Genomic DNA, 108,045 nt, shown 5'->3' with positions numbered 1-108,045 from the left:
GTCGACGTGCTCTGGGCGATGCTGCGTGACAAGAGGCTGTTCACCTCCGCCCCACCGGTCACGCAGACGGCTTGACTTCATCATTGAGATTCCTCTTTCGTATGGGTGGGACGGGAGGTCGCAGCAGGACTGCCGCTCGAGTGCTGACTCCAGCGTGAGCCGCGGCGGAGCGGTTTTTGGGGCCGTGCCAAGCCCTCTGCGCCCTAGGTCGCAGCTGACTAGGCAGGGCCTCTCGGATCATGGCGGGCGCGTCGCCGGCCTGTCCGGCCGTAAGCACGAACGCCAGCGGCCGGCAGTTGCCGTTCGCGGCGAAGTGGATCTTTGTAATCAGCCCACCTCGGGACCGGCCGTTGGCGTGGCCCGGTGGCTCGCCGGTTGGAGCCCTCTTTCTGCGGGCTCCAACCGCACGCTGATGTGCCCGAACGACCGTGGAGTCGACGGATACCACCCGGCCCAGGTCCTCATCGTCGTCCGCCTGGCCAGCAAGACGGTGAGCGATCGCTCCCAGGCCCATCGATCGCCCAGTTCCGCAAACGGCTGTAGGCGCCTCGTCACGAGCCGGACTCCGCAGGCAGATCCATCCGCGGAGAGCCAGTCCGGTACTTCCGGGCGATCGCGTCGGTCACCTGCCGGTGATCACGGCATCTTCCCCCCTCGGCGGGGAGTCCGGTCCGGCCACAGGGGCTCGATCCTGGTCCACTGGGCGTCGGTCACACGCTCAATACAACGAGCGGTCGTCTGTGCCGCAACGCCTCAGAACCCAGCCATGGACTTGTCGAGCACTCCGCCCAGCGCACCGTAGAGGCTGCAGCGAACCGAGTGCTTCGCCCTGCGACGCAGCGCGTACCCCACGATGAACGACAGCGCGAAGAGACAGCCGAGGGCCATCGCCACCAGCGGGTTGTAGACGAAGTACCCGAAGCACGCGACTCCGGCCCAGACCAGGATCGGCATGAGTGAGGCGCGCAGCACCGTCCCGAACCTGATCCGTTCCGGCCCCGACGGCAACACTCGTTCTTGCCACACCTCGATGTGGTTCGTGGTCACACAGTGCTCAGGCCGCATGAAACCATCACACCACCAACAGCTCGGGTCTCGTGTGAGTGATCGATAAGAAACTGCCTAGGACTGACAGACCCAGTTACAGCGGCCACCAGCGATTATCGTGCCGCAGACTTGTTCCCATGGCTTCCGTCAACCGAGAAATCGCCGATTTCCTCAAGCGCTCCCGTGCCCAGTGCGACCCCGAGCAGGCGGGGCCGCCACCGGACGGACGGGCGCGGCGCGTACCGGGTCTTCGCCGCGAGGAAGTCGCTCTTCTGGCTGGGGTCTCCGCCGACTACTACGCGCGTCTGGAGCAGGGCCGCCCCATCAATCCGTCGCCTGCCGTCGTCGAAGCCATCGGGCACGCCCTGAGGCTGGACGAGGCCGGCCTCGCGCACCTCAAGAACCTGATCGGTTCCACCGCCGCCCGCCCTCCGGCACGGAAGCCCGGCGTACAGCGTCTGCGCCCCGGGCTGCACCAGCTCCTCGACTCCATGGACCACGCCCTTCCCGCCCTCGTCCTGGGACGTCGGTCCGCCGTACTGGGGGCGAACCGGATGGCCAGAGCCCTGTTCGCGGACTTCGACGCCATGCCGGCCACCGAGCGCAACTACACCCGCTGGCTCTTCCTCGACCAGGACGCGCGCGACCTGTTCGTCGACTGGGAGGTGCAGGCCCGCGCCGCGGTGGAGAACCTGCGCCTGGACGCGGTCCGCGGGTCGGAGCGGCAGGCCACGGAGGCGTTCGTCGCCGAGCTGCGGGAACTGAGTGACGACTTCGACCACTGGTGGCAACAGCACCGCGTGCATCAGCGCACGCACGGATCCAAGCGGCTGCGGCACCCCTTGGTCGGCGAGCTCACTGTGGAGTACGAGACGCTCGCACTGCCCGGGGACAGCGAGACCACCCTGTTCCTCTACACCGCCGAACCCGGATCGGCATCCGCCCAGGCGTTGAGCCTGCTGCGTCATGGGCCTTGGCGGAGCCGTCGGCCTCCCCCGACAGCGGAGCCAACAGGCGAAGAGCGTGATCAGTGCGGATACGAGCCGCATCGGCCGATGCGGCTCGGGAACGGGCCTTCTGCGTTGAGGTTCACGGTCCGTGCCCCCATTGTCCAGCCCGATGACCCGCTGGACGCACTTGTCGACGGCTGGGAGCGGGGGTGCTGCGCTGCCCGCTGTCGGACTACGTGGGACGTGGGGCTGGAACAGTTGCTGTTCACCACAGCGATCCACCGCCAGGGAACGTTCGAGCCGTCCTGGGTGCTCGGCCGCAAGGTCGGGATCAGTCTCCGGTTCTCCCTGGACGCTCTGTGGCTCCAGGGAACCTTGAGGTATTCCGATCCGGGCCAGGTGGGCGCGCCTTTCGCAGGGCAGTGGTCTCCGAAGACAGCGGCCGCGTACCGTTGGCCAACCCCCGTGCCCCCGGCTGCGGCACCATTCCCTGATCGCCGCCCGTGCGCTCGGCTACGAGGAGCGGGTGCACACCCCTGAAGCTGTCGAACGGGCCCTCTCGGCCGCCGCCGACCTGGGCGCCGCCCTGCTGATGTGGCTGTCCCGTCACGTCGGCCGCACCGCCCGATATCGCTTGGCCCGTGCGAGCGCGGAACCACGCTGTGATCCCGGTTCCGACGCATCCACGCGGCCACCGGCGGCGGCGTGGCAGTCGAGGCGGCACACCACCCGCCGTCCGGCTCGCGTCGGACGTCAACGCGCACGCGGTCGCCCCCACGTCGAGCGCGCGCTCGGCATAAAGCCGGCAGGGTCTCGCGCAGAGCGTGCGGCCGCCGCAGCCGCTGGTCAGTGTCTCTACGGGACGGCCGTGGCTTCGTCCGGGTCGAGGATCGCGGTCCATCGGCAGCCGTCCAGCGGGGTGCGGCGGTGGCGGATCGCGGCGTCGCGCAGGCCCGCCAGGGCCTCGTCACGGTAAGGGCTTGTGGCCAGGGCGCTCTCCACGACGGCCCGAAGGTCTTCGTCCCGGCGATGCGCGGCAGCCAGGTCGAGGGCCTTCTGCAGCACGGAGAGCGGGCCGTTGGCCAGGCCGGTCAACAGCGTCTGCCACTGGGCCGGATCGGTCGAGGACGCGAGGCGGGTCAGCGGCTTCTGCCACATCCAGCCGAGTCGTGTGACGTGGTGCGGGTCAAGGGCGGTGGACGAGGCGGCGGCCGCGCGCCTGGCGACCATGACGGTCACCGCCACCGCCGCGGCGGGATCGACCGCGCAGAGTCGCTCGGCCAGGAATCCCGCCCCGGAGTCGTGGATGTCCGCAGTGGTCCGGGACCCGCGTACTTCGGCTCGGGCGGCGGCCAGCGCCAGGGTGACCGCCTCGGCGTCGGTGAGCGGGGCGAAGCGGCAGCGCAGGTAGGACCGCAGCGGTGTGAGGGCCGACGCCCGGCCGGGGAAGGTGTCGGCGGCCGTCTCCAGTGCGGCGTCCAGAACCGCCCATTCCGGGTCGCCGCCGCTCCCGATGCCGGCGCTCGCCTCGGGCCGGTTCCAGTGGCGGAACACCGCGACCGCACCCACCCACCCCTTGTCGCCGAGAGCCCCGGCGAGCTCGGCCTGCCGTCGCAGGGGCGGTCGATCGACCGCGCCCAGGCGCACCAGGTCGCCCCAGAGCCTGAGCGCCGCCGCCTTCGCGCCCACGTCGGGGCACGGCAGAGTCCTGTCCCACAGATCGGAGCACCAGTCGGCGAGGTCGGGACCGTATCGGGTGAGCACCGCTCTGCTGCGTGTGGCGGAGGCGGTGTTGGGCTGGTCGGCGGCGGCCTTCGCGAGTCCGGCGAGCCAGGGCAGGTCGGCCGGCGGGACTTTGTGGCGCACGGCCTCGGCGATCAGGGTGTGGTCGTGTGCGGCGAGTTCGGCGAGCGCGGGGTGGACGAGCTTGAGGACGTCGCTTCGCGCGGTGCCGTGCCAGGGGGCGTCGTCGTGATAGCGGGGCCAGTCGTTCCGGCCCCGGACGAGTTGATCGTGGTGGGCCCGTTCGAGGGCGCGCCAGCGTTCGAGGCCGGCGGTGGCCTGAAGGTCGCCGGCCGCCGCGAGGGGGACGAGGAGGCGGGTGGCGCTGTCCGGGGCGAGCCACACGGCGTCCGCGCGGGTGTTCCCCCACGGGCGTCCTCCGGCTCTGCCGGACGGACGCGCCGCCGCGGACCACGGCACGAGGCGTGCGGCGTGGGCGGGGGTGAGCCGGGCCAGGCCGGCCACGGCGAACCGTACAGCGGTCCCGGGTCGTCGCCGCCGGGCGTGCTCGGTGAAATCGGCGAGGTGGCCGGCACACCACTGTTCGGCGGCCCGGGCGCCCGTGCCTGGCTCGGAGGAAGCGGGGTGCGTGAGGAGGGGCGGCAGCAGTGCCCGAGCGACCTGGTCGACGCGGCCGGAGTCCCCGCACAGCCTCACCGCCTCGTCCAGGAGACCGTGCACGTCGTCCGGATCGGCGTCGCGCAGCCGCTCACCGAGCCGGTTCAGGACGCCGCGCAGGCGCGGTGGCGGCGCGTCGAAGGGGGTGTCGCCTTCACGGGACAGGGCGCGCAGCACATCGAGGGGTGCCTGTGCGGTGGCGGCGGTTTCGTACCAGTAGGCGTCCAGAAGCTGTTGGGCGCTCGCGGTCTCCGGCTCCTCGGCCGGCGGGCGGACGTCGTCGTCCTTTCGAGGGCCCAGGCGTGCCGCTGTCTCGGCGGCGGTACGCATCAGCGTCGACCAGTCCGCCGTGAACCGGTGGCGATGGATCAGCGGAACGCATTGCAGCACATGGGCGCGCGAGCGGTGCTTCTCGGCGAGGGCGAGCAGTTCGTGGGTCCGGGCGAGCGCCCAGGGGGCGTGGTGCTCGGCGAGTACGGAGACCAGTCGGGCGGCGAGGTTGCCGTGGCTGGTCGCGCTGTTGCTGTTCAGCCGGACGAGCCAGGACCACAGGCACAGCTCGCCGCCGCACCCGACCGGTACCGGATCGTGGGCGCGCGCCGGCCGGGTCAGGCAGCCGCGGTGGTCGTCGCACAGGTCGTGGAGCAGCGACCAGACCGCCCCGGACGCCTCCTCGCCGACACCGCCGAACCGGGACAGCAGCTCCAGCACCCGTTGGCGCAGTCGGGGGTGACGGCGCAGGATGTCCGCCAGGTCGGCGGTGACGACCTCCGGCTTGGGGTGGCGGCGCGTCGGCAGTACGGCGAGCAGTTCCTCGGCCATGGACCGGGGTGCCTCGTCGCGCAGGTATGCCTGGACCTTTTTGCGTTCGTGGACGTACAGGTGCGGCAGGAAGGCGTAACAGCGCACTGCGATGACCTGGAGGTCTACCTCCGTGCTGCGCAGCAGCCGCAGGAACAGACCGATGGCCTCCTCGCGTGCCGCGTCCTTCGAGCGCACGCCCTGTACGATCGCCTGTTCCGCGACCGAGGCGCGCAGGAAGTCGTCCGGGTGTGCCGTGAGGTGTTCGCCCAGTGCTTGGTAGTACGACAGGCCGGCCTCGTTCGCCAGGCGGGCCACACAGCGTCCGGCCGCGTACTCGTACAGCGTCTGGTGGAAGAACTGGACCGATGTGCCCTGTCGTTCGGACGTCGCGCCGGCCGTACGTGTGAGCACGCCCCGGTTCTCCAGGACGTTCATGTGCTCGGCCGGGTCCCCGGTGTCCGGGCCGGCGTCGGCCGCCGGGAGGCGCCGGGTCAGGTCGGCGGCGGGCAGCGCCGCCACTCCGTCGTGCACCATCAGCCGGGCGGTGGCCTGGGCGGGCCACGACAGGTCCCTGGTGTCGGCCGGGACCAGGCGTTCCTGACGCATGTCCTGTTCAACCCGGCGTTGCCAGTAGGTGTCGTAGACCAGAGCCGCGTCGACTTCGCTGGTGTCCATGCCCTTTATGCCTGTGTCGTAGACCTGCAACAGCATCCGCAGGGTCAGGGGCCGTGCGACGACCTCCCGTACGGGCAGGCCCCGCACGGCGGCGTTCAGCAACGCGGAGGCGGTCGAACTCCGGATGTCGGCCGGCAGGTAGTGGCGGCAGTAGGCGTTGACGGCACGCTGGACCTCGCCGTCGAAGCGGAAGTCCTCGATGCGGGTGGAGAAGGCGAGCGGGGCCGGGCCGAGGGCGTCCGCCAGCTGCGAGCGGTCGCGGGTGCGGCAGGTCAGGACCAGGGGCACGCCCCGGCTCCGGCAGAGCGCGGCCATCCGTGCCAGCCGGTCGCGCCCCTCGTCGGCGTGCAGGAGCAGGTCGGCGCTGTCCAGGAGGACGACGCGACCGGGGCGGACCTGAGCCTGGCTGATGTCCTTGCCGAGCGCCTCCAGCAGCCGTGTTCCCCCGTCGCCGTCGAGCAGGTCCTCACCCCGGAGGAAGCAGGGGGTGATCACCGCCCCTCGACGGCGCTCGGTCGACGGCGGGCCGGTGCGTTCACCGGTGGGCTCCGGCGCCGCCTTGCGTCCTTGGAGGATCGTCGCCAGGTACCACAGCATGCTGGTCTTACCGGTCCCCGGTTCGCCGAGGACGACTTGGACCGGCTGCCCCGGGGCGCGTGCCGCCGCCTGCTGTTCGAGCAGTCGGGCCAGTGCCTCCTCCTGCCCCCGGACCACGTACACGTCGCTCAGTGATATTCCACCGGGACCGCCGATGGCGCGGACCTGGTCAAGCGCCGCGGTGGTCAGGTCCTGGACGTAGTCGTGGTGCTTCTTCCCTCCGTCGCCGGCCCGGCGGGCCGGGGGCGGGTCGGCGGCCAGGATCCTGTCCTTCCGCTCGATCCAGTCGACCGGCAGCCTGTGGCCGGAGCGTCCGAGGTCCAGGACCGCTTCCAGGATCCGCACCTGGTCCCTGCGCAGTGCCTTGCCGGCGTCCAGGTCCCAGCGGAGGGTGCGGAACGTCTGCGCCGTGAACACGGGCGTACGGTCGGGCGCCGTACTCCGTCCCTGCTTCCGGCTCAGCTCCAGCTGCGCCGCGATCTCGGTGCGGAGCCTCCCCCACACCTGCGGGTCCTTACGGCTCGCGAGCGAGGGGTTCATGCGATCCGTCGCGGACGAGCCGTTCAGGTCGTCGTACAAGTAGGCGAGCGACCGGAGCAGCAACTCTGCCGGGCTGGTCCGGCGCTGCTTCCCCGGTCGGCCGGACGCCTGCTCACGGGGCCGGCCTTGACGGTGCCTCACTTCATGACTCCCGGTTCCGCAGTGGTCGGTCAAGCCTAGGACAGCACCGGGCCCGTGTGCGTGTCTGCGGTGAACGAGACCTCGCGCGAGTTACGCGTCCGGCCTGGTGGTCCCACGTTTTCCTGCCGCTCCCCCGGACGAGTTCGGGCCCCCGCGCGGCGCGTCCAGGGTGAAGTCTCACGCCGGCAACAGCCCGGGGTGCGGGCCCGCACCTCACCGACACCTTGGTGAGGTCCGCATGCAGCAGTTCCTGATGTACCTGTTCCATCTCAGTACGTGGCACCCGACGCCAGAGGCCGCGCTCGCCGTCCGTGCCGTCGTCGACCTCGTCCGCGATGAGGGGGTCCGCATGTGGGTCCGCTGGACGGCCCGGGTCCTCTGGACGAGGGCTCTCGGGACCCTGTCCCGGTACCAGCGCCGGCGCCGCCGCTGACCTGCGCCCGGGGGGGCGCAGGGGCCCGGTGGCGGTGTCTCCTGCGTACCCGTCCGGGGTGATCCGGCCATCCCCGGGCGACCGCTAGATCGCGGGCAGCGCAGCGTTGTGGTCCCGGTCACGCCGAGCCGTGTTGGCGTGGGCGCCTCCATCAACACGTGCAGGCTGCGGTGGCCACGCCCCCGGCCGAGGATTACGGTGCAACTCCCCGTGCTCGATCGCTGAACCCGGGCCTGAGCGCGCAGCAGCACTGCGCCGCCGACGCTGCCGTCGGCCGCGCCGGCGGCCACCCATGTGGACGGCTCCATCGCTGCCTGGGTGCGGTCGGACGGGAACCGGCCGCCCCGCCGCTACCAGGTCCACCTCTCCCTTATGCACGCCGCCGACCAACTCGCCGCAGGCGACAGCTGGCGTCCGTCGGCCATCCGGCGCGGCCCCGACCTCCCGCTGTGCGGACCAGCGGGTTCCCGGCCGTCGGCTCCTGATGCTCCGCAGCGCACCGGTGCGCCCGCCGGACTCAGTGTGTCGGTGTCGGTGTCGGCACGGTACAAGCGTCGGCGATGGCTCGCGTGTCCCAGTAGAACGGACGGACCTCGGTGATCCGCCGGTCCTTGACCGTGATCGCTTGCAGAAGGGGGAAGCTGAGCTCACGGCCGGTCGCGCGAGCGCGCGCACGGATCTGTGTGAGCACGACTGCGGTCTCACCGGTGGCCAGGAATTCCTGTTCCACCATCTCGAATGACTCCCACGCCTCTGCCATCGCGAGGAAGAACTGCGTCATGCCGTGGTGCCCGCGCCAGATCCCGCCGTAGGGCAGTGCTTCTGCTTGATGCAGTTCGACATCCGGCGCAAAGAAGGGGGCCAGGAGGTCGAACGAAGCCTTTCCAGGACCTCCCGCCGCCAGGTACTCCGCCTCAGCCGCGTACATGCGCGTGAGAACTGCTACGGACTCAGTAGTGGATGGCATCGTCATACCGCCAGCATGTTCACCACAGCAGGTTCTTGCTGGCGGCAAACAGACATCGTCTTGCTGCACGGTCGGCATCTCCGGCGCGCGTCCAAAAGGGCTCGCAGACCTTTGCAGTACCGCGACCGGGGCGGCACGCCCGGACCGCGAGGCCGAGTCGACCCGGGTGCACAGCTCCTACCTGCGGTTTCCGCCGGACGTGCCGAGCGGGGATGTCTGGTGGTCCGCCGGCTGCGAGTTCGGCGGTTCTTCTGTCCGGAGCCTTCGTGTGTCGGCGGACATTCGTTGGGCAACCGCCGGACTGACCCGGGGGCACAGCCGGTGGTTCGCCACGGCCGGTGACCGCGCAGCCGCCGGGACCCCGCGTGGTGTCGCGAAGGCCTCCAGCCGGCCCGAGACGCTGACCCCGGACAGCCACCCATAGGGTGACGAGGACGAGAGAAGAGCACGATGGATCCCCGCATACCCCGCCTGCGCCGCAAGCTGGCCGCGATCCCCTTCCAACCACTGCGCAGCCACTCCTTCGGGGAAGAGCAGCACAAGTTCTGCCTCGGCTCGAAGCTGGCGGAACCACGCGTCGCGGCGTTCGAGGCCGAGCACGACATCGTCCTGCCCGACGCCTATCGGCAGTTCCTCACACACGTCGGCGGCTCGGGCGCGACAACCGGGCCTTGGAGCTCACCTCACCGAGGCTTCGCGCTCATCCAAACCGCCATCGTCTGGCTCCCAGGATCTGACTCCCCGTAACCACTCCACGGAAGGCGAGCGAGACCGCTCGAAGTGAACGAAGCCGGCCGCTCCTCGCCACCATCGGACATGGCGCTGTCGACGAGCGTGCCGTCGAGCACAAGTGGTCGCGCTCTGGTGATGGCCAGGCCCACGGGGCGGGACTCATCGGTGGCCGTCCACAAGCCGGAGGTCTCGGATACGCGCCTGCCCGGCGGGGTCAGAACACCGACAGCCCTGTGAGCGTGGTGAAGCGGTCCAGCGCCGCCACTCCGGCGACGGAGTTGCCCCGTTCGTCCAGGCCGGGGCTCCATACGCACAGCGCGCAGCGTCCGGGCACGACGGCGATGATGCCGCCGCCCACTCCGCTCTTGCCGGGCAGGCCGACGCGGTAGGCGAAGTCGCCTGCGGCATCGTAGGTGCCGCAGGTCAGCATGACGGCGTTGACCTGCTTGGCCTGGCTGCGGGTCAGCAGCCGAGTGCCGTCGGCGCGTGTGCCGTGCCGGGCCAGGAGCGTGGTCGCCAGCGCGAGGTCGGCGCAGGAGGCTGTGACCGAGCACTGGCGGAAGTACTGGTCGAGCAGGAGCGGAACAGGGTTGTCGATGTTGTTGTAGGAGGCCATGAAGTGGCCGAGGGCGGCGTTGCGGTCGCCGTGCGCGGCCTCCGAGGCGGCTACCTCGGGATCGAAGTCGAGGCCCGGGTTCCCGCTTTCGGTACGGAGCAGCTGCAGGAGCTCGCCCGCCGCGTCACCGGTGCTGGTGTGGAGACGGTCGGTGACGACCAGGGCGCCGGCGTTGATGAACGGGTTGCGCGGGATGCCGTTCTCGTATTCGAGCTGTATCAGGGAATTGAACGGGTTGCCGGACGGCTCGCGACCCACATGTTCCCAGAGCGCGTCACCCTCGTGGGCGAGGTCCAGGGCCAGGGTGAAGACCTTGGTGATGGACTGCGTGGAGAACGGCTCGTGCCACGCGCCCACCCCGTGGACGGTACCGTCCAGCTCGGCAACGGCCATGCCGAAGGCGCGCGGATCGCGGGCGGCGAGCGCCGGGATGTAGTCGGCGGACCGCCCGCGGCCGGGCGTTCGCGCGATCTCCTCGGCGATCTGTTCCAGAATTTGCTGATAGTCCATCGTCGACGTCACGGCGTCCATTGTGCTCACCGGGACCCGTGGGCCTGCGGCGAGGCATCGTCGGCGGTCGCGCGAACCGCCGGCAGCCTACGATCTCTGCCGGGATGACGCGCGAGGTGTGCTGCCGGTACGGGCCACATGAACGGCGCCAGGACACTGTGGCGGCTGCGGTCCGCTCGTACCTGGCGTCACTTCACTGGCGGGAGCGTCGCGGCCTGCCGACATTCAGTCGAGGGCCGGGTGCAGCTCCGGCCGGGACTCCCACCAGGCCTGAAAGAACGTGTTGGCCGGGATGCTGTCGAGGTACGCGCGGGCCGCCGCCCGGAACAGCAGGCCTGCACGCTCGTCGGAGATCGCGGACCGGTTCCAGGCGAGCCGGATGCGGCCGGTGACCGGGTCGCCGGCCAGCGGTCGCAGCACTGTTCCGTCGACGTACGGGGAGGTGGGCTGGCACAGGGAAACGGCCCGTCCGGCGGCGATCAGTTCCCACCGCATCCGGCGGTCGGCGATCCGGTAGCGCAGCTTGGGCGTGAAGCCGGCCCGTCGGCAGGCGTCAGCCATGGCCTCGGGGCCGCCGTCCCCCTCGTCGGTCAGCGTCGTCCAGGTCTCGCTCGCCAGGTCGGCGAGTTCGATCTCCGCCTGCGCGGCGAGCGGGTGGGAGGCCGACAGGCGCACGCATGCGGGTTCCTTCGGTACGAGGGTGCGCGCCGCCACTCCATCCGGGAGCGGCACCTCGTGGTCCGCGACCTCCCCGAACAGGATCGCGTCGTACTGTTCCGCCCCGAGCAGGCGGACGAGCGCGGTCGCGGAGTGCTCGATGGTGATGTCGATCTCGTGGCCGGGCAGTTCCGCCTCCAGGTGACCGAACAACTGGTCCACCAGGACGAGCAGGATGCACCCGAGCCGCAGTGCCGGGTTCGGAGCGACGGCGCGGGTCCCGGCGGTCAGCGCGTCCATCTCGCCGAGCACCCGGCGGGCCGCCGACAGCACGAAGTGCCCCAACGGCGTCGGCTCGACCCCCAACCTGCTGCGGACGAACAGCTCCCCGCCCGCGACCCGTTCGATACGGCGCAACTGTGCCGAAAGGGCCGGCTGGGAGACCCCGAGCCGCGCCGCGGCACGCCCCAGGCTGCCCGCTTCCGCCACCTGGAGGACGGCTTCCAGATGTCTCAGCTCAAGCTGCATTTCTCCAGCATATGCAGGCATAGAAACCGAGTTGAAGGGTTCCGGCGAGGTAATCCATAACACCGGTCTTATGGGCGATGAGATGTCCCCTTCATGGCATGCGCACGCCCATACTCGGGCCCATCCCCGCCCCCCCTGAGCACCCGGAGCAGAAGTGCAACCCACCAGACTCACGGCGGCCCTCGCCACCCTCGCCCTGACGGCGAGCCTCGCCTGCACCCTCGCGACCACCGCCACCGCAGCCGACCGGAACGCCGACAACGCCCCCCGAGGCCTGCGCCACGGCGCGCTGGAAGCCGAACTCAGCCCGGCCGAGAGCAGGGCGCTCGTCCGCAAGGCCGAGAACAGGACCGCCGACACCGCTCGCACCCTCGGCCTCGGCACCAAGGAGAAGCTGGTCGTCAAGGACGTCGTGAAGGACAACGACGGCACCCTGCACACGCGCTACGAGCGCACCTATGCCGGCCTGCCCGTCCTCGGCGGCGACCTGGTCGTGCACACCGCACCCGCCTCGAAGGCGTCCGGCACGGTAGCCACCACCTTCAACACCAAGCGCGACATCCGCGTCGCCTCCACCACCGCCACCCTGACCGAGGCGGAGGCCAGGGCCAAGGCGCTCAAGACGGCCCGCACGCTGGACGCCCGGCAGCCCGCCGCCGAAAGCGCCCGTAAGGTCGTCTGGGCCGGCAGCGGTACTCCCGGACTGGCCTGGGAGACCGTGATCGGCGGCCTCCAGGACGACGGCACCCCGAGCCGCCTGCACGTGATCACCGACGCGGACACCGGCAAGGAGATCACCCGCTACCAGGACATCAAGACCGGCACCGGCAACACCCAGTACAGCGGCTCCGTCACCCTGGACACCACACGGTCCGGTTCGACATACCAGCTCTACGACACCACGCGCGGCGGCCACAAGACCTACAGCCTCAACAACGGCACGTCGGGCACCGGCACCCTGATGACCGATACCGACGACGTCTGGGGCACCGGCTCAGGCTCCCACACGCAGACCGCGGGAGCGGACGCCGCCTACGGCGCGCAGGAGACCTGGGACTTCTTCAAGAACACGTTCGGCCGCAGCGGCATCCGCAACGACGGTGTCGCCGCCTACTCCCGCGTCCACTACGGCAACGCCTACGTGAACGCGTACTGGGACGACAGCTGCTTCTGCATGACCTACGGTGACGGCTCCGGCAACAGCCACGCGCTGACCGCGCTGGACATAGCAGGCCACGAGATGAGCCACGGCGTCACGTCCAACACCGCGGGCCTCACCTACAGCGGGGAGTCCGGCGGCCTCAACGAGGCCACCTCGGACATCTTCGGCGCGGGCGTGGAGTTCTACGCCGGCAACACCACGGACGTCGGCGACTACCTCGTGGGTGAGAAGGTCGACATCAACGGCAACGGCTCGCCGCTGCGCTACATGGACAAGCCCAGCAAGGACGGAAACTCGGCGGACAGCTGGTACTCCGGCGTCGGCAATCTCGACGTGCACTACTCCTCGGGCCCCGCGAACCACATGTTCTACCTGCTCGCCGAGGGCAGCGGCAGCAAGACCGTCAACGGCGTCACCTACAACAGCCCGACCGCCGACGGCGTCGCCGTCACCGGCATCGGCCGCGACGCCGCCCTGAAGATCTGGTACAAGGCGCTGACGACGTATATGACGTCCAGCACCAACTACGCCGGCGCCCGCACCGCCGCCCTCAACGCTGCGTCCGCGCTCTACGGCACCGACTCCGCCCAGTACGCGGCCGTCGGCAACGCCTTCGCCGGCATCAACGTGGGCAGCCACATCAACCCGCCGGCCAGCGGCGTCACGGTGACCAGCCCCGGCAGCCAGTCCTCGGCCGTCGACACCACCGTGAGGCTCCAGGTCCAGGCGAGCAGCACCAACAGCGGGTCCCTGAACTACAGCGCCTCCGGCCTGCCCACCGGCCTGTCGATCAACGCTTCGACCGGCGCGATCTCCGGAACGCCCACCACGGCCGGGACCTACACCACCACCGTCACGGTGACCGACTCCACCGGTGCCACCGGTACCGCGACCTTCACCTGGACGATCAGCGCCGACGGCGGGGGCAGCACCTGCACCGCGGCCCAGCTGCTGACCAACCCGGGCTTCGAGTCCGGCAACACCGGCTGGACCAACAGCGACATCATCAACAACGACCTCCGCGAGCCGGCCCGCAGCGGCTCCTATACCGCCTGGCTCAACGGCTGGGGCTCCGCGCACACCGACACCCTGTCCCAAACGGTGACGATCCCCGCCGGCTGCAAGGCGACGCTGACCTTCTACCTGCACATCGACACCGAGGAGTTCTACGCCGGCGTCTACGACAAGCTGACCGTCACCGCCGCATCGAAGACCCTCGCGACGTACTCGAACACCGACGCGGCCTACGGCTACGCCAAGAAGTCCTTCGATCTCTCCTCGCTGTCGGGCCAGACGGTGACCCTGAAGTTCACCGGCGTCGAGGACGCGTACCTGGCGACCAACTTCGTCGTGGACGACACCTCTCTGACGACCAGCTGAGCGCTCGGCCGGCACGGTGACGTGCCGGCCGGTGGCACGCAGGCATGCCCGGGCCAACACAGAGAGGTACTGCCGCGGTCATGCCTGCAAGGTCCCCCGAAGAGCCTGACAACGCTCTCGTCTCCCCGGTGCGAACGGCCGGGGCCATCCCGCTCCTCGTACGGCTCTGCCGAGGCGACGCCCGCCGTACCGGTCAGATGGGCCGCAGTACCTGATCGGGCTCTGCGGAAGCGGCCCCGGCGTACTCTGCGAAGTCCGCGTTGCCGAGCGCCAGGTCCACCTGGACGCCGTGCACCGCAGCAGGCAGAGCTCGAAGCTCCCGAGGCTCGGGCGACTCGACGAGTTCCTGGTAATACACGGGGTCAAGGCCACTCACGTCTTCCCAGACGGTCGAAAGAGCCAGCAACGCCAGCACCGGCGATTGCATGGCGTCGCGGTCAGCGATGAAGACGACACTCAGTCCTCATCCACCACGGCGGCAAGAACCTCGTCCGCCGTTGCTCCTGACCAAGCAGGCTCATCCACCAGCTGCACTGCTGCGGCGAACTCACCGCCTGGCCCCCACGGCCGGTGCAACTCCCCCACCACCGCGTTCCACGACTCGTCGTCGCTGAAGTCGGTCCTGACGACGAGGACGTCGAACAAGTCGCGTCCGATCTCAGGCAGCACTCGCTCAGGATTCTCCGGAAACGTCATGCTCAGGACTCTCCCACCCCGCACCGACAACCAGCTCCTGCGGGAGTGATCCAGAAGAACCGGCCAATAGCCCCTGTCACCGAGCAGAACCTCGGGACGCCGTCTCGGGCGGCCGGGGGCGGCCCGAGACGGCCACGTCGATGGTTCGCACTCGACGGGCGCCGGTGCCCCGATGGCCCCGCGCCCGTCAGAGGCGGGTTGTCAGGTGCCGATCTGGTCGAGCTCGGCGAGATCCGTCGCCGACAGCACGATGCCGGCGCCGGCGATGTTCTCGCGCAGGTGTGTCACCGACTTGGTGCCGGGGATCAGCAGAATGTTCGGGGAGCGCTGCAGCAGCCAGCTCAGCGCGACGGACATCGGCGTGGTCCCCAGCCGCTCGGACACCGACGTCAGAGCGTCTGACTGGAGCGGGGTGAAGCCGCCGAGAGGGAAGAACGGCACGTAGGCGATGCCGTCTGCGGCCAACTCGTCGATCAGGGCGTCGTCGTGGCGTACGGCGAGGTTGTACATGTTCTGCACGCACGCGATCGGGGCGATCGCCCGGGCCTCACGGATCTGCGCGGGGGTCGCGTTGCTCAGGCCGAGGTGGCGGATCAGGCCCTCCTGCTGGAGCTCTGCCATCGCCTCGAAGGACTCCGCGATCGACTCCTCGACCGGCCCCTCGGCGTCACCCAGCCGCAGGTTCACCACGTCGAGCGCATCGAGGCCGAGGGAGTCGAGATTGTCCTGCACCTGCCTGCGCAGATCATCGGGCGTACGGGCCGTGGGCCAGCCGCCCTGGGCATCGCGGGTACCGCCGATCTTGGTGATGATGGTGAGGCCGTCGGCGTAGGGGTGCAGTGCCTCGCGGATCACGTCGTTGGTGAACCGCGGGCCGTAGGACGCGCTGGTGTCGATGTGGGTGATGCCCTGCGCGACCGCCTCGCGCAGGACGGCGATCGCGCCGTCATGGTCGGCGGGCGGGCCCATCACCCACGGACCGGCGAGCTGCATGGCGCCGTAGCCGAAGCGGGTCACAGTCAGATCGCCCAGCGCCCAGGTGCCGCCCGGGAGCTGGATCGAGGTGGTGCTCACGGTTGATTCTCTCCTTCGGAGGCTCGTCCGAGCCCGTCTGACATGCAAGAATGCTGGAGTCGGTTACTAAAAGTAAGAAGGCACCTCTGAGTGCCTAAGTCACCAGGGGGGCCCGGCGATGGGGACCAGGACCGCGGAGCAGCGGCGCGCGGAAGCCAAGATCGAGTACGACGCGTTCTTGTCGGTCTGCCCGAGCCGGCAGCTGCTGGACCGGCTCTCCAACAAGTGGGTCACCCTGGTCCTGGCCGCGCTAGGCGATGCCTGCGGCACTCCGGAGCCCGAGGCGCGGGCCATGCGCTTCTCGGAGCTGGCCCGCCAGCTGGCCGGGGTCAGTCAGAAGATGCTGACGCAAACGCTGCGCTCGCTCGAACGCGACGGCCTCGTGACACGTACGGTCACCGCCACCGTGCCGGTGACCGTGACCTACGAGCTCACCGAGCTCGGCCTTTCGCTCCAGCACACGATGCGGGCGCTGAAGTCGTGGGCCGAGACCCACATGGACGACGTATTCGCCAACCGTTAGGAATACGACGAGACCAGCACCGGCCAGCCCTGAGCTTGAGCTCAGGCGGCGGTGAAGCCGAGCTGCGTCAACGCGGCCCCGACGACGGTCCTGTGGGCGGCGGCGGTCCCCGCCTTGTCGACCGCGACGGTGTGGCCGAGGAACGGCGCACCGTCCATGGCCTCGAAGGCGAGCAGGTGACCGGCGGCGTCGGTCACGGCGATCGCCAGGGACACGTCCTGCCCGACGGCGGCCTCGGGGGCGACACCGATGAGACGGGAGGCCCCCTCGCGGCTGATGGACGGTGCGGACACAGTGGTGGTGACGATGGCAGCGCTCATGCACCGTTCTCTCAGTTGAGACCCGGAGATGGGCGTGGGGCGTACGCGGGTGACGACGGTGTGCTCCGGGATGAGCAGGCTGTGCACGACGGGCTGGGGGCTGGATGACGTCGCTCCATTCGGACTCCTCGTACGTCGCGGCGTAGCGCGTGATCCGGTCGTCCTCGTTCTCGAAGCGGCGGATCCACACGCCCCCGTCCCCGTCCTCCTCGTCGACGAACAACGCGACGACCGTCATGCCCTTGCTCTGCTGGTAGGGCACGATGACGTCAGGGGACTTCCAGCACGATCTTGCCGCGGGTGCGGTTCGTCTCACCGAGTTCATGGGCGGCGGCCGCCTGCTCCAGCGGGAAGGTCGCGGCCACCTCGACCCTGACGGCGCCGTCGGCGATCAGCCCGCCGATGGTGGTCAGCGCGGCACCGTCGGGCTCGACGAGGTAGGCCGACGCCCGGAAGCCGCCCACGGCGGCTGCCTCGGCCAGCTCGCCGGACAGGCCCGAGGGCACGGCGACGATCAGGCCGCCGGGGCGCAGCACCGAGGCCGTCCGGACCTGGTCGAGCCCGGTCAGCTCGACGACGACGTCGATGTCCTTGATCAGCGCGAGGTGGTCGGCGTCGTGGTAGTCGACGACCTCGTCGGCGCCGAGTTCCCGCAGCCAGCCATGGTTGCGGGAACTGGCTGTGGCGGTGACGCGCGCGCCGAGGTACTTGGCGAACTGGACGGCGAAGTGGCCCACGCCTCCGGCCCCCGCAGTGATAAGGACCCGGTCGCCGGCCTGGACGCCAGCGGTGTCGACGACGACCTGCCAGGCGGTCAGCGCGGCCAACGGCACCGCGGCGGCTTCGACGTCGCTGACCGCATCGGGGGTCTTGGCGAACTGACGCGCCGGCGCGGTGACGTACTCGGCGTAGCCACCGGCCTGGCGCGGGAACCACGGCATCCCGAAGACCCGGTCACCGGCCTCCAGCGTGGTGACGCCGAAGCCGACCTCCTCGACGACGCCGGCGACATCCCAGCCGAGCACGAACGGCGGCTCACCGAGGACGCCGGCCATGCCGTGGCCCTGGCGGGTCTTCCAGTCCACGGGATTCACGCCGGCCGCGGCTACGCGGACCAGGACCTCGGTCGGCAGTGGGACCGGACGGGGGACGGTAGTGAGGACGAGCTCGTCGGCAGAGCCGAAACGCTGCTGGGTGATGGCACGCATGGGAGGGGTGTTGTCGTTCATGGCAGCAACTCTCGCGGCGCTCGCGCAACCCCTGTGAGTGGCAGAAATGTCAGGATGCATAAACTTCCGGCCATGACGCATCGCGTGGCCGTTCTGGCCCTGGACGGGGTCCTCCCCTTCGATCTCGGCATCGCCGCACGGGTCTTCAACGAGGCCGTCGACAGCTACGGTCGGCGGCTGTACGGGGTGGTGACTTGCTCGCTGGGCGGTCGACCGGTCCGGACCAGCGAGGGCTTCCGCATCGAGGTCGACCACGACGAGACCATGTTGCGCACCGCCGACACTGTCGTGATCGCCACCCAGGAGCCCACGCCTGAGCTGCTGGCCGGTCAGGGGCTGCCCGAAGAGCTGAGCACAGCGCTGGCCTCGATCCCGGCCGGCACCCGCATCGTGAGCCAGTGCACCTCGGCGTTCGTCCTGGCGGCCGCCGGTCTGCTCGACGGGTACGGCGCCACCACTCACTGGGCCCTCTGCGATGCGTTCTCGGCACTCTTCCCGCACATCGAGGTCGACCCCGATGTGCTGTTCGTCGACAACGGCCGCGTGCTGACCTCGGCGGGTGGCGCGGCCGGGATCGACCTGTGCCTGCATCTGGTCCGCCGCGATCACGGTGCCGACGTCGCGAACGGCGCCGCGCGCCGCTGCGTCGTCGCACCGTGGCGCGACGGGGGCCAGGCACAGTTCATCGAGCGGCCGTTGCCCGAGGACACCCAGACCTCGACGGCGCCGACGCGGGCGTGGGTGATCGACAACCTGCACCAGCCGATCTCGGTCGCCGACCTGTCGGCGCACGCACGGATGAGCGTGCGCACCTTCGCCCGCCGCTTCCGGGCCGAGGTCGGCGAGAGTCCCGCGCAGTGGCTGATCCAGCGGCGCGTCGAGGCCGCCCGCCGGATGCTCGAGACGACCGACCTCACCGTCGACCAGATCGCGAGCGCCGCCGGCTTCGGCAGCGCGACCCTGCTGCGCAAGCACCTGCATGCCAGCGTCGGGCTCCCGCCGGTGGCGTACCGTCGCCGTTTCGCCGCGACGGAGTGAAGCGCCTGTCGCGATCGGACAATCAGGTGGCGCGCTTCGCCGCTGTCATGGCGGACGACCCTTTCTAGATTCGTCCCCATGACTCACACCATCCTCATCACCGGCACGTCGAGCGGCCTCGGCCGGGCGAGCGTCCGGCTCTTCTCGGCCCGCGGCTGGAACGTGATCGCCACCATGCGTACACCTGAGGCGGAGACCGAGCTCGATCGGCTGCCGAACACGCTCGTGACCCGGCTCGACGTGCAGGACCAGGCCTCCGCACACGCGGCCGTCGAGGCCGGTCTCGCCGCGTTCGGCCGCATCGACGTCCTCATGAACAACGCCGGGTACGGCGCCTACGGTCCTCTTGAGGCCACGCCCTTGGCTGCCGCGCGCCGCCAGTTCGACGTCAACGTGCTCGGCCTGCTGGCCACCACCCAGGCGGTGCTGCCGCATTTCCGGCAGAAGCGCGCGGGCACCATCCTCAACGTGTCCTCCGTCGGTGGCCGGGTGGCCTTCCCGCTGGGCACGCTCTACCACGCCAGCAAGTACGCCGTGGAGGGTTTCTCAGAGGCCCTTCACTACGAGCTCGCGCCACTCGGAATCCGCGTCAAGATCCTTGAGCCCGGCGGGATGAGGACCGACTTCGGCGGCCGGTCGCTCGAGTTCAGCAACGACCCCGGCCTGGTCGAGTACCAGCCGCTCGTCGAGAGCGTCCTCGGCGTCCTGGGGCCGATGATGGAGCAGGGGTCCACCCCGGAGGCCATCGCCGAGGCCGTCTTCGACGCGGTCACCGACGATCTCGACCGGCTCCGCTACGAGACTGGTCCGGATGCTGTGGAGCTGCTGGCAGCGCGGCGCGACTCCGACGACGACACGTTCCTCGCCGACGTCCGGGCCCTGTTCGAGGTCGCCACCACGCCGTCGCCGCCGACCCAGGCAGCGGGCGTGCGATCCTGATCCATGCCATGAGCACCCTCTCCACCGGTGGCTACGCCGTCGACACCACCTGGCGCCTCCTGCTCAGCAATCTGGGGCTCGCCGCAGCCGACGTGCTGCGACGAGCCGGGTTGCCCGACGATCTCCTCCGGCATCCGGCGGCGCGCGTCGCCACCCCGGACTACTACCGCCTGTGGGCCGCCGTCGAGATCGAGCTCGGGGATCAGCCTCTTGCGATCCGGCTGTGCGAGAAGATTCGAACCGAGTCCTTCTCGCCGCTGCTGTTCGCCGCGCTGTGCAGCCCCAACCTTCTGATGGCCGTGCGGCGGATCGCCGCATACAAGGCGCTCGTCGCACCGATGCGTTTCGAGGTGGCCGAGCAGGGTGTGCGGGTCGCGGTGAGTTACGAGTGGACCGATGCCCCGCCCGAGCCGCCTGAGTCACTCGTCATGATGGAGCTGCTCTTCGCCGTACAACTCGCCCGGATCGGGACGCGGGCGCGGATCACCCCCGTCGAGGTCACCGCCAGGGCGTTGCCCGCCGAACCGGCGCCGTACGAGGAGTTTCTCGGCTGCCGGCTCCGATCCGGACCCGCCCACCGTGTCGTGTTCGCGACCGCCGACGCCCAGCGCCCGTTCCTGACCGGCAACGAGGGGCTGTGGAGCATCTTCGAGCCCGAGCTTCGGACCCGGCTCGCCGAGCTCACCGGGCCGGTGCCGACCAAGCAGCGCGTCCGCGCCGTCCTGTTCGAGGCGATCCCCAGCGGGCTGAGCAGCCTCGACGCCGTCGCGAGCCGGCTCGCGATGAGCCCACGCACCCTGCAGCGCCAGGTCAAGGAGGAGGGCACCACGTTCCAGGATCTGCTCCGCGAGACCCGTGAATCGCTCGCCCGTCACTATCTCGAGCGGACGTCGCTTCCGACCTCGGAGATCTCGTTCCTGCTCGGTTTCGAGGAGCCCACTTCGTTCGCGCGGGCCTTCAAGGCCTGGACCGGCACCACGCCCGCGACGCTGCGTCGCACTCCAAGACGTCAATCGGAGCTGGTGGCGGAATGAGCTCAGAGACACCCGGGTTCTTGTCGCGGCCGCCGACCACGAGCCGCTCCTCGTCGAACAGACGCGCGATCTCGGCGACCTGGAGACCGTTGGAGCTTCCCTGGATGTTGATGCTCGGGGAGTTCGAGACGGTGATTCCCAGACGCGCCGTCTCCTGCGGGCGGTACGGGGCGAAGAGCAGGCTCACCAATGCGTATGGGTGATCAGGGAGAGGAGATCCTCTTTACGATGTCTCGGGAGGAGTTCTTCCTGTCCAGTCGTTGATGAGCCCCTGTCCGGATAGTTGAGGGAGTCGGCCGGTGTCCGCTTTGGACTTCTACGCTCACGTCGCCGCTTGCGGTGAGGTACTGGGCGTTGGCCTCGGTGCCGACCCGGAAGCCTGGGAATCCGCCCTGGGAATCACCTACCTCGATGTTCCCGGTGGTGGCCTCCTGCGGCGGGACTACGGGCTCGTGGAAATCAACTTCTCGCCCGACCGGCCGGGGCGGCAAAGGCAGATGTCATGCTTCGGATTCGGCGTGAAGACTCAACGACTGCTGTACGACCAGTCCCCCAGCACCGTGCCGTCCCCGCTCTCGCGGGAATACGGGAAATTCGCCCCCAGAGTCCCATTCAAGGAATTGCAGACCGCCATCCGGGCCCTGGGCCACACCATTGAACTCGACGAGCACAACACGTCGAGCGACATGAACTGCTACCGCGTATCCGCGTCCGCCGCCCGCATCCACGTCGTCGCTGACCCCGACCCGTACGGGTCAGGCGACCCAGATCCAGACGGCCATCGGAGGGGTGACGTCTGGTCCGTCGACGTGTGGTGACCAGGATGGAGGCCTCCCGGGCAGTTTCGCGGTGTGCTCCGGGCAGGCGGCACCGACAGAGCGCATGACGCTCCGCGCTGGAGGGCCGCTTGGGTCATGCGCGGTTACCCGCAGGCAGACACCCGATTGACCTGCGTGCATGCAGATTGAGCGCTAGTTGTCGGCGGCGAATGCGTCATGCGCGAGCTTCGGTCACACAAGCCGGGTGAGATCTCGAACAGAGCCTCCGTTTGTGGCGGGATCGGAGGGTCAAGGACGTTGCGGAGGCGGGTGATGTCCTGCCGCCACTTCGACCAGTTCGCAGCCTCGGCCCACAGCTCGGCGAGTTCAGACCGGTTGGAGACCACGTGGTCCAGGGCGTCGACGGCGAGCATCCGAAGGTCTGCAGGCAGCTCTGGTAGCGGCTCTGAGGGGCCATAGTTCGAACACGCTGGATCGCCGTCAGGATGCTGGGCGACGACCAGGGCCGCCGCACCCACGGCTCGCTCCCCGTCGTAGATGCCCAGGAAGTCCGCCGGCCCGGCGGCGCGCCTGAGCACGCCGCGGATCATGGCTTCGCGTTCTTCCTGCGCTGCCGCGTCCAGGTCACCGGCGAAGTCGGCGGCGGTGTCGTTGTCGAAGGGGCCGATGTCCCAGGTACCCACGTCTCTCCTCGCTCAGTCGTCTGGGTATCGTCGCACCGGCCACTGACAGTGCGCTCAGGAGGCAAGCAGTATCCGCTTGCGCAGGAGGCTGAAGCCAGCGCCTCCATACATTTGCCGCTTGGTCATGCGCAAGCTCACGGCGCTGCTGGACGCACACGGTGCGACGCTGACCGTAGGCAATGTCTGGGCTCGTCGCTAAGCGGCCAACGCCCCTTATGCGCCGCCCCATAGCAACGGCACCCACGAGACCTAGTCGCCGTCCTACGGCCGTGGCGGAGCACGGGATGCCAGTCAGTGTCGAGCGGACTCCGGCAAGACGGGGGATCGTTGCTCAGCCTTCTGCCTCAGGATCGGACGCCGCAGGGAAGCCCAAGCGATCCAGAAGCGTATCGAAGAGGTCTTCCGCGAAGGTCTCGTGGTAGCGCAGGACTTCCTCGATCGCGGCCACGTCCACACCCCCGGCCGGCCCCCGCGACCTGGGCCCAGGTAAGGACACGACGGGCGTCGCCGGGCACGCAGGCGTCCATCTCGGACAGTGGACGGTCCGAGATTTCTGCGGCGATCGCCAGATTGAGCCACGCATCCCACCGGCCGCCTCCAGGTTCCAGGCCCCAGACCAATGCGACGCTGCTGTCGTGCACGGACGCCACACATGCTGGGGCTCCAGTCCACTCGACCACAGCTCGCAGGACCTCTTCCGGCTTTGCCGGCGGCGAGGACTTGTGGTGGAACTGCAGCGTCTGCCATCCGCCAGGTCTCGGCCACCAAGCGGATACGCCACCATTGTCGTCCTCTTGTGCACCACCGAAGACCGGGGCCTCAAGCAAGGGACGCTCGCTACGGCCGAAGACCAACTCACCTGAGAAACCCATCGCCACCCCTGTCCTGCACTGTTTCCCGCACGATAGGGGCGGCCTCTGACAGCAGGCGCGAGTCCGTACTGGTACAGGAGGGCGTGGTCAGCGTATTCGTACGGTGGCGCAGGTGAACGTCGTGTTCCGGAGCAGTGCCGGGGTGACGGCGACGCCGGTGAGGTGTTCTGCCAGGTCGAACGCCGCCTGCGGGGAGAGGTCCGGTTCCGGGTCATCCACCTCGAGATGGAAGCCGACCCGTCGCATCACGTCAAGGAGTTCGTCGGGCTCGTCGCCCCAGCGCTCCTCCGGGAACATGGGGTCGAAGCACAGTCGCAGTACCTGGTCCTCTGCCCAGAGGAACGTGCCGACGGCGTTGATGTTGGTGAAGTGAGAGATCCAGCTCGTTCCGGCGGAGGCCGGCAGCGCTTGTTCTTCGGTGACCCCGAGGTAACCGTTGGGCTCGATCATCAGCGTCCAGGTCCCCACAGTCGTCATGGCGACCAGCTGCCGGCTTCCCTCTTCCAGGTAGTACTGAGCGAAGGCACCGTCAACGACTGCGTCGATGCCTTGGAAGACCGTCTGCTCGTCGGCTCCCCGGTGGAGCGCATCACCACGATCGGCGACCACGTCGCGGTCGAGACCAGCGAGCACACCGTCGAAGCCCGGTACGTCATCGTGACGGCATCGCCGGCACACCGCTCGTCCGTCGAGTTCGCTCCCCCGCTCCCCGAGCGTCACTACGGGCTCTCACGCAGCTGGCGGCTGGGAGCCCTCAGCAAGGCCTTCGTCGCCTACAACCGCCCCTTCTGGAGAGACGAAGCCCTCTCAGGGAGGGGATGTCCGACGACGAGACCGTCTTCCTCACCTTCGACGTCAGTCCTGACGCCGACGGCCCCGGCATCCTCATGGCCTTCTGCGACGGACGTGGGTTCGACGCGTACGACAAGGACGAGCGCCGCCACCGTGTCCTGCGGCACCTCGTCCACCTGTACGGCGAGCCCGCCCGCCACGCCATCGACTACACCGACTTCTCCTGGGGCAACGACTCCTTCGCACCCGGCGGACCGAACCCGGCAGTCGGCCTGAAGACATGGACCGCTTTCGGCCCCTTCCTGCGCGAGCCGGTCGGCCTTGTCCACTGGGCCGGCACCGAAACAGCCGACGAGACATCCGGCAGCATGAACGGCGCAATCCTCTCCGATCGGCGCGCGGCGACCGAAGTGGCAGAACGCCTGAGCACCGGGCAGTGACGACATCTGCCCGCCCCGAGTGCGCCCCGGCCGCACCTCAGCCGCATGCCCCGGACCGGAAGGCCGTCCGGGCCTTCGCAGTCACAGAAACGCACGCCACGAGCAACAGCCGTTGGCAGAGCAGGGACCTGCCTCCGCACAGACGGACTCCCTGCCCCTACCCGCACGCATCACGCCAACGCACGTACCCGTAAAGGCACTTCCACCACCTGCAATGTGAACCGCTGGCCACGTTCACCCGCGTCAACGAACGTTTCACCGCCCGAGTGGCCGAGCTGGTGAACCGAAGCGAAGCCTAGGGCCGCACCATCGCGGAGATGCTGCGGCAGGCGCTGACCGAACTCATGCCGCTCGACGACGCCCGCCGCGCCGAACTCCTGGTCCGTCGCGCCTTTGCGGACCAAGCCGCGCACAACGCCCGTCTTGCCGCCATCCAGAGTGAGACCCTCGTGGGCATCCGCTCACCTGTCACCCAAGCCATCAAGAACGGCATGGTTTGCGGCGAGGCCCCTCAGGAGATCGACGCGGCCGACCGGGCCCTGCAAATCGTCGCGTGCACCGAAGGACTCGCCCTGGACACGCACATCGACCCCGACGGCACACCGAAGGCGGCGGTCCTCGCCGCGCTGGACGACCAACTCGGCCGCATTTTCACCGGAACCTGCCGACACGCGCAGCTCGGTTGGAGATGCGCAAGGCGGCACCCCTGGGACACAGCGCCGGCATCAGGGTCCAGCGCTGCTCAGAGGCGGGGATCACGAACACGCACTCACCTTGTTCACTTGTCTTCGGCCGTCGGCGGCCGGGTAATACGGGCCCATGGAGGCGTCCAGATCTTCGATGATCTTTCGGAGTTCGCGGGCTCCGCGAGGTGACATCGCGCGGATCACGGCGTCGAGTAGGGCCCGGCCGTCGAATGGGTTGCCGCAGCAGTACCAGTGCACGTTGCCGAACTCGTCGTCGTGCCAGAGTTCGCGTGCGGGGCGGTGGACGTAGTCCTTCCACATGCGCAATGCCGCGGTCGTGTCACCCGGCCGGAGATAGTTCCGAGTGCGTTCAAGGCGAACGATCTCGGTCAACGCTCGCGAGGAGAGGCGGTCGATGGCCGGCCTTGAGTGCCGTGAGTGCTGCCGGTCCGGGATGCCGTCCCGGATGCGTCCTGGCCGTCTACGCGGCATGGGCCTTTCGGCTGGTCGTCATGCCGTACATGGTGCCACGACCTCGAACTGGCGCGACGCCTGATCGCCCACCTCGGCACCATGTTGGTGGGTGCTTCTACGCTTCCGATATGGATATGGACGATCTTGTGTGGCAGGCGAGCAACTATCGCGGAATACCTCCGAGAAGGGTGCGTCTCCTGTTGGAGCACGGTCACCTGAATCCGGTGGCCCAGGTGGCAGTGGATCGTGGTGAGTGGTTCTGTGCTGAGGGGGCGATGGAGGAACTGTGCCAGACGGGGGACTTCGGGCGCGCGCTGTCCGTGATGGAGCCGTTCGTCGCGGTGGGATGGCGGGCCGCCTTGTATGCGAAGGCCGAGATCCTGCTCCGAGCGGGCTGCGGAACGGAGGAGGCTTTGGATCTGGTCCGTACGGGCGACTCCGGCCGGGCCTCCGGGACCGAGATTCGTGCTCTGGCTGAGGTGCTCGGCAAGGCGGGGCGCATCGACGAGGGGATCGAGCTGCTCGTCCCGCACCTCGACAAGTCGTGGCTTCTGTCCGTTCTGGTGGATATCACCGATGGGCAGGGCCGTGACGAGCGGGTGCTGGAGCTGATTGCCCCGCTCGCAGACCATGCACGTCAGGCCCGCGGCGATGAACACCGGGACTACGCCTTCTCCGAGGCTCAGGAGATGCAGGCCCGTGTGCTGGAGCGGGCGGACCGTGCTGATGAGGCAATCCAGATCCTCGGCCAGGACATCGCCGGGCGCCGGTTCCTCGCTCATAACACCCTCATCGCCTACGCCGAACTGCTGGCGCGGCACGGGCGGTTCGAAGAGTTGCGCGAATTGGTCGGCAGCCAGGATGCACACACCGTCTTGGACATCTACGCGGATGCGCTGCGCCGTCATGGCCGGGTCGAGGAGGCCGAAGGCGTGATGAGAGACGCCATCGCCGCCGACGATTGGGTCGGGTACCGTGCCTGGCTTTCCTCGATGTTGCTGGAGGAAGGCCGGCTGGACGACGCGATCGTCGTCGCGGAGCCCGGCTTCGGCTGGTACGACTGCTCCAACCTTCTGGCACCACTCGTCCACCCGCTTTTCGACCGCCCCGAAGAACTGCTCTATCTGGTCGAGCACCCACGGGTTGTACCCCACCACGGTCACGAGGAGTTCAAGCACGGGTGGCGGGCCTGGGCGCTCGCCGGCCTCGGCCGCGTCGACGAGGCCCTCACCGTGGCCCGTCTTGACCGCCCCTGGACCGACCCCCGTATCGTCAAGGCCAACCTCCTCAGGCAAGCTGGCCGTCTTGAGGAGGCCGCCGATGAACTGCGAACTCTGGGCACGGTCAAGGCACGCGAGGAACTGTGCGAGGTCCTGGTCCTGCAAGGGCGGGCGGAAGAGGCGATAGCCGTCCACCCCACAGTGGCGGAACAGCGTGCTGCCGAACCGAAGCCCGAGCCCGTCCCTCTCGGCGAGAACGGGTACTCCCTGGAGCCACCTTTCTAGAGAGTGCCCCCTCGCTTCACGCCCACATGAGGAACGAGGCGAGGGTGACCGCTGCATCGTAGGACCGGGCGGTCTTGTCGTATCGGGTGGCGATCGGCTGGGCAATCCCTCTGCAGCAGGCGCCACGCAACAGGTGAGGCAACGTCCTGCCAGCGCAGGGGCCCGAGCGATCAACGTGCGGAGCGGGCGGTGAGATGCCGTCCAATTCACCGCTGTGGGTGGTGTGTTCCGCCGAAGACTCGATGCTCCCGGCGATGGCCGGTCGTCGAAGGGAGCACCGCCCCAGTCGTCTCGGGCGGCGCCGGCGCACTATCGGCAATCGTCTGGTGCGGGGGCAGCAGTTGCCGTAGGGTGCCGGACGATCCATGGGAGCGCTCCCAAACGTCCGTCCGACCTCACCCGATGGGAGAACTTCGCATGCCCTATCCCCTCCCCTCCGTACGGCGGCTGCCCCGGCTGCTCGTCGCCGTCGCCTTGACCGGCGTCACGGTGATGGCCGCCACCGGCGGCGCTCCGGCCCACGACCACCACGGCGGCCAGCCGATCGGCAGTTGCGCCCCGGACCCGGCGTTACTGTTCTGCGAGGACTTCGAGGACCTGCCGCGCGGCGCGGGCACCAGCCTGCACTGGGGCGTGGACACCCGGAACGGCGCGCTGTCCGTCGAACGCGAGCGGGGCCGCGGACACGGCGGGAAGCGCGGCGCGGACCAGGTACTCCGGGTGCGCACCGAGGGTAACGGATACGCGTTCCTGGAGGTCGACGAGTTCTCCGCCCCGGACAACAGCTTCTTCGGTCGGATGCGGGTGAAGGTCGACAACTTCCCCACCGCTCCGGACTGGGCTCACTTCACCCTGGTGGAAGCCACCGGCCGGGGCGACGGCAGCGTGGTCCGACCGATCGGTGGCCAGTACGTACCAACCGTCGGCAACGGGGTGCAGCTGTGGGGCATCGGCTCGGACGGCGGCCCCACGGGCGACTGGACCGACTGGCGCGAATCCGCTCCGGCCGAATCGGGGAAGTGGACCTGCCTGGAATGGGAGGTGGACGCCTCGGACAACCGCGTGGCGGTATGGATCGACGGCGCGCCCCAGCCCGACATGACCGTCACCACCACCCGGCACGGAGGCAATCCGGTGGACTTCGTCCTCCCTGCCTTCGACACCGTTCGCATCGGCTGGCAGCTCTACCAAGGCAATCCCACCCCGGACTCCTACGACCTGCGCCTGGACGACCTGACGCTGTCCACCAAACGCGTCGGGTGCGATCGCTGACCTGACATCCGCACTACAGCCAGGCGTTGGAGTGCCGCACCTGGGACAGGGTGCTTGCCTCGCGACGCGCGCCCGCGTGGCCGATCCGGTTCTGCCTGGACGGGGCCGGCGCGACTGCCTGGCGGCGAGACGGCACTTCCCTGCTCCCGGTGCCGCTCCCGCTGCTCGCGCAGCCCGTTGCTTCTGTCCGCCTTCGGCTTGAACTTTCCGGGCCGCTTCCAGACCGGCTGCCACCCAGGTCCTCACCGAGCGCGGCGGCCATCTCCGACCGGGCCTCGCGGGCGCGGGCGAGTCCTCGTCGGGGTTGGGCAGTTCTTTCGGGGTACTCATGGGACTCCTCCTGGGTCCCACCTCGGGGTGTGCTGGGTGCCGGGCTGTCGGGTGTGCTCCCGGGCGGACAGAGCGTCGGCGGCGAGGTGGCCCCGCCGGCACCGGGCCGCAGTGAGTGAGACCGCGATGGACGGCGAGGCGGAACCAACGCTCGCGCAACTGGGCGCATGGATTTCAAACACGTAATCCAAGAGGGGCCGGCTGGATGCCGACCAGCTCGCTGCCAACGGCTTCCCCGGCCGGGCTCGTCGCCGGGTTTGTGCTGCTCCTGTTTGCTCACTGCCTTCCAGGGTTAGGCGGTCACCGGTAAGGAGAAACAACGCCCTTAACGCATTGGAGAACACTTCCATGCAAGCCGACTCAAAATCCACCGGAGCGGACCCGCAGATCACCTCGGAGCCCGTGCCGCCCTATCCCGAGCAGGACCAACAGCCGCCGGGTCTCGAGCGGGACATGGATCCAGCGCCGCGTTACCGGGCCGGTCGTTACCGGGCCGCCGACAAGTTGCGCGGCAAGGTCGCTCTGATCACGGGCGGAGACTCGGGCATCGGCAGGGCCGTGGCCGTGCTGTACGCGCGTGAGGGTGCGGACGTGGCCGTCGTCCACCAGCCACAGGAGCAGTCCGACGCGGAGGAGACCCGCCGCGCGGTGACGCAGGAGGGCCGCAGGTGCTTGTTGCTCTCCGGCGACCTGGCCGAGGCATCATTCTGCCGGGAGGTCGTCGAGCAGACGGTGCGCGACCTGGGCGGGCTGAACATCCTGGTGAACAACGCCGCTCATCTCAACAGCCAGCTAGACCTGTCGCAGCTTTCGTACGAGGACTGGGACCGGTCCTTCAAGGTCAACGTGTATGCCTACTTCCATCTGGTGCAGGCCGCCCTCCCGCACCTCAAGGCCGGGGACGCCATCATCGCCACCGCGTCCGAAGAAGCTCTCAAGGGCAGCGACACCATGATCGACTACGCAGCTTCCAAGGCTGCCTTGGTCAACTTCACGAAGTCGATCGCCTCACACCTGGTCAAGGACGGCATCCGGGCGAACGTGGTCGCGCCCGGCCCCACCTGGACCGTACTCAACGTGGCCGACCCGAACATGCCCACGGAAGATCTCGCTCAGCTGGGTAGCGAAGATCCCTTGGGGCGCGTGGCCCAGCCCGAGGAAATCGCGCCCGCGTACGTCTACCTGGCCTCCGACGCAGACTCCAGCTACACCGTCGGCGAGATCATCGCCATCACGGGAGGTCTGACCAACACCCGCTGAGGCCGGCTAGACCGCCACCTGGTTCGATTCCACCAGAAATCTCTCTCCACGCCGCGTCTGCACCCTTCTCCGATGCGGGGACGGGAAAGCATGTGTGGCGTGCCGGCAAGGGCTTGTGGTGCTGGAGCCGATGCTGTCGGCCGGGGTGCGGGGCCGGCCAGCAGTGGGTCGGCGAAGGCGTCACTGATGTTCGTCAGCGCACCATCGTCCGCTCCGCGCCCACCAGACCGAACTGCGGAGCACGCAGGGGCGCACCTCCGGCCCCAGCTGGCGGCCCGCGACGATCGCCGACCGTCGCCAGACGATCGGCTTCTCAAACACCCCTAAGCGCTTGGCGGAAAACGGCGGTCGCTCGGCCGGCACCACGAGGCGATGACAGGGAGACCCGTTCAAGCAGCGGGCAGCAGTCGGGCGAGGGCGAGGAATTCGGGGCGGAGGTCGGCGGCGACCGCGAGTAGGCGTGCCGGCTGGGGGTGCAGTCGGACAACGGTGATGTGCCGCCGTGTCGGGCCGGCCGCTTGTTGAGGAAGGAGGAGGTGAAGGCCGGCGACGTCCATGAAGAAGGCGTGGCGCAGGTCCCACTGAAGGTCGCTCACGTGCGGCGGGAGTACGTCGGCCGCCGCCCGCAAGGGGGCGAGGGTGTCGGCGTCGATGTCGCCGGACGGGGTGATACGTGCGAACGTGCCGTTGATGGTGGTGGTGATGTTCATGCTGGGCGCGCCCCCTTCCGGGGGTTGGTGAGCCCAAAGGCGAAGCGCCCCCGGAAGGGGGGCCACGACGATGGCAAAGGGCCGGATGCCCGGGGTGGGGGCAACCTCCGGCTCCCTGAAAGGCCGTCACCCCTGGAGGGTCGGTGACGGTCGGTCTCGTTGTCCAGCTACCGTCGCATACTCGCACCCCCTGACGCGAGAGCCCGCACGTCCGCGCCCGGAGCTCAGTCCTGGCCACGGACAATCGTGGGCTGCTCAGGCAGGTCCTCTTCCTGCTCCAGCTCGGCCGGGAGGGAAACCGGCGCTGTCGCCGGCTCGCACGTGCGAATCGGGTCGCCCACCACATGCACGCTCTTGATCAGACCGTCGTCTGCTGCACCGCTCACGGCAGACCTCTACTTCCTTTGTAGCTTGTCGGCCGGACAGATACTGTCGGCCCACTGTTGCGGATACCCCACCCTCCTCGCCGCACCAGGAACCGCCCGTCCGATCTGCAGCAGGCACACCACCGGTGGACAGTACGTCTCGGGCTGAGCACGACCGATGCCCTTGTCGGCGTTCCGGGCCGTCAGTGCTTCCTCCTGGCAGCGCTGACGTTCCCCCGATCGCGCCGTGCAGCGCCTGTGATGACTCGCGCGTCCGGGCAGCGGGCAAAGTACGGTGCGCTGTGATCAGCCGACCGGGGGCGCCCGCATGTACCAGCTCGGACGAAGCCACCCGGGTTCTCCGGTTCTAAGGGCGGCGGAGCAGGCCGACGGCGGCGCGCCACACGAGCCCATACGGGATTGCGGGGTCCCACGGCCCGGCGAGGGAAGCCGAGCCCTGCTCTCCGCCTCCGCAGGGACTCGGCCGGTGACGCCCGCGCCGCAGCGACGGCGCCACTCGTGGGGCATCAGGCGTGAGAGAGCGCGAAGGAGACCAAGAAGCCCGACACCACGATCAGCCCTATGGCCAGATGCGCGTCTTCGAACGCTTCGGGGATCATGGTGTCGGCGAGCATCGCGAGAATCGCGCCGCCGGCAACCGCCGTCACGGCGGCGATCACACTGATGGGCATGCCGCCCACGACCGCGTAACCGAGGACTGCGGCCAGGGTGCTCGCGGCCGCGATGCCACCCCACACCCCGAAGACGTATCCCTTGCTGCGGCCGGCCTTGCGCATCCCAGCCGAACTGGACAGCCCTTCCGGCACGTTACTGATGAACACCGCAGCCACCGTTACCATGCTCACCGCGCCGCCGTCGAGGAGGCTGACCCCGATCACCGCCGATTCCGGGACACCGTCGAGCAAGGCGCCCAGGGCCAGCGCCATGCCCGAGCCCGACTGCTGCGCCTCGGACGGCTGCGCCTGCCCATGCCCCGACCGTTTTCGGTGCCGGGCCCCTCGGCGGGCCAGCACGACGTTACCGAGTGTGTAGGCCACCGCTCCGGCCACCGTACCGATCGCGGCCGGCATCAGACCGGCCTGTTCGTAGGCTTCGTCGACAAGCTCGAATGACACGGCCGACATCAGCACTCCGGCTCCGAAAGCCATAACTGAGGCGATGACCTTCTGCGGCACACGCAGCCGGTACCCGATCCACGCACCGACCAGCAATGCCGAACCCGCGAGAAGACCCCACGCTCCGGCTTGAACGATTTCAGGCATGTCAGGCTGCTACCCGATTTCTTCCACTCGTCTCCCCTCCGCCGCACACGGCCGTACGGCCACATGGGTCCCGCAACGCCTGCCTGTAAGAGGATCTAGCGCCCGAATGCGGGCGGGGCACGCTTCACGACTGGTCGGTACGAGTGCGTGGCCGTCCAGCATCTCCTCCACGCAGTCGAGCAGACGCATTCTTCGGTGTCCGTCCTACGGCCGCATCAGATTGTTGCGGACAGCGTCGGCGCGGAGGAGGTTGCCGGGGCCCATGCCGTAGGCGCTGCCCGCCGGCCTGCTGGACAGCGACTTCGGGGCCTGGGTTCGCCAGTAGCTGTCATCCTCGGCGGCGGCTGCGAGTGACCTGTCCCGAGGTGCGCAAGGTGACAAGGAAAGCCTGGTGCGCTTTGGGGGTTCTGGGACGGCCATTTCGCCGAGTTACGCTTTGGTACGGCTCCACATCGGAGGGATCGATGAGTGGTCGGACCGGAGCATGCAGTGCGCGAGAGCTGGGCCCCCGAAGCCCGCACTGTACGGTTCTCGACGACGGCCGACCGGGTCACAGTTGAGCATCTGCGGCGCAATCCGCGTGCAGCCCTGCATGTGCCGGGCGGCGACGTGTGGTCGTTTGCCGTCGCTGAAGGCGAGGCCGCGGTCTCTGCGGGCACGACGGTCTCTGGGGACGCGGTCGGGCAGGAACTGCTCGGGACGATCCCGAAGGCCGGGCGGCCCGAGGACGAAGCGGCGCTCCTGAAGGAATTGGTTGCCGAGGGCCGGGTGGTCATCCGGCTGAAGGTAGACCGACTGTACGGCACAGTGCTCGACATCGACGGCTAAGACTTGAGAAGGCTGAGCCTGCACGCGACGGGTGCCGCTCGCGGTGGTCGGCCGGGTCGAACTCGGCAGCCGATCACCCGGAAGCCGGGTCTCTGACGGTCGCGGAGCCGATTCCAGTGATTCAGCCGTGTTGGTTCAGTGATCTGATCGGTCCCGGTTGCCTTCCTCGCAACATCATGTGCGGCAACGGCCTTCGGGCCGTGCGGACCGAATGGCCCGCCGGGCCGCCACGCGGGAGGCGTCAGCACTGTCGATCCGGCGGGATGACGGTCGCTGGGACGTGGCCTGGTCAAGACCGGTCTTGGGGAGTGTTTCAACGAGCAGGGCCGCCCCGGCTTGGGAAACGACCTGTCGGCCGTCGTCCCGGACACGGAGACGGGGGGAGCAGCGCCCGATATGCTTCTTCACCGGAAGATCGCTCCCTTCCTCGCTTCCTTCCTCGTCGCCGACAAGGCCCTCGACCTGTCCTACCGGTGCGAGCCGGAATACTTCCCGCCCGCTGCGAGCGGTCATCCACATCTCGGGGGGCCTCGACATGGTGCACGCTTTGGCATTCGGGGCCATCGTGGCACTTTTCGGGCTTGCCTTCTGCGCGTACGTAGGCCTCCGGGCACTGCTGGACATTTTCGTCGGCAAGGTACGACTCAGTGCGCAGGGGGTGCGTGTCCGAGGGACGTGTGCCGGATACACGGGCGGCCGTTATGGCACTGGTGTCGTGGTTACGTTTGCGGACTCTTCGGGCGCGACGCATCAGATGGTTGCCAATGCCTGGGAGGGTGTTCTGCCGGAAAGGGGCAGCGTGATAGACGTCGTCTACTTGCCGCGGGACCCGAAGGTAGCGGGGGTCTGGCCGGTTCGCGCACTCATTCCCAACGCCATCTATATGACAGTGGCCGTTCCGGTGCTCCTGGCGGTGGGCACGGCGTGCTTGTCGGCCACAGCGTGGATCGCGAGAACTGTGTGGTTCTCCGGTTGACCCCGATGCCGGGGTAGATCCTCCGCCTCTGCCGGCGTAACGCTGCGGGTACACACTGATCGACCCCTGACGCCAAATGCGCCGTTTACGGCTGCCACCGGGGAGCTTACGGAGGCCGCCGTGACGCTCATTCGGTTAGTCACATGGGCATCGTCAACCGCAACCCCGCCTGCCCAGTTCAACTGCTCGTCCGGGGCTCCTGCGGGCCGCGGGCCGGCAGCGTCCGGCTGAGGACGAGGTTGGTGGTCGTGCTCCCGAACTCGGCCAGCGCGTCGATGACTTCCTCCAGGTGAGCCATCGACGTGGCCGCCACCTTCAGGACGTAGCAGTCGTCCCCCGTGGTGCGCAGGCACTCCAGGATCTCCAGGCGCTCCCCGAGCAACCTGCGCAGTGGCTCGTGCCGGTTCCCCGGGTATTTGAGGCGCACCACCGCCAGCACCGGGTATCCGGTCCGCTCCAGATTCACCTGCGCCTGGTAACCGGTGATCACCTCGGTCGCCTCCAGGCGTCGCACCCGTTCCGTCGTCGCCGACGCACTCAGGTTGACCCGCCGCGCCAGTTCCGTGAACGCGATCCGGCCGTCCCGCTGGAGCTCGTCCAGGATCGCCCAGTCCGTCGAGTCAAGATTCTCGGCCATCCGCCCAGATTACCGGGGTATCAACGGGCGAACGGCCCCCGAACAGGCAGAGATCCCTTCTGGCAACCCCCGGGGCCTGGCTAGGCTGATCTCCATGAAGATCGGCGTCAACGTCCTCAACTTCGGCCCCGGCACCGACCCCGGAGTCCTTCGGAACTGGGCCCGCACCGTGGAGGGCCTGGGCTTCGACCTGCTGATGGTCTCCGACCACATCGCCGTCACACCCGACGTCGCCGCGCGGTATCCGGCGCCGTTCTACGAGCCCTTCACCACCCTTTCCTGGCTGGCCGGCCTCACCACCCGGATCCGGCTCGGCACGACGGTCCTCATCGCCCCCTACCGGCATCCGCTGCTGACCGCCCGGATGGCGGCCAACCTGAACGCGCTGAGCGGCGGCCGACTGGTCCTGGGCGTGGGAGTGGGCTGGGCCCGGCAGGAGTTCGCCGCCCTCGGGATTCCCTTCGAACGCCGTGGACAGCTGACCGACGGGCATCTGCGGGACTTACGGGCGGCCTGGGCGGACACCGCCGACTACGGAACGCAGAAGATCCCGGTGTGGGTCGGCGGCAACAGCGACGCGGGACTGCACCGTGCCGTGCGGCTCGGAGACGCGTGGCACCCGCTGCGTTGCACGATCCCCTGGCTGCGCGAAGCCGCGGTCAGGCTGAAGGCAGCCGCGGACGAGCAACACCTCCCGGTGCCCGCCCTGACTCCCCGGATCGCCCTCGACGTCACCGCGGCGCCGGTCACCGGGGAGCAACGACTCGCCGGACAGGGCACGATCGACCAGATCATGGACGACCTCGACCAACTGCGACTGCTGGGAGCAGAGACCGTCGTCCTCGACCCCTACAACGGCGACCCCCGCGAGACGTGCCACCCGCAGGCGGCCTGGCAGGCACTCGCCACAGTGGCCGCGCGCCTCAACCTTTCACCCACCCTGACCACGACGGAGCAGACATGAGCACACCCGACGACCACACCCTCCTGAGGCAGGCCATCGCGCTCGCGGCCAAGGCACGGGCACGTGGCAACCCCCCGTTCGGGTCGCTCCTGGCGGGCCCGGACGGCGCGGTGTTGGCAGAGGCACACAACACGACCCTCACCGACAAGGACATCACGGCGCACCCGGAACTGAAGCTCGCGAGGTGGGCCGCACGGGAGCTGGACACTGCCACGGCGGCGGCAACCACGATGTACACGAGCTGCCAGCCGTGCGGGATGTGCGAGACGGCCATCGAGCGGGCCGGGCTGCGGCGGGTCGTCTACGCCCTGTCCAACGACCAGCTCATGGACATCAAGCCGCCCGGCAGCGGCTTCCCGCCCGTGCCACAGGACGGTCCCGCACTGCTGGACGAGGTGAAGGCCGTGTTCGAGGGCTACTACGGCGCGTGAGGGCGTAATGCGGCGCGACGGCCGAACCCACACGCGATCGACGCGTCGGGCCGGGCCGGGCGCACCCTTGGTGCTCGCGGGGCGCTCGGCCGGAGGCTTCGCACAGGGCCGGGCCAAGGCCAGAGACCGGGGTCAGAAGCCGTATCGCGCCCCCGGCTGGGCGTACTTCGACGGAACATGCACGGCATTCCTGATCTGCTGGACCCAGCAGCTCTGATGCCGTGCGGCGGGGAACACCGCCACCACCAGCGCCCGCCACGGCCCCATCGCACCGTCGCCGTTGACCAGCTCCGGGGCGCGCATGCCGCGGCGCCGGCAGTCGCGCAGCAGCTCCGCCCACGACTGGGTCGACTCGCGCAGCCCTCCGCCACGCAATCAGCTCCCTCGCGCCCTCGATGCGCACGCCCATCAGCGCCAGAACACGCACGTGTGCCCGGCCGAGGCGGACCTTCGGGTGCACGCCGTCGGCCCACACGTACGCGTGGTCGCCGCCCGGCAGGTCGCACTGCTGGAAGGCGGCGTGGTCATCGCTCCCCCGCATGGTCGGACGAGTGACGGTCGGCACGGACAGGCCGGTGGCCGAGCCGTGGAACTGCTCCAGCGCGCACGAAGGCGCACCGGACAGGCGACACTGTCCAACGGAGCGGGACTTGGCGGCCCCTCTCGGCGGTGACGGGCCATCAGCGAACGGCGAGGAGGCCGTCCACCAAGGCTCGGAGCCCATCCGAATAGGTGTCTTCAGCGGTCAGCGACGCCCAGCGTTCCGCAACCTGCGCCAAGCGGGGAAGCTCGCCCGGGTCCAGATCGGTGAAGACTCGCTCCCGGTAGGTCGCACGGTCGTCGTCTGCGCGGCGCCGGGCCGCTGCCGCACGGACCATGATCTCTCCGGCGGTGTAGTACCAGATCGCGCGGTAGCCGCGCACGGCCTGCTCGGGGGTCAGTCCGCACTCGACCAAGCCATCGACGATCTGCTCGACGAACCACAGCGCGGACGTGGACATCAAGTCGTCGGCGGTCAGCACCTCCGTGACCCACGGGCAGGCGGCGAGTGCCTCGTGGACCGCAATGGCGGCCACGATGGTCCGCTCGCGAGGGCGGTCGGGCAGTTCGGGCCGGCGCAGGGTCCGCATGGCGTAGTCGTCCAGCAGGAGGACGAGCAGCTCCTCCTTGTCGCGGACGTGGTGGTAGAGCGCCATCGGCGTACTGCCGACCTCCGTGGCCAGCCGCCGCATGGTCAGCCGGTCCACGCCTCCCTCATCCATGATGCGACGGGCCGTCTCGATGATCTCTTCGCGAGAGATTCGAGGAGGTCGGCCCCGGGTTTTGCGCGGCGCGGACGGTTGCGGCATGCCTCCCATCATCCCCCAGGTCTGGACAGCGGCATACCCCGCCGCTACTTTTTCTTACATGTATAAAAATTCTGGAGGGAAGCCGGGAGTGGTGCTGGCGGCAGCTGCCGTCGCCCAGTTCGTCTTCGCCTTGGACATGTCCGTGGTCAACGTCGCCTTACCCGCGATCCGCACGGCACTGGGATTCGCACCGCTCGACCTGTCGTGGGTCGTGCACCTCTACGCGCTCACCTTCGGCGGATTCCTGCTACTGGGCGGCCGTGCCTGCGACCTGTACGGCCGGCGCCGGATGTTCGTCCTGGGGCTGACCGTCTTCGGGCTGTGCTCGCTGGCAGGCGGGCTGGCCCAGACCCCCTGGCACCTGATCACCGCCCGCGCCGGGCAGGGACTGGGCGCCGCCGTGGCCGCGCCGGCCGCACTGGCGATGCTCACCACCACCTTTACCGAAGGCCCCCGACGGGTTCGCGCACTTGGCGTATGGAGCGCGGTGAACGCCGCAGGAGGCGCCCTGGGCGTGCTGGCAGGTGGACTGCTGACCGACTACGCGGGTTGGCGCTGGGTCATGCTGATCAACCTGCCCATCGTGGCGGCGGCGCTCGCGCTCGTCCCTGCGGGGGTGCCCGCCGGGGAGTCACCCGCCCGGCGCGAGAGGCTGGACGTGCTGGGCGCCGCCCTGGCGACCGGCGGGGTCGGACTGCTGGTGCTCGGTGTCGTCCGCACCGACACCGTTGGCTGGGGCTCCCGTCCCACGTGGGTGACCCTCGGTGCCGCAGCCGTGCTGCTGGTCGCCTTCGTCGTCGCTGAGTCAAGGGCCACCACGCCCCTGCTGCGCCTCGGCCTGCTGCGCAGCCGTTGGGTCGCCGGGGCGAACGCGCTCGTGTTCCTGGCCGCAGCCGGACAGTTCACCGCGTTCTATTTCGTGTCCCTGTACATGCAGCAGGTCCTGAGCATGGGTGCCGCCGCAACCGGCGCCGCGTTCCTGCCCTTCTCCGCAGGCCTGGTCGCGGGGACCGTCGCCGCGACCCGCATCACCGCGACACGCACCCCTCGTGTGTCCCTCGTGCCCGGCGCCCTGCTGGCCGCCGCGGGCCTGGCCTGGTTCGCCTTTATCAGCCCACAAGGCAGCTTCCTCACCGATGTACTCGGCCCGTCCCTTGTCACCAGCATCGGTACCGGACTGGTGCTGGCCCCCGTCGCCGCCGCCGCGACCACCGGCGTCACCACCCGCGAGGCCGGCATGGCCTCCGGTCTCTTCAACAGCTGCCGCCAACTCGGCGGCTGCATCGGCCTGGCCGTCCTGGCCACCATCGCCGCACACCGGACCGGCACGGCCACCGATCCGGCCGCGCTCAATGACGGCTACGCCCTGGGCCTCGCCATCGCCGCCGCCCTCTTCGTACTCGCGGCGGTCGTGGCGATCGGCGCGCTGCCCCGCCGCCATGCCAAAACGCCCGGCCTGTGCTCCGCCGTCCCCGCGGACAACCGACTGGAAGGAACACCATCATGACCGCGATCCCCATCGACCTGTTCGCCTCGGCGCTACACTTCCACCCGGACGGCGACGTCCGAGCCGTAGAACGGCAGATGACAAGCAGCGACTCCGGCGCCTGGCAGATCGCCACGTTCCGCGTGGAGACCGACGCGGACGTGCACGCCGACCACTGGGAGATGCACCCGCAGGCCGAGGAAGCGGTGTGCTGCCTGACCGGCGGCCTCCGCCTCTACTTCCGCCCCACCACCCCCGGCGGCACCGAGGACCTGGTGCGATTGCACGCAGGCACCGCTGTGGTCGTCCCCCGCGGCCGCTGGCACCGTCTGGAACTGGACGCCCCCAGCGACCTGATGTCGATCACCCTTCGCCACGGCACCCGCCTCGAAAAGCGTGCCGCCACGCACTGACCGAACGTGGCCCGGCAGACCTGCTGCCGGGCCACCACAAGCCTCACCAGGCAACCGCCTTGCCCCTGGGGCCGAGCTGGAACTCCGAAACCCGACGTGCCGGCCATCCTGACGTCGCATGCCATCAGGCGCCTGCTTGTCGATCCTCCCCCACCCAGACCGGCCTCCTCGACCCCTACGCCGCCCAGCTCTGGACGGTTCCCGCCAACTCATCGACCAGGGCCTCGGCGAAGGGCTTGTCCGCCGTGGCGGCTGAGCGTGCCGTTTCGATGACGCCCCAGAACTCATGCATGTCCATGGTCGGCAACCCTGCCACCCGGGTACGACACCAGCTCTCTGGGCTGCCGAACGTCAAGCCCGCCTGCAGGCCCAGACATGGGGGCGCGTGCCGGTCAGGTCGAGGACAGCACCTGGCGGCGGGTGATCAGACAGCAGGCGAGCTTGAGGAAAGCTTCGTGGATGTCGGCTCGGCGTTCCCAGCGGACGCGGAGTCGCTTGAAGCCGTGGAGCCAGGCGGAGGTGCGCTCGACCACCCACCGGTAGGTGCCCAGACCGCCGCCGTGGGACCTGCTGCGTAGGGCGATGACAGGGAGGATTCACCGAGCCCGAACTTGATTCCGGTGGACGTCGTGGTCGTAGCCGCGGTCTGCGAAGACCGATTCAGGCTTGCGACGGGGCCGCCCGGACCTGCCCCGGGCTGGTGGAACGGCGTCGAGCAGGGGCATGAGCTGGGTGATGTTGTTGCGGTTCCGGCCGGTGAGGATGACCGCGATCGGGTGCCGTGTCCGTCGGTGATCAGATGGTGTTTGGAGTCGGCCCTTCCCCGGTCGACTGGTGGCGGGCCGGTCTGGAGCCCTCTTCTCGGACACGGCCACAGGACCGATCCGCCTCATTGTGTTAGGTGTTCTCGCCGGATCACCGACATCGTGAAGGCCATGGTCGTACTCCGCCACGACTCACCAGGGGTTAAAAAGGACTCCATGAGTTTTGACATCTTCGTGTGCCGGTTCCAGAACGGTGAGCCAGCGACGCTGGACATGAGTGCCGCACACGAAGTCCTCGACCCCTATGCGGTGGTGCGGGGCCCCGACACCGACTTCCTGCTGGTCAGTGCGGCGGATGGGGAGGAGGCGGGTGTGTACTTCAACCATCCGACCGGCATCACCTTCAACCGCTTCGGAGGGGGCGGGATCATGGACCTCTTGGCCGTTCTACTCCGTCGGCTGGATGCCGTACTCGTGGTTCCGGGCGGGCCGGTCATGATCCAGCGGGACGGGGACCGCGAGCTTCTGCCCGCTGCCCTCAGGGACGAGTGGCCCGTCGTCGTGGCCCGCACTGGCGCGGAGATCGACCGGGTGATCCGGGCTTCCTGAACGAACGGGCGAGGGGACTGCCCCGGTGCACGTCACCGGCACGGCCCTGTCGTCTCCGCACGGACACGGCCGCCGGCCAGTACGCGCCCTTCGGCGATTTGGTTGGTCCTGCAGTGGATCCTTCGCAGGAGGTGGGCGAGCAGTACGTTCAGCACAGTCACCACTTCTGGCTCGCCTCGCAACGTTGCGCATCCCAAGCGAGCTGGGGTCGGGTGCCTGGGCTACGCAGCTGAGGAGAGATCCGGGGAGAGCGTCTTCAGGTCGAAGGGGCTGCCCAGGCTGCGGCACGCCAGGTCGGCAGTTCCTTGTCCAGCCATTCCTCGACGGCCCTCCGCCAGGGGTCCGAGGGATCGCTTTTGGCGACGTCCGCCCAGGCGTCCTCCGCCGTGTCGGGGTCGATGTACAGGCTGTCGAGGTAGGCGTGGAAGTCGTCCGCGACTGTCGTGAAGACGTGGTTGCTCACATACCCCGGCCAGTTGATGGCGTGGACGAACGCGTGGAGCCGGCCGTGAGTGGCCGGGTTCAGGTCCAGGAAGAGGACATCGCTGCCGCCGTTGCGGGCGATGGGCAAAAGGCCGGTCAGCGGCAGGTTCTGGGCGAGCCACCCGTCACGACTGTGCTGGTATTCGCCCAGGAGAGTGCCCCAGCCGTACTCACCGGCGTCGTCGCGGCCCAACTGGAAGAGGTTGTCGAAGCTCTGGACCGGTTCTGCTTCGCACGCCGGGAGGCGGACCGAGTAACCCAGTCTCTTTCCGCCGGCAGCTTCCAGGAAGGAGCGGTACGCGGGTGGCAGGGACAGTCCGATCTCCCGCTCAAGCGCAGTGCACTCGTCTGGGTCGAACGGTGTGAACGGTCCGCCCACGAGGCGACCTCTGTACCAACGCGATAGCTCCTCCGACACGGGACTGATTGTCGCATGTGGCCGCGGTCTCGTAGGCGGCTCACCCCTCAGCAGATGAGGCTGCAGGTGAGGGTCCGTAAGAACACATGGCAGGCCCAGCCCTGATGCGCTCGTACATGGTTGGGGCGGAGAGCGTGTGGAAGTTGCGCTCGGCGGTTTGGTCATGTGCCGGGGGCGGGCAGTGCGCGTACCTTCGTGTAGCGGGTTGCTTGTTGGTCGGTCAGAAGCCCGGCGACCGCTCGGATGGTGTCGGCAGTGTGTCCCAGCGGGTGTGGCGTCGGGCGACGGCCTTCCAGTTCTTGAGATGACGGAAGCCGTATGCGACGGGAAGTCTGGCCGAGCAGAGTGCGAAGTGGCCGAGTCCACTGATACGTCCCAGTCGACTCCGCCCGCCGCCGAGCCAGGCCATGGAACTGCGCGCAGACGCGGGCCAGCGGCGGCAACGGCAAGGTGGTGCTGACGTTCCCCGCCTACTCGGACGAGGAGCCCCGGGTGGTGACCTGCGCCCCGGTGGAGCCCGTCGACGCGCCCTGCTTCCTCCGGCGTCGGGATCGGTTCGCCGTCGCGGAGCTGCTGCGCGGCGTGGTCACCGCGCAGTCCGTGGCCGGGTGAGTCCCGGTGGCAACCGCTCCGGCGGAGAGAAGTGTCGCGGCGGAGAGGCTGCCCCAGAGGACGGCCGTGCCGTGGGACGTGAGAGCGGTGATCGCCGCCGGGGAGACGGCGAGGCCGAAGCCCGAGGAGAGCTGGAAGCGGGCGAGGGCGCGGCCCAGGACGCGGTCCGGGGCGAGGACCGTGACGAGGGCCGTGGCGCTTCCCGCGTAAAGGATCTCACCGAGGGTGCAGACCACCGATACCACGACGACAGCCGGGGCGGTCCAGCCGCGGCCCAGGGAGCCGGCCGCGAAGAAGCCGAGATAGGACGCGGCGAGCACGACGCCCGATGCGGCCAGCACCGACCGGCGGGGGAAGCGGGACATCACCACCGTGACCGGCACCTGCAGGGTGACCACCAGCACGGTGTTGGCCACGAAGACGACCCCCGACCACACGGGGGAGGCGTGCAGCTGCGTCACCAGGATCAGGGGGAGCGCGACTTCGGGGACGTTGAGGCAGAACACGTAGATCACGTTGGCGCCGAGCAGCGCGCCCATCCGGGGCGCGGGCTCCTCGCCTCCCTCCCCGGCCAGGGCGGCGGCCGGCCGGGCGCTCACGTGGACCGAGCGGGCCAGGGCCGCCGACGCGAGGTAGGAGACGCCGGTGACGGCCGCCAGGACCTGGAGCGCGGCCGTCCCGCCCGCCATGCACGCGGTAGCCAGAAGCGCGCCCGCCCCCAGGCCGGCGTTGCGCAGGGCACGGCCTCCCGCGAGGGCGGCGTCGCGTTCCCGCCCGTGGGCGATCGTGGCGACGAGGGCCGCGTGGGCGGGGGGCCACGCCTGGTTGCCGATGCCGAGGAAGAGCGCCGCCGCCGTGAACAGCGGGATGTCCCCCGCCGGGGCGCCCAGCAGCAGTGCCACGCCCACCACCCGTACCAGCATCGACGCGGCCACGACGGAGCTGCGCGCGCCCCGGTCCAGCCATCGGCCGACCACGGGCACGCAGACCAGGCCCACGACGGCCCCGGCCGTCATCGCGGCACCGGTGGCCGGGGCGGACAGCCCGAGCACGGACACCCCGTAAAGCAGCAGGAAGGGCCGCAGCAGGCCGGTGCCGAGCGCGTCCACGGCCATGGCGACGGCGTAGCGCGGGCCTCCGGACGCTCGGACGAGATGACGCGGCCGGATCTTGGTGGTTGTCATGGCGTCCACGGTGAGGCCGGCCGCCGGAGCGGCCCCGCCGGTTGACCGACACCGTCAATCGGCGCGGACATCGCCCGTCCGACCGGCGATGATGCGGAGATGACGCTGAGCATCGACATCGCCGGCCTGCCCGCCGGGCGGCTGCGGTTTGCCCTGTCACCGCTGGCCGAACTGACCGCGATGCTGCACGTGCTGGCCGAGCCCGCGCATCATCCGGACCGCGCCGGCTGGGCCGCCGGGGTGCGCGCCGGGCTCCGACCGGAGCTGGCGGAACGGCTCACCGAGGCGGAGTTCCTCTGGCGTTCCTCGCGGGCCGACTTCCTCGTTCCCGCGCGCCCGCGCTCGACGCTCGCCGATGAGCTGGACGACGTGGACCGGATCGACGACGAGACGTACGTGACGGCCGCGCTCGTCACCACGTGCGGCAGCAACCGGGTCCACTTCGGCGCGCCGTCCCCGCTCGCCGACGCGGCGGCGCGCGAGCGGGCCCTGGACCGGGCCCGGGCCCGCGGCCCGCTCCAGGACGCCTTCGCGGAACGGCTGCTCGCGGACCCGACCGCCGTGCGGGCCCGGGTGCGCAACACCCTCGAGGAGTGCGCGGAGGCGTTCTTCGACGCCGCCTGGGCGGGCGCCGCCGTGCGGCTCGCTGACGACGTGCGCCTGAAGAACGACCTGCTGCGGCACCGGGGCGCCGGGGCGGCGCTCGCATCGGTCTCCGGCGCGGTGGCCCTGGACGGCGACCGCATCGTCGTGGACAAGCTCCAGGACAACGCCACCTCCGCCCACGGCACCGGGGTGACCCTTCTCCCCAGCGTCTTCGGCCGCCCGCACCTGGTGGTGGTCCACGCGCCAGGGTGGCAGCCCGTGGTGCAGTACCCCGTGCCCGAGGCCGGTCCGCCCGAGCCGGTGTCCCTGGAAACGGTGACGCTGCGGCTGGAGGCGCTCGCCCATCCGGTGCGGCTGCGGCTGCTGCGCACCCTGGCCCGGGGCCCGCACACCACCGGTGAACTGGCCGACGCCTGGGAGCTCTCGCCCCCGGAGGTCTCCCGCCACCTCGCGATCCTCCGCCGCGCGGGCCTGCTCACGACGCGCCGGCACGGCCGCTACGTCCGCTACACCCTCAGCCTGCCCGCGCTCTCGGGGCTGGGGACGGACCTGCTGGCGGCCGTGCTGCGGTGAGTGCCGTCCTCAGACGCACTGGGATGGCGTCTCGGACCGTGGAGCGGATCGAGACGACGTCGCTGATCGCTGTCCACGCACTCGCCCAAGTGCACCACCGCGTACGACTCCAGCGAGCGGTGAGCGTCGAGCACCACCGTCAGCCGCCTCTCTGCCACCTTAAGGTGACAGCGGCAGACTCACAGCCGGACACCCAGGCACCGCACCAGGAACGGTGCACATCCCTCGTACGACGTGGCGCACGGTCACGGACGCCGACAGGTACCGCCTTGCCGGCCGCACCAGGGCGCGACCCGGGCGCGGTCGGCCTGGATTGCCTGCTCACGGAGATCACCGGGCGACGACGTGCCCCAGCCCAGGGCTGCCCGAGCACACCGCCTCCGCACGGCTGAACCGGCTCCGAAGCTGGCACCCGAGTGCGCCCCGGCCGGTGACCACCGGTTGGCGGCCGGGGCGGCCCCGTCCTGCGCTGCCGCCGGGTACGCGTACGCCCTCACTCAGCGAGGAACGCGGTCACCCGGTCGGTGAACTCGTCCGTCCGCTCGAAGAGCACCACGTGTCCGGCGTCGAGCTCCACGTACGCGCTGCCGGCGATCGCGTCGTGCAGGGCGCGGCTGTGGTCGACCGGGACGGTGGCGTCCTGCGCGTTGCCGATGACCAGCGTGGGTGCCTCGATACGCGGTAGCAGGGCGCGGATGTCGATGCGCAGGTTGAGGTCCACGTGGCGCAGGGTGCCCGGCGTGGGCGGCATGTTGGGGATGAGCGCCTCGACTTCGTCGCGTCCGATGGTGTTGAGGAACGCGCGGCTGAACCCGGTCATCGTCACGCTGCGGCCGAAGGCGGCGGGGTCGTTGTCGCCGATCCTCTGCCACAGCGTGAACAGGTTGCGCAGGTACTCGTCCCCGTCGGTGTGGGCCCAGCCCGCGACCAGCACCAGTCTGCGCACCAGGTCGGGCCGCCGGGCGGCGACGGCTGCGGAGACCGGGGAGCCGAGGGAGAAGCCGAGCAGGTCCACCGGCCCGAGGGCGGCGTCCTCGATGACGGCGATGATCTGTGCGGCGAGCCCTTCGACGCTGAGCGGGCCGCCGTCGTCGGTGGTGCGCTCGGTGCCGGAGAGGTCCGGGGTGATCACCGTCCGGGAGTCGGCGAACCGGGGGACGATATTGCCCCAGGTCAGGGCGGCCCCGGCCGATCCGGTGCCGTGGACGAGGAGGAGCGGGGGGCGGGGGCCGGTGCCGGTGAGGTCGTAGGCGACCCGGGCGGTGCCGACGGCGACGGTGCGGACGGTGCTGGTGGGGGTGGCGGCGGATGTCATGGAGTGGTGCCCTCGTTCCTGTGACCGGATGGTGGCCGGATTGGTTTCACCGGGGCTGTCGCTGCTCGGTGTGCCGATGACTCTGCCGCCGTACGGAAGGGGCCGGGAGAGCCTCGCGAAGCCTGGGACCGGCGGTCCCTGGTTGCGCCGGAAGAGGTCCGGCAGGATGAGCGGCATGACGATCAACCGCCGCGAGCTCGCCGACTTCCTGCGCCGTTCACGGGACCGCGTGCGCCCACAGGACGCAGGGCTGCTTGCCGGTCCGCGCCGCCGGACGCCGGGGCTGCGGCGCGAGGAGGTCGCCCAGCTGGCCGGGATGTCGGCCGACTACTACATCCGCCTGGAACAGGCACGCGGCCCGCAGCCCTCACCACAGATCCTCGCCTCCTTGGCCCGCGCCCTGCGGTTGAGCGGCGACGAGCGGGACCACCTGCACCTGCTTGCAGGCCACCGCCCGCCCGCCGCCGGCCTGGCCGGGGACCACGTCGAGCCCGGACTGCTCCACCTGCTGGACCAGTTGCCGACGACCCCTGCCCAGATCATCGGCGACCTCGGCGATGTCCTCGCGCAGAATGAAGCGGCGCGGACCCTGCTCGGCGGGGTGTGCACAGTCTCGGAGTACGGGCGGAACCTGGTGTGGCGCTGGTTCACGGACCCGGACCAGCGGGCCGCCTACCCACCGCAGGAGCACGCGTACTACAGCCGTCTGCATGTCGCCGACCTACGCGCCGCAGTGGGTCGCCGGGCGGGCGACCCGGCGGCCGCCCGCCTGGTGACCCGGCTCCGCGCTGCGAGCGAAGAGTTCGCCGAGCTCTGGCCGCTGCACGAGGTGGCGGTGCGCCGGCACACCCGGATGCGCCTTCTCCATCCGCTCGTCGGCCCGGTCGATCTGGACTGCCAGGTCCTCCTGGCCCCGCAGGGCGAGCAGCGCCTGGTCCTGTTCACCCCGCCGCCGGGGACGGACACGGCCGGGAAGCTGGCCCTGCTGGGGGCGGTGGGGACGGGGCAGTTCGGCCAGCCGGCGTCTTCTCCGTGAGGTTCATCAACACCGGCTCCACGGCACAGGGCGCGGCCCACGCCTTCGAGGACGACGGCAGCCGCCACCCTGTTCGTCTTCGACTCCTGCGGCCTTGCGGGCTCGCCGGGCGACTCGTGCGACCTGATCGGCACGACCGTACGGGTCAGGCTCGCCGCCCTTCCGGCCGGCCGGGGCGCCGTGACGACGTTCCACGCGCACGTCGAGCGCGGCGTCTCCGCCGGAAGCCGAATGCTCGTCCAGTCGGCTGCTGTCGAAACTTCGGCGCGCAAGGGCTTCAGTCCGGACGTCGCCCGCTCCATCGCCACGACTGCGGAGCGTGAGAGAGCCCTTGCCGCCGTGGCGGGCGCCGCAGCCCGGACAGGGGCCCTGGACCGGGCCGAGACCCTCGTCCGCTCCCTGGACAGCAACGGCGCCCGGCCCCTCGGTCTGACGGCCCTGGCGGAAGGCTCCCGAGCCGCCGGGCTCCCCATCCCCCCATCTGTACGGGCCCTGCTGGCCGATGCCCTGCCTCACGACGGCTACTGGCCGCTTTTGCACGTGCTCGCCCTCGCGTCCCCAACCGCGATCACTGAGAACCTCGAACGCCCGTCATGGGGCAGCATGTAGAAGGGCGACACGTCGGCGGGACGGCGTCGGACTGGTTGACGCAGACCCGCCCGGGCGTACTGCCCAAGGTCGCGGTTGCTCCACAGCATTACACGCACTGGCCGCCGGCCGCCGCGAGAACATCACCCTGGGCCATCCTGGGTCCCGGCGGCGACAAGGCCCTACACACCGCCGCGGAGGCCGCCGGCACCGACCACGTCGACAGGCGCTCCAACTGCGGTTCACGCGGCGTTGTTCGGAGGAGGACCGCTGTGCGGCACCTGCAACAGCCGCAAGGCTGCGCCGCCCCGCCACCCCGCCTTCCTGGCCGCCCTACGCCGCGAACGGGCTCGCATTCGCAGCGGTGAGGGGCCTCCACAAGAGGTGCCCCTATCTCTTAGGTCAAGGTGGATGGGTGCTGGGTCGGGTGTCTGGAACGATATTGCCTGTGCATGCTGATGATCAGGTTGGCGAGGGTGTCTCTGCAGAGCTCGCGGTGTTTCTCCGAAACACTGCCGACGGCTGCCCGGTGAAGGTCGTTCCTTCTGTCTGTGACGGGTGTGGCGGGCGCGTGTTTTGCATTCTCGTCGACGATGTTGAGGGCGGAGCCGAGCGTGTGTGCGTTGGTTGTGGCGGCCGCGCGTTCATCGCGGATAGCGAGGAGTTCTGGGAGGACGCGGATCCTGGCGAGGCGGGCTGTCCGTGCGGGGGCGGGGAGTTCGAGACGGCAGTCGCGTTCTCGCTCGCCGGCGACGAGTCGGTCCGATGGGTGACCGTTGGGCTTCGGTGCCAGAAGGACGGTGCCGTGGGGGTCTATGCCGACTGGAAGATCGATTACGGGCCCACGGATCACCTGCTGACCATGGTCTAGGTCTGCGGAACGACCGCCCGAGCAGGCTGAGGTCCGTAGAAGGTGCCGTCACGGAGCATGGCGGAGAGGACATCGGCTCTGCGGCGCGCGAGGCAGTGCAGGGTTTGGGTGTGGTGCTTGCCCTGGGCAATTTTCTTGTCGTAGTCGGCCCGCGATGCCGGGTCGCCCAAGGCGGCGAGCGCGGAGAGAAGGAAGGCCTGCTTGAGCTGCTCGTTTTCCCTCCCGGAGGGCTGTTCGCCGCGACCGGGCTACGGGTCCCGTCGGCCCCTTTGGCGAGCGTTCCCTGGGCAGGGCCGGCGGGTCCGGCGCGTTCTGGGTGCGCAGCCGGCCCGAACCTTGCCGAGGTCATCGGCGGCCGAGGGCGACCATGTGGTGCATCACGTGGACCGGGATGAGGGGGTTGTGGGCGGCGTGTCGGGCGCTGGAGGTGTCGAGCAGGAGAGGCACGAGCGTGTCCGCCGGGAGGGCCGGGTGCTCCCAGGCCCGGTGGCATACGGCCTGGTCCGGGTCGGTTGCGAGGCGGCGCAGGGATTGCGGTGAAAGGCGACGGTCCGCAGCGGCGGCCCGGCGCACGAGCGGGTGCGCGTCCAGGCTGAGCTGTTCGACCACGGCGTCCGTGGCCTCGGGGTCGTCGAGCGCGAGGGCCCGCAGGCGCGGGTTCGGGTCGGTCGCGCGGCGCAGCAGGCCGTCGCGCGGGAAGTTCGGGTGGTTGTGCGGCCGGCCCGGGAAGGAGAGGCTGCCATCCCACCATGACGCGACCTCCAGAAGCATGTCCGGCGGCGCGTCGTCACAGGACTCGGCGAGAAACAGCCGCACGACACGGTCCTCGTCGCGAGCGAGCAAGGCGGCCACATCCTCGGGGAGACGCGCCGCCCGCGCGACACTGCGGCGCACGAGCAGTTTGGGCGAGGCCGCGAGGCGGCGCATGGCTTCGGCATCGTCGTGGAGGGCGCCGACCCACCACAGCCCGATCGTCCGGCTGTCCGGGTCGATGTCGGGCACCTCGGCGACCGCGGCCTCGATTTCGTCGAGCGTCATGGGCGGTGTGGCGTCGGGGTGCGGAGCCTGTCCGATGCCGCGGCTGCCGCGCGAGAGCCGTCGTGCAGCCCGTTCCTCCCCCGCGTATTCGGTCAGCAGCTCTCGCTCGCGCGGACTCTGCGCGCATGCGATCAGCCGCTGCCACTGTTCCTCGGAAAGGCGGCCGCAGTCGGCGGCGGCGGAGCGTACACGCCGTGCGGTGTGAACGACCGCCGCGTCCAGGACGCCGGGCGGCAGGTCCTCCCGCCACAACAGACCGGGTTCGTCGGCGTCCAGGAGGCTGAGGAGTACGTCCGCGGGCGCCGCGCGGTTGAAGCCGAGTCCGGCGAGCCACGAGCCCGCGATCTCACGCTCGACGTCGCCCTTCGAGGTGAGGACCAACCAGGGGTCGGGTAGGCCGACGGGGGTGTCTGTCACCGGTGAAGGCTAACGCCCGTATGGTGCTGCCGAACCGCCTCGGGTGGCTCCGTCCGGTCCGAGCGGGGAGCCCGTACGGACTCCCCACCCTGCGGCAGCCGCCACCGGCCATCTGTCGTACGGATGAGGAGTCGCCCCCTGCGGTGCGGATGCAGCGTCCCGGCCGCCTGACGAAAAGCGTGACCGTCAGGCGAAGAGATAGCGGGGGTGACCGTGTTCGGCGACGGTGGGGGGTGCGCGGACATGGAGGGGACAGAGCGCGGCCACCTGCGGGATTCGCGGCGCCGAGGACGCCCCTCGGCGCCACGCTCCCTTGGGGCGCCGGACGGCCGTGTTCCGCTCAGGCGCGGGCGCGGAGCGTGACGTGGTAGCCGTCGGGGTCGGAGAGGGTGAAGGTCCGGCCGAACGGGCCGTCGACCGCGACCGGCACGCAGGCGGTGGTGTGGCCGCCGGCGACCAGCGCATCGGGGATGGCCCGGACGTCGACGGCGTGGAGCCACATCGCAGTACCGGTGCAGGGCCGGGCGACGGACGCGAGATCGGTGCCGTGAAAGATGTCCCGGAGTTCGCACGCAATCGGCTTCGTGTGTGCAGCAGTTCACCGACACCGACCCCCGGTCCGGTACTGCCCGGGGCGGCCGCTGAACTGGCAACGCCACTACCGCGCCCTGGCCGATCTCGTCGACGCCGACGACGTCCGGTCCTGTATCGCGCCCGGTGTCACCTTCGAGGGCGACGACACCGGCTGTGGCTTCAGCGGCCGAAGGACCCGAGCACCTGGGTGCACCTGTCGGCCGAACAGCAGCAGCGGCTGTCGAAGCCGGGCGTACGACCCGCCCAGACCCCCTCCCCCACCTCGGCGGCGCCCCGACGAAGGGCCCGACGAAGGCCGGGAGCAAGGCACAGCAAGCATTCCGACCCGGCCGGCCACCCCTTCTGCCTCTGCTACGACGCCTGACGCGTGCTCGACTCAAGGGATGGCGCACCCTGCGCTCCTCGGCCGCCTCCTGCTGGCGGAAGAGGATGGGGCGGCGGGTGCCAGGCCGCCGTGAAGGAGGCGGGGTGCGCGCGGCGGCCGACCCGGGGGGTGGGGTGACGGACGGGGACGGTGTCGTGGCTGTACAAGTACAGGTCACCCTGTGGGGTGAGCGCGACGACGTCGCCGAACGTGGCTTTGCCGTACGTTGGCTCCGCACCCGTGAGACCGACGCCAGCTCCCGGGAGGGGTACGGTTTCAGCCGATCACCGAAGCCTTTCACCCATCAGGCGACGCGGACGCCCTGGGCGATCCGGCCGCCCTTCAGCTCCAGCCGCCTCCCGTCGAACCGCCCCCGTAGCCGCCGGACGCGTGCCATCACGACCACGCGAGAGCGCGAAGGCTCGTACACAGACCGGGACGGACTCTCAGGACTGTTCGACGGCGGTCTTGATCGAGTCGAGCCAGCGCGTCAGCTCGGCGTGCAGTTTTGCTTTGTTGTAGACAAGCCCGAGCAGGGTGCCGGCCATGGACTCCTCGGTACGCAGGAGTGTGGTGCCGTCCTGGCGGGGGGTGAGGAGGTGGCGGTGGGCGGCGCGTGAGCCCATGGCGGTTCCGGTCCAGGTGATCTCGCGCAGCGGTTCGACAACCGCGAACCGCGAGGCGATCTTCGCACTCCCGTTGACCCAGGTGAACCGTGTGTCCACCGCGGGCGTGCCATCCCCGGCGACGGATACTTCGCGGATGGCCGGGTCGAACGCCGACCAGCCGGCGGGGTCGGCGAGCAGTGCCCAGACACGCTCGGCCGGCGCGTTGATGACGACTTCGTGGGTGGAGCGGAAGGGTGCCGCGTCGTCGATGCGGTGCTGCTTGGCGTAGTTCTCGTGGAGCTCGTCGAGCGACGGTCCGCGGTAACGCATCTCCTGGAACATGTTGCCCCTCCCCGTTCATGCACCGTGACCGGTGCTCTCGTTAGAGAACAGTAGTCACGGTTCGACCCTGGCGTCAAGAACACTGTTCTCGTTCCGGGCCGCCGTTCTCGCCTGTGGCATGCTGAAGGGCATGGCAGCCATCCCCAACGCCCGGCAGCGGGCCCGCGCGCAACTGATCGACGACATCAAGGCCGAGGCGTTCCGCCAGTTGTCGGAGCACGGGTCGGCCGGCCTGACGCTCAGGGCCGTCGCCCGGGAGCTCGGCATGGTGCCCTCAGCGCTCTACCGCTACTTCCCCGGCCGGGAACAGCTGCTCACCGCCCTGATCATCGACTCCTACAGCGACCTGGCCGACCACCTGGACGCCGCGGCGGCCGCCAAGGAGACGCCCCGGGAGCGCTGGCTGGCGGTGTGCCACGGTGTGCGGGACTGGGCGTTCTCCCGTCCCCATCAGTACGCACTGCTGTACGGCACGACCGTGCCCGGCTACCAGGCGCCCCAGGACACCATCACCCCCGCCGTCAGAATCCCCATGCTGCTGCTGACCATCGCCTGCGACGCCTGGCGCACCGGCCAACTCACCCAGCCTGCCGACGAACCCTGGTCGGACGAGGTCGCCGCGAACGCCGCCACCCTCGCCGAAGCGACCGGTCTTCTCGACGTCCCGCCCTCACTGCTCATGCGCGCCGTCAGCGCCTACACCCAACTGTTCGGAGCCATCAGCATGGAACTCTTCGGCCACCTCCACGGCGCCTTCGACGACGACACCGTCTTCTTCGAGCACAGCACCACCCTGCTCGCCGACCTCGTCGGATTCCACACCCCCTGACAGCAACGACAACAGGATGAGCGGCCCAACCGGTTCGCCAGGCCAGGGGGGCATCCACTACTGGACCGACAAACGCCGGTCCATGAACAGGTGCTTCACGCCGACCACCGTGACGGCGCCGTGCCGGGCAGAGCGCCGATGCTGTCATCCAGGAGGGCTCGCAGACGTACGGCCTGCATCTCCTGCCGACCGGGCACGGAGCTGGAGCTGGTGTAGGGCCTCAGGGGGTGCGGACGACGGCTCCGGAACGAACCACTGCCCAGGGCGGCTTCGGGAGGGGGAAACGAAGAGCCGGCGGAGGTATGGGCCGCGGGCGGAAGTTTCCGTGGTGGGCGGGGGAAACCCCCGGTCTGAGCGCCTGCCCGGCCCTTTCCGCGGTTGCCGTGCCAGGCCCTCGGGCACGGGCGGACTACGACCACGGTCCGATCCGAAAGTGTGGTCCACGCTCCGACGACGCGGTACGTGCGGGGGCAGCATCGTTGCCCCATGACCATCACCACTACGTCGATCGCCGATCCTCATCCTGTCTTTCCGGGACGCTGGGTGGGCGGCGCCTCCCTCGTCCTCGGCCCTCTGCTGCTGCTCACCGGCGTACTGCTGCGCCTGCGCTTCGACTTCTTCTTCCCCGCGCAACTGACTGCGTACGGGCACCATCCGGGCCTCATGACGGTCTCATACAGCTTTGTGTCCGCCGGGTGGGTGCTGCTCTGGCCGGGAGTCGTGCTCCTCGCTGCCAAGATCGGCGCGAGGTTCCGGGAACTTGCTCTGTGGGGCGGCACACTCACGGTCCTCGGCCTCTTCGCCCGCGCGTTTCACGCCGGTGTGGACCACCTGGCCTTCCAACTGGTGGCCGCACAGGGGGCCGCATCGGCAACGCGAACGGTGAGCGAGGCCTACGGCGCGTTCCATATCTTCAGCACACTCAACGCAGCCATCATGGGCGGCTGGCTCCTGCTGGCCATCGGCGCCTACCGCTCCCAAGTGCTGGGAGCCCTGCGTGCGGCGGCTCTCGCTTTGGCATCGGCGATGCCGCTCGGGGTGCTGAAGGGAACGACCCCTCTGTCGGTCGCGGCCGCTGCGGGACTGTGCGTCGCGCTCGTTCCCTTGGGCGTGGCCGCGTTGCGCAGCGGGACGACCTCGCGGGCGGCCACGGTGGCCGGAAGGCTTCTCCTACTGGCCGCCGCAGGTACCGCGATGTTCCTCTTCGGGCAGGCCGGGTGAGCGGCGATCGGTATCGTCTAGCGATGCACAGAATGGGGCGGCGCCGGCGGGCCGGCGCGCATCTGCTGGCGATCGACGCCTGCGTGGCCGTCGTGGTGACGGCCGGGTACGTGGCACTGGCCGACCAGGGTGCCTCGGACGGTCTGCCTCGATTCTCCGGCCCGTGGTGGCTGGGCTGGCTGGTGGCCGTCTGTGTGGGAGTGCCGCTGGCCGTTCGACGCCTGTGGCCGCTGCCGGCCCTGGCCGTGGTCCTGGGTGCTTCGGCGACGGCGACACTTCTCGACATCACTCGTGACCCGTACATCTCCGTGGCCTTGGCCGTCTACGCGGTGGCGCTCATCGAGCCGACACGCCGGGCTTCGGCGGCGTTCGCCCTGACCCTGGTTGTCTCGGCAGCCGCGGTCATCACCGGTGAATCGGTCCTGACACCCTCCGGCCCGTGGACAGAGGCCGCCGGCACTGCCGCCCTCGTCTGGCTGGTCAGCGGGGCAGCGTGGGCCGCAGGGCGTGTCGTGCGCGAACAGAGATCGCGAGCGGCCCGAAGGGACCGTCGTGTTGCGGAGGAAGCACTGGCCGAAGAACGCCTGCGCATCGCCAGAGAACTGCACGACATCGTCTCGCACAGCCTCAGCGTGATCGTCGTCAAGGCAGCAGTGGCCAACCATGTGGCCGAGGCACGCCCCCAAGAGACGCGCGATGCCATCCAGACGATCGAGCAGACCGGCCGGGAGGCGCTCACCGAGATGCGCCGTGCCTTGGGAGTGCTACGCGGCGACACTGCTGGTCGGCGCACGCGAGAGCCCGCCTCGGCGGAGACGGCTCCCCCTCCCGGTATGGACGATCTGCCGGCCCTCATCCAGCGTGCCGAGCGAGCGGGAGTCCGTACCGGACTCCGCACCCGGCTGGCCGTCGGTCTCCCCGCGGGGACTGCGCTGGCCGTCTACCGGATCGTGCAGGAAGCTCTGACGAACGTGGTCAAGCACGCCGGCGACGGAACGCACTGCCAGGTGACCATCACAGTCGACTCGCGAGGAGAAGTGCGCGTCGAGGTGGCGGATGACGGAGCCGGGAACGCGGCAGCGACCGACCGGGGGGAACTCAAGGGTGGTCATGGGCTCGTGGGGATGCGCGAGCGCGTGATGATGTACGGCGGGACGTTGGCCGCCGGGCCACGGCCCGGCGGCGGGTTCGCTGTATCGGCTTGTCTCCCGCCCGAACCCGCTCACGGCACGGCTACGAGCCGGAAGGAGAAGACCGCGTGACCGAACCGATCCGGGTACTCGTCGCCGACGACCAGTCCCTGCTCCGAGGCAGCTTCCGGGTGCTCATCGACACCGCCCCCGGCCTGACAGCGGTGGGCGAGGCCGGGACCGGGGCCGAAGCTGTCGAGGGCGCACAGCGGCTCTGCCCTGACGTGGTGCTGATGGACATTAGAATGCCCGGGATGGACGGGATCGAAGCGACACGGCGCATAGCCGGATCCCACGAGACTGCGGGGACACGCGTTCTCATCCTCACCACCTTCGACCTCGACGAGTACGTGTACGGCGCGTTGCGTGCGGGGGCAGCGGGATTCCTCCTCAAGGACACATCCCCCGAGCTGCTGCTGGCAGGCATCCGCACTGTCGCCGCCGGAGAGTCGCTACTCGCCCCCTCGGTGACCCGACGCCTGATCGCCGAGTTCGCCCGTCTTCCCCATACGCACCATGCGCCAAGCTCCACACTTGAGGACCTCACGGAGCGCGAGCGTGAGGTCCTGATACTGATAGCACGTGGCCTCTCCAACGCCGACATCTCCGAGTACCTCCACCTCAGCAACGGCACCGTGAAGACCTACATCGGTCGACTGCTGACCAAGCTGCGTGCACGGGACCGCGCGCAGTTGGTGATCAGTGCCTACGAATCAGGACTCGTCAGCGCCGCTCCTCAATCGACCGAGTGTTGAGCAAGAACGGCCCGAGCTGGCCGACGATTCGGTCCGCCGCGGACTTCGAGATGCCGAACAGCGGCGCGATCTGGCGCATCGTCACGTATGTGCTTCAATGGGCCGCGAGAAGCAGAATACGATCCTCAATGGGAGCCCCCATGGCTGCCCAAGGTGAAGCTCGGCAGCGGTCTCGCGCCGCGCGGCGGTCACCAGCCTGCTGAAGCAGCGCGGGCTCAGCCCGGTGTAGGGGCCTATCCAGACACCTCACCGCGCTAAGCCGTCAAGTCGGGACGGCGGGTACGAGCTCAATGTTCGATTTGGAGGGTCATGCCGGTGGTCATCAGGAAGCGTCCTTGATGTGGCCTCGGGCGAAGTCCCATGGAGCGGGTGCATTGGTGGCCGCGTATTCGTCTGCGATGCCGAACACGCTTCCGCATCCTGGGCATTCCGCCTTGCCGAACAGGTGCGTTAGCCCCCAGGCGAGCCGTTGTTGGCCATCCCGTACGGCCGTCTCGTGCAACATCCTCCCGGTGCCGGTCAGCTCGTCCGGGATGGCCGGCCGGAGCGGGACCTGGTGGACATCCCCCAGATTCCAGTCGCGGATCGAGGAGTAGCAGCCGTAGTCGCCGATCGCGATCGTCACCGGCGCGTCGCAGTGCGGACAAGCGACAGTGACGAAGGAGTCGGTGAAGTCGTCCAGGGCCTGGAACCACAAGGGTTGGCCGTCGAACGCGAGCATGGTCCGCAACCAGCTCAGTCTGGCCGGTTGCTTCCACTGGCTGTCATCTGGGCTGTTGCATCTCGGCCCGGTCATCGTCCAGGCCCCGGTGCTTACACCTGTCGAGTGACGCACCCATCCGGCGTGGAATGGCTGACAGGCTGTGCCTATGGACATGGAGGTGCTCAGCGCCGATGACTACGAGTCGGTGCACCGGGCCAGCCGTGGTCTGTCGGCGAGGTACGGGATGGTGACGCTCAACGCCATGATGGAAGCGTGGGAGGCGTTGGTGCAGGATGTCGAAGAGGGCTTCGACGTCGAACAGATCTGGGAGTACGGGCACATGCTTCGTTGCCGCAAGTGGCTGGCGGAGGCATGGCCCGTGTTCACCGACAGGGTTCGGGCCGCGCGGCAGGCGGAACTCGACGTGCTGGATGCTCGCTTCCAACTGGCTACCGTGCCGCTGCGCGGCCAGGGGGACGATGCGCGGTGGCACTCGCGGCGACCGCTTCTGATCGTCGGCGACACGTTGCCGGAACTGCCCGCGTCCTGGGTCCTGTGACACGTCCGAGCTGATGTCCGTCCGTCAACCAGATCACCGAGGAGTGCCTGCGAACGGGGAGGATCGGGCTCTTCTGAAGGGGCTGCAGAAGGACGGGTCTGGCCACGTCGGGGTGGCATTCGACCTGCTGGTTCAGCCTGCCGCCAGGCGACCCAGGCCCTGAATCAGGACGGCACTGTCCTGTTCGAGCAGGATGACGACGGCAGCCGCGGCCGGCCCGAGGCACGGCGCACCGACCTGAGCCGAATGCTGCTGCACCACCTCCCCGCGGGCACCGGGCGGTGGGGCTGCCGCTCCACTGGTGCCACACGCCTGGGTGGACGGCCGCCATGAGGTCGTCTTCGCCCACGGCACGTCGGCACCTCGTTCGTCGTGACCTACCTGTACGAGGCCAAGGCCCGGCACCCGCGCGCGAACCGAGGAGGCGGCCAAGGCCCGCTGAACGTTACGACGTGACGTCGACCAGGACCTTGCCGACCGCACCGCTCTCGACCGCTCGGTGTGCGTCCGGGGTGCGGCTGAGCGGAAAGCGGACCAGTGGCAGGCCGTGCTCCTCGCCGACGGGCAGCGCGCCGCCGCGGACTGCGGCGGCAACGTCCTCAACGGCCGCGGCTCGCGCCTCTGGACCGGCCGTGTAGAGGATCAGGAACTGGAGGCGCGTGTTCAGCGCCATGTTCTGCAGCACGTTCAGTTCGACCGGCTTGCCACCCTCGTTGGCGTAGGTCGAAATCGTGCCGCGGGTCCGCAGCACCGCCAGGTCCAGTGCGAGGTTCGCGCCCAGCGCCACCTCGGCGACGATGTCGACGCCGTCCGTGGCGATCTTGCGGATGTCGGCGGCCGGGTCGCCCTCGCGATAGTTGATCACGTGGTGGGCTCCGGCGGCGGTGGCCAGCCGGGCCTTCTCCGGGCTGCTGATGGTGCTGATCACGGTGGCACCGGCCCATCGGGCGAGCTGGATCACCGCGTGCCCGACCGCCCCGGCCCCGCCCGCGGCGAGCACCACCTTCCCGTCGAGTGCCCCGGGCCCCAGACGGCGCGGCCCGTCCTCGGCGACCGTGAGCGCGCGGTGCGCGGTGAGGGCGGGGACGCCGAGTGAGGCTCCGACGTCGAAGCCGGCCTCGTCCGGCAGCGGCACGGCCTGTCCGGCAGGCACGACGGTGAACTCGGCGGCGGTGCCGGTGGGCCGCCCTGCGGCGGCCATGAACAGCCAGACGCGCTGCCCGACCCGGCTCTGGTCCACACCCGCACCGACGGCGTCGATCGTGCCGGCGCCGTCGAGGTGCGGGGTGACCTCGGAGAAGTGCTTGGGGTGGCCGGCGCCGGAGCGCGCCTGCCAGTCGGTCGGGTTGACCCCGGACACGGCGACCCGGACGCGAACCTCGCCGGGGCCGGGCGCGGGCAGGTCGCGGTCGACGAACTGGAGAACGTCGGGGGCGCCGTTGTCGCGGTAGATGATGGCCTTCATGATCCGTCCTTGCAGCCTGGTGGAGTTTCCCGGCGTGCCCTGGCGGTTCGTCAGGGGCTGCCGGAGTGAGGTGTGGTCGCGACCCGGGCCGCGTTGGTTCCGGTCAGCCGATAGGGACTTCGTTGGACCGGGACTCGATGGCATCGAGGGCGGCGAGGGTGGAGGCGGCCAAGGTGATCTCGCCGACCGCCATGTTGGCCTCCAGGTGGACGGCGTCGGCGGTGCCGGGAATGAGCAGCACGTTCGGGGCGCGGTGCAGCAGCCAGGCGAGGCCGACCTGGGAGGGCGTCACGCCCAGGGACTCGGCCGCAGCCTGAACAGCCGGTTCCTCGGTGACCTTGGGCAGGCCCGGGAAGGCGCCGCCGAGCGGGAAGAACGGCACCCAGGCGATGTCCTCGGCCACGCACAGTTCGAGCATGTCCTCGTCGTCGCGGGAGGTGAGGCTGTACGCGTTCTGCACGCAGACAATGCGGGCCGGCAGGGCGCGGCGCAGGCCGTCGAGGGTGACGCTGCTCAGGCCGATGGCGCCGATCTTTCCCTCGTCGCGCAGGGCGGTCATCATGGCGAGCTGGTCGTCGAGGTCGACGACCTGGTCGCCCTCGGGACGCAGCCCGGGGCCGGTGTCCAGGCGGCGGAGGTTGACGACCGCGAGCCGGTCGACGCCGAGGCTGCGCAGGTTGTCCTCGACGCTGGCGCGCAGTCGCTCGGGCCGCTGCGCCAGACGCAGTGGCAGGTGCCCACCCGGGTCGGGGTCGGCGCCGACCTTCGTGACGACCAGGACGTCGTCCTCGGGGCGCAGTGCCTCGCGGATCACGTCGTTGGCGAAACCGGCGCCATAGAACTCGGCGGTGTCCACATGGTCGACGCCCAGTTCAACCGCGCGGCGCAGCAGCGCAACGGCCTCGCTGCGGCGGTCGTGCAGGCACTCAAGCTGCAACGCGCCGTAGCCGATACGGAAAACGGTGCGGTCGGCGAACCACGCCGTCGCGGCGGTCATGACGCTGCCTCCTCGACCGGTGATCGCAGGGCCACGTACAGCACTTCGGCCTGGTAGAGCGCCATGACCCGATGGGCAACCGGGGCGGCGCGCTCCCGGGCTTCGGTCGGTTCGTGGTGCTCGACCTTGACGAGCCAGGCGGTGACGCAGTCGTGCAGCATGGCGCGCATCCGGTCGGTCATGTCGACGACGATGTGGTGGACGGCCGGGTTGGTGGTCGCCTCACCCCAGGTCTGCACGCCGACCCGGGCCTCGGCGGGATCGATCGCGGCGATCAGACGGGAGAGCAGTTCGTCGGGGCCGGGTGGGGTGTCGCACGCGGCGTACTCGCCGAGGACGTCGGCGCGCTTGGCGAGCACCTCGTGGGCGGTGGCCCGGACCAGGTCGGCCTTGTTGCGGTAGTGCGCATAGATCGAGCCGGCCGAGAGACCGGACTCGGCGGTGATGTCGGCGATCGAGGTCCGCTCCAGGCCGTTGCGGCCGAAGCAGCGCACGGCGGCCTCAGCGATCTGGGCACGTCTGAGTTCCTTGCGCGCGTCGGTGAGCCGCGGCACCATACCCCCCACAAAGAGAATCGCGGTTCTTCTTGTGGGCACATTAACAGAAGCGTTGTTCTGTTTGTAGCGGTGTCACGACGGCCAAGTCCTCGTGCGGGGCGGCCTGTTCGCGACGGTTCTGTCAGGCGGACGGCAGCGCGGCCATCTCTCATCGATGGGCCAGGTGAGTCGATCACCAACTACCGCCGGAGCTCGTGCACAGGTGCCGTCGCGGGACGGTTCCGGCACAGATCTCGGGAGCCGCCGCAGAGCGTTGCCTGGATGTTCGATGGCGAGGGGTCTGGCTCGCGCAAGGCGGTGACGTACACCTTCTGGCCGCGCGGTACGCGCGGCTCAACCGGGCCCCCGTCAGCCCTACGTCAAGCGCGTCGCCGACGGCTCGATACGGCGACCACATCCGCGGGGCCGGCAGCTCCGTCCAGGCCCTGCTCCGCCTCGCCCGACGCCGGGCCGACGTCCTCGTCGCGATGCTCCGCGACGGAACCTCCTACGAACCGCGGCCGACGGCCGCGGTCACATGGCCAGCGGTTCAGCCAGCAGGACGACCCGGTCGGTTCCGACATCGAAGCCGAGCACCGGACGATCGTAGTCGCCCTCCGGAGCCATCAGGACCGGCTTGCCCAAACATCGACCGATCTCCCGCAGGAAGCCGCAGAACACATCGAGTCGTTCCTGACCCTGCAACTCCCGCAGATCAACGTCGAAGTCGATGACCTCGTCGTCAAGGAAGCGGAAGATCGCCAGCACCTCGTCAGCCGGCCAGACCCGCATGTTTGGGCACTCGGCATCCACCGGACGGGCGAGCACGGCCTCCGCCTGGGGCACCGGCAGCACTGCCTCTCCTTCGGAGTACTGGCACCTCCACCTCCTCGTCGCGACGAGGTCGAGGACCGCCTGCCAGTCCTCGACCGAAGCATCGGGGACGCACAAGTCCGGCAACGACCCCATCAGGTCCGGGTCGAAGAAGCACCTCACGTCATCCCACAGAAGATCGGCCACACCGCCATGCTGCCGGTCTCACCGACTTATCGCAGCCTCGTTTCCCGTGACCAAAGAGCTAGGGGCCCCGCCCTGCGACAGCCGACTGCCACCACCCGCGGAAGGGCGCCGGCCAGCCGGTGTCACCCGTGGTAGGTGATGTAGCCGTTGCCGTCGCGGTCGTTGCTCTTCTTCGTGTACGAGTGGACGTCGGCGCGGGCGCCGGAGGGCTTGTAGAGGTAGATGGTGTCCTTGTCGTTGTTCCAGATGAAGTTGCAGTTCTGGCGGTAGACGACGTTTTTGGCGTCGGAGTCGGTGCCGCGGTTCCCGCGAAGCTTGACGTAGTCGCCGGGCTGCAGCGTGTGGGACTTGGTGAAGGTGAACCTGTTCCCCGCAGCGTCCTTGACGACATACCCCTTCAGGTTCACCGTCGTGGTCCGGGAGTAGTTCTTGATCGTCAGGTACTCGCTCGCGGCGTTGCCGCCCGAGCACTTGTTGGAGTCACGGCCCGGGGCGTCGTACTGGACGCCCTTGATCTTCAGGACCGAGGAGTACTCGGCCGCCTGAGCCGGAGCACCGGCAGCGAGCCCGAGCGAGACGACCGAAGCGGTGGTTGCGGCAGCGGCCAGGGCATGACGGATATGCATGAGGAGTCCCCCTCTGTGGTGCGGATGCAGCGCCCCGGAGCCTATCGGCAAATGTGACTATCAGGTGAAGGGAAAACAAAGAAAGTGTGTGCCTCAGTGAGGGCTCCTGTCTGCTGGCGGCGGCAGCCCAACACGTTCACGCCGCCGAGCTGAAACACGGGCCCAGTGGGCGCTGGTGGACCGGCCGGTGCGGGGGCGAATCGGGCCGCATCCGGGACCGAGGGGCCCTGGTGGAACGGGCCGAGAGCTGAGTGTGGCCGGTCCGAGCGGCCCCGGCGGTCCCGGCGGTCCGAGCGGCCCCGGCGGTCCCGGCGGTCCCGGCGGTCCCGGCGGTCCCGGCGGTCCCGGCGGTCCCGGCGGTCCCGGCGGTCCCGGCGGTCCCGGCGGTCCCGGCGGTCCGGGAAGCGTGTGGCCGCGCTCGGGCGTCGGCGCGTGGCCGTCGCCCGAAGTGCGGGATGTGGTGGTTACCGCTACTGGTCGTCGTCGACTACGCCGAGTCCCGTGCCGGGCAGCTGAGCGCGCTCGCCGAGGCCGCCGCCGACCATCCCGGGCGGCACACCCCTTCAAGGCGCTATTGACGGACCGTACCCACGGCGCCTGGTGGCTCCAGGCACCTTCCGCCCCGGACGTCCCGGCCCGCCGCAGCACCGCCGGCCAGGGCCTGCCCAGCCCGCTCGCCGGCGCACTCGTGGAAGCCGAGCCGGCCGCCCTGTCCCGCGAAGTGGCCGCCGCAGCTACGGCACCCACCGCGCCACACCCCCGACCGGACGCTCCGTGATCGGCTGCCCGGGCAGATGCCTGTCCGACAACCGCGGCTGGTTCAATGGGGAGCGTCCGGCAGCCGGCCAGTGCGCCCATACGCTCGCACTTCGGGGCTTGTGTCCTATTCGGTGCGCAGGGCCCTCGCGGTTCGGGCCCGGGCGGCCCATCCGGCGGGCAGGAACGCACCCAGGGTGGCGATGATCAAGCCGCCGAGTGCGAGCGGTAGCAGTTCGGGCCAGTCGTAGACGGCGATGACGGAGGCGGGAAGGCGGAGCCCCACGCTGTCGCCCATCTCGGGGAGGACCCAGCCGTGCACGGCTACCCCGAGCGGTACGCCCAGAGCCCCTGCGGCCAGCCCGGTCACGGTGACCGAGGTGAGGACCATCGCGAGGGTCTGCCGGGGGGTCATGCCGAGCGCCTTGTGGACACCGATCTCCCGGACGCGCTCACGGGTGTCGAGCACCACACCGTTCAGCACGCCGAGCGCGGCGACGGCGACGAGCATCAGCGTGAGGATCGCGGACAGCGCGTTGAGGGTGACGACCATGTCGCTGCCGCCGTCGAGGCCGCCGGCCTGGGCTGAGACCCCCAGCGGTGCCAGGTCCTTGTTCAGCGCGTCGACGTAGCCGGTTACGCCGGTGCCGGAGGCGACCGCGATGTGATGGCTCGTTTCGTCCAGGTCTGGATGCGCGGCCGTGAGCGTTGAGGCGTCGGTGAAGACCTGCATGCCGTCGTTGCGGGGGTCGAGGACTTCGCCGACGATCCGGACCGTAACCGGCTGGGCCAGGCCGTTCAGGGTGAGGGTGTCGCCGATGCGGGTGCCGGTGGCCGCCAGGAAGGGGGTCGGGACCACGGCCTCACCGGGTTCGTCGATCCAGCGGCCCGAGACCATCGTGTAGCCGCCCCAGGAGGCGTCACCGGTGAAGGCGTTCACGTTGATGGTGCCGGTCACGCCGGACACGGTCGCCCGTACCGTTCCGACGCTGTAGTACTTCCCGGTTCCGGCGGCGGACTTGATGGCCGCGGCGACGGCAGCGGGATCGGCCTTGTGCTGCTTCTCGGCAGCAGGGCCCTGGGGTCCGAAGTCCGGCAGCGGGGCGGGCACGGTGACATCGGCGTCGTCGTGGGCCCTCGCATTCATCACCTGGCCGAGCGAAGCGCCCATCCCCACGGTGAACGTGACGGCGATGGTGCCGAACAGGATCGCCGTGCCCATGGCCAGCGCGCGGGCGGGCCGCGCGAAGGGCCGGGCCAGGCCCAGAGCCACCGGCTGCGGCAACGGCAGCCGGCCGGCCAGACGGGCCACCCACCTGCCGCGCCCCGCCGAGGCGGTACGCCCGACGGCGAGCGCGTCGACCGTGCGCAACCGGCCGGCCCGCCAGGCACTCCCCCACGCGGTCACCGCCACCAGGCCGAGCACTCCGGCGATCACCGCCAGGTCGACCCAGGGGTTGACGGACAGGGAGGAGGTGCCGTAGACCTCCCCGGTCTCGGCCAGTACGGGGACGGCGAGCAGGTGGCCGGCGAGGACACCGAGGCCCGTGCCGACGGCGGCCGGGAGCAGCGCCTGGCCCACGTAGGCCCTTACGACCTGGGCCGGGGTGAAACCGACCGCCTTGAGGATGCCGATGCGGCGCGTTCCCGTGCCGACCGCCGACGCGACGACGTTGCCGACGATGAGCACCGACATGACCAGGCCCAGGGCCCCGAACGCGATCAGGAACGGGACGTAGACGGCCGTGTCGCGCTCGGCGGTCTTCTTGACGGTGAGCCATGACTGCTCACCGACGGCCGCTCCGGGCGGCAGAGTCTTGGTCGCGGCCTGGCCGCCTGCCGTGATCTGCGCGGCGGTGCCCGCGTCGGTGAAGCGGTAGAGCATTTGGTAACCGCCGGTGCCGGGCGCGGTGAGCGCAGGCATCTGGGGCGGAACCACCCAGGCGTCGGCGGTCTGCGTGACCGAGCGGGCCACACCGACCACCGTCAGTGCCGGACCGCCGGGCAGATCCGGGAAGGCGATCTTCATGCCCAGGGTCGGGAACAGCGCGGAGTCGGCGGACAGCACGATCTCGCCCGAGTGGGTGGGCCACCGCCCGTCGAGCAGTACCACCTCGTCCACGTTCCGGCCGGAATCGCCCCGGCCGACCACGGTCATCGGCCCCCCGGGGCCCGCCCCGTCCGCTTGCGGGGTGACCGTCGCCGTACGGAACGGCCCGGCCGCACTGCTCACCCCTTCGGCATCCTTGGACTTCGACAGCTGACCGGCGCTCACCTCGTCCGCGTCGAACTGCACGGACAGGTGCGCGCCGTGCTGTCTGGTGAAGGCGTCGTCGAAGGGGGCGCCGGACACCACGAGCAGCGATCCGCCGAGGACGGAGGCGGCCACCGCCATCATCGTGGCGAGACCGATCACCAGCGTCTGCACCCGGCGTCGTCCCACCCCCGAACGCACCACCTTGCCGAGTGCACTCATCGGACGGCCTCCGAGGCGACCGCCCGCGACGGGGTGACTTCCGTGATCCGGCCGTCGGCGATCCGTACCGTTCGGTTCGTGCAGGACCGGGCCAGAGCCAGGTCGTGGGTGACCACGACGATGGTCTGACCCTCGGCATTGAGGCCGGTGAGCAGTGCGCTGACGTCCTGTCCGGCGGCCGTGTCCAGGGCCCCGGTCGGCTCGTCGGCCAGGAGCAGAGGCGGCCGGTTCATCAACGCACGGGCCACCGCGACCCGCTGCCGCTCGCCGCCGGACAGGCGCCCCGGGTAGGCGCGGGCGTGCCGGCCGATGCCCAGCAGCTCCAGGAGTTCCGCCGCCCGGCGGCCTGCCTCGCCGCGTGCCATACCCGCGAGGCGCGCGGGCAGGATGACATTGTCCGTGACGGTCAGGTCGTCGAGCAGGTTGAAGAACTGGAAGACCATGCCGATCTTCGACCGCCGGTAGAGCGCCGATCCGGCCTCGCCCAGCTGGTCCACCCGCACCCCGTCCACGGTGACGGTCCCCGTGTCGGGCCGGTCCAGACCCGCGATCAGATTGAGCAGCGTGGACTTGCCGCTCCCGGAAGGGCCGAGGATCGCGACGGCCTCGCCACTCCGCACGGTCAGCGACGCCTCGTGCAGAGCGGGCGGGCCGTCGTCGTAGCGGCGGCTCACCTCGCGCAGTTCGATCACCGGCATGGTCATGAAAGGGCTCCCGAGTTAGGGGCAGTTGACTGTGTGAACGCTAGGAGCGCCCCCGGCCGCACGCGTCCCCCGCCCGGACCCATTGCGGTACCACGCCGGCATGAGCCCCGGCGACGTCATCCCTGGGATGTAGGCGGATGGTGTATCCGGTGCCGAGGAAATGATCGCGGCGACGGAGTCGGAGGGCCCCGCGTGGCGGCGACAATGAACCGGTGACGGACGTACGTACGACGCTGAAACGGCTGCGGGACGCCGCACGACGGACGATCCGCGACGCCGGGCTTCCGAGCGGTCCGCCTCTGCGGCCCACCCGGCGCGCCTGGCAGTTCGACGCGCTGGTGGCCTTGGTGCTCGGGATCGCCACCGTCTACTACGGCGTCGACAACGCCAATAACGTCGTCGTGCGTGAGATCGCACCCGGAGTGACGGTCGTCATGCCGCGCCCGTCAGGCCCCGTCGGCCTGGCCTTCATGGTGACCCTCGCGTTCATCGCCTCGAGCGCCCTGGTGCTGCGCCGCCGCTACCCGCTCGCCGTGCTGGGGGTGGTGACGGCCGCGACCCTGGCGACACCGCAGAGCGTTCTGCGGCTGACCTTCTACGCGTTCGTCATCGCCGTCTACAGTGCCGCGGTGTACAGCCCGTACCGGGCGGCCGCCCTGGCAGCGCTGCCGGTGTCGGTGGTCCTGGTCGGTACCTCGGGGAACTCGGTGACACCGATCGTTCCCAACGAGTACGTGGTCCTGCTGATCCTGGTCCCGATGGCCGTGGCCGCCGTCGGACTGCGCACCTGGAAACTCCGGACCGCCGAAGGCCGCAGCCGGCTCTCCGCCTTGGAACGCGAACAGGCCGAGGCACTGCACCGGGCCGTCGAGCAGGAGCGCGCCCGCATCGCCCGAGAATTGCACGACGTCGTCACACACAACGTCAGCGTGATGCTCATCCAGGCGGGCGCCGCCCGCAAGATCATGGCAACCTCCCCCGAGGAGGCCGGCGAGGCGCTGTTCGCCGTCGAGGCGGGAGGGCGGGCGGCCATGACCGAGCTGCGCCACGTCATGGGACTGCTCACCATGGCCGACGAGGGCGAGGGGACGGACACGGGTGGAGACCTGGCCGACTCGGCGGCGGAGCTGGCCCCGCAACCCGGCCTGGACCAGCTGGAAGCGCTGGTCGGAAGGGTCCGGGACACCGGGCTGCCCGTCGACCTGACTGTGACCGGCCCGCACCGCCCTCTCCCGTCCGGTCTCGAACTCGCCGCCTACCGCGTGGTCCAGGAAGCCCTGACCAACACGGTGAAGCACGCGTCGGGCGCCACCGCCGCGGTGACCATCGAGTACGGACCCGAGCGGCTCCGGGTGGAAGTCACCGACACCGGTGGACGGCAGGGCGCGGGTGCCGGAAGCGGCCGGGGCCTGATCGGCCTGCGCGAGCGCCTCGCCGTCTACGACGGGACCCTGGACACGGGCCGACGCCTGACCGGCGGCTACCGTGTGGAGGCCCTGATCCCCTTGGAGGCACTGTGACCGAGCCGCTGCGCGTGCTCGTCGCTGACGACCAGACCCTCGTTCGCACCGGATTCCGGTTGATCCTCAGGGCCGATGGCATCGACGTCGTCGCCGAGGCGGCCAACGGAGCCGAAGCGGTCGAATCGGTCCGCCGCACACGTCCCGACGTGGTCCTGATGGACGTCCGGATGCCCGAGATGGACGGCCTGGAGGCCACCCGCCGCATCCTCACCGGCGCCCCCGACGGCCCCCGCGTCATCATCCTGACCACGTTCGACCTGGACCGGTACGTCTACGCAGCGCTGTCCGCCGGGGCCAGCGGCTTCCTCCTCAAGGACGTCACCCCCGAGCAGTTGACCGCGGCCGTGCGGACCGTCCGGACCGGCGACGCTCTCCTTGCGCCCGCCATCACCCGCCGCCTCGTGGAGAGGTTCACCCAGCCCGGCAGCGACACCGCTGCCCTCCACCGCGACCTCGCCGCGCTCACCCCGCGCGAACTGGAAGTCCTCGGCCTGCTGGCCCGGGGGCTGAGCAATACCGAACTCGCCGCCCACCTCCATTTGGCCGAGACGACCGTCAAAACACACGTCGCCCGCATCCTCGCCAAACTCCAGCTCCGCGACCGAGTCCAAGCCGTCATCGTGGCCTACGAAACCGGGCTGGTCAGCGCCGGCCGACACGAGGTTGCGCGGCGCTCCGCCGAGCAGAGATGACCGGGCGGCTCTGCGCGTCAGCTCCCCCGGCGTCGGCCGGTAATGCTCAAGGCCGGCAGCCGTGCTCGCACGGACTCCCCGATCGTGCTGCCCGCCGCGCGCCGGGCCAACGGGCGGGTACGGCTCGTTGCGACGCCGCGGGCCGCGACTGAACAGCGTGGCAGCCCGCGAGCCGGAGTGGCTGCCCTGGCGTGGGAAGGTCGGACGGCCCTTCGGCCGGAACATGAACGCCGGCCGCCAACGTTTGCCCTCACTCCGACGCCCATGTGAACTGGGCCTTCATCAGGTCATGACGGCGCTACTCGGTGGCTTCACGCCGCTGACGCAGTAGCCGCCCGCTGAGCAGCACCATGCAAGCCGTGACAGTCAACAGGCCACCGGCGAGGAATGTGCCGCGCACATCGGCACGCGGCAGGATCAGCCCGCCGAGCGCGGCTCCCGCCGCGATGCCGGCGTTGTAAAGACCGGAATTGGCCGCGAGCGCGATGTCCGTGCGGCCCGGAGCGCAAAGAAGCATCGCGTTCTGAGTGGCCATGAACACCGGTCCGAGTGCACCGCCCATCATCACCAGGAACACCACCGCGGCCACCGGATCGCTGCCGACCGCGTACAGACCGGTCATCCCCACCGCTTGCGTGATCACGGCACTGGTCAACGCGGCCTGTGGAAACCGGTCAAGCACTGCCCCGGTGATGCCCACTCCGGCGAGACACGCCACACCGAAGACCACGAAGAGGACGCTGACCGCGCTCGGGGAGAAGCCGCTCACGTCGCCCAGGAACTTCACGACGTAGGTGTATCCGGTGAACGCCCCGGTGGCGGACAGGGTCCCGGCTGCCAGCACGATCCCGAACCTGCGGGCGTCGGGGCTGGTCCCGTAGGCGGCAGGCTCCTCTTCCGGCGGCGAGGTCGGCAGCAGGACGGCGATCGTCACGAGGGAGACGAGCCCCAGGCCGGCCAGCAGAGCGACGGGGACCTGCCACTCGCTCTGCTGCCCCAGCCAGGTCCCCGCGGGAACACCCAACACGAGGGCGAGCGAACCGGCGACGGACAGCGCTGCGAACACGCGACCACGGACGGCGGGTGCGAACAGGCCCACCGCGACCGGCCCCATCACGGCCCAGAACAGCGCCTGGGCGAGTGCGGTCAGCAGCCGGGCCATGAGGAGCATCCAGTACGAGGTGGCCACCGCCGCAACCAGACTGGATACGACCAGCGCGGCCAGCAGTCCGGTGAGTACGTGGCGTCGGGGCACTGCCCTCATGACGTGGGCGAGCGGCACGGACGCGACGGCCACTGTCACACCGTATCCGGTGACCAGGAGTCCGACCTCTGACACAGACACCCGCAGACTGCCGGAGATGACCTCAAGGAGGCCGATCGGCAGGTTCTCCGCGGTGTTGAAGGTGAAGGCCGCCAGCATCAGGGCCACAAGCACCGCCGGCCCGCGCCATGGAACCGGCCGTGGCGCGACCGTGCGGCCTTTCCCCGACCTCGCCCAGTGCGTCTGCTCCGTGGCACCGTTCATGGACGTACCTCACCGGGCTCACGGGTCCACCGCAACCGCATTCAAGTCCAGCCGTGGAAACGCCTGGTGGGCCCGGGCCCGCAAGGTCCATAACGCGCGGGACGGCACCCGGTGCCCTGATCGCGGACGCGGTCGCCCTGGAGGCCCGCAAAGCCGCCCAGGCCGCAGACGAACCGCGAGCGCCACTCGTGCATGAACGTCACGGTCGCCGGTCCCGGTGCTCCGGGCGGCAGGAGAGTGGCGGGCTGGGTGATCGGCGAGGATCATCGCATGACCTATGCGATCGAATCCGCCCGTCCGGACGACTCCGCGTCCGTGGGGCCGTTGCTGCTGAGAGCTTGGCTGCAGACATACCCCAACTCGGAATTGGGGATCGACGAGGACTGGATTCGTGAGCATCGCGGCTCGTCGGCCACCACGGACGGTGTCGCCCAGTGGCGGGATTTCATCGAGGCAGCGAACCGGCAACCGGACCTGCTGTTCTGCCGTGTCGTCCGTTCCGAAAGCGAGATCGTCGGCGTTCTCTGCGGGCGCCGCGGCGAAGTGGTCACGCTCGGACCGATGTATGTGCTGAACCACGTCCAGGGCCAGGGCCTCGGTGGCCGCATGATGACCGAGTTCTTCACCTGGGCCGGAGCCGCACCCATATACCTATGGGTCACTGACTACAACGACAGCGCGGTCCGCTTCTACCAACGGCACGGATTCAGGATCACGGGCGAGCGAGAGCTCTGGCAAGGAAGGCTGCCCAACCTCCGCATGAGCCGCGAGGCCGCATCCAGCGTCAACCGCAGCTGAGCCGCACGGAACCAGACCCGTCTTGGCCAGCCGGAGTGGACCGACGACTGCAAGTTCCCCGACGGCCGGCGGTGGGCTCGTGAACCAGGGTGTGCCCTGCCTTCTGCCGCTCGACCCGCCGACCCGCCGGCCGGATGGGTGCCGAATCGTCCTGCGGCCGGCCGGAAGCCCGTGCGGTCGTTTCCGGCTGTATGTCGCGGGGCATCGGATCGCGCAGGCAGTGGCGGTGGGCGGCGACACAGGATTCCGCAGCCCGGCCGGGCCCCGGCCACAGATGGGAACGGTCCAGGGCGCCGACTGCTGGAGGGCCGGAATCGGGACAGCCCACGTCCGACGGCTCACCGGCGGACTTCATGAGCTGATGGTTTGCCGCCGTGGCCGAGCGGGCGGTGAGGTTCATCTGCCGCCGGGGGCGAGAACGTGCCAGCCGTTCTCGAGGAGATCGAACGCAACCGTGATCGCCTGACGGGGGTCATCGCGTTCGCGGGCCGCACGGGGCGCTTCGAGGGCGAAGTGGGCCAGGGCCGTGCAGCTGGGGTCGTCGGCCGGCCGGCCGCTCTCCTCGGCGATGACCTGGGCCAGGGCGGTTGTGTGGCGCAGCCACATGGCCTGTGAGTAGTCGCGCAGGGCCGGCGTGCTGTTCACGAGGGCGAGGTACGTGGTGAAGCGGGCGTCGCCGCCCGGCGTGGCCATGCGAGAACGCAACGCGTGCTCGCGTAGTGCCGCGGGGATCGACTGACCCTCGGGGCGCTCGCGTACGGCGGCGAGCAGGTGCGCCTCCCGGTCCGCGTCCTCGTCGAAGACGAGGGCTTCCTTGACCGGGAAGTGCTTGAACAGCGTGGTGGTGGACACATCGGCGGCCTCCGCGATCTCACGGATGCCGACGTCGTCGAATCCGCGCTCCAGGAACAGGCGGAGTGCGGCGTCGGCGATGGCCTGGCGGGTGGCGGCCTTCTTGCGCTCGCGGCGCCCCACCGGTGCGGGGCCGTGCTCGGTGTCGCTCATGCTCCGACTCTACATCGCTGGGTTGCCCAGTTACAAAAGTTGAGCGGTTGCACTTATTGAACCGTTGCGCTCTTCTGGGATGGCCGCCGGGTCGACATGGGCCCCTTCGGCCCCCTCTCGCGCTTTGCTTCCGTACCTCACCTCCGAAAGATCACGCATGTCCACGTCCGGCTCCCTTCGATTTCCGGCCCCGCGTCCGTCCCGAAGAACGTGTGCCGCTGTTCCAGCAGACCGTGCGGGGCGCCTCTGCCACCATGAGGCACGGCAACCGCCCTGCTGCTGACCAGCCTGTGCATGGCCCTTGACGGCATCCGCCTGGGCCTCACCCTGCACATGTCCGGCACCATCGCACGCAGAACAGCGTGTCCCTGGGCGGCTCCCTCGGCGTCGCCGACTTCGGCTCGCTGTTCACCCGCGCCGTTCGAGCGGTCACCGCCGGGCACCGGCCACATCTTCCCGACCGCCGCCCTCCTGTGGGCGCTCGCCTTCCCCACCGCGCTCCTCGTCATCGCCCCCCCCTGAAGAAGGCCGGACCGCACGCTCCTTCGGCCGACAGGGCCGAGAACACCCAGAACACCCCCGCCTCCGCCGCCCACTGACGCGGCACACGACAGCACCGCACCCACGCAACACGAACGGAGCACCACCATGAGCACCATCACCACCCCGCGCATCGCCATCATCGGCGCCGGTCCCGGCGGCCTGACCTGCGCCCGCATCCTGCAGCAACACGGCATCACCGCCACGGTCTACGACTACGAGAGCGGCCCCGACACCCGCAACCAGGGCGGCACCCTCGACCTCCACGAGGACAACGGCCAGATCGCCCTGCGTGAAGCCGGACTGCTCGACGACTTCTTCCGCGTCTCGCGCCCTGAGGGACAGGAGATGCGCCAGCTGGACACCACCGGCACCATCGTCTTCCACCACGTCCCCGAAGAAGGCGAACGCTGCAAGCCGGAGATCGACCGAGGCGCACTGCGCGACCTCCTGCTGAACTCACTCAAGCCCGGCACAGTGCGCTGGGGGCACGCCCTGCGCTCCGTCGAAGGACCCGCGACCGGCCCTCGCCAACTCCACTTCGCCGACGGCACTGTCATCGAGGCCGACCTCGTCGTCGGCGCCGACGGCGCCTGGTCCCAAGTCCGCCGCGCCGTTTCCGACGCCACCCCCCGGTACACCGGCATCAGCTTCCTCGAAGCCTGGTTCCACGACGTGGAAACCCTGCATGCCGAGATCGCCGAACTCGTCGGCCAGGGCAGCGCCGCAGCGGCCGACGGCGACCGCGCCCTGTTCGCCCAGCGCAACAGCGGTGACCACATCCGCGTCTACATCATCCAGCGCGTCGCCGCCGACTGGATCACCGCAGCCGGCCTGACCATCGAGGACACCGACGGCATACGCGCCCTCCTGCTCGACCGGTACCACCACTGGTCACCGACCCTGCGCCGCCTGCTCACCGACAACGACGGCCGCTACGTCGACCGCCCCATCAACACCCTGCCGGTCCCGCACACCTGGGAGCACAACCCCACCGTCACGCTTCTCGGCGATGCCGCCCACCTGATGCCCCCGCTCGGTGTCGGGGTCAACCTCGCGATGCTCGACGCCTGCGAACTCGCCCTCACCCTCGTGCAGCAGGACACCGTCGGCGATGCCGTCCTCGCGTACGAGAAGACCATGCTGCCCCGCTCCTCCCGGATGCAGCAGCTCCTCGACAACGGCGCCGAAGGACTGCTCTCCACCGAGCTTCCTGACTTTGCCCAGGAAGCAACGGCAACGCACTGACGTTCTGCTCGTGTCCCATCCCACCGTGCAGTTGACCGTCCAAGGCAGACGGCTTCTGCTCGACCGGACCGCGCAGGAAGGCCAACCTGCTCACTGCGACGCACCGTCGGGGTGAGGCCGCAGGGCTCGCGCCGAGCAGGACCGTGGACGCCGGCGTCCACGCGATCATCCTCGACACGGTCGCGCAGGCCGGGCCGTGCGGCACGTACAACGGCGGGCACTTCCTGCATCACGTGCCGCTGGTCGACATGTCCTGGCGTCGATGCCCCGCATCGGCGTCAGGACCGCCGCCGTCCTGCTGGTGGTCGCCGTCGGCACCAGCGACTCACGCGTCCGTGAAACGGCTACCGCGTGACCGGCCTCGGACTCGCGGCAGCTGAACCGAACGGCCTCACAGGCAGTCGCATCCCGTGGAGTAGAGCAACAGGAAGAGGGCCGTCGTGGCGGTCGCGGTGAAACAACCAGCGGTCAGGGCGGCGAGGCCCCGACGGCGACGCCCCCTCGCAGAGGTGCGGAAGGACTGCCAGGCACCGTTGGCGAGGAGGAGGCCGAGCAGCCCGGCCCCCGCGATGGTGAAGCGCGGGCTCAAGGACCAGCTCAGGTAGACGACCAGGACCAGGCAGCCGAGCAGGGCACAGGCGAGCAGGTTGAGGATCACCTCGGCGACGGCTTCTCCCAGCATCTCGACCAAGAAGTCACCGACGCCTTTCGCTGCCCTGCGCACCCCCATGACGTTCTTCCCTCTTTCGTCGTGGGCACCGAGCAGGGCCCGGTATGGAGGACCCCCGCCGAGCCGGAATGGTTGCCGGGGTGCTCCAGAGTCACCGCCGGGGGCACACGGTCACACCCTGACGACGAAGCGCCCGCCTCCCGCCGCTGTTGAGCGGATGATCCTTGTCAGTGCACCCGGTTAAGGTGCCCGGCATGACTGTGGGACAGCTGACCGAAGCGCTCTCCGATTCCGTAGAAGATCTCCTTCCGCCCGGTCGGATGGTCACTTCCGATGAAGGCAACGGAGACGTACAGCCCCTGTGGCTCAGTGACGGGCCCGCCACGATCGAGCTGTGGACGCGGATGCACGCCGCCCACACGCGTTCCGGCCTGTGGCCGCTACTGCTCGACGCGCTGGAACCGAACGACGGCGAATTCCGTCCGTGGGGATCTGGAGAGGTTCGTCCCGAGCAGACGTCCTCCCCGGCGAGCCATGCCCCTGCCGGTCTCCTTGCCCGATGGTGGGACGCCTACACGACGGACGACGATGACGACATGCTCGACGCAGACAGGCGCCTCGCCGTCACGGCTCCCTTCGGGCAGACCTGGCCCGGTCTCGCGCCCCATCGGGGGACGACAACGAACCCCGATCGACTGGCCGCCGAATGCGCGCAGGCGTTCCTCGTCAACCGCCCCCAGACACGTCTGGGACTGGTCGCTGCCGCATCCGGTTCCGAGGCGCTGACGTCCGTGGGCTGGTCCGGTCCTTGCAACTACGACAACGACACCGCGAAGTTCTCCGCGGTCGTCCACGACTGGGAGCACCGGTTCGGCGCCCGTGTCATCGCGGTCGGCTTCTCCACGCTGCACCTCAGCGTCGCCTCACCACCTGCCGACGAGGACGAGGCTCTCCTGGTGGCGGCCGAGCACTTCGCCTTCTGTCCGGACAACATTTGGCAGGGCAGCAGTCCGTACACACTGGCTGCATACGCCGGACAGATCACGGGTGCCCATCACTGGGACTTCTGGTGGGACTGATCCACTTCCTGGAAACACTCGCCCGTCCCGGACGAAGCGTCCCTCACGGCCTTGCGCTGCGGTCCTTGCTGCGCCGTAGGCGCCCGCCCTCGCTCCCCGTGGCTTCCCTATAGATCTGACGCGGATACGGCACGACCACTCTTCGTCCGCAATGCTCGGCCGGCCGTAGACCCTTGGGCCGGTGGGCCGTTCGCCTATCAGTCAGAAGGGAGGCTCGAGATCGCCCTGCCCATCGCTGTGCGGCCCGCAGTTCCAGGACTCCTCCAGCAAAGGTTCAACGTCGCTGATGTCGTGACCCCATGCTTGGAGCACCTTCCAGACCATGCGCCGGTTGGGGGCGTCGCCGCTGGTGTTCAGGATGCGGCGCGCGTGCACGGCGAGGTGATCGCGGTGCTGCGCGAGCGCGGGGTGTTCGGCGAGGACGAGCGCGGCGAGGACGGCGGCTTCGCGCACCTCCTCGTGGCTGTCCTGCAGGAACGGCGCGACGGCTCGATGGAGCAGCGGGCGCAGGTCCCGGAACGCCGCCACGCCGGTGCCGGGCGTGAGGAAGCCAGGGAAGTACTGCTCGATGCGAGCGACAGTCTCATCGGAGGCGTCGAAGGCCGTGGAAGCCAACCAGTTCAACAGTGCCGCGCGGACGGGGACGTTGCGATACGGCCGGAGGGTCATGGCTGCCGGGTGGGCGAGGATACCGGCGACACACATGGCGACGGGGGCGGTGGCTTCGTAGACGCTGTTCTGGTGGCCGACCAGCTCGCTCAGTTCCGACAAGGCGGTGACCTGCACCTTCGGATCGGGCACGAGCAACCGTGCCAGGACTTCGGGAAGGCACTCCCCGTTCCCGAAAGCCGTCCGGAGCGAAGCCCAGTCAGTCTCCGCCATGACTGCCTGATAGGACGGCAAGGCCGGCTCGCGGGGCGCCCCTGCCTTGGAGCTGCTGTGGTTCACGGGCCACTGCCGCCTCGCTACGCGCCGGACGACAGGCGGTCCGCGGCCTGCTCCCAGGGCTGAGGCGCCACCGCGTCGTCGCTTTCGTCGGTGTCCTCCTCGAACCAGCCCGTCCCCGCGAGCCACGTCTCCAGCCACGTTGCGAGGCCGGCGGAGTCGAGGAACCAGCACTGCTCCCACGATCCGCCGCTGTACGGGTTCGGATCGAAGAGCAGGACCTGACCGTCCTCACTGAGACAGTCAACGCCTGCGTACATGGCACAGCCCCAGGTCAGTATCGGTACGACGCCCGCGGGCCACTCCGGGTGCTCTGCTCCGACAGATGCCTCACGTCGCGCCAGGTATTCGCCGACGACGCTGGAGCCCGGACCAAGCAGTGGCAGCAGTCGGTAGTCAGGGCCGAAGCCACCGTCAGCGACCTCGCGGTACAGGCGCGCAAGCAGGGGATGCAGCGCGATGCCCAGTTGTCTCTCGGCCTCCGCGATCTGGGCATCGTCGACAGGCTCGGGAAGGCTTCCGCTGTCCGATGCGGCCCTGGTGGCAACACGTTGCAGGAGATCATCGATGTCGGTCATGACCGTGATGCTGTCAGAGCCCACTGACACGCGGCCGGGCGGAGGCGGCCCTGGTTCCGGTCGGCTCCGCCGTATGGATCGGCCCGCCGGGGGCGCGTAAGCCCGGCAAGCGGGCGAGGCAAAGGAGAGGGGGCCCATGACTGACGGACGGCTTGAGGCCGAGTGGCTGCGCGGCTGGTGTGAGCGGACGGATGTGGCGCTCGCGGAGCTGATGCCATCATTTCAGGCACGATTCGGCTTCGAGCCGGGCAGCAACGTGGTCGTGCGCGCTTCTGACGGAAGCCACCGGGCCACCGGTGCGCTCGTCGAGCTGACGCCGATTCCCTCGGACCTGACCACGATGTACTGGATGATCGACGAGGTCTCCTTGCCCGACATCGGCAACGGCTGCTTCGTCCACCCGGCCTCACTGGTCGCGGACCACTTCCGCGCGTACGGTTCCGTCCGGATCGACGGGGAAGAGCCCGCGCTGGTGTTCGCCGGCGATGGGGGCGGGCATCTGTTCGCGCTGGCGGGGTCCGGGCGGGTCTGGAGATCGGCCACCGCTTCGTGGTTCGACCAGTTCGATCTTGCCGCGGCCAGTCTTCAGGAGTTCTTCCAGGGGGTGTCCCGGCAGATCGACGACCAGCGCCCGGAGCTGTCCGGCGGAACATGATGGCGGAGTGTGTCCGTGAGTCACAGCATCTCCCTGTTCCGGTTCATGGACGGCGAGATGGCGGCGTTGGGCACCGAGTGATCTCGGCATGTGACGGAGCCGTACGTGGCGGACGCTGCTCCGACGCCGCAGACTCTACGAGTCTCTGAGCTGCGAGGCGGCAATGCCCCCTGCGAGCGGCTGATCGCCCGCAGGGCGTCCCACTCGGCCGACGACGTCGCGAGGGCCGGCCGACTTGAGGTCGTCTCTGAGGCACACCACCTTCCGCAGAACGAACAGCCAGGAGCCGAGCCACCTTCGCTCTGGTCGACGCCCACCGCGACCGGCACCCCAACAGACCGGATGTCGATGAGGTTGCCGGCCAGCTCGTGGGTGTTTCTGCCGTCATGCTGTTGCAGGACGGCGACGGCCTCCTCGGTGCGCCCGGTGTCCGCGTCCGGGTAGGTCTCGTCCGCTTCGCCGGCGATGACGGCTGTCCGCAGGTCGTCGGGAGCGTGGCCGAGGCGTTCGTCGGCGCGTTCGTGGCATGTGCGCCTGGACACGGCAGCGCTGACGAGCGCTGGGAGCGGATCGCGGCGGAAGCCGCGGACGAGGTTCCGTGCCTGCGGCCCGCTCTGGTCCCCACGGGGTCAGCGGTGCGGAATCCGTTTGACGGCATCAGGAGAATGCCTGGCATGGGTACAGACATGAGCGGCTTCCTGGAATACCGGACGTCGCAAGACGATCAGGAGCCGGCCTGGTACAGCGCGCAAGATCTCAGCTCCCTGAACGACGTCCGCAACTACGACGCGTTCGGTTGTCTCTTCGGGGTCCGCAACTACGCCAACTTCCGGCCGCTGGCCGCAGGCAGGGGGTTTCCCGCCGACGCTTCGGCCACCATGAGCGCACGGTTCGCCCAACTGACCGAGTGGTACGGCCAGGACGGCTTTCACGGCACTACGTGGATCACCTGGGCCGAGGTGAAGGCCGTCGACTGGGATGAGCTCGCGGAGAAGCCCGACAGCCGGCTTCACCAGTACCGCCGGACGCCGAGCGGGCTCAGGAGGACGGGCAAGGCGTCCTGGAGTGGCGCATTCGCCGAGGCTGTGGGTCTCGAAGCCGGCGAGGTCCGGGAATGGCCCGACGGCAGTGAGTGGCTCATCGGGGACACGCTCTACAGATCCGTCACCATGCGCCGGAGAGAGGCCGTCACCGAGACCGGCGAGTGGCAACCCGTCTGGGAAGCGATGCAGGAGCTCGCAGATCGGTACGGTGACGACGCTGTACGCCTCGTCGTGTGGTTCGACGACTGACCAGGCGAGTACCCCGGCAGAGCCCTACCGACGGGGCGTGCACGCGCCGCCGCGGACCGCACGAGACGGCCTGGCCCACCCCGGCATGCAAATCGGGAGACGGGCGAACGGCCAGGTTGCCGTCAGCGTCCCAGCCGCCACCGGCAGCACGCCCCCTCGGCGGGCAGTCCGCCGAGGGGGCGTGCCTGACGTTGCGCGGGCGGGCATGTCTCCGGAGCCGCGGCCGGTGACCGCTGAACGCGCTGCGGGAGCGGGAGCGGCCTACTTGCCGACGATGCTCCACGTGCCGTCGCCGGCTTCGGCGGTGCTGCTGAGGGCCGTCCACTCGGCGCCGTCGAGGCCGAGGGCCGCGCGGAGGTAGGCGGCGATCGCGTCGGCGAGGAAGACGACGCGGGCGGGGTCCTCGTCGGTGGTCTCGGCGACTGCTTCACCGGCGATGCCGCCCATGGTGTGCTCGGCCTCGGCGACCGTGAGAAGGCTCTTGGGCGCCGGGCTGAGGTGGTAGGCGTCGGTGAACCACTCCGGCCCCCGGGTGGAGAGCTGCGACTGGTCCTTCCCGCCCGCGACGACCAGGGCCGAGGTGGCCATGGTGGAGAAGTCCGGCCTCATGAACGGGAGATTCTCGGCGGCGAAGGGGGTGAGCGTGTCCCCGGTTCCGGTAGCGGCGATCAGCACGCCGGCCGACACCGCGGCGTGGGAGAAGTCGTCGCCCGGAACGCCGTCGGCGTCGAGTACGCGGGCGCCGAGAACGGCGCCCGCGGTCTGGGCGCCCCAGGAGTGCCCGGCCACGGCGACGCGCTCGCGGTCGGCGCGATCCTCCAGCCCGGCCTGGACCAGGATGTCGCCGAGGTGGTCGAGGATCGCGTGGAGATCGGCTATCCGGACGCGCCAGATGGTGGGGAAGCGCGGATCGTCCCAGCCGATGGCGTTGCGGCGGGCGTCCAGGTGGGTGGGTTGCACCACGACGAAGCCGGCGGCGGCCCACCGGTCGACGAGCGGCGCGTACCCGTCCAGGGACCACGCGTTGCCGTGGGAGAAGACGATGACCGGCAGGTTCCGGCCCGATGAAGGGGCGGTGACCTTCACCTGCAGGTCGATGCCGCGGCCTGCCGCGGGTACGTAAAGGGGCTTGACCGAGACGATGCGGTGGGCGGAGGAGCGGGAAGACATGGGAGACCTGTGCTTTCACTGCGGATCGGCTCTGCCATAATTTGGCGGAGCGACGTTCCGCCAATTTAGCGGAACATTGTTCCGCGAGCAAAGGGGTCATCCGTGCCGGAGTCGGTCGGCGTACGCCAAGCACAGGCGCAGCGCACTCGCAGTGGCGTACTGGAGGCCGCTGCGGCGGTCTTCGTCGAGCAGGGCGTCCAGGCGCCCGTCCGGGACATCGCGGAACGCGCCGGCGTCGGTGTCGGCACGGTCTACCGGAACTTCCCGACCCGCGCGGACCTGGTCACCGCCGTGTACCGGCACCAGATCGACGCCTGCGCCGCTCTCGCCCCCCGGCTCCTCGAAGAGTCCGCCTCGCCGTTCACCGCGCTGACCCGGTGGATGGACGCGTTCGTGGATTTCCTGGTGACCAAGCACGGCCTCGGCGCGGCGCTCGGGTCAGGAGATCCGGGCCTGGAGAACCTTCACGCCCTCATGCTCGACACCTTGGTCCCGGCCTGCTCGACGTTGCTGGACGCCTGTGCCGCCGAGGACGAGATCCGTCCCGATGTCACCGCCTACAGGCTCATGCGCGCCGTCGGAAACCTCTGCATCACCGGCCCCGACTACGATCAGTCCGACGCCAGGCGCATGGTCGCCCTCCTCCTCACCGGGTGCCGCGACACGGCATGACGAAGCGCCCGGCCGCCTGCGGGCGCGCCTCGTGTCCTTCGACGCCCCGGCCCGGAGCTCCGCGAGCGGCTGTTCGCGGAGCTCCGGGCCGGGTGGACGCGTCGCGCGTCAACGGCCGCGCACCCTCCGGCCGACACGATGTGCAGGCGAGTCAGGGCCCGGTCAGTCGGCCTGTACCCCGCCGAGCACGGGACGGCGGGCGGTCGCGAACAGGGCCGCTGCGAGAAGTGCGGTCGCCGCTCCGAGGAGGGCGACGGCGGTGGCGAGTCCGCCGGCCGGTTTCTTGGCCGCCAGCAGGACCAGGGGGCAGAGGAACTCGCCGAGGAAGAAGGCCGCCGTCCACAGGCCCATGCCGCGGCCCCGGTCCGCGAACTGCAGGAGCGACATGGCCTTCGTGACCAGGGCGGGCAGCAGCAGGCCGGTGCCGACGCAGTTGAGGACGGCTCCGGCGATGAGGAGAGGCAGGCCGTCGGCGAGGCCCATCAGCACGAAGCCCGCGGCGCACAGCGCGAACAGAGCGGGCAGCCGGTGGCGGCGATCCGGGGAGAGACGGGTGAACAGGACGGAGCCGAGGACGGTGGCGGCACTGGCCACCGCGGTGACGGCGCCGATGGTGGCGGTGGAGTCGGTTCCCAGGTCGTCGAGGAGGTAGGCCATTTCGACGGGGACGGTGTAGAAGACAACGGCGCCGAAGACCGTGAGGAGGCAGATGCCCGCCATGCGCCGGACGGGGAACGGGCGGCGCGGCAGCGATGCCTCCGTGCCTCTGCCGGGCGTCGGCGGAAGGGGCGCGGGAAGGGCACGGGCCATGAGGGGCGCCACGAGCAGTCCGACGGTGTAGAGCCAGAAGGGGGCGCGCCAGTCGGCGGCCCCGAGAGCACCGCCGAGCACGAAGAAGACGGTGGCCGAGGTGGCTGCGCACATGGTTTGCAGGGCCAGGTAGCGGTCGCGGAGTTCGCCGCTGTAGTAGTCGCCGATGAGGGTGGTGCAGGCGGTCATGATCGCCGCCTCGGCTATACCCACGAGGACGCGGCTGATCAGGATGGCGTGGAGCGAGTCCAGCCACAGGGGGGCCGTTCCGAACAGCGCGTAGAGGGCGGTGGCGACGACCAGCAGGCGTTTGCGCCCGAGCCGGTCCACGATCATCCCGGCGAAGGGGGCGAGCAGAGCGAGGGCGAGCGCGGGAACGGTGAGTACGACGGGGACCAGTGCTTCGCTTCCCGGCACGTTGTCGAAGTGGTCCTGCATACGGGGAAGTACAGGGGCGAGGAGTACCGCTCCGAGGACGGGCAGGCAGCTGCCCGCCATGAGCACGACGGCCGGAAGTCGCCCGGCGTGGGCGGTGCCGGGGGTGGCGGGCGGCGGTGCGAGTGGGGCGGACATGAGAGCACTCCAAGGCAGCGGAGGGGCACTTCGCCGGTGACGACGCGCCCGGGACGGAGCGATTGTGCCTCGTAGGTGCGTGCTGCGGGGCGTACTGCCCAGTTTTTGGATCATCAGCGAGGGAATGAGCCTCATCCGCCTTTTGGGCAGCGGGCGTTCGGTGGGATGCGGGGTGTCGGCGGGTCAGGCTGCCTGTGTCGCCCGATCCGTCGGGCCCTCGCTTGTCGCCGCTCGGAAGGGTGCGACGGGATCGGGCGTTGAAGGCAGACATGAAGATCAGTGAGGCTTCCGCACTCAGCGGTGTGAGTGCGCGGTCGTTGCGGCATTACGAGGACGAGGGCCTGATCGTCCCGGGACGTCTCGGCAACGGCTTCCGCGACTACTGCCGGTCCACGATCGACCGGGTGCTCGTCATCCGCTCGCTGCTGGAGTCCGGGCTGCCCGTGAGGTTGATCAGGGACGCCCTGCCCGGCCTCACCGACGGAACCGGTGCCGGCACCGAGGTGACGTGCGCCGAGTTCCTGCACGAGGTCCGGGACCATCGCGATCGCCTCGCCGCCCGTATCGCCGTGCTCAGCGCCCAGCGGACGGCACTCGACTCATATCTGCGCGCGGCTCGCCGGACCGGTCTCTGACGTTCACCGGTGTCTGCTTGACCTTGACACAAGTGGCAGGTTTCTAAGGTCGGTTCATGGATATCACCGAGCGGGACAACACCCCCGAGCAGAGCATGCGAGCGCTGGTCCAGAGGTCGCACCGCGGGCCGGAGGACCTGGCTCTCGCCACCGATCACCGCCGCCCCGCCCCGGGGCCCGGCGAGTACCTGATCCGCGTCGGCGCCGCCGGGGTCAACTTCGCCGATGTCATGCAGACCCGTGGCAGCTACGGAGGAGGCCCGCAGGCGCCCTACGTGGCGGGCTTCGAGGCCGCCGGCGAGATCGTCGCGGCCGGCCCGGACGTCGGGAATCCCCTGCCGCTCGGCACCCATGTCGTGGGGGCCGGCCCGGGCGCCTTCGCGCAGTACATGACGATGCCGGCGGGTGGGGTCCTTCCCGTCCCTTCCGGCTGGACCGACGCCCAGGCGCTCGGCCTCGTGCTGAACTGGGCCACCGCGTTGGCGGCGCTGAAGCCACTGGGCGGCGTCGAGCCGGGTGAGACCGTGCTCGTGCATGCGGCGGCCGGCGGCGTCGGGCAGGCCGCCGTACGCCTGGCCCGCCACTACGGCGCGCGAGTGATCGCCACGGCCTCGCCGGAGAAGCACGACACCGTCAGGGCCCTCGGCGCCCACGAGGTGGTGGACAGCCGGCGCCCCGGACTCGCCGAGGAGATCATCCGCCTGACCGGCGGCGTCGATCTGGTCCTGGAATCGGTGGGACGGGCGACGTTCGAGGCCAGCCTGTCGGCTGCGAAGCCGTTCACCGGTCGTGTCGTCGTGTTCGGCGCCGCGTCCGGTGACGCCACCGTGACCACGCACGACCTGGTCTTCACCCACCAGGTGCAGATCAAGGGCCTGCACATCGGCGCCCTGGCGGTCGCGGCCCCGGCCCTCTACCGGTCGTTGCTCGTCGAGATCGAGGCCCTCATCGCTCAAGGCGTCTACCCGCCCGGCACTCCCCGGGTGCGTCCCCTCGCCGAAGGACCTGCGGCGCTCCAGCAACTCGAAGCGGGCCGGACCCGGGGCAAGCTGGCCCTCGATCCGTGGCGCTGACAGCGTCTGGGGGCGGGCGGCACGAGTGGGCGATCGGCAGCGGCACGCTCGACGGCCCCGGCCGGCCGGTCCGCCTCGGCTGGAGACCCCGGCCCCGAAGGGGGCGGCGGAGAAGACTCCGCAGAAGGAGGGGCCTATCTTTTCGCCATGGATCATCAGGAAGAGTTTCGTCGGGCAGCGCTTGGGTCGGGCATCCCGGACGATGAGATCAGCCGGTTCAGCGGGCACCTCCGGCTGTCGATCGGCCTGTACGTGGGCCGCGGTCCGACGGTCGGGCAGCTCGGTGGGGCGCCCGGGCTGCCGGTCGGCATGGCGTGGCCGTCCGCCGGGGACGTTCCGTTGCCCCTGCTCCTCTCCGTCGACTGTGGAGCGTTGCCGAGAGTCGACGGCCTCGGCCTGCCGGTGGACGGGACGTTGCTCTTCTTCGTGCATCAGGAGAGGGACTGGGAGGACAGGTCCGGCAGGTACGCGCGCGTCGTGTACGTACCGGCCGGCACCGAGACGTCGGTCACGGAAGCGCCCGGCCCCGAGTACGTCCGCGACCGGTTGGACGTGGGCGCCGGGCTCGAAGCCGAGCTGCCTCTCTGGCTCCAGGAAGGCGACGAGGACTGGCACGAGTTCTGGGAGGATCTCGAGTGGGAGGACATGTCACCCTTCCAGCAGCAGTTGTTCCGGTACATGGAGCGTGACCTGCCGCACCTGGACGAGCTCCGGGCTCTGGCACACGACCTCTGGCCGTCCGGCTCCGGGGTCGCCCTCGGCGGATACGTCGATGACGAGGTGATCAGCGGCCTCGCGGAGCAGACCCTGGCGGGGCGGGAGAAGGCGGGCGAGATCCCGGCCGTCCCGATCGCGAAGTGGTATTCGCACCTGGAGAAGGAGAAACACCGGTTGGAGAGCGAGTGGATATCGCTCGCCGGTGAAGCCCGGGCTTACGAGGAGTACCGCACGAGCTTCGTGATCCGCCACGACGACTTGGCCGCCGCCCGGGTGGACAAGGCGCTCGCCCTCACCCGCTTCGAGGCCCCGTGAACGGGTCCGGCGTCCCCTACGGCGGGGAATCGGCCGGCGCCGCTCCCGGCACTGAATCGCCTGCGCGGGGAGTGCCGGGAGTGACAGCGGGTACGGGAGTGCGCGGCGCTGAGCCGATCGGTGCCGGTGCGGACGAAAGGTTCTGTGATGTTGATGGCCCACCCCGCGGTGCTGCGGGACCTGATCGAGAATTATGAGGCCCTCGTGGCCGTGGGCGCCGCCGAGGCGGACAGCGCGGAAGTGCGCCGGCGCCTGGACGACGTCGCGTACACCCTGTGCGTGTGCACCGGCACCCGGGACGTCGACGCGGCCGTGGTCGCCGCCCGGCACCAGTTGCCCGGCGCCCGCCCTCTGGACGACTCCGTCCTGGCCGGCAGCTGACGGGCCGTGGGCCCGGCCGTCCGGGCCCACGGACGGCGAGTCAGACCGGCAGCAGGCCCGGGAACCGTCCGTGTCCCATGTCCGGTGCGGTGACCGCCAGCCAGCCGTGTCCCCGTACGACCGTGTCGAGGACACCCACCAGGTCCAGGTCGACCGACAGTTCCCCGCACACCTCACGGACGCCACCCGTGAGGTCGTCGGGGTCCTCCTCGTCCTCGTCCAGGTCGTCCTCGCCCGCGTACTGCTGGACGATCCGGCCGTCCTCGGCCGCGAACCAGATGTCCGCACCGCCGGCGTCGTCCACGAAGAAGAGCTGGGCCCGGCCGCAGGCGGCGCTGACCCGCTCCACCGTCTCGACCATGTCATGCCAGTCGCGGTAGCCGACGAGCTGGCGGAACTGCCCGAACACCAGTCGCCAGCCGTCGAGTTCGGGCGTCACGAAGGCACGGCTGATGCCCCGGGCCGGGTCCTCCGGACTCGGGCTCGGTATCGCCTCGCACATCGCGGCCGCCGCGCCCGCCTGGACCGTCACCGGGCGCGGATCGTGCAGGTCCAGTGCTTCGAACACACCCTCGTACGTTGCCCCGGGCACGGCCAGCCACCAGGCGCTGAGCTGTGTGTCCGGCACCGCGCGGACGCTGCCCGGGAGCTTCACCCGCACCAGGCGCTCCACGAGCGTGCGGTCGCGTACGTCGAGCGCGTCCAGCCCGCCGGCCTCCACGAGGAGCCCGAGCGCACCGCGGCGTACCGGCCGGGAAGCCGTCCGGTCCCGGCACAGCTCCCGCAGGCGCGGCGCGAAGACGTCCAGCATGACGCGGGCGTACTCACCGGGCGGGCCGTAGAAGTCGCCGCCCCGGCCGGCCTTCTCCACCAGGGCCCGCATTCCGGTCTCGGAGTCCACGCGCAGTCTGAGCAACCCTGTGAAGCCACTGTTCGCCAGCCACTGGTCGGGGTCGAGTGCCAGTGCCGCGTACTGCCCGGCACAACGCTCGTCGAAGACACGGAGCAGCCGGCCCCTGAGCCAGTCGTCCACCTCCCCGTCGCGTGCCGCCGCGAGGACGGCGTCGAAGGCCGGCGGCCCGATACGGCTCAGCACGTCTCCGTATGCCTGGAGATGTTGGGCCGAGTGGTGTGCGCGCACCCCGTCCAGCAACCCCGGTAGCGCGCGCTCTCCCTGTGCCGCCAACTGCTCGGCCGCCGCGGCCACACGTTCCGAGTCGCCGCTGTTCAGGTCGCCTATGAGCGCCGCGATGTCGGCTTCGATTTCCATGCGGGGATCCTAACGACCGGGTCAGATCCCGAATGGCCGCACGGTCGGCTGGACGTCCTGGCGTACGACGGCCGGTGCGGGTTCGTCCGTGTGCTCACATGTTCCCGTTCCGGCGGGCCCGTGCCGTGTGGAGGCGGCCAGGGGGAGGCCGGTCCTGCGTGTGGTCGTGCGCGGTGCCGTTGCGGCGGTGGACCGCCGGTGCGTCCCCCGAGCGCCGTATGGGCCGCGGTGGTCCGCCGGCGCGCTCCGGGCCGGCCGGCGTGGACGACGTACCACGAGGGGCCTCCCCGGGAGTTCACCTGCCCCACGCTCCCGTTCCATGTGATGCCTCCCGGCTCCTCACCCCTGGATCACACGATGCTCTCCGCGTGTTCCCGACATGACGGAGTCCCTCCATGCCCGCCGCCCGCACGTCCCTGGCCGTCCTCGCCACTGCTGTCGCCACGCTCGCGGTGGCGGCTACGGGCCCCGTACAGGCCGCCTCGCGCCTGCCCGTCGTCACCCCGCGTGCCGAGACAGCCGCCCTGCACGACGACGAGGCGGGCGGCGACGCGGACGCCGACGACCCGGCGATCTGGCGCAACCCGGCCGACCCCGACCGCAGCCTCGTCGTCGCGACGGCGAAGCAGGGCGGACTGCGCGTCTACGACCTGGATGCCCGCGAGGTGCAGTCGATCCCGGCGCCCGCCGGCCCCGGGGCGGACAACGCTCCAGGGCGTTTCAACAACGTGGACCTCGTGCACAGCGCGCGTCTCGGCGACCTGGCCGTCACCACGGACCGGGGCAACGACCGGCTGCGCGTCTACCGGATCGACCGCGACGGCGCCGACGGCCCGTTGGCCGATGTGACCGGCCGTACGGTGCCCGCCGTCTTCTCCGCGTCGCAGGACGAGGTCGACGAACAGCGCACGGCCTACGGCCTCGCCACCTTCACCGACCCGGCGACCGAGCGTTCCTTCGCGCTGGTCAGCCGGCGCGAGCGGACGCGTATCGCTCTTCTGGAGCTGGTCTCCGAGGCGGACGGCTCCGTGGGCTACCGCAAGGTCCGCACGCTCGACCTCCCCCACAGCTTCCGCCTCCCGAACGGGACTTCGTGGTCGCCGTGCGGCGAGCCGGGCGAACTCCCGCAGGTGGAGGGCATGGTGGTCGACCCGGCCAACGGCATGCTGTACGCGGGCCAGGAGGACGTGGGGATCTGGCGTCTCAAGGCCGACCTGACGGGAGCCCCGAAGCTGATCGACAGGGTTCGCGAGTACGGCGTCCCCGGCACGTATGACGAGGCCACCGAGGAATGTGCCGCGGGCGCCGACCCCGGCTTCGGCGGCAAGAGGCTCACCGCGGACGTCGAGGGCCTGACCCTGGTGCAGGAGGACGACGGGGACGGCCTGCTGCTCGCCTCCAGCCAGGGCGACGACACCTTCGCCGCCTACGACCGTGAGGTCTCCGACGCCAACGAGTACGAGGGCGGCTTCCGGGTGGCCGGCGCCTCCGCGACGCTCGACGGCTCCGAGGAGTGCGACGGTGCCGCCGCACTGAACGAGCCGCTGGGCCGCCGCTACCCGAACGGCCTCCTGGTCGTCCAGGACGGGCACGACGCGCCCGGCGAGAGTGAGCGTCCGTCCACGAACTTCAAGTTCGTCGACCTCGGCAAGGTCATCGACGCCGTCGACGACTGAACCGGGCATGGCGCCCCGTTGGACCACGGACGACGGACGTCGGCGTCAGGTCGGATGTCAGTGGGGCGGTCTACGGTGCGTTCATGTTCCCCCTCCCCGATGCCTTGCCGCCGGGCCGGTTCCTGACCCTTGGTCTGTCGCCCGTGTGGGTCTCCGACGGACTCCCCCGCGATGTCGAAGCGCTGTGGCCCCGCCTGCTGAACGAGCACAGGAGCCATGGTCTGGTCCCGCTGCTGTGCCGTCCCGATGAAATGGGCAGGCCCGTCGGTCCGCACGCTGTCGAGTCCCTCCCGCTGGAGGAGGTCTTGGCGGCGGACTTCGTCGCGTACCGCCGTCACCGGCTGCCCTACTGGACCGACCCGACCCCGGCTCCGGTGCCTGAGGGGATCGACGTCGAGCCGTGGCCGCATGACCCCGGACCACCCTTCGAGCAGTGGCCGGGCCTGGCGGCCGAGGTCCCGGTCACCTCCACGAGCACGACGCCCGAGGAGGCCGCTTCGCGGACGCTCACAGGGCTGGTCCGTGCCGGCCGGGGCCTGATCGATCTGCGCGGATGCCGTCTGGTTCTCGTCCCCGCCCCGCGCAGCGGTGATGCCCTGGCGTTGCTCGGCTGGTTCTCCGAGGCGCCCCTGCCCCTGCTGTGCGCTCTCCTGCGAAGCTGGGACGACCGCTTCGGGGCCCGGGTCGTGGCGGTGTCCGGCAGCACGGCATACCTCTCGGTCGCACGGCCTCCCCTCGACACGGATCAGGCCCAGTTGCTCGCTCTGGAGCATGTGCTGTCGACCGCCGACAACATCGTCGACGACCCGCCCACACCGTTTCCCGCATACGCGTCGGACCTGGTCGGACGGACGGACTGGTCGTTCTGGTGGGACTGACGGGGACGGCCGCCCGGCACCGGACGGGGATCAGTGCGCGGCCGGCAGCTCTCCGTACCAGGCGAGCGTGGCGTCGATCGTGGCCGGCATCGGGTTCGGGACGAGGCCGTACGCCTTCTCGATGGCCGTGGAGTCGACGATCTGCGCCTCCGTGTGCTGGTAGAACATCTCGGCGTACTCCGCCATGAACACCTCGTCGAACGGACCGAACGGGCGCGGCTCGGTGACGACCGTGAGGTTCAGAGGGCGGCCGACGCGCTCCGCCACCAGGTCCAGGATCTGGCGGGTGGTGAGCGCTGGTGCCGTCGGCAGGTGCCAGACGCGGCCGTCCCCGTCCGGGTTCTCGCCGAGCGTCGCCAGGCCCGACGCCACGTCGCCGATGTACGTGTAGCTGTGCGGCAGGTCGATGTCGCCGAGTGCCGGGACCTCTCCCCCGGTCAGCGCGGCCGGGAACACCGCACCGCCGAGCGTGGAGTTGAGGACGCCGGGGCCGACGAAGTCGGCCGACCGGCCCAGCACGACGCGCAGCCGGCCCTCGGCGTGGGCGACGAGGTAGCGGGTGTCGAGCTCCGCGCGCATGCGGCCCTTGCGAGACGTCGCGTTCCAGGGAGTGTCCTCGGTCATCACCGCGCCGTGTGTTTCGCCGTACGGGTAGAGCGTGTCGAGGACGACGAGGCGCGCGCCGGCCGCCTCCGCCGCCGCGAGGACGGACCGCTGGATGCGCGGCATGACCTCGACCTGGAGGTGATAGCCGACGTTCAGGCAGTGGTAGGCGACCGCCGCCCCGTCGAGCGCGGCCCGCGCTCCTTCCGCGGTCGACACGTCGGCGGCGAACCGCAGGACTCCGTCCGGGGCGTCGCCGCCGCCGCTCCGGTCCACCAGTCGGACCTGGTGGCCGCGGCGGGCAAGCTCGGCTGCGAGTGCGGTGCCGGCGGGGCCCGCGCCGAGGACTACGTGGAGGTCGCGTGCTGGGTTCATGAGGACTCCCGAGATCGAAGTGACTGCCAATCGTGTTCGTTATGGACTGTAACTCTTGCGACAGGGAGTCGCAATAATTTTTGTTAGACTCCGTAACGGAAGTGAGCGTGCCCAGCGGGAGGTCGGGAATGGCGGAGCCGCAGCGAGGCCCCAGGGCCAGGTACCGGGAGCAGACCCGGGCGGAGATCAAGGAAGTGGCACTGCGCCAGCTCGCCGACGGTGGCGCGGGGACGCTCGCGCTGACGCGGATCGCCAAGGCGTTGGGGCTCTCGGGCCCCGCCCTCTACCGCTACTTCGCCAGCCGCGACGACCTGCTGAATGCCCTGATCAGGGACGCGTACGACGACGCCGCCGCCGCGATCGGCGAAGCGGCGGCCAGGGCGCAAGACCGGAGCCCGCGCGAGCGGCTGCGCGTGTTGGCCACGGCCTACCGCGCCTGGGCGGTCTCCGAGCCGCACCGCTATGCGCTGATCCAGGGGTCTCCGGTGCCGGGCTATGTGGCCCCCGACGACACGCTGGAGCGCGCGCGTGCCGCGCTCGGGCCGTTCCTGCCGGTGTTCGCGGGCGGGTCGCCCGGGGCCGACGCGGCCTCGATGGTGGACCGGATGGCGGCGTGGCTGGAGACGGACGCGGGCGTGGGGTCCTGGGTGGCGCAGTACGCGCCCGACGCCGCGGAGGACGTCAGGGCCTCGGCCCGTGCGCTGGCCGGTGCGGTGCTGGCGTGGGCGCAGCTGCACGGAGCGGTGGGCCTGGAGGTGGCGGGGCAGTTCGCCGGCATGGGCCACGACGGGGAGACCCTGCTCGCGGCCCAGAGCGGCATGCTGGCGGACGCCTTCGGCCTGGAATAGGCGGGCACCGTCCGGGGCCGGTCCCCGTCAGCGCCCGCCTGTCCACGTCATGGATCAGTGGCGCCCGGGCCCCTTGCCGAGGGTCTTCAGGAGCGCCTGCGCCATGACCTCCTCGCCCTTCGCGTTGGGGTGCGCCGGAGCGGCAGGGGCCGCGGGGCGCAGCGGCTCGATCCACCGGTCGGCGGGTGCCTTGCACATGTCGTGGCCCACGGTCGGTCCGTACGTGTCCACGTAGTCGGCCCGGTTCAGCAGCGCCACCGCGCGGAGCATCAGGTTGAGGCGCTTCTCCGTGTCCCGCAGGTACGGGAAGTCCTTCGCGGCGAACGGGACGTCGGGGTAGCAGCCGGTGCCGTCGTCGGGAAGCAGGTCCGGGTAGCCGACGACGACCACGCGCGCGTGGGGAGCCTTCTTGTGCACCTCCCGCAGTACGCGGGCGACCTTGGGTGCCGTCCGGAGGATCTTCAGTGTCAACTGGTCGTAGCCGCCGGCCCTGTAGTGCTGCTGACAGGGGTTGCCCGCGAGGTCCTTGGCGCTGAGGCCGGCGCAGGTGCTGATGATGGAGCCGAAGCCGATGTCGTTGCCGCCGATCTGCAGGGTCACGAGATCCGTGTCCCTTTTCACCGCGTCCAGTTGAGGCCCGTTGGTGCCCTGCGCCTGCCACATCTCGGCGGTCGTCGCACCGCCGCAGCTCACATCGGTGAACGAGGCGACCTGGCGCTCGCGCGCGGTGATCGACGGGTAGTTGTGGTCGGAGCGGGCGCAGTCGGCGTCGACCTGCGTGGGTATCAGCGGGCCGGAAGTGTAGGAGTCGCCCAGCGCCACGTAGGTGGAGCGGGGTGCCCCGTGCGCACCTTGCGGCGCGGCCGAGGCCGCGCCGGTGAAGCCGACGGTGAGCGCGCAGCTGCTCAGCGCGGCCAGTGTGACGGCGGTGCGTCGCTTGGATACGGCCTCGCTCCGACGCGTGCGATGCATCATCATGCCCTCCCCAGACTCTCCGGCAATCCGCGGTCGGGCAGCGGTGACCTGGGCGTACGAGCCGCCAGAAGGCACCCGGCCGCTCCGCGGCTCGTGCCCGGCGGACTCAACCCCGCCTGTATACCGGCCAGTAGGCCGTGAGGCCAGAGATCGGACGAACTCCGGCGCGGCCTCTGGCCCGGGGCGGCGTACGCCCCGGGCCGATCCGCCACCGCCGCACTGCGTGTCCCGCGAGGGGGGGTGACCGGGCGGGCCGGTCACCCCCGGCTGCTCGTCAGTCGCGCGCCTCCTTCTGCCGGGACGCCGCGGACGTCGGGTTGGTGGCCCCGTTGATGACGAACTGGGAACCGGGCTCGACCAGGATGTCGCCCTCCGCCGAGCCGGTGATGGTCACATCACTCAGGTTCGCGCTGCCGCGCGCCCCGCCCATGGCCAGGATTCCGGAGCCGTTGACCGAGTGGTCGATGGTCACGTTCTCGATCATGACATTGGGCATGGCCCCGCCCCCGGTCTTGAACTGGATGCCGTCGTAGGTCGAGTCGTGGATGTCGGTGTCACGGATGGTGACGCCGGGGATGTCCGGTCCCTGCGCGAACAGGGTGATCGCACCGAACTCCTGGTCCTCGTTCCAGAACGCACCACCGGTGCGGTACAGGCCGTTGTTCGCGATGAGTGTCTTGCCCGAGAACGGCAGTGGGTCGTGGTCCGTGGCCAGCATGATCCCCGGGTAGTTCATGGTGTCGGAGATCAGGTTGTTCTCGATCGTGTTTCCGTAGCCGCCGTACACCGCGACGCCGTTCGCCCGCCAGGGCAGCTGGATGGTGTTGTTGGTGAAGTGGTTGTCGTGGCCGATGTCGACCGAGGTGTCCTTGACGTACTTACTGGCCCAGACGGCCAGGGCGTCGTCGCCGGTGTTGCGGAGGGATGAATTGGTCACGGTCGAGTTGCGGGTGCCGTTGGCGAAGTTGACTCCATCGGCGTAGGTGTTCCGAATCCGCACCCCGTCGAACACGACCCCGTCGCCGGGGCCCCACAGCTCGGGGATGTTCGAGTAGTCGCGCCCGACCCAGGCCCCCACGTTGGCGTGCTCGATCCACACGTCGGTGATCCTGGTGCCCTTGCCGAAGCGGCCGTTCAGCGCGACGCCGCCCTCCTGGTTGCCGTCGCCGCCGCGGATCGTCCCGGACCCGAAGATCGCGATGCCGGAGATCTTGGTGTTGTCGTCGATGTCGAACCCGAAGTTGCCCTCGTGCGGGTGGTTGATGCCGCCCGCGTCCTGGGGCGCGATGAGCGAATAGAGCTGGGAGTGCCACATGCCCGCGCCCCGGATGGTGACGTCGCTGATGCCCACCTGGTTGTACTGACCGCGGTTCTGCGGGTCGTCGGTGAGGATCTTCTTCTCCTGACGCCATTGGCCGGCCGGTATCCATACACAGGGGATGTCGCCCTCCTGGTCCGCCGTGACGGCCCGCTGGATGGCGTCGGCGTCGTCGAGTCCGTCGTTCGGGACGGCCCCGTAGGCGGTGATGGAAACGCATTCATCCGGCTTGGCGGCCGGGGGTGCGACCTGCTCCAGGTCGATGAGGTCGACGATGTAGAAGGCCGCACTGTCATCGGCGTCGCGCTGGAGGCGGAACTTGGTGCCGGCCGGGTAGGTCTCGGTGAGCAGCGCGTGGGACTCGTCGAAGAGCCGCCTCGCGTCTCCGCCGGGCCGGTTGGTCAGTCCCTCCGGGTCATCGGTCGAGCCGTACAGCCAGCTGTGCTTGGAGGAGAGGCTCATCTTGCGGACGAACTCTCCGTCGGCGTAGAGGCTGAGGGTCGCCTCCTGGCCGCCGCCGCTCGCCGCGTCCGGGATGGAGTTGCGTACGACGATGGAGTTCGAGGGGGTGGTGGAGGTGAACTCCACGTACTCGCCCGTCGAGTTGAGCCGGACGGATTCCCGGCCGGAGGATTCGGTGGCGAAGTTGGTGTGCCCGAAGGTCCGCTTGGCGTCCGACTTCAGCAGGGTGCCCTCGTAGCGCGCGTCCTCCGCCTCGAGTTCGGTGTACGGCACGGCCGCACCACGTCCCACGACCAAGGAGCGGGAGAAGGTGTTGTTGCCCTCGTTGGTCTCCGCCACCACGGAGGTGGCGTCGGCGGTCGCGAAGAGGGTCGCGCCCCCGTTCGTCGCGGTCCACTCGCCGTCGACGGCCACCGTGGTGGAGGAACCCGCGGCGATGCCGCCGGTGGTGCCGTTCAGGGTGGTGCCGCCGACGGTCAGCCGGGTGACCGACCCGGGCGGCACCGCACTGGTGCCTCGGTTCTGCACGGTCACGGTGAAGCCGACCTTGGCGCCCGGGGCCGGGGCGGCCGGACTGGCGGAGATTCCGGTGACCGCCAGGTCCGGTCCCGGAGCCCGCTCGACGACCAGTTCGGTGGCGGCGTTGCGGCTGTTGTTGCTGTTGTCGAGTTCGGCGACGGTGTCGCCCGGGTCCACCGCGGCGGACACGGTGTAGCTGCCTGCGGCCCGCTTGCCGACCTTGACCGGCACCTTCACCGAGGCGTCGGGGGCCAGGGCACTGACGGCTCCGCTGCCCGCGACCTGGCCTCCGAGGCTGACGTCCACGGTCGTGGCCGGCGCCGCGGCGTTTCCGGCATTGCGGACGGTCGCCTCGATGGTGATGTCGTCCTTCTCGGACGGCGTGCCCGAGGGCCAGGTCAGGTCCGTGACGAGCAGGTCGGGAGCCGGCGCGGCCTCGCCCACGACCTCGAACTCGGCGACCTGGCCGCCACCCGCACCGGTGTTGCCGAAGAACTGCAGCCGCACATCCGCGGCACGGCCGGAGACCGGAATGACCACGGTGTTCTTGTTGCCCGAGGGGCTGAAGGTGTAGTCGGCCCGCGCCTTCAGTGACGTGAAGCCGGATTCACCGGCCTTGCGTCCCAGCACCTGGATGTCCTGGCTGCGGGTGCTCCAGGCGGCGTCGGGATTCAGCTTGATGACGACACCGGTGATGTCGGCGTCCGCGCCGAGTGCCGTCGTCAGTACCGAGTTCGGACCGTTGGCCTCCCAATAGGTGGAAGTGCTGCCGTCGTTGGCGTTGCCGGCAACGTAGTTCTGCGTGCTCGACGAGGCTTCGATCGGCTTGTGGAGCGCGAGATTGGTCCCGGCCGGCGGGTCGCCGGGGTCCACCTCGTCCGCCTCGCCGTGGATCTCCAGCTCGGACAGCTGGGCGGCGTTCCAGCCGGTGTTGCCGCTCACCTGCACCCGCAAGTAGCGGGCCTCGCCCTCGATGTCGAGCGTCACCGTGTTGCCGGAGGCCGGGGAGAAGGACTTGACCGAGCCCGCGGCCAGCGAGAAGAAGTTCTGACCGTCGGCGCTCCCTTGGAGGCTCACGGTCTCGTTGCGCGGCTCCCACGAGGCAGGCAGCTTCAGCACCACATCGTCCAGGTCGGCCTTGCCGCCGAGGTCGACCTGGACCCACTGCGGAAACGCACCGGCCGGCCCTTCCCAGTACGAGGCCTGGTTCCCGTCGGTGACATGGGTGGCCACGTACTCCCCGTTGGCCCCACTCGCGGTCACCGGTCTCCCGAGCGCCAGGTTCTGGCTCTCGGCAGCCGCGTGAGCCGTTTGGGGCAGGAGCCCCACTGTCAGCAGCCCTCCGGTCATCACGCCGGCGAACCATCGCCTGCCGTGTCGTCTTCCTGTCATCAGGCCCTCTTCTTCGCAGGTGTGGGCGACCGGGACGCGCCGCGGCACCCGGCCCGGCAGGGTGCGTGCCTGGCTGGCGGGCGGTGGCGGCGAGACCGGCTCGCAGTACGGACATGGGGTGGCGCATGAGTGGATACAGGCAGGACATCCTGAACCTGACACCACAGAATCAGATTGTTGAGTAATCACGTTCTGTTTTTGCGCTGAGCAGCACACAGGTTTCTAGCGGATGACGGGTTTGTCAACGGGGCGGGTACGGAAGCAGGGATCGGCGATCCCTGGACAACCACGTCCTTCATCCGGGTCCCGGTGCGCGCGACCGTTGAGGGGCAGGCGGCGGACCGGCCGGTTCGCCCGCACCCGGACCGAATGGAGCCACCATGTCCCGCATCGCCCTGATCACCGGCGCCAACCGCGGCCTCGGCCGCAGCACGGCCCTGCACCTCGCCGAGGCCGGGAGCGACCTGATCCTCACCTACCGCTCGCACGCCGACGAGGCCGAGGCGGTCGTGGAGGCGGCCAGGAAGCTGGGCCGTACGGCGATCGCTCTGCGGCTGGACACCGGGGACACCGCCGAGATCCCCGCCTTCACCGCACAGGTACGTCACGCCCTGGCCCGGGAATGGGGCCGCGACGACCTCGACATCCTCGTCAACAACGCCGGACACGGCGTGCACGCGCCGTTCGAGGAGACCACCGAGGAGCAGTTCGACGGGCTGATGGACGTCCACGTCAAGGGCGTCTTCTTCCTCACCCAGGCCCTGCTGCCCCTGATCAAGGACGGCGGGCGCATCCTCAACGTCTCCACCGGCCTGACCCGCTTCATCGCCGCACCGACCGCCGCGTACGCCGCAGCCAAGGGCGCCGTGGAGATCCTCACCCGCTACCTCGCCAAGGAGCTGGGTCCGCGCGGCATCGCGGTCAACGCCCTCGCACCGGGAGCCACCGGCACCGACTTCGGCGGTGGCGGCGTCCGCGACGACGAGGGCATGCGCTCCGTGCTGAGCGGTGTCACAGCGATGGGCCGCCCCGGCGAGCCCGACGACATCGGCGCCGCCGCCGCCGCGCTGCTCACCGAGGGCACCTCCTGGATCACCGGGCAGCGCATCGAAGCATCGGGCGGCATGCTGCTCTGAGGGGCCCGGCCCGCCCGGCCGGCCCGCACCCTTCACACCACCGCGCCCCGGCATGTCAGGCACCGGGGCCACGAGGGAGACTCGAACCGTGGACCGAGCACAACTCGCGGACTTCCTGCGCACCCGCCGCGAAGCCCTGCAGCCGGAGGACGTGGGGCTGCCCCGCGGGCCGCGCCGCCGCACCCGCGGCCTGCGCCGGGAGGAGGCGGCGGCGCTGAGCGGCATGTCGACCGACTACTACAGCCGGCTGGAGCAGCAGCGCGGGCCGCAGCCCTCGGAGCCGATGCTCGCGGCCATCGCCCGGGGGCTGCGCCTCTCCCTCGCCGAGCGCGACCACCTGTTCCGCATCGCCGGACACAACACCCCCTCCCGGCCCGGCAGCCTGCGCTCCGACCACATCACGCCCGGCCTGATGCGCATCCTCGGACGGCTGGACGACACCCCGGCGCAGGTCATCAACGATGTGGCGGAGACCCTCGCCCAGACACCGATGGCCACCGCGCTCCTCGGCGACCAGACCCGGTTCACCGGCCCCGAACGCAGCCTCACCTACCGCTGGTTCACCGACCCCGCCGCCCGCCTGCTGTACCCGGAGGAGGACCACCCACTGCACAGCCGCTTCTTCACCTCCGGCCTGCGCGCCGCGTACTCACGGCAGGGCACGGGCGGCCGCGCCGAGCATCTGCGCGACCTCCTGCTGGACCGCAGCCCGGAGTTCGCCGCCCTGTGGAGCGCCCACGAGATCGACGTGCCCCGCGTGGACCCCAAGCTCGTGCGCCACCCCGAACTGGGCGTCCTCTCCCTCCAGTGCCAGGTCCTGCTGGACCCGGAGCAGAACCAGGCGCTGCTCGTGTACACCGCCACCCCCGGCTCGGCCGACGACGAGAAGCTGCGGTTGCTACCGGTGCTGGGCGCGCGGTCGGTGGGCACCTGACAGCCCCGGGCATCCGCCCCTCGCCGGTCTCGGCAGCAGCCGGACGATGCGCCTGCCACCTCGTACGGGCGCGAACCCGCCCTGCGAACCCGCGGAACTATCCTTGGTCTAGACCTTGACAGGTCCATACCATGTTGCTTGTGTCTGTCTCGTCCCACTCAACCCCCGAAGGAGTGGCTGTATGTCCAGACACCGTCTCTTGGCGCTCTTCGCCGCGCTCGCTCTCGCGTTGGGCCTCGCCGTGCTCAGTCCAATGGCCTCCCCCGCCTCGGCGGCGACGTGCGCGGCAGGGTGGAACTCCTCGTCGGTCTACACCGGCGGCATGAGCGCCTCGTACCAGGGGCACAACTGGCAGGCGAAGTGGTGGACCCAGGGCGAGACACCGGGCGCGGCACAGGTATGGGCCGACCTGGGCTCCTGCGGCAGCGGCTCCGGCAGCGAAGGCGGCAGTTGCGACTACCCGGCCTGGGCCGCGGGCCGCGCCTACGTGGCCGGTGACATCGTCAAGTACACGAATGGCAACTACTACAAGGCGTCGCACGACAACCCGGGCTACGACCCCACGATCAGCACGTGGTACTGGGACCCGTACAGCTGCACCGGCGGCGGCACGAACCCGCCCACCAACGGCTCGTTCGTGGTGAGCGAGGCGCAGTTCAACCAGATGTTCCCGAACCGGAGCTCCTTCTACACGTACAGCGGGCTGACCGCTGCCCTCAGCGCTTACCCGGGCTTCGCCAACACCGGCAGCGACACCGTGAAGAAGCAGGAGGCCGCGGCCTTCCTCGCCAACGTCAGCCACGAGACCGGCGGACTGGTGTACATCGTCGAGCAGAACACCGCCAACTACCCGCACTACTGCGACAGCAGCCAGCCCTACGGCTGCCCGGCGGGCCAGGCCGCGTACTACGGGCGCGGCCCGATCCAGCTCAGCTGGAACTTCAACTACAAGGCCGCGGGCGACGCGCTGGGCATCGACCTGCTGCACAACCCGAACCTGGTACAGACCGACGCCGCCGTGGCCTGGAAGACCGGCCTCTGGTACTGGAACACCCAGAACGGCCCCGGCACCATGACCGCCCACAACGCCATGGTGAACGGCGCCGGCTTCGGTGAGACCATCCGCTCCATCAACGGCTCCATCGAGTGCAACGGCGGCAACCCCGCCCAGGTCCAGAGCCGCATCAACACCTACCAGAGCTTCACCTCGCTCCTCGGCGTCCCCACCGGCGGCAACCTCAGCTGCTGACCGGACCTCCCACCGTCAAGGCCGCATGCAACCTGCATGCGGCCTTGACGCGATCACGGCCCCCCGCGGGCCCGGTGTACTCCGCTTTGCCGAAACGGCAACGTTGATCGCGTCACGTGGTCCTGGCGTCGCATGATCGGGGGAGTTCCGCAGGCCACCCCACGAACCGAGGAGAAGTGCCCCCATGCGATCCGAACCGACCGCCGCACTCCGCCATCGCACCGTTCAGGGCCCGGCCGGGCGCCTGCACCTGGTGGAGCAGGGCACCGGCCCGCTGGTCCTTCTCGTGCACGGCTTCCCCGAGTCCTGGTACTCCTGGCGCCACCAGCTCCCGGCTCTGGCGTCGGCCGGCTACCGCGCGGCTGCGATCGACGTACGCGGCTACGGCCGGTCCTCCAAGCCCACCACCGTCGACGCCTACCGCATGCTTGAGCTGGTCGAGGACAACGTCGCCGTCGTGCGCGCGCTCGGCGAGGAGACCGCGGTGGTCATCGGCCACGACTGGGGCTCCAACATCGCCGCCACCTCCGCCCTGCTCCACCCCGAAGTCTTCCGTGCGGCCGGCCTGCTCAGCGTCCCGTACGCACCGCCCGGCGGCCCCCGCCCCACCGACGTCTTCAGCCAGGTAGGGGGACCCGAGCAGGAGTTCTACGTCTCCTACTTCCAGGAACCCGGCCGCGCCGAGTCCGAGATGGAGCCCGACGTCCGGGGCTGGCTCGCCGGCTTCTACGCGGCCCTGTCCGCCGACACCATGCCCGCGGCGCACGAGCCCGACCCCCACTTCGTCGCCCGCGGGGGCCGACTGCGCGACCGGTTCCCCGCCGCCCGGCTCCCCGCGTGGTTGAGCGAGGAAGACCTCGACGTCTACGCCGGGGAGTTCGAGCGCACCGGTCTGACCGGGGCCCTGAACCGCTACCGCAACATGGACCGCGACTGGGAGGACCTGGCGCCGTACCGCGGGGCCCCGATCACACAGCCGTCCCTGTTCATCGGCGGCACCCTGGACGCCTCCACCACCTGGATGTCCGACGCCATCGACGCCTATCCGTCCACCCTCCCCCGGCTGTCGGCCTCCCACCTCTTGGAAGGCTGCGGCCACTGGATCCAGCAGGAGCGCCCCGCCGAGGTCAACGGCCTGCTCACCGAGTGGCTCACCACCGTGCGGAGTTGAGGCAGGACCGTCCTGAGACGCCATCGGGCGACCGGATGACGACCGGACGACCGGTGGCGCTCATGCGCCGGAACGCAGGTCGGCCCGCACCAGATCGTGGTCCGACCACGGGGTCGGATGTACCCGCTGCTCCAGCGGGTCGAAGCCGCGAAGAAAGATGTAGTCGAACTTGCTGCGCCAATCAGTGGTCGGCTCGCACATACCCGCGCCGGAGGGACCGCACCCGGGGTCCGCGTCCCTGGCCAGGCGCCACAGCGCGGTGAGTTCGGAGGCAGCCGGCACCGCGTTGAAGTCGCCGAGAACGATCGTGCGGTCGTACCGGGCGACCGCCCTGGCCAGTACGTCTGCCTGCTCCGCGCGGACCGACTCCTGTCTCCGCTGGGCCAAGTGGGTGTTGAACACCCGGACGGGCACGCCGTCCACCAGAGTCGTGACGGCCATGTATCCACGGTCCTCGGAACCGCCGTGCGGATACTCCACATTGACTCGGCCGGTCATCGGAGCGGCCGACAGGATTGCCTGGCCGAAGCCTCCGGGGCTCCACGGCAGCCCTCCGCACCGGCTCCAACTCGGCAGCACCGAGCCGTACTCGACGTGGTAGACGAGCCCGTACCGGTACCGCAGGTAGTCCCGGATCCTCTCGACATCGCCCACGCATGCTTCCTGCAGACCGATGACCTGAGGCGCGTATGTGGCGATCTCCGCCGCTCTGCCGCCGTTCTGCCCGCTGTCCTCGCAAGGGTTGCAGAGATTCCAGGTCATGACACGGTTCGGTACGACCTCCTCGGGGGTGCCGGCCGGCAGGGGTCCGGCCGTGTAGGCGCGGTTCGACCCGCTCGGGCCCGCGAGCAGCAGGCAGGCCATGACCAGCGCGCCCACGAACCACCGCGCGCCTGTTCCGGTCACCTTCAGCTCCTGGAAGTAGATCCATGACACCCGTATGCGGGGTCTCCGCCTCACGAGCCTATGTGGCGGAGGTGCGGCCCCCTCCCAGGGGCCTGTCGGGCGGATCTTGTCACCGCGTAACGTGCGGGCATGACACCTTCACTCGAGCGTCCCCCGTTGCAGGCCGATGAGCGCACCGCGCTCGTCGGCTGGCTGGATCTCCAGCGGCAGATCCTGCGATGGAAGTGCGATGGCCTGAGCGAGGCCGACGCGCACCGTTCCGTGATCCCGACGTCGCCGGTGATGACGATGGCCGGGCTGATCAGTCACATGCGGTGGGTCGAGCACACCTGGCTGGAGGTGGTCTTCCTCGGCGGCGACAAGACACAGAACCCGTCATTCGACGAGACGCACGAGGACGCCGACTGGCGGACCGACGGCGTCCCGCTGAAGCAGCTGCTCGCGCGGTACGAGGCGCAGTGCGCCCGCAGCAACGAGATCGTGGCCGCGGCCTCACTGGACGACGTGGGCCGCCACCCCGACTTCCACGCCGGCAGCGCCAACCTCCGCTGGATGCTCATCCACCTGGTCGAGGAGACGGGTCGGCACGCGGGACACGCGGACATCATCCGGGAACTGCTGGACGGGGCGAAGGGGTACTACTAGATCGCCCCGGCGGACCGCGCCGGGCCCGAATCGCGTTCCGTCTTCGCAAGATGGCTCGACCACCCCGCCCCTGCGCCGGCCCAGCCGGGGCAGGGCCGGCGCAGGGTGCGTTACGGGCGCGGTATCTCGGTGGTGACCTGGTCGTACCGGACGAGGCGGGGGGTGAAGGAATACGAGGGGTGCTCATCCTGGAGACGTGCCATGGCGTCGTCGAGATACGCCCACATGGCGGCGGGGTCCGCGCCCACGCCGAAGGTCGCGTCGTTCAGTACCTCCATGTCAGGACTCGATATGTACGCCACGTACTTGAGGGTCTGGCTGCCGCCGGCCATGAGTGTCTCGGCCCCCTTCGAGGTGCTGTGTGATGTGTGGCCGTCCCCGCCGCCCGTCATATCGGCGGCCCGGGCGGTTCCGGTTGTCGTGAGAAGCGTCGATGCGGCAGCTACGCCGGTGCCGCCCAAGAGCGTTCGCCGGGAAATCTCTGGCACAGTCCTCCCCCTGCCTTGCCGGCCCTTCCTGCGAGGGCTCGCGGCTGACGTTACCGCCACGTCCTCGCCGTGAAGGGGTGATCACGGTGAAACGCATCCCGGTTCCCGAAGCGCGACGGAGCGGCGGACGCCTCAGCGCCGCCCCGTGCGTCGGGCAGCGCTACCCCTTGACGCGGACCAGGCCCGTCTCGTAGGCGAGGATCACCAGTTGGGCGCGGTCGCGGACGCCGAGTTTGGCGATGGCCCGGGTGACGTGGGTCTTGGCGGTGAGTGGGCTGATGAACAGCTGTGCGGCGATCTGGCCGTTGGACAGACCGGTCGCGATCAGGCGGGTCACCTCACGTTCCCGGGCGGTGAGCACGGCCAGCCGTTCGACGGTGTCGGTGGGGGACACCGGTCGGCAGGCGAACTGCTCGATCACCCTCCGGGTCGCGCCCGGCGAGAGCAGCGCATCGCCGGCCGCCACCGACCGGACCGCCTGCCGCAGCTCGTCCGGCTCGATCTCCTTGGTGAGGAACCCGCTCGCGCCCGCGCGCAGGGCCGCGAAGACGTACTCGTCGGTTTCGAACGTGGTGAGGACGATCACCCGGCAGCCCGTCGGTTCCGACTCCTGGACTATCTCCCGGGTGGCGGTGATGCCGTCGGTGCCGGGCATGCGGATGTCCATGAGAACGACGTCGGGACGTACGGCCCGGGCCGTACGGACGGCTTCGTCACCCGTGCCCGCCTCGCCGACGACCTCGATGTCCTCGGCACGGGCCAGGAGACTGCTGAATCCGGCCCGTACCAGGGCCTGGTCGTCGGCGAGGAGCACCTTGATCGTCATGGGCGGAAGCCTGGCACAGGCATGACGGCCCGCACGAGCCATCCGTCACCCTCGCCGCGCGGGCCGGCGGAGAATGCGCCGCCGAGTGCCCGCACCCGTTCGCCCATCCCCCGCACTCCGTGCCCGGCTGCCCCGGACGTGTCCGCCGGGGCGCGGCCGTCGTCGGTGACGCACACCTCCACCCGCCCATGGGCGCACCGGAGGATCACGTCGGCCCGGGACGCCCCCGCGTGGCGGACGGTGTTGGTGAGGGCTTCCTGGACGATCCGGTGGACGGCGAGGGAGACCGGGGCGGGAACGGCGGCGAGGTCGCCGGCCGTCTCCAGCCGGATGTCCAGCTCCGCCGACCGCATCCGGTCGACGAGTGCCGCGACCTCGGGGAGGCCGGCCACGGGGTCTTCCGGTCCGGCCCCCGGCGCGCGGAGCACGTGGACGAGCGCGCGCAGGTCCCGTAGGGCCTCGGTACGGATGTGCTGGGCGGTGACGAGGGCGGCCCGGGCCTGCTGGGGTGAATCGTCCAGGGCTTCGGCCGCGACCCGGAGTTGGATGCCCACGACGGTGAGGGTGTGCCCGACGACGTCGTGCAGCTCGCGGGCGATCTCCAGGCGGGCCTCCGCTATGCGCCGGCCCGCCTCCAGGTCCCGTTCCCGCACGACGCGCTCCAGCCGGTCGTCGAGTTCGGCGCGCCAGCGGAGGCGGTTGCGGTAGGCCGTCGCGGCGGCGAGGAGCACGGCCAGCCACAGGGCTTCGGCGCTCAGGGAGCCGACGGCTTCGCGTGGGGTGGCGCCGCCGGCCGTCATCTCCCAGTTCATCGCGAAGGCCAGCTCTGCCAGGCCGACCCCGGCCGCCCACGGGAGGCCCGGGCGGCCGGGCCGGTCGTCGGCGGCCAGCGTGGCGTACGCGGCGGAGACGGGCCACACCCACCCGGTGTCGGTGAGTCCGGAGGTGCGGAACACGACGGCGGCCAGCACGCCGAGCAGCAGCACGGCCAGCGGCCATCGGCGGCGAGCCAGGAGCAGCAGCCCCAGCCACAGGGCGAGCGGTAGGGCTCCCGCGGCATCCAGCCGGCCGCCGAGCCGGACCGTGCCGGCCAGGACGACTGCGGTGGTGCCGACCGCGAGGAGCCCGTCGAGAAGGCGGACCGTGCCCGGGTCGGCAGGGGCGGAGACGGCGAGTCGGTCCATGCGCTGATCATCCACGAAGAGCCCGCCCCCGCTCACCACGGGCGCCCACAGCCACCAGGGCGAGCGCGACCCATCCCAGGTCGGCGGCGAGGACCAGGCGTTCCACCAGGCCTACCGGTGTGGGGGCGTCGCCCAGGCCCAGCGACGGGCCGCCGTCCATGACGTCGGCCAGGTAGACCGCGAGCCCGGCGGTGGTCGTGACCGAGGCCGCGGTGAAGGCGCTCAGGGCCGTACGCAGTCCAGGGCGCCGGACCGCCAGCCGGCCGCGGAGGAGCACAGCGGCGGTGGGCAGCGCGGCGAAGGCGAGGAAGGCGGCGTTGCCGTGGACGAGTTCGGAGAGGGAGGGGCGGCTCCAGCGACCGGGCGGGTCCGCCGGGAACAGAGCGGCGACGAGCACGCCGATCGTCCAGACCAGGAGCGCGGCCCGCCCCGCCCGGCGTACTCCGGCACCGAGCCGGACCACCAGCGCTGCCGAGGCGGCACCGACCGCGAGCAACGCCGCGGGGAGCAGCCAGCCGGCCGTCCCGTGCACGTAGCGGCTGAGGGTCTCGCTGACCAGGTCGTAGTCCGGGTTCAGTGCCTCCACCGCTGTCATCGCCAACCCCGCGGTGCCGATCAGGGCGAGCGGAAGGCGGGCTCTCGCTGCCGAAGCCGTGGCCGTGATCGTCATACCGTCCTCCTGGGTGTCGTTCCGGTGATCCAGAACCTACGGAGAGGTCGGGATCGGCCGCGTCCTCCCGACGCGGACATCCGGCTCTGCACCAGGAGGTGCGGTTTTCCGGCCGGCTGCTTCATTCGGTGTACGTGCCGGGGCAGCCGGCCCGTCGTCGGCACCACCACGCGAGGTCGCCCCGCACGTGTCGGTCCGCGGGTCGGGTGCGGGGCGAGACGGAGGTGAACCGTGCGGCGGGCCGAGCGGCGCGGCGGGGAGACGCACTGTGCGGACGGCTTCGCGCAGGGCAGGATGCGACCATGCGCTACGCCCACGAGGACCCCGAGCTACGCGCTCTCGTCCGTCGCTACGTCACGCCCGACCGGCGGTACCTCCAACTCGGCGGCCCGGTCCTGCGCATGACCGCGCCCCGCCGCGCCGCGTTCGCGCGGAAGCTCGGCAAGGCCGCCTCGACCATCACGCCTCGTGAGCTGACCGTCCTGCTCGAAGGCGGGTGGCGGGAGCGCAAGACCGCTGCGTGGCTCATCGCCGTCGCGGGCAGGACCGAATTCCGCGAACGCCTCGGCGCACTCCTGCTCGCCAGCGAGGTCTGCTACGCGGGCACGGCCTACTGCGTCACCCTGGCCGCCTTCGGCACCCCCGCCGACGCGCACCTGACGGCTGCCTACCTCGACCGCTATCTGCGACGCCCCGACCTCTTCTACGACCAGTCGGCCGCCATGGGTGCGCTCCTGCATCTGGACGCCGGGCTCGGCACCGACCGAGCGGCCCGGTTCCTGGCCCCGGGCGGCCTCTGGCACCAGTGGATCGACGGGCCACCTCGCAAGGAGCACCACGGCACGCCGGAGAGCTACCGCGAAGTCGTCGGCCGGCTCTGCGACTTCGTCGATGACAGCGCCGAATGCCGCCGCGCGAGGCAGCGCTGACGGGGGCCGGCGCGCCCGCGGCGCGGAGTCCCGGGTCGGGGCGTGCCGCCGGCGCACGAGGTCGTCCAGCGCCTGCGTCCGGCTCCGGCTCCGGCTCCGGCTCCGGCTCCGGCGATCGAGCCGGCGCTGCGGCCTGTCACGGGCGTCCCGCCTCGGCGATCGAGCGGCCCAGCCCTTCGGTCAGCCAGGCGTGGGCCGCCGTCATGTTCAGGGAGCGTCCGCCGGTGACGGTGTCCAGCAACCCCCAGTAGCGGCGCAGACGCGGGTCGAACCCGGACGACCGGGAGACCAGGGCGTGCAGCTGACGACGGAAGGCCGGCGTGTCCGACTCACCGCGGGCCCGCGCGTGGGCGGACACGAAGGCGTCGACCGCCGCCCCGGGTCCCGGCGGCAGACGCGCTCCCACGGCGGCGGCCGTCAGCGCCGCCGCCTCGTCGATCTCGCCGTAGAAGGCGGGTGCGTCCCGCATCTCCTCCGCGTGATCCCCCGTCCAGCGGGTGAAGCCGGGGGTGGCGACCAGAACGTGGATCTCCGCGTAGGCCAGGGCGGCAGCGGGCGAGGGGTCGGCCGGCGGCTCCGGCGACAGCATGGCGACCATGAGGTCGAGTCGCCGCTTCGGCATCTCCGCGGGCAACTCGCGGTACCAGTGATCGGTGAGGCTTTGCCGTGCCTGCGGTAGCCGCTGCACCCGGGCGAGGATCTCCAGGCGTCGCAGCCGCTCGCCGTCCGGGCACTCGTCCAGGGCGCGCAGTGTTGCCTCACGCCATCGCAACTGCGTCAACTGTTCCTGTACGGCCGCGAGTTCGTTCGCCACGAGGTCGCCGACGGCCTGCTCACCGCTCGCGATCCGCGCGATGGCCGCGATCGGGGTGCCGAGCGCCCGCAAGCGCCTGATCAGCCCGATCCGCTCCCAGGCCTCCGGGCCGTAGCGCCGGTGGCCCCCGCTGCTGCGCTCCGCGACCGGCAGCAGGCCGCTGTCCGAGTAGTAGCGCAGGGTCTTCACCGCGAGGCCCGTGCCGGCGGCGAGTTCACCGATGCTCCATGTGCGGTGCGTCACAGACCCTTGAACCTCCAGCGCGCGGGAGCTCCTAGCGTACTGAGCAACGGGCCACCCCGGCCCGGATCATCAAGTCACGGGAGAACGCATGCCATCGGTCCCGTCACCACGTCCCCCCGGACGCGCAGGCCTTCGCGCGCACAGCCTGCGTCTGCTGCGCGTCGCCGCCCTGCTTGTCGTCACCGCCGCGTCCGTCACGACCGCTGCCGCCGCACCGATGAGGACTACCGGGCCCGCCTCGACGACGCCTTCGGCCCCTCCGCCGCCGCCGTGGCCGCGCACTACCCGGCGTCGCGCTACCCGAGCCCGGCGCTGGCCTGGTCCGCCGCACTGACCGACCGTTCCCTGGCGTGCACCACCTTGCGGGCGGCCCGCGAGATCACCACGACGGCACCTGGGGTGCCGCTCTACGGATACGAATTCGAAGACCCGCACGCCCCTGTGCCGACCGGTCTTCCCTCGCTTCCCGACCTCCCTTACGGGGCGGCGCACGGGTTCGAACTGGCCTACCTCTTCTCCGCCGTGCCCACCGAACAGCCCCTGACCGACGCGCAGAACACCTTGTCCGACCGCATGATCGACTACTGGGCGTCCTTCGCCCGCACCGGGGACCCGAACACACCCGGTGCGCCGCGCTGGCCGGCCCTGCGCACCACGGGACCGGTGCTCTCGCTGGCCCCCAGGCCCGGGGCGATCCGTACCGGCGACGCGTACGGCGGGCACCGGTGCGCCTTCTGGGACGGCGTGCCGGAGTGACGCACGGCGCCGCTGCGGACGCGCGGCCGGCGACCGCCCCCGGTCGTCGCCTTCAACGCGCGCGCCATCCATATTTTTCACTTCGATGACGACCTCTTGCGGAGCTGTGTTCATGTCAATACAGTTCCCCGCGTAACGTTGCAGTGCCACCGGCGGTCCGTTCGCGACCCCCGGTGGCCGCCGCAGGGGACAACCGGTCGAAGGGGCTCTCAGTGGGATTCACGCGGCGTACGTTCTTACAGGCGGCGACAGCGGCCGGGCTGACCGGAGCCATCGGGGCCGGGGAGGCGGCTCTCGCGAGTACGGCCTCCGCCGCCGACGGCTCGGGCGACGTGGTCGGCAAGGTGACCGTGGGATATCAGGGCTGGTTCGCCTGCAAGGGCGACGGCGCCCCGATCGACGGCTGGTGGCACTGGGCGCGGAACTGGGGAGAGACGCCCTCTCCGGCCAACAGCGCCATCGTCGCCTGGCCCGATGTACGCGACTACCCGGTCACGTACCAGACCGCCTTCGGCAACCTCGGCAACGGCCGGCCGGCCTCGCTGTTCTCCTCGTACGATCAGTCCACCGTCGACGTGCACTTCCGGTGGATGAAGCAGTACGGCATCGACACCGCGGCCCTCCAGCGCTTCAACCCCACCGGCGGAGAAGGGCCGACCCGCAACGCGATGGCGGGCAAGGTACGCGCCGCCGCGGAGGCCGAGGGCGTCAAGTTCTACATCATGTACGACGTGTCCGACTGGACGACGATGCAGACGGACATCAAGGCCGACTGGACCGCCAAGATGCGCGCCCACACCGCCTCGTCCGCGTACGCCCGGCAGAACGGCAAGCCGGTGGTGTGCATATGGGGTTTCGGCTTCAACGACGCCCAACGGCCGTTCACCCCGGACGCCTGCCTCGACGTGCTGAACTGGTTCAAGGGGCAGGGCTGTTACGTCATCGGCGGCGTTCCGACCTGGTGGCGCACGGGCGACCGGGACTCGCGGCCCGGCTTCTCCGGTGTCTACCACGCCTTCGACATGCTCTCGCCGTGGCTGGTCGGCCGCATCGGCAACGCCGGGGACGCCGACAACTTCTACCAGGTCGCCAC

At 70.1% G+C, this 108,045-nt stretch carries 100 protein-coding genes and 8 pseudogenes (1 of these 108 running past the window's edge); 53 read left to right on the top strand and 55 right to left on the bottom strand.

Annotated features, from left to right (window positions below; translation table 11 throughout):
- Positions 1–58: 58 nt before the first annotated feature.
- Positions 59–514: a transposase gene (locus tag ACFUJY_RS27105; protein WP_383304440.1), complete on the bottom strand. Its 456-nt coding sequence runs from the start codon at positions 512–514 to the stop codon at positions 59–61.
- 239 nt (positions 515–753) lie between these two features.
- Entirely contained in the window at positions 754–1,047 is a 294-nt protein-coding gene (locus ACFUJY_RS27100; RefSeq protein WP_383304438.1) for a hypothetical protein, read from the bottom strand.
- 137 nt (positions 1,048–1,184) lie between these two features.
- Here ACFUJY_RS27100 and ACFUJY_RS27095 point away from each other — a divergent pair, with 137 nt between their 5' ends.
- Positions 1,185–2,537 (top strand): helix-turn-helix transcriptional regulator, encoded by a 1,353-nt coding sequence (locus ACFUJY_RS27095; RefSeq protein WP_383304437.1) that lies wholly within the window; start codon positions 1,185–1,187, stop codon positions 2,535–2,537.
- 315 nt (positions 2,538–2,852) lie between these two features.
- Here the strand turns inward: ACFUJY_RS27095 and ACFUJY_RS27090 are convergent, their stop codons facing one another.
- On the bottom strand, positions 2,853–7,154 hold the full coding sequence (locus tag ACFUJY_RS27090) for a hypothetical protein (RefSeq protein WP_383304435.1): 4,302 nt from the start codon (positions 7,152–7,154) through the stop codon (positions 2,853–2,855).
- Positions 7,155–7,392: 238 nt separating this feature from the next.
- Between ACFUJY_RS27090 and ACFUJY_RS27085 the strand changes: the two genes are divergently transcribed.
- Positions 7,393–7,587 carry a hypothetical protein gene (locus tag ACFUJY_RS27085; RefSeq protein ID WP_383304434.1) on the top strand — a complete coding sequence of 65 codons (195 nt, stop codon included), beginning with the start codon at positions 7,393–7,395 and terminating at the stop codon, positions 7,585–7,587.
- A gap of 517 nt (positions 7,588–8,104) precedes the next feature.
- Here ACFUJY_RS27085 and ACFUJY_RS27080 read toward each other — a convergent pair.
- Positions 8,105–8,560, bottom strand: a complete 456-nt coding sequence (locus ACFUJY_RS27080) for a nuclear transport factor 2 family protein (protein WP_383304432.1) — start codon at positions 8,558–8,560, stop codon at positions 8,105–8,107.
- A gap of 444 nt (positions 8,561–9,004) precedes the next feature.
- Here ACFUJY_RS27080 and ACFUJY_RS27075 point away from each other — a divergent pair.
- Positions 9,005–9,214 (top strand): annotated as a pseudogene (locus ACFUJY_RS27075) (SMI1/KNR4 family protein); the annotation flags it as partial.
- Positions 9,215–9,500: 286 nt separating this feature from the next.
- Here ACFUJY_RS27075 and ACFUJY_RS27070 read toward each other — a convergent pair.
- Together ACFUJY_RS27070 and ACFUJY_RS27065 are read right to left on the bottom strand one after the other, a co-directional pair.
- Complete coding sequence (locus tag ACFUJY_RS27070; protein ID WP_383304430.1) at positions 9,501–10,433, bottom strand: glutaminase; 933 nt, start codon at positions 10,431–10,433, stop codon at positions 9,501–9,503.
- Between the two features lie 204 nt (positions 10,434–10,637).
- On the bottom strand, positions 10,638–11,597 hold the full coding sequence (locus ACFUJY_RS27065) for a LysR family transcriptional regulator (RefSeq protein ID WP_383304428.1): 960 nt from the start codon (positions 11,595–11,597) through the stop codon (positions 10,638–10,640).
- Between the two features lie 154 nt (positions 11,598–11,751).
- Here ACFUJY_RS27065 and ACFUJY_RS27060 point away from each other — a divergent pair, with 154 nt between their 5' ends.
- On the top strand, positions 11,752–14,139 hold the full coding sequence (locus ACFUJY_RS27060; protein ID WP_383304426.1) for a M4 family metallopeptidase: 2,388 nt from the start codon (positions 11,752–11,754) through the stop codon (positions 14,137–14,139).
- Positions 14,140–14,332: 193 nt separating this feature from the next.
- On the opposite strand, the gene ACFUJY_RS27055 is transcribed toward ACFUJY_RS27060, so the two are convergent.
- The 3 genes from ACFUJY_RS27055 to ACFUJY_RS27045 all read right to left on the bottom strand — a co-directional run bounded on the left by ACFUJY_RS27055 (position 14,333) and on the right by ACFUJY_RS27045 (position 15,909).
- Positions 14,333–14,566: a DUF6924 domain-containing protein gene (locus ACFUJY_RS27055; RefSeq protein ID WP_383304424.1), complete on the bottom strand. Its 234-nt coding sequence runs from the start codon at positions 14,564–14,566 to the stop codon at positions 14,333–14,335.
- A gap of 29 nt (positions 14,567–14,595) precedes the next feature.
- On the bottom strand, positions 14,596–14,835 hold the full coding sequence (locus ACFUJY_RS27050) for a DUF6924 domain-containing protein (RefSeq protein ID WP_383304422.1): 240 nt from the start codon (positions 14,833–14,835) through the stop codon (positions 14,596–14,598).
- A gap of 201 nt (positions 14,836–15,036) precedes the next feature.
- On the bottom strand, positions 15,037–15,909 hold the full coding sequence (locus tag ACFUJY_RS27045) for an aldo/keto reductase family oxidoreductase (RefSeq protein WP_383304420.1): 873 nt from the start codon (positions 15,907–15,909) through the stop codon (positions 15,037–15,039).
- A 118-nt stretch (positions 15,910–16,027) separates the two neighbouring features.
- Between ACFUJY_RS27045 and ACFUJY_RS27040 the strand changes: the two genes are divergently transcribed.
- On the top strand, positions 16,028–16,432 hold the full coding sequence (locus tag ACFUJY_RS27040; RefSeq protein ID WP_383304418.1) for a winged helix-turn-helix transcriptional regulator: 405 nt from the start codon (positions 16,028–16,030) through the stop codon (positions 16,430–16,432).
- Between the two features lie 41 nt (positions 16,433–16,473).
- On the opposite strand, the gene ACFUJY_RS27035 is transcribed toward ACFUJY_RS27040, so the two are convergent.
- Positions 16,474–16,752 carry a heme-binding protein gene (locus tag ACFUJY_RS27035; RefSeq protein WP_383304416.1) on the bottom strand — a complete coding sequence of 93 codons (279 nt, stop codon included), beginning with the start codon at positions 16,750–16,752 and terminating at the stop codon, positions 16,474–16,476.
- 269 nt (positions 16,753–17,021) lie between these two features.
- A complete protein-coding gene (locus ACFUJY_RS27030; RefSeq protein WP_383304414.1) occupies positions 17,022–17,981 on the bottom strand; it encodes an NADP-dependent oxidoreductase in 960 nt (319 codons plus the stop codon).
- Between the two features lie 72 nt (positions 17,982–18,053).
- Between ACFUJY_RS27030 and ACFUJY_RS27025 the strand changes: the two genes are divergently transcribed.
- The 4 genes from ACFUJY_RS27025 (at position 18,054) to ACFUJY_RS27010 (ending at position 21,810) form a co-directional block, all read left to right on the top strand.
- Complete coding sequence (locus tag ACFUJY_RS27025; protein WP_383304412.1) at positions 18,054–19,019, top strand: GlxA family transcriptional regulator; 966 nt, start codon at positions 18,054–18,056, stop codon at positions 19,017–19,019.
- 78 nt (positions 19,020–19,097) lie between these two features.
- Positions 19,098–19,958: an SDR family oxidoreductase gene (locus tag ACFUJY_RS27020; RefSeq protein WP_383304410.1), complete on the top strand. Its 861-nt coding sequence runs from the start codon at positions 19,098–19,100 to the stop codon at positions 19,956–19,958.
- An 8-nt stretch (positions 19,959–19,966) separates the two neighbouring features.
- Complete coding sequence (locus tag ACFUJY_RS27015; protein WP_383304409.1) at positions 19,967–20,992, top strand: AraC family transcriptional regulator; 1,026 nt, start codon at positions 19,967–19,969, stop codon at positions 20,990–20,992.
- 299 nt (positions 20,993–21,291) lie between these two features.
- Positions 21,292–21,810, top strand: a complete 519-nt coding sequence (locus tag ACFUJY_RS27010; RefSeq protein WP_383304407.1) for a hypothetical protein — start codon at positions 21,292–21,294, stop codon at positions 21,808–21,810.
- A 104-nt stretch (positions 21,811–21,914) separates the two neighbouring features.
- Here ACFUJY_RS27010 and ACFUJY_RS27005 read toward each other — a convergent pair whose 3' ends face one another.
- Together ACFUJY_RS27005 and ACFUJY_RS27000 are read right to left on the bottom strand one after the other, a co-directional pair.
- Positions 21,915–22,454, bottom strand: a complete 540-nt coding sequence (locus ACFUJY_RS27005) for a DUF4259 domain-containing protein (RefSeq protein ID WP_383304405.1) — start codon at positions 22,452–22,454, stop codon at positions 21,915–21,917.
- Positions 22,455–23,413: 959 nt separating this feature from the next.
- Positions 23,414–23,935, bottom strand: coding sequence for a DUF6461 domain-containing protein (locus ACFUJY_RS27000; RefSeq protein WP_383304403.1), 522 nt, complete (start codon positions 23,933–23,935; stop codon positions 23,414–23,416).
- On the opposite strand from ACFUJY_RS27000, the pseudogene ACFUJY_RS26995 reads away from it, so the two are divergent.
- The 5 genes and pseudogenes from ACFUJY_RS26995 (at position 23,840) to ACFUJY_RS26975 (ending at position 30,085) form a co-directional block, all read left to right on the top strand.
- Positions 23,840–24,558, top strand: a pseudogene (locus tag ACFUJY_RS26995) (flavin monoamine oxidase family protein). The gene ACFUJY_RS27000 and the pseudogene ACFUJY_RS26995 sit on opposite strands and share 96 nt — an antisense overlap.
- Before the next feature lie 317 nt (positions 24,559–24,875).
- Positions 24,876–25,433: a TetR family transcriptional regulator C-terminal domain-containing protein gene (locus tag ACFUJY_RS26990; protein WP_383304401.1), complete on the top strand. Its 558-nt coding sequence runs from the start codon at positions 24,876–24,878 to the stop codon at positions 25,431–25,433.
- A 413-nt stretch (positions 25,434–25,846) separates the two neighbouring features.
- Positions 25,847–27,223 carry a hypothetical protein gene (locus ACFUJY_RS26985; protein ID WP_383304399.1) on the top strand — a complete coding sequence of 459 codons (1,377 nt, stop codon included), beginning with the start codon at positions 25,847–25,849 and terminating at the stop codon, positions 27,221–27,223.
- A 417-nt stretch (positions 27,224–27,640) separates the two neighbouring features.
- On the top strand, positions 27,641–28,495 hold the full coding sequence (locus ACFUJY_RS26980; protein WP_383304397.1) for a hypothetical protein: 855 nt from the start codon (positions 27,641–27,643) through the stop codon (positions 28,493–28,495).
- Positions 28,496–29,173: 678 nt separating this feature from the next.
- Positions 29,174–30,085: an SDR family oxidoreductase gene (locus ACFUJY_RS26975; RefSeq protein ID WP_383304395.1), complete on the top strand. Its 912-nt coding sequence runs from the start codon at positions 29,174–29,176 to the stop codon at positions 30,083–30,085.
- A 389-nt stretch (positions 30,086–30,474) separates the two neighbouring features.
- Here ACFUJY_RS26975 and ACFUJY_RS26970 read toward each other — a convergent pair whose 3' ends face one another.
- The 3 genes from ACFUJY_RS26970 to ACFUJY_RS26960 form a co-directional block, all read right to left on the bottom strand.
- Positions 30,475–30,795 carry an STAS domain-containing protein gene (locus ACFUJY_RS26970; protein WP_383304393.1) on the bottom strand — a complete coding sequence of 107 codons (321 nt, stop codon included), beginning with the start codon at positions 30,793–30,795 and terminating at the stop codon, positions 30,475–30,477.
- A gap of 224 nt (positions 30,796–31,019) precedes the next feature.
- Positions 31,020–31,181 (bottom strand): hypothetical protein, encoded by a 162-nt coding sequence (locus ACFUJY_RS26965; RefSeq protein ID WP_383304391.1) that lies wholly within the window; start codon positions 31,179–31,181, stop codon positions 31,020–31,022.
- 506 nt (positions 31,182–31,687) lie between these two features.
- Positions 31,688–32,443 (bottom strand): ZIP family metal transporter, encoded by a 756-nt coding sequence (locus ACFUJY_RS26960; RefSeq protein WP_383304389.1) that lies wholly within the window; start codon positions 32,441–32,443, stop codon positions 31,688–31,690.
- A 498-nt stretch (positions 32,444–32,941) separates the two neighbouring features.
- On the opposite strand from ACFUJY_RS26960, the pseudogene ACFUJY_RS26955 reads away from it, so the two are divergent.
- Positions 32,942–33,271 (top strand): annotated as a pseudogene (locus ACFUJY_RS26955) (pyridoxamine 5'-phosphate oxidase family protein); the annotation flags it as partial.
- Between the two features lie 1,154 nt (positions 33,272–34,425).
- Here ACFUJY_RS26955 and ACFUJY_RS26950 read toward each other — a convergent pair.
- Positions 34,426–34,884, bottom strand: coding sequence for an Lrp/AsnC family transcriptional regulator (locus tag ACFUJY_RS26950; RefSeq protein ID WP_383304387.1), 459 nt, complete (start codon positions 34,882–34,884; stop codon positions 34,426–34,428).
- Between the two features lie 94 nt (positions 34,885–34,978).
- Here ACFUJY_RS26950 and ACFUJY_RS26945 point away from each other — a divergent pair, with 94 nt between their 5' ends.
- Together ACFUJY_RS26945 and ACFUJY_RS26940 are read left to right on the top strand one after the other, a co-directional pair.
- Positions 34,979–35,848 carry an LLM class flavin-dependent oxidoreductase gene (locus ACFUJY_RS26945; protein ID WP_383304385.1) on the top strand — a complete coding sequence of 290 codons (870 nt, stop codon included), beginning with the start codon at positions 34,979–34,981 and terminating at the stop codon, positions 35,846–35,848.
- Positions 35,845–36,279, top strand: coding sequence for a nucleoside deaminase (locus tag ACFUJY_RS26940; RefSeq protein WP_383304383.1), 435 nt, complete (start codon positions 35,845–35,847; stop codon positions 36,277–36,279). The genes ACFUJY_RS26945 and ACFUJY_RS26940 overlap by 4 nt, the downstream gene beginning before the upstream one ends.
- Positions 36,280–36,411: 132 nt before the next feature.
- Here ACFUJY_RS26940 and ACFUJY_RS26935 read toward each other — a convergent pair whose 3' ends face one another.
- Both ACFUJY_RS26935 and ACFUJY_RS26930 read right to left on the bottom strand, forming a co-directional pair.
- A complete protein-coding gene (locus tag ACFUJY_RS26935) occupies positions 36,412–36,654 on the bottom strand; it encodes a transposase (protein WP_383304382.1) in 243 nt (80 codons plus the stop codon).
- Between the two features lie 305 nt (positions 36,655–36,959).
- On the bottom strand, positions 36,960–37,628 hold the full coding sequence (locus ACFUJY_RS26930; protein WP_383304380.1) for a TetR/AcrR family transcriptional regulator: 669 nt from the start codon (positions 37,626–37,628) through the stop codon (positions 36,960–36,962).
- A gap of 58 nt (positions 37,629–37,686) precedes the next feature.
- On the opposite strand from ACFUJY_RS26930, the gene ACFUJY_RS26925 reads away from it, so the two are divergent.
- Complete coding sequence (locus tag ACFUJY_RS26925) at positions 37,687–39,135, top strand: MFS transporter (protein WP_383304378.1); 1,449 nt, start codon at positions 37,687–37,689, stop codon at positions 39,133–39,135.
- Positions 39,132–39,527, top strand: coding sequence for a cupin (locus tag ACFUJY_RS26920; protein ID WP_383304376.1), 396 nt, complete (start codon positions 39,132–39,134; stop codon positions 39,525–39,527). The genes ACFUJY_RS26925 and ACFUJY_RS26920 overlap by 4 nt, the downstream gene beginning before the upstream one ends.
- Before the next feature lie 175 nt (positions 39,528–39,702).
- Here ACFUJY_RS26920 and ACFUJY_RS26915 read toward each other — a convergent pair whose 3' ends face one another.
- Positions 39,703–39,825, bottom strand: a complete 123-nt coding sequence (locus ACFUJY_RS26915) for a hypothetical protein (RefSeq protein WP_383304374.1) — start codon at positions 39,823–39,825, stop codon at positions 39,703–39,705.
- Between the two features lie 94 nt (positions 39,826–39,919).
- A pseudogene (locus tag ACFUJY_RS26910) lies at positions 39,920–40,383 on the bottom strand (IS5 family transposase); the annotation flags it as partial.
- Between the two features lie 79 nt (positions 40,384–40,462).
- On the opposite strand from ACFUJY_RS26910, the gene ACFUJY_RS26905 reads away from it, so the two are divergent.
- Positions 40,463–40,900, top strand: a complete 438-nt coding sequence (locus tag ACFUJY_RS26905; RefSeq protein ID WP_383304372.1) for a hypothetical protein — start codon at positions 40,463–40,465, stop codon at positions 40,898–40,900.
- A gap of 256 nt (positions 40,901–41,156) precedes the next feature.
- Here ACFUJY_RS26905 and ACFUJY_RS26900 read toward each other — a convergent pair whose 3' ends face one another.
- Together ACFUJY_RS26900 and ACFUJY_RS26895 are read right to left on the bottom strand one after the other, a co-directional pair.
- Positions 41,157–41,762, bottom strand: a complete 606-nt coding sequence (locus ACFUJY_RS26900) for an SMI1/KNR4 family protein (RefSeq protein ID WP_383304370.1) — start codon at positions 41,760–41,762, stop codon at positions 41,157–41,159.
- Positions 41,763–42,271: 509 nt separating this feature from the next.
- Complete coding sequence (locus tag ACFUJY_RS26895; protein WP_383304368.1) at positions 42,272–43,597, bottom strand: MFS transporter; 1,326 nt, start codon at positions 43,595–43,597, stop codon at positions 42,272–42,274.
- 99 nt (positions 43,598–43,696) lie between these two features.
- Between ACFUJY_RS26895 and ACFUJY_RS26890 the strand changes: the two genes are divergently transcribed.
- Positions 43,697–44,776, top strand: coding sequence for a DUF5937 family protein (locus ACFUJY_RS26890; RefSeq protein WP_383304366.1), 1,080 nt, complete (start codon positions 43,697–43,699; stop codon positions 44,774–44,776).
- 493 nt (positions 44,777–45,269) lie between these two features.
- Here the strand turns inward: ACFUJY_RS26890 and ACFUJY_RS26885 are convergent, their stop codons facing one another.
- Entirely contained in the window at positions 45,270–46,091 is an 822-nt protein-coding gene (locus tag ACFUJY_RS26885; RefSeq protein WP_383304365.1) for an alpha/beta fold hydrolase, read from the bottom strand.
- Positions 46,092–46,257: 166 nt separating this feature from the next.
- Between ACFUJY_RS26885 and ACFUJY_RS26880 the strand changes: the two genes are divergently transcribed.
- The 3 genes from ACFUJY_RS26880 to ACFUJY_RS26870 all read left to right on the top strand — a co-directional run bounded on the left by ACFUJY_RS26880 (position 46,258) and on the right by ACFUJY_RS26870 (position 48,586).
- Positions 46,258–47,127 (top strand): helix-turn-helix transcriptional regulator, encoded by an 870-nt coding sequence (locus tag ACFUJY_RS26880; protein WP_383304363.1) that lies wholly within the window; start codon positions 46,258–46,260, stop codon positions 47,125–47,127.
- 180 nt (positions 47,128–47,307) lie between these two features.
- Complete coding sequence (locus ACFUJY_RS26875) at positions 47,308–47,736, top strand: hypothetical protein (protein ID WP_383304361.1); 429 nt, start codon at positions 47,308–47,310, stop codon at positions 47,734–47,736.
- Between the two features lie 427 nt (positions 47,737–48,163).
- Positions 48,164–48,586, top strand: coding sequence for a hypothetical protein (locus ACFUJY_RS26870; RefSeq protein WP_383304360.1), 423 nt, complete (start codon positions 48,164–48,166; stop codon positions 48,584–48,586).
- Here the strand turns inward: ACFUJY_RS26870 and ACFUJY_RS26865 are convergent.
- From ACFUJY_RS26865 to ACFUJY_RS26850, 4 genes and pseudogenes are all read right to left on the bottom strand, one after another.
- Positions 48,583–48,801 (bottom strand): annotated as a pseudogene (locus ACFUJY_RS26865) (IS110 family transposase); the annotation flags it as partial. The gene ACFUJY_RS26870 and the pseudogene ACFUJY_RS26865 overlap by 4 nt on opposite strands.
- 130 nt (positions 48,802–48,931) lie before the next feature.
- Positions 48,932–50,041 carry a hypothetical protein gene (locus tag ACFUJY_RS26860; protein WP_383304358.1) on the bottom strand — a complete coding sequence of 370 codons (1,110 nt, stop codon included), beginning with the start codon at positions 50,039–50,041 and terminating at the stop codon, positions 48,932–48,934.
- A gap of 340 nt (positions 50,042–50,381) precedes the next feature.
- Positions 50,382–50,627 (bottom strand): annotated as a pseudogene (locus ACFUJY_RS26855) (VOC family protein); the annotation flags it as partial.
- An 818-nt stretch (positions 50,628–51,445) separates the two neighbouring features.
- Positions 51,446–51,949, bottom strand: a complete 504-nt coding sequence (locus ACFUJY_RS26850) for an SRPBCC family protein (protein WP_383304357.1) — start codon at positions 51,947–51,949, stop codon at positions 51,446–51,448.
- A gap of 130 nt (positions 51,950–52,079) precedes the next feature.
- Here ACFUJY_RS26850 and ACFUJY_RS26845 point away from each other — a divergent pair, with 130 nt between their 5' ends.
- The 4 genes from ACFUJY_RS26845 to ACFUJY_RS26830 all read left to right on the top strand — a co-directional run bounded on the left by ACFUJY_RS26845 (position 52,080) and on the right by ACFUJY_RS26830 (position 55,944).
- Entirely contained in the window at positions 52,080–52,778 is a 699-nt protein-coding gene (locus ACFUJY_RS26845; protein ID WP_383304355.1) for a TetR/AcrR family transcriptional regulator, read from the top strand.
- A 486-nt stretch (positions 52,779–53,264) separates the two neighbouring features.
- On the top strand, positions 53,265–53,999 hold the full coding sequence (locus ACFUJY_RS26840) for a hypothetical protein (protein ID WP_383304353.1): 735 nt from the start codon (positions 53,265–53,267) through the stop codon (positions 53,997–53,999).
- 23 nt (positions 54,000–54,022) lie between these two features.
- Entirely contained in the window at positions 54,023–55,261 is a 1,239-nt protein-coding gene (locus ACFUJY_RS26835; RefSeq protein ID WP_383304351.1) for a sensor histidine kinase, read from the top strand.
- Complete coding sequence (locus tag ACFUJY_RS26830) at positions 55,258–55,944, top strand: response regulator (RefSeq protein ID WP_383304349.1); 687 nt, start codon at positions 55,258–55,260, stop codon at positions 55,942–55,944. Before ACFUJY_RS26835 ends, ACFUJY_RS26830 begins: the two co-directional genes overlap by 4 nt.
- Before the next feature lies 1 nt (position 55,945).
- Here the strand turns inward: ACFUJY_RS26830 and ACFUJY_RS26825 are convergent.
- Together ACFUJY_RS26825 and ACFUJY_RS26820 are read right to left on the bottom strand one after the other, a co-directional pair.
- Positions 55,946–56,181 (bottom strand): annotated as a pseudogene (locus ACFUJY_RS26825) (transposase family protein); the annotation flags it as partial.
- 85 nt (positions 56,182–56,266) lie between these two features.
- Positions 56,267–56,665: a hypothetical protein gene (locus ACFUJY_RS26820; protein ID WP_383304347.1), complete on the bottom strand. Its 399-nt coding sequence runs from the start codon at positions 56,663–56,665 to the stop codon at positions 56,267–56,269.
- Between the two features lie 148 nt (positions 56,666–56,813).
- On the opposite strand from ACFUJY_RS26820, the gene ACFUJY_RS26815 reads away from it, so the two are divergent.
- Positions 56,814–57,206, top strand: a complete 393-nt coding sequence (locus ACFUJY_RS26815) for a hypothetical protein (RefSeq protein WP_383304345.1) — start codon at positions 56,814–56,816, stop codon at positions 57,204–57,206.
- 445 nt (positions 57,207–57,651) lie between these two features.
- On the opposite strand, the gene ACFUJY_RS26810 is transcribed toward ACFUJY_RS26815, so the two are convergent.
- The 7 genes from ACFUJY_RS26810 to ACFUJY_RS26780 form a co-directional block, all read right to left on the bottom strand.
- Entirely contained in the window at positions 57,652–58,671 is a 1,020-nt protein-coding gene (locus tag ACFUJY_RS26810) for an NADPH:quinone reductase (RefSeq protein WP_383304343.1), read from the bottom strand.
- A gap of 103 nt (positions 58,672–58,774) precedes the next feature.
- Entirely contained in the window at positions 58,775–59,668 is an 894-nt protein-coding gene (locus ACFUJY_RS26805) for an aldo/keto reductase (RefSeq protein ID WP_383304341.1), read from the bottom strand.
- Positions 59,665–60,225 (bottom strand): TetR/AcrR family transcriptional regulator, encoded by a 561-nt coding sequence (locus tag ACFUJY_RS26800; RefSeq protein ID WP_383304339.1) that lies wholly within the window; start codon positions 60,223–60,225, stop codon positions 59,665–59,667. Before ACFUJY_RS26800 ends, ACFUJY_RS26805 begins: the two co-directional genes overlap by 4 nt.
- A 513-nt stretch (positions 60,226–60,738) precedes the next feature.
- Entirely contained in the window at positions 60,739–61,224 is a 486-nt protein-coding gene (locus ACFUJY_RS26795) for a hypothetical protein (protein WP_383304337.1), read from the bottom strand.
- Between the two features lie 122 nt (positions 61,225–61,346).
- Positions 61,347–61,850, bottom strand: a complete 504-nt coding sequence (locus tag ACFUJY_RS26790; RefSeq protein ID WP_383304335.1) for a lamin tail domain-containing protein — start codon at positions 61,848–61,850, stop codon at positions 61,347–61,349.
- A gap of 883 nt (positions 61,851–62,733) precedes the next feature.
- On the bottom strand, positions 62,734–65,082 hold the full coding sequence (locus ACFUJY_RS26785; RefSeq protein ID WP_383304333.1) for an ABC transporter permease: 2,349 nt from the start codon (positions 65,080–65,082) through the stop codon (positions 62,734–62,736).
- Entirely contained in the window at positions 65,079–65,786 is a 708-nt protein-coding gene (locus ACFUJY_RS26780; protein WP_383304331.1) for an ABC transporter ATP-binding protein, read from the bottom strand. Before ACFUJY_RS26780 ends, ACFUJY_RS26785 begins: the two co-directional genes overlap by 4 nt.
- Before the next feature lie 212 nt (positions 65,787–65,998).
- Between ACFUJY_RS26780 and ACFUJY_RS26775 the strand changes: the two genes are divergently transcribed.
- Together ACFUJY_RS26775 and ACFUJY_RS26770 are read left to right on the top strand one after the other, a co-directional pair.
- Positions 65,999–67,306 (top strand): sensor histidine kinase, encoded by a 1,308-nt coding sequence (locus ACFUJY_RS26775; RefSeq protein ID WP_383304329.1) that lies wholly within the window; start codon positions 65,999–66,001, stop codon positions 67,304–67,306.
- Positions 67,303–68,001 carry a response regulator gene (locus tag ACFUJY_RS26770; RefSeq protein WP_383304327.1) on the top strand — a complete coding sequence of 233 codons (699 nt, stop codon included), beginning with the start codon at positions 67,303–67,305 and terminating at the stop codon, positions 67,999–68,001. The genes ACFUJY_RS26775 and ACFUJY_RS26770 overlap by 4 nt, the downstream gene beginning before the upstream one ends.
- Positions 68,002–68,299: 298 nt before the next feature.
- On the opposite strand, the gene ACFUJY_RS26765 is transcribed toward ACFUJY_RS26770, so the two are convergent.
- Positions 68,300–69,424, bottom strand: coding sequence for an MFS transporter (locus ACFUJY_RS26765; RefSeq protein WP_383304447.1), 1,125 nt, complete (start codon positions 69,422–69,424; stop codon positions 68,300–68,302).
- Positions 69,425–69,799: 375 nt separating this feature from the next.
- On the opposite strand from ACFUJY_RS26765, the gene ACFUJY_RS26760 reads away from it, so the two are divergent.
- Positions 69,800–70,327 carry a GNAT family N-acetyltransferase gene (locus ACFUJY_RS26760; RefSeq protein WP_383304325.1) on the top strand — a complete coding sequence of 176 codons (528 nt, stop codon included), beginning with the start codon at positions 69,800–69,802 and terminating at the stop codon, positions 70,325–70,327.
- A gap of 396 nt (positions 70,328–70,723) precedes the next feature.
- Here the strand turns inward: ACFUJY_RS26760 and ACFUJY_RS26755 are convergent, their stop codons facing one another.
- A complete protein-coding gene (locus tag ACFUJY_RS26755) occupies positions 70,724–71,332 on the bottom strand; it encodes a TetR/AcrR family transcriptional regulator (protein ID WP_383304323.1) in 609 nt (202 codons plus the stop codon).
- A 294-nt stretch (positions 71,333–71,626) separates the two neighbouring features.
- Between ACFUJY_RS26755 and ACFUJY_RS26750 the strand changes: the two genes are divergently transcribed.
- The gene (locus ACFUJY_RS26750) at positions 71,627–71,854 is read left to right on the top strand and encodes a hypothetical protein (RefSeq protein ID WP_383304322.1); all 228 of its coding nucleotides are present in this window, start codon (positions 71,627–71,629) and stop codon (positions 71,852–71,854) included.
- A gap of 126 nt (positions 71,855–71,980) precedes the next feature.
- The gene (locus ACFUJY_RS26745; RefSeq protein WP_383304320.1) at positions 71,981–73,120 is read left to right on the top strand and encodes an FAD-dependent oxidoreductase; all 1,140 of its coding nucleotides are present in this window, start codon (positions 71,981–71,983) and stop codon (positions 73,118–73,120) included.
- Between the two features lie 391 nt (positions 73,121–73,511).
- Here the strand turns inward: ACFUJY_RS26745 and ACFUJY_RS26740 are convergent, their stop codons facing one another.
- Complete coding sequence (locus ACFUJY_RS26740; RefSeq protein ID WP_383304318.1) at positions 73,512–73,850, bottom strand: lysine transporter LysE; 339 nt, start codon at positions 73,848–73,850, stop codon at positions 73,512–73,514.
- Between the two features lie 536 nt (positions 73,851–74,386).
- Here ACFUJY_RS26740 and ACFUJY_RS26735 point away from each other — a divergent pair.
- Positions 74,387–74,869 carry a DUF4253 domain-containing protein gene (locus ACFUJY_RS26735; protein WP_383304316.1) on the top strand — a complete coding sequence of 161 codons (483 nt, stop codon included), beginning with the start codon at positions 74,387–74,389 and terminating at the stop codon, positions 74,867–74,869.
- Positions 74,870–75,070: 201 nt separating this feature from the next.
- On the opposite strand, the gene ACFUJY_RS26730 is transcribed toward ACFUJY_RS26735, so the two are convergent.
- A complete protein-coding gene (locus ACFUJY_RS26730; protein ID WP_383304314.1) occupies positions 75,071–75,751 on the bottom strand; it encodes a hypothetical protein in 681 nt (226 codons plus the stop codon).
- Positions 75,752–75,834: 83 nt separating this feature from the next.
- The gene (locus ACFUJY_RS26725; protein ID WP_383304313.1) at positions 75,835–76,392 is read right to left on the bottom strand and encodes an SMI1/KNR4 family protein; all 558 of its coding nucleotides are present in this window, start codon (positions 76,390–76,392) and stop codon (positions 75,835–75,837) included.
- Between the two features lie 136 nt (positions 76,393–76,528).
- Between ACFUJY_RS26725 and ACFUJY_RS26720 the strand changes: the two genes are divergently transcribed.
- The gene (locus tag ACFUJY_RS26720) at positions 76,529–77,047 is read left to right on the top strand and encodes a hypothetical protein (protein WP_383304311.1); all 519 of its coding nucleotides are present in this window, start codon (positions 76,529–76,531) and stop codon (positions 77,045–77,047) included.
- 428 nt (positions 77,048–77,475) lie between these two features.
- Here the strand turns inward: ACFUJY_RS26720 and ACFUJY_RS26715 are convergent.
- Positions 77,476–77,586 (bottom strand): annotated as a pseudogene (locus ACFUJY_RS26715) (transcriptional regulator); the annotation flags it as partial.
- A 135-nt stretch (positions 77,587–77,721) separates the two neighbouring features.
- Between ACFUJY_RS26715 and ACFUJY_RS26710 the strand changes: the two are divergent.
- The gene (locus ACFUJY_RS26710; RefSeq protein WP_383304309.1) at positions 77,722–78,339 is read left to right on the top strand and encodes a hypothetical protein; all 618 of its coding nucleotides are present in this window, start codon (positions 77,722–77,724) and stop codon (positions 78,337–78,339) included.
- Positions 78,340–78,600: 261 nt separating this feature from the next.
- Here ACFUJY_RS26710 and ACFUJY_RS26705 read toward each other — a convergent pair whose 3' ends face one another.
- Entirely contained in the window at positions 78,601–79,509 is a 909-nt protein-coding gene (locus tag ACFUJY_RS26705) for an alpha/beta hydrolase family protein (protein ID WP_383304307.1), read from the bottom strand.
- 102 nt (positions 79,510–79,611) lie between these two features.
- Between ACFUJY_RS26705 and ACFUJY_RS26700 the strand changes: the two genes are divergently transcribed.
- Positions 79,612–80,181 carry a TetR/AcrR family transcriptional regulator gene (locus ACFUJY_RS26700; protein ID WP_383304305.1) on the top strand — a complete coding sequence of 190 codons (570 nt, stop codon included), beginning with the start codon at positions 79,612–79,614 and terminating at the stop codon, positions 80,179–80,181.
- A 162-nt stretch (positions 80,182–80,343) separates the two neighbouring features.
- On the opposite strand, the gene ACFUJY_RS26695 is transcribed toward ACFUJY_RS26700, so the two are convergent.
- Complete coding sequence (locus ACFUJY_RS26695) at positions 80,344–81,564, bottom strand: MFS transporter (protein ID WP_383304304.1); 1,221 nt, start codon at positions 81,562–81,564, stop codon at positions 80,344–80,346.
- Between the two features lie 269 nt (positions 81,565–81,833).
- Here ACFUJY_RS26695 and ACFUJY_RS26690 point away from each other — a divergent pair, with 269 nt between their 5' ends.
- From ACFUJY_RS26690 to ACFUJY_RS26675, 4 genes are all read left to right on the top strand, one after another.
- On the top strand, positions 81,834–82,199 hold the full coding sequence (locus ACFUJY_RS26690) for a MerR family transcriptional regulator (RefSeq protein WP_383304302.1): 366 nt from the start codon (positions 81,834–81,836) through the stop codon (positions 82,197–82,199).
- A 56-nt stretch (positions 82,200–82,255) separates the two neighbouring features.
- Positions 82,256–83,272 carry an NADPH:quinone oxidoreductase family protein gene (locus ACFUJY_RS26685; RefSeq protein WP_383304300.1) on the top strand — a complete coding sequence of 339 codons (1,017 nt, stop codon included), beginning with the start codon at positions 82,256–82,258 and terminating at the stop codon, positions 83,270–83,272.
- Positions 83,273–83,419: 147 nt separating this feature from the next.
- On the top strand, positions 83,420–84,304 hold the full coding sequence (locus ACFUJY_RS26680) for a DUF1963 domain-containing protein (RefSeq protein ID WP_383304298.1): 885 nt from the start codon (positions 83,420–83,422) through the stop codon (positions 84,302–84,304).
- 147 nt (positions 84,305–84,451) lie between these two features.
- Positions 84,452–84,685, top strand: coding sequence for a DUF5133 domain-containing protein (locus tag ACFUJY_RS26675; protein WP_383304296.1), 234 nt, complete (start codon positions 84,452–84,454; stop codon positions 84,683–84,685).
- Between the two features lie 40 nt (positions 84,686–84,725).
- Here the strand turns inward: ACFUJY_RS26675 and ACFUJY_RS26670 are convergent, their stop codons facing one another.
- The gene (locus ACFUJY_RS26670) at positions 84,726–85,955 is read right to left on the bottom strand and encodes a hypothetical protein (protein WP_383304294.1); all 1,230 of its coding nucleotides are present in this window, start codon (positions 85,953–85,955) and stop codon (positions 84,726–84,728) included.
- Positions 85,956–86,350: 395 nt separating this feature from the next.
- On the opposite strand from ACFUJY_RS26670, the gene ACFUJY_RS26665 reads away from it, so the two are divergent.
- Together ACFUJY_RS26665 and ACFUJY_RS26660 are read left to right on the top strand one after the other, a co-directional pair.
- The gene (locus ACFUJY_RS26665; protein WP_383304292.1) at positions 86,351–87,631 is read left to right on the top strand and encodes a phytase; all 1,281 of its coding nucleotides are present in this window, start codon (positions 86,351–86,353) and stop codon (positions 87,629–87,631) included.
- 83 nt (positions 87,632–87,714) lie between these two features.
- Positions 87,715–88,509 carry a DUF4253 domain-containing protein gene (locus ACFUJY_RS26660; protein ID WP_383304290.1) on the top strand — a complete coding sequence of 265 codons (795 nt, stop codon included), beginning with the start codon at positions 87,715–87,717 and terminating at the stop codon, positions 88,507–88,509.
- 30 nt (positions 88,510–88,539) lie between these two features.
- Here the strand turns inward: ACFUJY_RS26660 and ACFUJY_RS26655 are convergent, their stop codons facing one another.
- Positions 88,540–89,487 (bottom strand): NAD-dependent epimerase/dehydratase family protein, encoded by a 948-nt coding sequence (locus ACFUJY_RS26655; protein WP_383304288.1) that lies wholly within the window; start codon positions 89,485–89,487, stop codon positions 88,540–88,542.
- Between the two features lie 128 nt (positions 89,488–89,615).
- On the opposite strand from ACFUJY_RS26655, the gene ACFUJY_RS26650 reads away from it, so the two are divergent.
- The gene (locus ACFUJY_RS26650; RefSeq protein WP_383304286.1) at positions 89,616–90,335 is read left to right on the top strand and encodes a TetR/AcrR family transcriptional regulator; all 720 of its coding nucleotides are present in this window, start codon (positions 89,616–89,618) and stop codon (positions 90,333–90,335) included.
- A 54-nt stretch (positions 90,336–90,389) separates the two neighbouring features.
- On the opposite strand, the gene ACFUJY_RS26645 is transcribed toward ACFUJY_RS26650, so the two are convergent.
- Positions 90,390–91,310, bottom strand: a complete 921-nt coding sequence (locus tag ACFUJY_RS26645) for an SGNH/GDSL hydrolase family protein (RefSeq protein WP_383304446.1) — start codon at positions 91,308–91,310, stop codon at positions 90,390–90,392.
- Between the two features lie 274 nt (positions 91,311–91,584).
- Entirely contained in the window at positions 91,585–95,001 is a 3,417-nt protein-coding gene (locus ACFUJY_RS26640) for a CARDB domain-containing protein (RefSeq protein ID WP_383304284.1), read from the bottom strand.
- A gap of 380 nt (positions 95,002–95,381) precedes the next feature.
- Here ACFUJY_RS26640 and ACFUJY_RS26635 point away from each other — a divergent pair, with 380 nt between their 5' ends.
- The 4 genes from ACFUJY_RS26635 to ACFUJY_RS26620 all read left to right on the top strand — a co-directional run bounded on the left by ACFUJY_RS26635 (position 95,382) and on the right by ACFUJY_RS26620 (position 99,491).
- Positions 95,382–96,137 carry an SDR family NAD(P)-dependent oxidoreductase gene (locus ACFUJY_RS26635; RefSeq protein WP_383304282.1) on the top strand — a complete coding sequence of 252 codons (756 nt, stop codon included), beginning with the start codon at positions 95,382–95,384 and terminating at the stop codon, positions 96,135–96,137.
- 88 nt (positions 96,138–96,225) lie between these two features.
- Entirely contained in the window at positions 96,226–97,071 is an 846-nt protein-coding gene (locus ACFUJY_RS26630) for a helix-turn-helix transcriptional regulator (RefSeq protein ID WP_383304280.1), read from the top strand.
- Positions 97,072–97,252: 181 nt separating this feature from the next.
- A complete protein-coding gene (locus ACFUJY_RS26625; protein ID WP_383304278.1) occupies positions 97,253–98,320 on the top strand; it encodes a glycoside hydrolase family 19 protein in 1,068 nt (355 codons plus the stop codon).
- 184 nt (positions 98,321–98,504) lie between these two features.
- Positions 98,505–99,491: an alpha/beta hydrolase gene (locus ACFUJY_RS26620; protein WP_383304276.1), complete on the top strand. Its 987-nt coding sequence runs from the start codon at positions 98,505–98,507 to the stop codon at positions 99,489–99,491.
- 60 nt (positions 99,492–99,551) lie between these two features.
- On the opposite strand, the gene ACFUJY_RS26615 is transcribed toward ACFUJY_RS26620, so the two are convergent.
- Entirely contained in the window at positions 99,552–100,397 is an 846-nt protein-coding gene (locus tag ACFUJY_RS26615) for an endonuclease/exonuclease/phosphatase family protein (protein ID WP_383304274.1), read from the bottom strand.
- Between the two features lie 129 nt (positions 100,398–100,526).
- Between ACFUJY_RS26615 and ACFUJY_RS26610 the strand changes: the two genes are divergently transcribed.
- Positions 100,527–101,042 carry a DinB family protein gene (locus ACFUJY_RS26610; RefSeq protein ID WP_383304272.1) on the top strand — a complete coding sequence of 172 codons (516 nt, stop codon included), beginning with the start codon at positions 100,527–100,529 and terminating at the stop codon, positions 101,040–101,042.
- A 110-nt stretch (positions 101,043–101,152) separates the two neighbouring features.
- Here the strand turns inward: ACFUJY_RS26610 and ACFUJY_RS26605 are convergent, their stop codons facing one another.
- The 4 genes from ACFUJY_RS26605 to ACFUJY_RS26590 form a co-directional block, all read right to left on the bottom strand.
- The gene (locus ACFUJY_RS26605; protein ID WP_383304270.1) at positions 101,153–101,374 is read right to left on the bottom strand and encodes a hypothetical protein; all 222 of its coding nucleotides are present in this window, start codon (positions 101,372–101,374) and stop codon (positions 101,153–101,155) included.
- A 316-nt stretch (positions 101,375–101,690) separates the two neighbouring features.
- Positions 101,691–102,356, bottom strand: a complete 666-nt coding sequence (locus ACFUJY_RS26600) for a response regulator (protein ID WP_383304268.1) — start codon at positions 102,354–102,356, stop codon at positions 101,691–101,693.
- Complete coding sequence (locus ACFUJY_RS26595; protein WP_383304266.1) at positions 102,353–103,540, bottom strand: sensor histidine kinase; 1,188 nt, start codon at positions 103,538–103,540, stop codon at positions 102,353–102,355. Before ACFUJY_RS26595 ends, ACFUJY_RS26600 begins: the two co-directional genes overlap by 4 nt.
- A 7-nt stretch (positions 103,541–103,547) precedes the next feature.
- Complete coding sequence (locus ACFUJY_RS26590) at positions 103,548–104,210, bottom strand: DUF998 domain-containing protein (protein WP_383304264.1); 663 nt, start codon at positions 104,208–104,210, stop codon at positions 103,548–103,550.
- A 302-nt stretch (positions 104,211–104,512) separates the two neighbouring features.
- Between ACFUJY_RS26590 and ACFUJY_RS26585 the strand changes: the two genes are divergently transcribed.
- Complete coding sequence (locus tag ACFUJY_RS26585; RefSeq protein WP_383304262.1) at positions 104,513–105,139, top strand: DUF6000 family protein; 627 nt, start codon at positions 104,513–104,515, stop codon at positions 105,137–105,139.
- A gap of 136 nt (positions 105,140–105,275) precedes the next feature.
- Here ACFUJY_RS26585 and ACFUJY_RS26580 read toward each other — a convergent pair whose 3' ends face one another.
- Complete coding sequence (locus ACFUJY_RS26580) at positions 105,276–106,196, bottom strand: MerR family transcriptional regulator (protein WP_383304261.1); 921 nt, start codon at positions 106,194–106,196, stop codon at positions 105,276–105,278.
- A gap of 270 nt (positions 106,197–106,466) precedes the next feature.
- On the opposite strand from ACFUJY_RS26580, the gene ACFUJY_RS26575 reads away from it, so the two are divergent.
- Both ACFUJY_RS26575 and ACFUJY_RS26570 read left to right on the top strand, forming a co-directional pair.
- Positions 106,467–106,952 (top strand): carboxylesterase family protein, encoded by a 486-nt coding sequence (locus ACFUJY_RS26575; RefSeq protein ID WP_383304259.1) that lies wholly within the window; start codon positions 106,467–106,469, stop codon positions 106,950–106,952.
- 212 nt (positions 106,953–107,164) lie between these two features.
- On the top strand, positions 107,165–108,045 hold the start of the coding sequence (locus tag ACFUJY_RS26570; protein ID WP_383304257.1) for a discoidin domain-containing protein. 1,099 nt of this gene lie beyond the right edge of the window; the window shows 881 of its 1,980 coding nt (coding positions 1–881); its start codon is at positions 107,165–107,167; its stop codon lies beyond the right edge, outside the window.

This window comes from Streptomyces sp. NPDC057249, from assembly GCF_042669245.1.
Taxonomy (GTDB): domain Bacteria; phylum Actinomycetota; class Actinomycetes; order Streptomycetales; family Streptomycetaceae; genus Streptomyces.
Note: the sequence above shows the minus strand (reverse complement) of the source record. Positions and strands in the feature narration are given on the sequence as shown.

What these genes read in the sequence shown, in the direction of transcription:
- ACFUJY_RS27105 (WP_383304440.1), bottom strand. Translation starts at nt 514, where the DNA reads ATGGGCCTGGGAGCGATCGCTCACCGTCTTGCTGGCCAGGCGGACGAC.
- ACFUJY_RS27095 (WP_383304437.1), top strand. Translation starts at nt 1,185, where the DNA reads ATGGCTTCCGTCAACCGAGAAATCGCCGATTTCCTCAAGCGCTCCCGT.
- ACFUJY_RS27085 (WP_383304434.1), top strand. Translation starts at nt 7,393, where the DNA reads ATGCAGCAGTTCCTGATGTACCTGTTCCATCTCAGTACGTGGCACCCG.
- ACFUJY_RS27080 (WP_383304432.1), bottom strand. Translation starts at nt 8,560, where the DNA reads ATGACGATGCCATCCACTACTGAGTCCGTAGCAGTTCTCACGCGCATG.
- ACFUJY_RS27070 (WP_383304430.1), bottom strand. Translation starts at nt 10,433, where the DNA reads ATGGACGCCGTGACGTCGACGATGGACTATCAGCAAATTCTGGAACAG.
- ACFUJY_RS27065 (WP_383304428.1), bottom strand. Translation starts at nt 11,597, where the DNA reads ATGCAGCTTGAGCTGAGACATCTGGAAGCCGTCCTCCAGGTGGCGGAA.
- ACFUJY_RS27055 (WP_383304424.1), bottom strand. Translation starts at nt 14,566, where the DNA reads ATGCAATCGCCGGTGCTGGCGTTGCTGGCTCTTTCGACCGTCTGGGAA.
- ACFUJY_RS27050 (WP_383304422.1), bottom strand. Translation starts at nt 14,835, where the DNA reads ATGACGTTTCCGGAGAATCCTGAGCGAGTGCTGCCTGAGATCGGACGC.
- ACFUJY_RS27040 (WP_383304418.1), top strand. Translation starts at nt 16,028, where the DNA reads ATGGGGACCAGGACCGCGGAGCAGCGGCGCGCGGAAGCCAAGATCGAG.
- ACFUJY_RS27035 (WP_383304416.1), bottom strand. Translation starts at nt 16,752, where the DNA reads ATGAGCGCTGCCATCGTCACCACCACTGTGTCCGCACCGTCCATCAGC.
- ACFUJY_RS27030 (WP_383304414.1), bottom strand. Translation starts at nt 17,981, where the DNA reads ATGAACGACAACACCCCTCCCATGCGTGCCATCACCCAGCAGCGTTTC.
- ACFUJY_RS27025 (WP_383304412.1), top strand. Translation starts at nt 18,054, where the DNA reads ATGACGCATCGCGTGGCCGTTCTGGCCCTGGACGGGGTCCTCCCCTTC.
- ACFUJY_RS27020 (WP_383304410.1), top strand. Translation starts at nt 19,098, where the DNA reads ATGACTCACACCATCCTCATCACCGGCACGTCGAGCGGCCTCGGCCGG.
- ACFUJY_RS27015 (WP_383304409.1), top strand. Translation starts at nt 19,967, where the DNA reads ATGAGCACCCTCTCCACCGGTGGCTACGCCGTCGACACCACCTGGCGC.
- ACFUJY_RS26990 (WP_383304401.1), top strand. Translation starts at nt 24,876, where the DNA reads ATGCTGCGGCAGGCGCTGACCGAACTCATGCCGCTCGACGACGCCCGC.
- ACFUJY_RS26985 (WP_383304399.1), top strand. Translation starts at nt 25,847, where the DNA reads ATGGATATGGACGATCTTGTGTGGCAGGCGAGCAACTATCGCGGAATA.
- ACFUJY_RS26980 (WP_383304397.1), top strand. Translation starts at nt 27,641, where the DNA reads ATGCCCTATCCCCTCCCCTCCGTACGGCGGCTGCCCCGGCTGCTCGTC.
- ACFUJY_RS26975 (WP_383304395.1), top strand. Translation starts at nt 29,174, where the DNA reads ATGCAAGCCGACTCAAAATCCACCGGAGCGGACCCGCAGATCACCTCG.
- ACFUJY_RS26970 (WP_383304393.1), bottom strand. Translation starts at nt 30,795, where the DNA reads ATGAACATCACCACCACCATCAACGGCACGTTCGCACGTATCACCCCG.
- ACFUJY_RS26960 (WP_383304389.1), bottom strand. Translation starts at nt 32,443, where the DNA reads ATGCCTGAAATCGTTCAAGCCGGAGCGTGGGGTCTTCTCGCGGGTTCG.
- ACFUJY_RS26950 (WP_383304387.1), bottom strand. Translation starts at nt 34,884, where the DNA reads ATGGCCGAGAATCTTGACTCGACGGACTGGGCGATCCTGGACGAGCTC.
- ACFUJY_RS26945 (WP_383304385.1), top strand. Translation starts at nt 34,979, where the DNA reads ATGAAGATCGGCGTCAACGTCCTCAACTTCGGCCCCGGCACCGACCCC.
- ACFUJY_RS26940 (WP_383304383.1), top strand. Translation starts at nt 35,845, where the DNA reads ATGAGCACACCCGACGACCACACCCTCCTGAGGCAGGCCATCGCGCTC.
- ACFUJY_RS26930 (WP_383304380.1), bottom strand. Translation starts at nt 37,628, where the DNA reads ATGCCGCAACCGTCCGCGCCGCGCAAAACCCGGGGCCGACCTCCTCGA.
- ACFUJY_RS26925 (WP_383304378.1), top strand. Translation starts at nt 37,687, where the DNA reads ATGTATAAAAATTCTGGAGGGAAGCCGGGAGTGGTGCTGGCGGCAGCT.
- ACFUJY_RS26920 (WP_383304376.1), top strand. Translation starts at nt 39,132, where the DNA reads ATGACCGCGATCCCCATCGACCTGTTCGCCTCGGCGCTACACTTCCAC.
- ACFUJY_RS26915 (WP_383304374.1), bottom strand. Translation starts at nt 39,825, where the DNA reads ATGGACATGCATGAGTTCTGGGGCGTCATCGAAACGGCACGCTCAGCC.
- ACFUJY_RS26905 (WP_383304372.1), top strand. Translation starts at nt 40,463, where the DNA reads ATGGTCGTACTCCGCCACGACTCACCAGGGGTTAAAAAGGACTCCATG.
- ACFUJY_RS26895 (WP_383304368.1), bottom strand. Translation starts at nt 43,597, where the DNA reads ATGACAACCACCAAGATCCGGCCGCGTCATCTCGTCCGAGCGTCCGGA.
- ACFUJY_RS26890 (WP_383304366.1), top strand. Translation starts at nt 43,697, where the DNA reads ATGACGCTGAGCATCGACATCGCCGGCCTGCCCGCCGGGCGGCTGCGG.
- ACFUJY_RS26885 (WP_383304365.1), bottom strand. Translation starts at nt 46,091, where the DNA reads ATGACATCCGCCGCCACCCCCACCAGCACCGTCCGCACCGTCGCCGTC.
- ACFUJY_RS26880 (WP_383304363.1), top strand. Translation starts at nt 46,258, where the DNA reads ATGAGCGGCATGACGATCAACCGCCGCGAGCTCGCCGACTTCCTGCGC.
- ACFUJY_RS26850 (WP_383304357.1), bottom strand. Translation starts at nt 51,949, where the DNA reads ATGTTCCAGGAGATGCGTTACCGCGGACCGTCGCTCGACGAGCTCCAC.
- ACFUJY_RS26845 (WP_383304355.1), top strand. Translation starts at nt 52,080, where the DNA reads ATGGCAGCCATCCCCAACGCCCGGCAGCGGGCCCGCGCGCAACTGATC.
- ACFUJY_RS26840 (WP_383304353.1), top strand. Translation starts at nt 53,265, where the DNA reads ATGACCATCACCACTACGTCGATCGCCGATCCTCATCCTGTCTTTCCG.
- ACFUJY_RS26835 (WP_383304351.1), top strand. Translation starts at nt 54,023, where the DNA reads ATGCACAGAATGGGGCGGCGCCGGCGGGCCGGCGCGCATCTGCTGGCG.
- ACFUJY_RS26820 (WP_383304347.1), bottom strand. Translation starts at nt 56,665, where the DNA reads ATGCTCGCGTTCGACGGCCAACCCTTGTGGTTCCAGGCCCTGGACGAC.
- ACFUJY_RS26815 (WP_383304345.1), top strand. Translation starts at nt 56,814, where the DNA reads ATGGACATGGAGGTGCTCAGCGCCGATGACTACGAGTCGGTGCACCGG.
- ACFUJY_RS26810 (WP_383304343.1), bottom strand. Translation starts at nt 58,671, where the DNA reads ATGAAGGCCATCATCTACCGCGACAACGGCGCCCCCGACGTTCTCCAG.
- ACFUJY_RS26805 (WP_383304341.1), bottom strand. Translation starts at nt 59,668, where the DNA reads ATGACCGCCGCGACGGCGTGGTTCGCCGACCGCACCGTTTTCCGTATC.
- ACFUJY_RS26800 (WP_383304339.1), bottom strand. Translation starts at nt 60,225, where the DNA reads ATGGTGCCGCGGCTCACCGACGCGCGCAAGGAACTCAGACGTGCCCAG.
- ACFUJY_RS26790 (WP_383304335.1), bottom strand. Translation starts at nt 61,850, where the DNA reads ATGCATATCCGTCATGCCCTGGCCGCTGCCGCAACCACCGCTTCGGTC.
- ACFUJY_RS26785 (WP_383304333.1), bottom strand. Translation starts at nt 65,082, where the DNA reads ATGAGTGCACTCGGCAAGGTGGTGCGTTCGGGGGTGGGACGACGCCGG.
- ACFUJY_RS26780 (WP_383304331.1), bottom strand. Translation starts at nt 65,786, where the DNA reads ATGACCATGCCGGTGATCGAACTGCGCGAGGTGAGCCGCCGCTACGAC.
- ACFUJY_RS26765 (WP_383304447.1), bottom strand. Translation starts at nt 69,424, where the DNA reads ATGCTGGCGGCCTTCACCTTCAACACCGCGGAGAACCTGCCGATCGGC.
- ACFUJY_RS26760 (WP_383304325.1), top strand. Translation starts at nt 69,800, where the DNA reads ATGACCTATGCGATCGAATCCGCCCGTCCGGACGACTCCGCGTCCGTG.
- ACFUJY_RS26755 (WP_383304323.1), bottom strand. Translation starts at nt 71,332, where the DNA reads ATGAGCGACACCGAGCACGGCCCCGCACCGGTGGGGCGCCGCGAGCGC.
- ACFUJY_RS26750 (WP_383304322.1), top strand. Translation starts at nt 71,627, where the DNA reads ATGGCCCTTGACGGCATCCGCCTGGGCCTCACCCTGCACATGTCCGGC.
- ACFUJY_RS26745 (WP_383304320.1), top strand. Translation starts at nt 71,981, where the DNA reads ATGAGCACCATCACCACCCCGCGCATCGCCATCATCGGCGCCGGTCCC.
- ACFUJY_RS26740 (WP_383304318.1), bottom strand. Translation starts at nt 73,850, where the DNA reads ATGGGGGTGCGCAGGGCAGCGAAAGGCGTCGGTGACTTCTTGGTCGAG.
- ACFUJY_RS26735 (WP_383304316.1), top strand. Translation starts at nt 74,387, where the DNA reads ATGCTCGACGCAGACAGGCGCCTCGCCGTCACGGCTCCCTTCGGGCAG.
- ACFUJY_RS26730 (WP_383304314.1), bottom strand. Translation starts at nt 75,751, where the DNA reads ATGGCGGAGACTGACTGGGCTTCGCTCCGGACGGCTTTCGGGAACGGG.
- ACFUJY_RS26725 (WP_383304313.1), bottom strand. Translation starts at nt 76,392, where the DNA reads ATGACCGACATCGATGATCTCCTGCAACGTGTTGCCACCAGGGCCGCA.
- ACFUJY_RS26720 (WP_383304311.1), top strand. Translation starts at nt 76,529, where the DNA reads ATGACTGACGGACGGCTTGAGGCCGAGTGGCTGCGCGGCTGGTGTGAG.
- ACFUJY_RS26710 (WP_383304309.1), top strand. Translation starts at nt 77,722, where the DNA reads ATGGGTACAGACATGAGCGGCTTCCTGGAATACCGGACGTCGCAAGAC.
- ACFUJY_RS26705 (WP_383304307.1), bottom strand. Translation starts at nt 79,509, where the DNA reads ATGTCTTCCCGCTCCTCCGCCCACCGCATCGTCTCGGTCAAGCCCCTT.
- ACFUJY_RS26695 (WP_383304304.1), bottom strand. Translation starts at nt 81,564, where the DNA reads ATGTCCGCCCCACTCGCACCGCCGCCCGCCACCCCCGGCACCGCCCAC.
- ACFUJY_RS26690 (WP_383304302.1), top strand. Translation starts at nt 81,834, where the DNA reads ATGAAGATCAGTGAGGCTTCCGCACTCAGCGGTGTGAGTGCGCGGTCG.
- ACFUJY_RS26685 (WP_383304300.1), top strand. Translation starts at nt 82,256, where the DNA reads ATGGATATCACCGAGCGGGACAACACCCCCGAGCAGAGCATGCGAGCG.
- ACFUJY_RS26680 (WP_383304298.1), top strand. Translation starts at nt 83,420, where the DNA reads ATGGATCATCAGGAAGAGTTTCGTCGGGCAGCGCTTGGGTCGGGCATC.
- ACFUJY_RS26675 (WP_383304296.1), top strand. Translation starts at nt 84,452, where the DNA reads ATGTTGATGGCCCACCCCGCGGTGCTGCGGGACCTGATCGAGAATTAT.
- ACFUJY_RS26670 (WP_383304294.1), bottom strand. Translation starts at nt 85,955, where the DNA reads ATGGAAATCGAAGCCGACATCGCGGCGCTCATAGGCGACCTGAACAGC.
- ACFUJY_RS26665 (WP_383304292.1), top strand. Translation starts at nt 86,351, where the DNA reads ATGCCCGCCGCCCGCACGTCCCTGGCCGTCCTCGCCACTGCTGTCGCC.
- ACFUJY_RS26660 (WP_383304290.1), top strand. Translation starts at nt 87,715, where the DNA reads ATGTTCCCCCTCCCCGATGCCTTGCCGCCGGGCCGGTTCCTGACCCTT.
- ACFUJY_RS26655 (WP_383304288.1), bottom strand. Translation starts at nt 89,487, where the DNA reads ATGAACCCAGCACGCGACCTCCACGTAGTCCTCGGCGCGGGCCCCGCC.
- ACFUJY_RS26650 (WP_383304286.1), top strand. Translation starts at nt 89,616, where the DNA reads ATGGCGGAGCCGCAGCGAGGCCCCAGGGCCAGGTACCGGGAGCAGACC.
- ACFUJY_RS26645 (WP_383304446.1), bottom strand. Translation starts at nt 91,310, where the DNA reads ATGATGCATCGCACGCGTCGGAGCGAGGCCGTATCCAAGCGACGCACC.
- ACFUJY_RS26640 (WP_383304284.1), bottom strand. Translation starts at nt 95,001, where the DNA reads ATGACAGGAAGACGACACGGCAGGCGATGGTTCGCCGGCGTGATGACC.
- ACFUJY_RS26635 (WP_383304282.1), top strand. Translation starts at nt 95,382, where the DNA reads ATGTCCCGCATCGCCCTGATCACCGGCGCCAACCGCGGCCTCGGCCGC.
- ACFUJY_RS26625 (WP_383304278.1), top strand. Translation starts at nt 97,253, where the DNA reads ATGTCCAGACACCGTCTCTTGGCGCTCTTCGCCGCGCTCGCTCTCGCG.
- ACFUJY_RS26620 (WP_383304276.1), top strand. Translation starts at nt 98,505, where the DNA reads ATGCGATCCGAACCGACCGCCGCACTCCGCCATCGCACCGTTCAGGGC.
- ACFUJY_RS26610 (WP_383304272.1), top strand. Translation starts at nt 100,527, where the DNA reads ATGACACCTTCACTCGAGCGTCCCCCGTTGCAGGCCGATGAGCGCACC.
- ACFUJY_RS26605 (WP_383304270.1), bottom strand. Translation starts at nt 101,374, where the DNA reads ATGGCCGGCGGCAGCCAGACCCTCAAGTACGTGGCGTACATATCGAGT.
- ACFUJY_RS26600 (WP_383304268.1), bottom strand. Translation starts at nt 102,356, where the DNA reads ATGACGATCAAGGTGCTCCTCGCCGACGACCAGGCCCTGGTACGGGCC.
- ACFUJY_RS26595 (WP_383304266.1), bottom strand. Translation starts at nt 103,540, where the DNA reads ATGGACCGACTCGCCGTCTCCGCCCCTGCCGACCCGGGCACGGTCCGC.
- ACFUJY_RS26590 (WP_383304264.1), bottom strand. Translation starts at nt 104,210, where the DNA reads ATGACGATCACGGCCACGGCTTCGGCAGCGAGAGCCCGCCTTCCGCTC.
- ACFUJY_RS26585 (WP_383304262.1), top strand. Translation starts at nt 104,513, where the DNA reads ATGCGCTACGCCCACGAGGACCCCGAGCTACGCGCTCTCGTCCGTCGC.